This is a genomic window from Citrobacter sp. KTE30 (genome assembly GCF_000398825.1).
Classification (GTDB): domain Bacteria; phylum Pseudomonadota; class Gammaproteobacteria; order Enterobacterales; family Enterobacteriaceae; genus Citrobacter; species Citrobacter freundii.
Genome location: NZ_KB976055.1, coordinates 1,838,977 through 1,954,319, shown reverse-complemented (window position 1 = coordinate 1,954,319; position 115,343 = coordinate 1,838,977). Strand labels below are relative to the sequence as shown.

Annotated in this window: 111 protein-coding genes, 1 other RNA gene and 1 other annotated feature (2 of these 113 only partly in view); of the genes, 55 read left to right on the top strand and 57 right to left on the bottom strand. The window is 51.6% G+C overall.

Annotated features, from left to right (window positions below; all coding sequences use genetic code 11):
- A protein-coding gene (ttrC, locus tag WC1_RS13725) for a tetrathionate reductase subunit TtrC (RefSeq protein WP_016150150.1) crosses the window boundary here: on the top strand, positions 1 to 864 show its 3' portion. Its footprint begins 159 nt before the window's first position; 864 of the gene's 1,023 nt are visible here — the last part of the coding sequence; its start codon lies off the left edge, out of view; its stop codon occupies positions 862 to 864.
- Positions 857 to 3,922, top strand: coding sequence for a tetrathionate reductase subunit TtrA (gene ttrA / locus WC1_RS13730; RefSeq protein ID WP_016150149.1), 3,066 nt, complete (start codon positions 857 to 859; stop codon positions 3,920 to 3,922). Before ttrC ends, ttrA begins: the two co-directional genes overlap by 8 nt.
- An 80-nt stretch (positions 3,923 to 4,002) precedes the next feature.
- On the opposite strand, the gene WC1_RS13735 is transcribed toward ttrA, so the two are convergent.
- Genes WC1_RS13735 through WC1_RS13745 form a run of 3 tightly spaced genes read right to left on the bottom strand, consistent with a single transcriptional unit; the run spans position 4,003 to position 6,520 of the window.
- On the bottom strand, positions 4,003 to 4,815 hold the full coding sequence (locus WC1_RS13735) for a MetQ/NlpA family ABC transporter substrate-binding protein (RefSeq protein ID WP_016150148.1): 813 nt from the start codon (positions 4,813 to 4,815) through the stop codon (positions 4,003 to 4,005).
- A 21-nt stretch (positions 4,816 to 4,836) separates the two neighbouring features.
- Positions 4,837 to 5,505: a methionine ABC transporter permease gene (locus tag WC1_RS13740; RefSeq protein WP_003029361.1), complete on the bottom strand. Its 669-nt coding sequence runs from the start codon at positions 5,503 to 5,505 to the stop codon at positions 4,837 to 4,839.
- Positions 5,498 to 6,520 carry a methionine ABC transporter ATP-binding protein gene (locus WC1_RS13745; RefSeq protein ID WP_016150147.1) on the bottom strand — a complete coding sequence of 341 codons (1,023 nt, stop codon included), beginning with the start codon at positions 6,518 to 6,520 and terminating at the stop codon, positions 5,498 to 5,500. Before WC1_RS13745 ends, WC1_RS13740 begins: the two co-directional genes overlap by 8 nt.
- Positions 6,521 to 7,014: 494 nt before the next feature.
- Between WC1_RS13745 and WC1_RS13750 the strand changes: the two genes are divergently transcribed.
- The 8 genes from WC1_RS13750 (at position 7,015) to lpp (WC1_RS13780) (ending at position 14,004) form a co-directional block, all read left to right on the top strand.
- On the top strand, positions 7,015 to 8,241 hold the full coding sequence (locus tag WC1_RS13750; RefSeq protein ID WP_016150146.1) for a PfkB family carbohydrate kinase: 1,227 nt from the start codon (positions 7,015 to 7,017) through the stop codon (positions 8,239 to 8,241).
- A 12-nt stretch (positions 8,242 to 8,253) separates the two neighbouring features.
- A complete protein-coding gene (locus WC1_RS13755; protein ID WP_003836572.1) occupies positions 8,254 to 8,991 on the top strand; it encodes a glutamine amidotransferase in 738 nt (245 codons plus the stop codon).
- Positions 8,992 to 9,052: 61 nt separating this feature from the next.
- The gene (locus WC1_RS13760; RefSeq protein WP_016150145.1) at positions 9,053 to 9,946 is read left to right on the top strand and encodes a proline iminopeptidase-family hydrolase; all 894 of its coding nucleotides are present in this window, start codon (positions 9,053 to 9,055) and stop codon (positions 9,944 to 9,946) included.
- A 20-nt stretch (positions 9,947 to 9,966) separates the two neighbouring features.
- A complete protein-coding gene (locus WC1_RS13765; RefSeq protein ID WP_016150144.1) occupies positions 9,967 to 11,310 on the top strand; it encodes an APC family permease in 1,344 nt (447 codons plus the stop codon).
- A gap of 212 nt (positions 11,311 to 11,522) precedes the next feature.
- On the top strand, positions 11,523 to 11,717 hold the full coding sequence (locus tag WC1_RS25065; RefSeq protein WP_242637968.1) for a protein YnhH: 195 nt from the start codon (positions 11,523 to 11,525) through the stop codon (positions 11,715 to 11,717).
- A 7-nt stretch (positions 11,718 to 11,724) separates the two neighbouring features.
- On the top strand, positions 11,725 to 13,137 hold the full coding sequence (pykF, locus tag WC1_RS13770; RefSeq protein WP_003029366.1) for a pyruvate kinase PykF: 1,413 nt from the start codon (positions 11,725 to 11,727) through the stop codon (positions 13,135 to 13,137).
- A 309-nt stretch (positions 13,138 to 13,446) separates the two neighbouring features.
- On the top strand, positions 13,447 to 13,683 hold the full coding sequence (lpp, locus tag WC1_RS13775) for a murein lipoprotein Lpp (protein WP_003029373.1): 237 nt from the start codon (positions 13,447 to 13,449) through the stop codon (positions 13,681 to 13,683).
- Positions 13,684 to 13,764: 81 nt separating this feature from the next.
- Positions 13,765 to 14,004, top strand: coding sequence for a murein lipoprotein Lpp (lpp, locus tag WC1_RS13780; RefSeq protein ID WP_016150143.1), 240 nt, complete (start codon positions 13,765 to 13,767; stop codon positions 14,002 to 14,004).
- A 67-nt stretch (positions 14,005 to 14,071) separates the two neighbouring features.
- On the opposite strand, the gene WC1_RS13785 is transcribed toward lpp (WC1_RS13780), so the two are convergent.
- The 8 genes from WC1_RS13785 to WC1_RS13820 form a co-directional block, all read right to left on the bottom strand.
- Positions 14,072 to 15,076 (bottom strand): L,D-transpeptidase LdtE, encoded by a 1,005-nt coding sequence (locus tag WC1_RS13785; RefSeq protein WP_003029376.1) that lies wholly within the window; start codon positions 15,074 to 15,076, stop codon positions 14,072 to 14,074.
- Between the two features lie 123 nt (positions 15,077 to 15,199).
- Positions 15,200 to 15,616, bottom strand: a complete 417-nt coding sequence (sufE, locus tag WC1_RS13790; protein ID WP_003029378.1) for a cysteine desulfuration protein SufE — start codon at positions 15,614 to 15,616, stop codon at positions 15,200 to 15,202.
- Between the two features lie 12 nt (positions 15,617 to 15,628).
- Positions 15,629 to 16,849 carry a cysteine desulfurase SufS gene (sufS, locus tag WC1_RS13795; protein WP_016150142.1) on the bottom strand — a complete coding sequence of 407 codons (1,221 nt, stop codon included), beginning with the start codon at positions 16,847 to 16,849 and terminating at the stop codon, positions 15,629 to 15,631.
- Positions 16,846 to 18,117: a Fe-S cluster assembly protein SufD gene (sufD, locus tag WC1_RS13800; protein WP_003836582.1), complete on the bottom strand. Its 1,272-nt coding sequence runs from the start codon at positions 18,115 to 18,117 to the stop codon at positions 16,846 to 16,848. The genes sufS and sufD overlap by 4 nt, the downstream gene beginning before the upstream one ends.
- Positions 18,092 to 18,838, bottom strand: coding sequence for a Fe-S cluster assembly ATPase SufC (gene sufC, locus WC1_RS13805; protein ID WP_003029383.1), 747 nt, complete (start codon positions 18,836 to 18,838; stop codon positions 18,092 to 18,094). The genes sufD and sufC overlap by 26 nt, the downstream gene beginning before the upstream one ends.
- Before the next feature lie 16 nt (positions 18,839 to 18,854).
- Positions 18,855 to 20,342, bottom strand: coding sequence for a Fe-S cluster assembly protein SufB (sufB, locus tag WC1_RS13810; protein WP_003836585.1), 1,488 nt, complete (start codon positions 20,340 to 20,342; stop codon positions 18,855 to 18,857).
- 8 nt (positions 20,343 to 20,350) lie between these two features.
- Complete coding sequence (gene sufA, locus WC1_RS13815) at positions 20,351 to 20,719, bottom strand: Fe-S cluster assembly scaffold SufA (protein ID WP_016150141.1); 369 nt, start codon at positions 20,717 to 20,719, stop codon at positions 20,351 to 20,353.
- Between the two features lie 490 nt (positions 20,720 to 21,209).
- Positions 21,210 to 22,088, bottom strand: coding sequence for a LysR family transcriptional regulator (locus WC1_RS13820; protein WP_016150140.1), 879 nt, complete (start codon positions 22,086 to 22,088; stop codon positions 21,210 to 21,212).
- 122 nt (positions 22,089 to 22,210) lie between these two features.
- Here WC1_RS13820 and WC1_RS13825 point away from each other — a divergent pair, with 122 nt between their 5' ends.
- On the top strand, positions 22,211 to 23,062 hold the full coding sequence (locus WC1_RS13825; protein ID WP_016150139.1) for a Vmh family MBL fold metallo-hydrolase: 852 nt from the start codon (positions 22,211 to 22,213) through the stop codon (positions 23,060 to 23,062).
- Positions 23,063 to 23,128: 66 nt separating this feature from the next.
- On the opposite strand, the gene WC1_RS0122750 is transcribed toward WC1_RS13825, so the two are convergent.
- The 3 genes from WC1_RS0122750 to WC1_RS13835 all read right to left on the bottom strand — a co-directional run bounded on the left by WC1_RS0122750 (position 23,129) and on the right by WC1_RS13835 (position 26,858).
- Positions 23,129 to 23,317, bottom strand: coding sequence for a YdiH family protein (locus WC1_RS0122750; protein WP_003030540.1), 189 nt, complete (start codon positions 23,315 to 23,317; stop codon positions 23,129 to 23,131).
- 77 nt (positions 23,318 to 23,394) lie between these two features.
- A complete protein-coding gene (menI, locus tag WC1_RS13830; RefSeq protein ID WP_003030541.1) occupies positions 23,395 to 23,805 on the bottom strand; it encodes a 1,4-dihydroxy-2-naphthoyl-CoA hydrolase in 411 nt (136 codons plus the stop codon).
- Positions 23,802 to 26,858: a D-2-hydroxyglutarate dehydrogenase YdiJ gene (locus WC1_RS13835; RefSeq protein ID WP_003836595.1), complete on the bottom strand. Its 3,057-nt coding sequence runs from the start codon at positions 26,856 to 26,858 to the stop codon at positions 23,802 to 23,804. The genes menI and WC1_RS13835 overlap by 4 nt, the downstream gene beginning before the upstream one ends.
- A 213-nt stretch (positions 26,859 to 27,071) precedes the next feature.
- On the opposite strand from WC1_RS13835, the gene ydiK reads away from it, so the two are divergent.
- The 9 genes from ydiK (at position 27,072) to WC1_RS13875 (ending at position 36,332) form a co-directional block, all read left to right on the top strand.
- On the top strand, positions 27,072 to 28,181 hold the full coding sequence (ydiK, locus tag WC1_RS13840; protein WP_003030544.1) for an AI-2E family transporter YdiK: 1,110 nt from the start codon (positions 27,072 to 27,074) through the stop codon (positions 28,179 to 28,181).
- 184 nt (positions 28,182 to 28,365) lie between these two features.
- Positions 28,366 to 28,473, top strand: an RNA gene (rprA, locus tag WC1_RS23600) — antisense sRNA RprA.
- Positions 28,474 to 28,630: 157 nt separating this feature from the next.
- Positions 28,631 to 28,987, top strand: a complete 357-nt coding sequence (locus WC1_RS13845; protein ID WP_016150137.1) for a YdiL family protein — start codon at positions 28,631 to 28,633, stop codon at positions 28,985 to 28,987.
- A 48-nt stretch (positions 28,988 to 29,035) separates the two neighbouring features.
- Complete coding sequence (locus tag WC1_RS13850) at positions 29,036 to 30,256, top strand: MFS transporter (protein WP_016150136.1); 1,221 nt, start codon at positions 29,036 to 29,038, stop codon at positions 30,254 to 30,256.
- Positions 30,257 to 30,497: 241 nt separating this feature from the next.
- Positions 30,498 to 31,733, top strand: a complete 1,236-nt coding sequence (locus tag WC1_RS13855; RefSeq protein WP_003836601.1) for an MFS transporter — start codon at positions 30,498 to 30,500, stop codon at positions 31,731 to 31,733.
- Between the two features lie 21 nt (positions 31,734 to 31,754).
- A complete protein-coding gene (gene ydiB / locus WC1_RS13860; protein ID WP_003836604.1) occupies positions 31,755 to 32,621 on the top strand; it encodes a quinate/shikimate dehydrogenase in 867 nt (288 codons plus the stop codon).
- Between the two features lie 36 nt (positions 32,622 to 32,657).
- Positions 32,658 to 33,416: a type I 3-dehydroquinate dehydratase gene (gene aroD, locus WC1_RS13865; RefSeq protein ID WP_003836605.1), complete on the top strand. Its 759-nt coding sequence runs from the start codon at positions 32,658 to 32,660 to the stop codon at positions 33,414 to 33,416.
- 155 nt (positions 33,417 to 33,571) lie between these two features.
- Positions 33,572 to 35,167 (top strand): acyl CoA:acetate/3-ketoacid CoA transferase, encoded by a 1,596-nt coding sequence (locus WC1_RS13870; RefSeq protein ID WP_003836608.1) that lies wholly within the window; start codon positions 33,572 to 33,574, stop codon positions 35,165 to 35,167.
- A gap of 13 nt (positions 35,168 to 35,180) precedes the next feature.
- Positions 35,181 to 36,332 carry an acyl-CoA dehydrogenase gene (locus tag WC1_RS13875; protein ID WP_003836610.1) on the top strand — a complete coding sequence of 384 codons (1,152 nt, stop codon included), beginning with the start codon at positions 35,181 to 35,183 and terminating at the stop codon, positions 36,330 to 36,332.
- Between the two features lie 54 nt (positions 36,333 to 36,386).
- On the opposite strand, the gene WC1_RS13880 is transcribed toward WC1_RS13875, so the two are convergent.
- Entirely contained in the window at positions 36,387 to 37,277 is an 891-nt protein-coding gene (locus WC1_RS13880) for an AraC family transcriptional regulator (protein WP_003836612.1), read from the bottom strand.
- A gap of 474 nt (positions 37,278 to 37,751) precedes the next feature.
- Between WC1_RS13880 and WC1_RS13885 the strand changes: the two genes are divergently transcribed.
- The 5 genes from WC1_RS13885 (at position 37,752) to fadK (ending at position 42,830) form a co-directional block, all read left to right on the top strand.
- Positions 37,752 to 38,516, top strand: coding sequence for an electron transfer flavoprotein (locus WC1_RS13885; protein ID WP_003843472.1), 765 nt, complete (start codon positions 37,752 to 37,754; stop codon positions 38,514 to 38,516).
- A gap of 21 nt (positions 38,517 to 38,537) precedes the next feature.
- The gene (locus tag WC1_RS13890; protein ID WP_003836617.1) at positions 38,538 to 39,473 is read left to right on the top strand and encodes an electron transfer flavoprotein subunit alpha; all 936 of its coding nucleotides are present in this window, start codon (positions 38,538 to 38,540) and stop codon (positions 39,471 to 39,473) included.
- A 57-nt stretch (positions 39,474 to 39,530) separates the two neighbouring features.
- The gene (locus WC1_RS13895; protein ID WP_016150135.1) at positions 39,531 to 40,820 is read left to right on the top strand and encodes an FAD-dependent oxidoreductase; all 1,290 of its coding nucleotides are present in this window, start codon (positions 39,531 to 39,533) and stop codon (positions 40,818 to 40,820) included.
- Positions 40,817 to 41,110 (top strand): ferredoxin family protein, encoded by a 294-nt coding sequence (locus WC1_RS13900; protein WP_003836621.1) that lies wholly within the window; start codon positions 40,817 to 40,819, stop codon positions 41,108 to 41,110. Before WC1_RS13895 ends, WC1_RS13900 begins: the two co-directional genes overlap by 4 nt.
- Before the next feature lie 82 nt (positions 41,111 to 41,192).
- Positions 41,193 to 42,830: a medium-chain fatty-acid--CoA ligase gene (gene fadK / locus WC1_RS13905; protein WP_016150134.1), complete on the top strand. Its 1,638-nt coding sequence runs from the start codon at positions 41,193 to 41,195 to the stop codon at positions 42,828 to 42,830.
- A gap of 67 nt (positions 42,831 to 42,897) precedes the next feature.
- On the opposite strand, the gene ppsA is transcribed toward fadK, so the two are convergent.
- A complete protein-coding gene (ppsA, locus tag WC1_RS13910; protein WP_003030548.1) occupies positions 42,898 to 45,276 on the bottom strand; it encodes a phosphoenolpyruvate synthase in 2,379 nt (792 codons plus the stop codon).
- Between the two features lie 327 nt (positions 45,277 to 45,603).
- Between ppsA and ppsR the strand changes: the two genes are divergently transcribed.
- The 8 genes from ppsR (at position 45,604) to WC1_RS13950 (ending at position 53,686) form a co-directional block, all read left to right on the top strand.
- Positions 45,604 to 46,437 carry a posphoenolpyruvate synthetase regulatory kinase/phosphorylase PpsR gene (gene ppsR, locus WC1_RS13915; protein WP_003030553.1) on the top strand — a complete coding sequence of 278 codons (834 nt, stop codon included), beginning with the start codon at positions 45,604 to 45,606 and terminating at the stop codon, positions 46,435 to 46,437.
- A gap of 126 nt (positions 46,438 to 46,563) precedes the next feature.
- Positions 46,564 to 47,610, top strand: coding sequence for a 3-deoxy-7-phosphoheptulonate synthase AroH (gene aroH / locus WC1_RS13920; protein WP_003030555.1), 1,047 nt, complete (start codon positions 46,564 to 46,566; stop codon positions 47,608 to 47,610).
- Between the two features lie 169 nt (positions 47,611 to 47,779).
- Positions 47,780 to 47,968 carry a hemin uptake protein HemP gene (gene hemP, locus WC1_RS13925; RefSeq protein WP_003030556.1) on the top strand — a complete coding sequence of 63 codons (189 nt, stop codon included), beginning with the start codon at positions 47,780 to 47,782 and terminating at the stop codon, positions 47,966 to 47,968.
- A gap of 74 nt (positions 47,969 to 48,042) precedes the next feature.
- Positions 48,043 to 50,025 (top strand): TonB-dependent hemoglobin/transferrin/lactoferrin family receptor, encoded by a 1,983-nt coding sequence (locus tag WC1_RS13930; RefSeq protein ID WP_003030557.1) that lies wholly within the window; start codon positions 48,043 to 48,045, stop codon positions 50,023 to 50,025.
- A gap of 47 nt (positions 50,026 to 50,072) precedes the next feature.
- A complete protein-coding gene (gene chuS, locus WC1_RS13935) occupies positions 50,073 to 51,104 on the top strand; it encodes a hematinate-forming heme oxygenase ChuS (protein WP_016150133.1) in 1,032 nt (343 codons plus the stop codon).
- Positions 51,101 to 51,922, top strand: a complete 822-nt coding sequence (locus WC1_RS13940; RefSeq protein ID WP_003843463.1) for a heme/hemin ABC transporter substrate-binding protein — start codon at positions 51,101 to 51,103, stop codon at positions 51,920 to 51,922. The genes chuS and WC1_RS13940 overlap by 4 nt, the downstream gene beginning before the upstream one ends.
- On the top strand, positions 51,922 to 52,914 hold the full coding sequence (locus WC1_RS13945; protein ID WP_003836640.1) for a FecCD family ABC transporter permease: 993 nt from the start codon (positions 51,922 to 51,924) through the stop codon (positions 52,912 to 52,914). The genes WC1_RS13940 and WC1_RS13945 overlap by 1 nt, the downstream gene beginning before the upstream one ends.
- Positions 52,907 to 53,686, top strand: a complete 780-nt coding sequence (locus tag WC1_RS13950; protein ID WP_016150132.1) for a heme ABC transporter ATP-binding protein — start codon at positions 52,907 to 52,909, stop codon at positions 53,684 to 53,686. The genes WC1_RS13945 and WC1_RS13950 overlap by 8 nt, the downstream gene beginning before the upstream one ends.
- Here the strand turns inward: WC1_RS13950 and selO are convergent.
- The 14 genes from selO to thrS form a co-directional block, all read right to left on the bottom strand.
- Positions 53,683 to 55,125, bottom strand: coding sequence for a protein adenylyltransferase SelO (selO, locus tag WC1_RS13955; RefSeq protein ID WP_016150131.1), 1,443 nt, complete (start codon positions 55,123 to 55,125; stop codon positions 53,683 to 53,685). The two genes, WC1_RS13950 and selO, sit on opposite strands and share 4 nt — an antisense overlap.
- Before the next feature lie 61 nt (positions 55,126 to 55,186).
- Entirely contained in the window at positions 55,187 to 55,900 is a 714-nt protein-coding gene (locus WC1_RS13960) for an EAL domain-containing protein (protein WP_003836643.1), read from the bottom strand.
- Between the two features lie 316 nt (positions 55,901 to 56,216).
- Positions 56,217 to 56,681 carry an NlpC/P60 family protein gene (locus WC1_RS13965; protein ID WP_003836644.1) on the bottom strand — a complete coding sequence of 155 codons (465 nt, stop codon included), beginning with the start codon at positions 56,679 to 56,681 and terminating at the stop codon, positions 56,217 to 56,219.
- A 77-nt stretch (positions 56,682 to 56,758) separates the two neighbouring features.
- Entirely contained in the window at positions 56,759 to 57,508 is a 750-nt protein-coding gene (gene btuD / locus WC1_RS13970; RefSeq protein ID WP_003030567.1) for a vitamin B12 ABC transporter ATP-binding protein BtuD, read from the bottom strand.
- A complete protein-coding gene (locus WC1_RS13975; RefSeq protein ID WP_016150130.1) occupies positions 57,508 to 58,059 on the bottom strand; it encodes a glutathione peroxidase in 552 nt (183 codons plus the stop codon). Before WC1_RS13975 ends, btuD begins: the two co-directional genes overlap by 1 nt.
- Before the next feature lie 60 nt (positions 58,060 to 58,119).
- Positions 58,120 to 59,100, bottom strand: coding sequence for a vitamin B12 ABC transporter permease BtuC (gene btuC, locus WC1_RS13980; RefSeq protein ID WP_016150129.1), 981 nt, complete (start codon positions 59,098 to 59,100; stop codon positions 58,120 to 58,122).
- 153 nt (positions 59,101 to 59,253) lie between these two features.
- Positions 59,254 to 59,553 carry an integration host factor subunit alpha gene (ihfA, locus tag WC1_RS13985; RefSeq protein WP_003030571.1) on the bottom strand — a complete coding sequence of 100 codons (300 nt, stop codon included), beginning with the start codon at positions 59,551 to 59,553 and terminating at the stop codon, positions 59,254 to 59,256.
- A gap of 4 nt (positions 59,554 to 59,557) precedes the next feature.
- Positions 59,558 to 61,945 (bottom strand): phenylalanine--tRNA ligase subunit beta, encoded by a 2,388-nt coding sequence (gene pheT / locus WC1_RS13990; RefSeq protein WP_003030574.1) that lies wholly within the window; start codon positions 61,943 to 61,945, stop codon positions 59,558 to 59,560.
- A 15-nt stretch (positions 61,946 to 61,960) separates the two neighbouring features.
- A complete protein-coding gene (gene pheS, locus WC1_RS13995) occupies positions 61,961 to 62,944 on the bottom strand; it encodes a phenylalanine--tRNA ligase subunit alpha (RefSeq protein WP_003832580.1) in 984 nt (327 codons plus the stop codon).
- A 124-nt stretch (positions 62,945 to 63,068) separates the two neighbouring features.
- Positions 63,069 to 63,193: a sequence feature (Phe leader region), on the bottom strand.
- On the bottom strand, positions 63,144 to 63,188 hold the full coding sequence (pheM, locus tag WC1_RS24845; RefSeq protein ID WP_001386830.1) for a pheST operon leader peptide PheM: 45 nt from the start codon (positions 63,186 to 63,188) through the stop codon (positions 63,144 to 63,146). (Overlaps the previous feature by 45 nt.)
- A 120-nt stretch (positions 63,194 to 63,313) precedes the next feature.
- The gene (rplT, locus tag WC1_RS14000; protein WP_003030578.1) at positions 63,314 to 63,670 is read right to left on the bottom strand and encodes a 50S ribosomal protein L20; all 357 of its coding nucleotides are present in this window, start codon (positions 63,668 to 63,670) and stop codon (positions 63,314 to 63,316) included.
- A gap of 55 nt (positions 63,671 to 63,725) precedes the next feature.
- A complete protein-coding gene (gene rpmI, locus WC1_RS14005; RefSeq protein ID WP_003030583.1) occupies positions 63,726 to 63,923 on the bottom strand; it encodes a 50S ribosomal protein L35 in 198 nt (65 codons plus the stop codon).
- A 96-nt stretch (positions 63,924 to 64,019) separates the two neighbouring features.
- Complete coding sequence (gene infC, locus WC1_RS14010; protein WP_048997935.1) at positions 64,020 to 64,562, bottom strand: translation initiation factor IF-3; 543 nt, start codon at positions 64,560 to 64,562, stop codon at positions 64,020 to 64,022.
- 3 nt (positions 64,563 to 64,565) lie between these two features.
- Positions 64,566 to 66,494 (bottom strand): threonine--tRNA ligase, encoded by a 1,929-nt coding sequence (thrS, locus tag WC1_RS14015; protein ID WP_003832572.1) that lies wholly within the window; start codon positions 66,492 to 66,494, stop codon positions 64,566 to 64,568.
- A 304-nt stretch (positions 66,495 to 66,798) separates the two neighbouring features.
- Between thrS and yniD the strand changes: the two genes are divergently transcribed.
- Positions 66,799 to 66,906, top strand: coding sequence for a small membrane protein YniD (yniD, locus tag WC1_RS24665; protein WP_003030590.1), 108 nt, complete (start codon positions 66,799 to 66,801; stop codon positions 66,904 to 66,906).
- A gap of 164 nt (positions 66,907 to 67,070) precedes the next feature.
- Here yniD and WC1_RS14020 read toward each other — a convergent pair whose 3' ends face one another.
- Positions 67,071 to 67,829: a DUF481 domain-containing protein gene (locus tag WC1_RS14020; protein WP_016150128.1), complete on the bottom strand. Its 759-nt coding sequence runs from the start codon at positions 67,827 to 67,829 to the stop codon at positions 67,071 to 67,073.
- A gap of 287 nt (positions 67,830 to 68,116) precedes the next feature.
- Between WC1_RS14020 and pfkB the strand changes: the two genes are divergently transcribed.
- Together pfkB and WC1_RS14030 are read left to right on the top strand one after the other, a co-directional pair.
- Positions 68,117 to 69,046: a 6-phosphofructokinase II gene (gene pfkB, locus WC1_RS14025; protein WP_016150127.1), complete on the top strand. Its 930-nt coding sequence runs from the start codon at positions 68,117 to 68,119 to the stop codon at positions 69,044 to 69,046.
- Between the two features lie 270 nt (positions 69,047 to 69,316).
- Positions 69,317 to 70,177, top strand: coding sequence for a fructosamine kinase family protein (locus WC1_RS14030; RefSeq protein ID WP_003840909.1), 861 nt, complete (start codon positions 69,317 to 69,319; stop codon positions 70,175 to 70,177).
- Positions 70,178 to 70,241: 64 nt separating this feature from the next.
- Here WC1_RS14030 and WC1_RS14035 read toward each other — a convergent pair whose 3' ends face one another.
- Positions 70,242 to 70,778 carry a YniB family protein gene (locus WC1_RS14035; protein ID WP_003030600.1) on the bottom strand — a complete coding sequence of 179 codons (537 nt, stop codon included), beginning with the start codon at positions 70,776 to 70,778 and terminating at the stop codon, positions 70,242 to 70,244.
- A gap of 167 nt (positions 70,779 to 70,945) precedes the next feature.
- On the opposite strand from WC1_RS14035, the gene hxpB reads away from it, so the two are divergent.
- From hxpB to tcyP, 4 genes are all read left to right on the top strand, one after another.
- Positions 70,946 to 71,614: a hexitol phosphatase HxpB gene (hxpB, locus tag WC1_RS14040; RefSeq protein ID WP_016150126.1), complete on the top strand. Its 669-nt coding sequence runs from the start codon at positions 70,946 to 70,948 to the stop codon at positions 71,612 to 71,614.
- A 146-nt stretch (positions 71,615 to 71,760) separates the two neighbouring features.
- Positions 71,761 to 72,522, top strand: coding sequence for a 2-dehydro-3-deoxy-D-gluconate 5-dehydrogenase KduD (gene kduD, locus WC1_RS14045; RefSeq protein WP_003840907.1), 762 nt, complete (start codon positions 71,761 to 71,763; stop codon positions 72,520 to 72,522).
- A gap of 83 nt (positions 72,523 to 72,605) precedes the next feature.
- The gene (locus WC1_RS14050; protein WP_086551139.1) at positions 72,606 to 73,205 is read left to right on the top strand and encodes a metal-dependent hydrolase; all 600 of its coding nucleotides are present in this window, start codon (positions 72,606 to 72,608) and stop codon (positions 73,203 to 73,205) included.
- A 135-nt stretch (positions 73,206 to 73,340) separates the two neighbouring features.
- Positions 73,341 to 74,732 carry a cystine/sulfocysteine:cation symporter gene (tcyP, locus tag WC1_RS14055; protein WP_003840905.1) on the top strand — a complete coding sequence of 464 codons (1,392 nt, stop codon included), beginning with the start codon at positions 73,341 to 73,343 and terminating at the stop codon, positions 74,730 to 74,732.
- Positions 74,733 to 74,795: 63 nt separating this feature from the next.
- On the opposite strand, the gene cedA is transcribed toward tcyP, so the two are convergent.
- Positions 74,796 to 75,059 carry a cell division activator CedA gene (gene cedA / locus WC1_RS14060; protein WP_071599130.1) on the bottom strand — a complete coding sequence of 88 codons (264 nt, stop codon included), beginning with the start codon at positions 75,057 to 75,059 and terminating at the stop codon, positions 74,796 to 74,798.
- Positions 75,060 to 75,251: 192 nt separating this feature from the next.
- Between cedA and katE the strand changes: the two genes are divergently transcribed.
- The gene (katE, locus tag WC1_RS14065) at positions 75,252 to 77,510 is read left to right on the top strand and encodes a catalase HPII (protein ID WP_003840904.1); all 2,259 of its coding nucleotides are present in this window, start codon (positions 75,252 to 75,254) and stop codon (positions 77,508 to 77,510) included.
- Positions 77,511 to 77,546: 36 nt separating this feature from the next.
- On the opposite strand, the gene chbG is transcribed toward katE, so the two are convergent.
- The 7 genes from chbG to osmE all read right to left on the bottom strand — a co-directional run bounded on the left by chbG (position 77,547) and on the right by osmE (position 83,459).
- The gene (chbG, locus tag WC1_RS14070) at positions 77,547 to 78,305 is read right to left on the bottom strand and encodes a chitin disaccharide deacetylase (RefSeq protein ID WP_016150124.1); all 759 of its coding nucleotides are present in this window, start codon (positions 78,303 to 78,305) and stop codon (positions 77,547 to 77,549) included.
- Between the two features lie 12 nt (positions 78,306 to 78,317).
- Entirely contained in the window at positions 78,318 to 79,673 is a 1,356-nt protein-coding gene (locus WC1_RS14075) for a 6-phospho-beta-glucosidase (protein WP_003840902.1), read from the bottom strand.
- A 124-nt stretch (positions 79,674 to 79,797) separates the two neighbouring features.
- A complete protein-coding gene (chbR, locus tag WC1_RS14080) occupies positions 79,798 to 80,640 on the bottom strand; it encodes a transcriptional regulator ChbR (protein ID WP_085951594.1) in 843 nt (280 codons plus the stop codon).
- A 10-nt stretch (positions 80,641 to 80,650) separates the two neighbouring features.
- Positions 80,651 to 80,998 carry a PTS N,N'-diacetylchitobiose transporter subunit IIA gene (gene chbA / locus WC1_RS14085; RefSeq protein WP_003030618.1) on the bottom strand — a complete coding sequence of 116 codons (348 nt, stop codon included), beginning with the start codon at positions 80,996 to 80,998 and terminating at the stop codon, positions 80,651 to 80,653.
- A 54-nt stretch (positions 80,999 to 81,052) separates the two neighbouring features.
- Positions 81,053 to 82,411: a PTS N,N'-diacetylchitobiose transporter subunit IIC gene (gene chbC, locus WC1_RS14090; RefSeq protein ID WP_003030619.1), complete on the bottom strand. Its 1,359-nt coding sequence runs from the start codon at positions 82,409 to 82,411 to the stop codon at positions 81,053 to 81,055.
- A gap of 87 nt (positions 82,412 to 82,498) precedes the next feature.
- A complete protein-coding gene (gene chbB, locus WC1_RS14095; RefSeq protein ID WP_003840900.1) occupies positions 82,499 to 82,819 on the bottom strand; it encodes a PTS N,N'-diacetylchitobiose transporter subunit IIB in 321 nt (106 codons plus the stop codon).
- Positions 82,820 to 83,117: 298 nt separating this feature from the next.
- Positions 83,118 to 83,459: an osmotically-inducible lipoprotein OsmE gene (osmE, locus tag WC1_RS14100; RefSeq protein ID WP_003030621.1), complete on the bottom strand. Its 342-nt coding sequence runs from the start codon at positions 83,457 to 83,459 to the stop codon at positions 83,118 to 83,120.
- A gap of 200 nt (positions 83,460 to 83,659) precedes the next feature.
- On the opposite strand from osmE, the gene nadE reads away from it, so the two are divergent.
- Together nadE and cho are read left to right on the top strand one after the other, a co-directional pair.
- Complete coding sequence (nadE, locus tag WC1_RS14105; protein ID WP_016150123.1) at positions 83,660 to 84,490, top strand: ammonia-dependent NAD(+) synthetase; 831 nt, start codon at positions 83,660 to 83,662, stop codon at positions 84,488 to 84,490.
- A 131-nt stretch (positions 84,491 to 84,621) separates the two neighbouring features.
- Positions 84,622 to 85,509 carry an excinuclease Cho gene (gene cho / locus WC1_RS14110; RefSeq protein WP_016150122.1) on the top strand — a complete coding sequence of 296 codons (888 nt, stop codon included), beginning with the start codon at positions 84,622 to 84,624 and terminating at the stop codon, positions 85,507 to 85,509.
- Here cho and ves read toward each other — a convergent pair.
- From ves to WC1_RS14145, 7 genes are all read right to left on the bottom strand, one after another.
- Complete coding sequence (gene ves / locus WC1_RS14115; RefSeq protein ID WP_003030626.1) at positions 85,469 to 86,044, bottom strand: environmental stress-induced protein Ves; 576 nt, start codon at positions 86,042 to 86,044, stop codon at positions 85,469 to 85,471. The two genes, cho and ves, sit on opposite strands and share 41 nt — an antisense overlap.
- Before the next feature lie 353 nt (positions 86,045 to 86,397).
- Positions 86,398 to 86,883, bottom strand: a complete 486-nt coding sequence (gene spy / locus WC1_RS14120; protein WP_003030629.1) for an ATP-independent periplasmic protein-refolding chaperone Spy — start codon at positions 86,881 to 86,883, stop codon at positions 86,398 to 86,400.
- Positions 86,884 to 87,232: 349 nt separating this feature from the next.
- Positions 87,233 to 88,198: a succinylglutamate desuccinylase gene (gene astE / locus WC1_RS14125; protein ID WP_016150121.1), complete on the bottom strand. Its 966-nt coding sequence runs from the start codon at positions 88,196 to 88,198 to the stop codon at positions 87,233 to 87,235.
- Complete coding sequence (gene astB, locus WC1_RS14130) at positions 88,191 to 89,534, bottom strand: N-succinylarginine dihydrolase (protein WP_003843447.1); 1,344 nt, start codon at positions 89,532 to 89,534, stop codon at positions 88,191 to 88,193. Before astB ends, astE begins: the two co-directional genes overlap by 8 nt.
- Complete coding sequence (gene astD, locus WC1_RS14135; protein WP_016150120.1) at positions 89,531 to 91,009, bottom strand: succinylglutamate-semialdehyde dehydrogenase; 1,479 nt, start codon at positions 91,007 to 91,009, stop codon at positions 89,531 to 89,533. The genes astB and astD overlap by 4 nt, the downstream gene beginning before the upstream one ends.
- Complete coding sequence (astA, locus tag WC1_RS14140; protein ID WP_003030637.1) at positions 91,006 to 92,040, bottom strand: arginine N-succinyltransferase; 1,035 nt, start codon at positions 92,038 to 92,040, stop codon at positions 91,006 to 91,008. Before astA ends, astD begins: the two co-directional genes overlap by 4 nt.
- Complete coding sequence (locus WC1_RS14145) at positions 92,037 to 93,257, bottom strand: succinylornithine/acetylornithine transaminase (protein ID WP_003840894.1); 1,221 nt, start codon at positions 93,255 to 93,257, stop codon at positions 92,037 to 92,039. The genes astA and WC1_RS14145 overlap by 4 nt, the downstream gene beginning before the upstream one ends.
- A gap of 444 nt (positions 93,258 to 93,701) precedes the next feature.
- Between WC1_RS14145 and xthA the strand changes: the two genes are divergently transcribed.
- From xthA to WC1_RS14180, 7 genes are all read left to right on the top strand, one after another.
- Positions 93,702 to 94,508 (top strand): exodeoxyribonuclease III, encoded by an 807-nt coding sequence (xthA, locus tag WC1_RS14150; RefSeq protein WP_016150119.1) that lies wholly within the window; start codon positions 93,702 to 93,704, stop codon positions 94,506 to 94,508.
- Between the two features lie 223 nt (positions 94,509 to 94,731).
- The gene (locus WC1_RS14155) at positions 94,732 to 95,388 is read left to right on the top strand and encodes a TVP38/TMEM64 family protein (protein WP_196809699.1); all 657 of its coding nucleotides are present in this window, start codon (positions 94,732 to 94,734) and stop codon (positions 95,386 to 95,388) included.
- The gene (locus tag WC1_RS14160) at positions 95,385 to 96,083 is read left to right on the top strand and encodes a TVP38/TMEM64 family protein (protein ID WP_016150117.1); all 699 of its coding nucleotides are present in this window, start codon (positions 95,385 to 95,387) and stop codon (positions 96,081 to 96,083) included. The genes WC1_RS14155 and WC1_RS14160 overlap by 4 nt, the downstream gene beginning before the upstream one ends.
- 31 nt (positions 96,084 to 96,114) lie before the next feature.
- On the top strand, positions 96,115 to 97,284 hold the full coding sequence (locus WC1_RS14165; RefSeq protein ID WP_016150116.1) for an ABC transporter substrate-binding protein: 1,170 nt from the start codon (positions 96,115 to 96,117) through the stop codon (positions 97,282 to 97,284).
- A complete protein-coding gene (locus WC1_RS14170) occupies positions 97,257 to 98,792 on the top strand; it encodes an ABC transporter permease family protein (protein WP_016150115.1) in 1,536 nt (511 codons plus the stop codon). Before WC1_RS14165 ends, WC1_RS14170 begins: the two co-directional genes overlap by 28 nt.
- On the top strand, positions 98,792 to 99,424 hold the full coding sequence (locus WC1_RS14175; protein ID WP_016150114.1) for an ATP-binding cassette domain-containing protein: 633 nt from the start codon (positions 98,792 to 98,794) through the stop codon (positions 99,422 to 99,424). Before WC1_RS14170 ends, WC1_RS14175 begins: the two co-directional genes overlap by 1 nt.
- Positions 99,425 to 99,512: 88 nt before the next feature.
- Complete coding sequence (locus WC1_RS14180) at positions 99,513 to 100,820, top strand: sulfurtransferase (protein WP_016150113.1); 1,308 nt, start codon at positions 99,513 to 99,515, stop codon at positions 100,818 to 100,820.
- Between the two features lie 44 nt (positions 100,821 to 100,864).
- Here the strand turns inward: WC1_RS14180 and WC1_RS14185 are convergent, their stop codons facing one another.
- Both WC1_RS14185 and WC1_RS14190 read right to left on the bottom strand, forming a co-directional pair.
- Positions 100,865 to 101,488 (bottom strand): CDP-alcohol phosphatidyltransferase family protein, encoded by a 624-nt coding sequence (locus tag WC1_RS14185; RefSeq protein WP_016150112.1) that lies wholly within the window; start codon positions 101,486 to 101,488, stop codon positions 100,865 to 100,867.
- Positions 101,481 to 102,050, bottom strand: coding sequence for a carboxymuconolactone decarboxylase family protein (locus tag WC1_RS14190; protein WP_016150111.1), 570 nt, complete (start codon positions 102,048 to 102,050; stop codon positions 101,481 to 101,483). The genes WC1_RS14185 and WC1_RS14190 overlap by 8 nt, the downstream gene beginning before the upstream one ends.
- A gap of 79 nt (positions 102,051 to 102,129) precedes the next feature.
- Between WC1_RS14190 and WC1_RS14195 the strand changes: the two genes are divergently transcribed.
- Positions 102,130 to 102,543, top strand: a complete 414-nt coding sequence (locus WC1_RS14195) for a pyrimidine (deoxy)nucleoside triphosphate diphosphatase (RefSeq protein WP_016150110.1) — start codon at positions 102,130 to 102,132, stop codon at positions 102,541 to 102,543.
- Here WC1_RS14195 and WC1_RS14200 read toward each other — a convergent pair.
- Positions 102,503 to 102,778, bottom strand: a complete 276-nt coding sequence (locus WC1_RS14200) for a YnjH family protein (RefSeq protein WP_016150109.1) — start codon at positions 102,776 to 102,778, stop codon at positions 102,503 to 102,505. The genes WC1_RS14195 and WC1_RS14200 overlap by 41 nt on opposite strands.
- A gap of 237 nt (positions 102,779 to 103,015) precedes the next feature.
- Between WC1_RS14200 and gdhA the strand changes: the two genes are divergently transcribed.
- Positions 103,016 to 104,359 carry an NADP-specific glutamate dehydrogenase gene (gdhA, locus tag WC1_RS14205; protein WP_003832501.1) on the top strand — a complete coding sequence of 448 codons (1,344 nt, stop codon included), beginning with the start codon at positions 103,016 to 103,018 and terminating at the stop codon, positions 104,357 to 104,359.
- Between the two features lie 88 nt (positions 104,360 to 104,447).
- On the opposite strand, the gene WC1_RS14210 is transcribed toward gdhA, so the two are convergent.
- The 3 genes from WC1_RS14210 to WC1_RS14220 all read right to left on the bottom strand — a co-directional run bounded on the left by WC1_RS14210 (position 104,448) and on the right by WC1_RS14220 (position 108,110).
- Entirely contained in the window at positions 104,448 to 106,394 is a 1,947-nt protein-coding gene (locus WC1_RS14210) for a DNA topoisomerase III (protein ID WP_003030667.1), read from the bottom strand.
- 4 nt (positions 106,395 to 106,398) lie between these two features.
- The gene (gene selD / locus WC1_RS14215) at positions 106,399 to 107,442 is read right to left on the bottom strand and encodes a selenide, water dikinase SelD (RefSeq protein WP_003840882.1); all 1,044 of its coding nucleotides are present in this window, start codon (positions 107,440 to 107,442) and stop codon (positions 106,399 to 106,401) included.
- 116 nt (positions 107,443 to 107,558) lie between these two features.
- On the bottom strand, positions 107,559 to 108,110 hold the full coding sequence (locus WC1_RS14220; protein WP_003030670.1) for an NAD(P)H nitroreductase: 552 nt from the start codon (positions 108,108 to 108,110) through the stop codon (positions 107,559 to 107,561).
- A 175-nt stretch (positions 108,111 to 108,285) separates the two neighbouring features.
- Here WC1_RS14220 and sppA point away from each other — a divergent pair, with 175 nt between their 5' ends.
- From sppA to pncA, 3 genes are read left to right on the top strand one after another with little or no spacing between them, the layout of a single operon-like run.
- Entirely contained in the window at positions 108,286 to 110,142 is a 1,857-nt protein-coding gene (gene sppA, locus WC1_RS14225; protein WP_016150108.1) for a signal peptide peptidase SppA, read from the top strand.
- 55 nt (positions 110,143 to 110,197) lie between these two features.
- Positions 110,198 to 111,214, top strand: coding sequence for an asparaginase (gene ansA, locus WC1_RS14230; protein ID WP_003030673.1), 1,017 nt, complete (start codon positions 110,198 to 110,200; stop codon positions 111,212 to 111,214).
- Between the two features lie 14 nt (positions 111,215 to 111,228).
- The gene (pncA, locus tag WC1_RS14235) at positions 111,229 to 111,867 is read left to right on the top strand and encodes a bifunctional nicotinamidase/pyrazinamidase (protein WP_003840880.1); all 639 of its coding nucleotides are present in this window, start codon (positions 111,229 to 111,231) and stop codon (positions 111,865 to 111,867) included.
- A 37-nt stretch (positions 111,868 to 111,904) separates the two neighbouring features.
- Here the strand turns inward: pncA and WC1_RS14240 are convergent, their stop codons facing one another.
- The 4 genes from WC1_RS14240 to WC1_RS14255 form a co-directional block, all read right to left on the bottom strand.
- The gene (locus WC1_RS14240; RefSeq protein ID WP_016150107.1) at positions 111,905 to 113,263 is read right to left on the bottom strand and encodes an MFS transporter; all 1,359 of its coding nucleotides are present in this window, start codon (positions 113,261 to 113,263) and stop codon (positions 111,905 to 111,907) included.
- A 140-nt stretch (positions 113,264 to 113,403) separates the two neighbouring features.
- Positions 113,404 to 114,162: a DeoR/GlpR family DNA-binding transcription regulator gene (locus WC1_RS14245; RefSeq protein ID WP_003030679.1), complete on the bottom strand. Its 759-nt coding sequence runs from the start codon at positions 114,160 to 114,162 to the stop codon at positions 113,404 to 113,406.
- A gap of 136 nt (positions 114,163 to 114,298) precedes the next feature.
- The gene (locus WC1_RS14250; RefSeq protein ID WP_003846646.1) at positions 114,299 to 115,282 is read right to left on the bottom strand and encodes an NADH-dependent methylglyoxal reductase; all 984 of its coding nucleotides are present in this window, start codon (positions 115,280 to 115,282) and stop codon (positions 114,299 to 114,301) included.
- Positions 115,283 to 115,291: 9 nt separating this feature from the next.
- Positions 115,292 to 115,343: the final stretch of a carbohydrate kinase family protein gene (locus WC1_RS14255; protein ID WP_003840877.1), read on the bottom strand. The gene runs 896 nt beyond the window's last position; only the last 52 of its 948 coding nucleotides appear in the window; its start codon lies beyond the right edge, outside the window; the stop codon is at positions 115,292 to 115,294.

Below are 115,343 nucleotides of genomic sequence, written 5' to 3'. Positions count from 1 at the left end.
GAGAATCTGACGCTGTTAATCGCCCTGACCTGCGCGATTACCGCACCGCTGGCGCTGACCGCTGATCTACACCAAACCGCCCGCGTCTGGCATTTCTATGCGTATCCGACGCCGTGGTCCTGGATGCCGTGGGGCGCACTGTTCTTACCGCTGTTTACCGGTTTTTTAGGTCTGTGGTTTCTGGCGCAGCACGTTAAACGGCTAACGCTAAAAAGTTACAACGTCACAAAATGGTTAGCACTTGGTAGCGCGCTGTCCGCCATCGGATTGCTGGTTTACACCGGCCGTGAAGTGTCGGTGGTGCAGGCGCGTCCCATCTGGTTCAGTTACGCCTTTCCGGTTGCGATGTTCCTCAGCGCGCTGCAAACGTTTCTTGCCCTGCTTATTGCCACGACAAATAGCAAGGACGTACTGCCGCGTAAGCTAGCGTGGGGGCAAATGGTCACGTTGATCGCACTGGCTATCGTGGTGTTGATCTGGGTGAGCGGTAATACGCTTTCCGGTTCGGCTATCCGCCAATGGCTGGATGTTGCTTCTTCAGCACAACACTACGCTCTCGGTTGGGTGGCGTTATGGCTTGTTTCACTTGTTCTTTGCGGGTTGGTTGTACGTTACCCCTTGTCGCTACCGCTGCGCATATTACTCGCTTTTAGCGCCATGGCGCTGTGCTGGCTAATGCGCTGGACGTTACTCATCCAGGTGCAGACCGTACCGAAATTTAACGCGCAGTTTAATCCCTACACCCTGCCCGGCGGCACCGATGGCTGGCTGGCCATTGTGGGTACTTTCGGCCTGTGGATAGCACTGATTATTATTGTTCGTGAAGCCCTGAACGCGATCGCAAGGAGAATGCAACATGGCTAATTTAACCCGTCGTCAGTGGCTTAAAGTGGGCCTTGCCGTAGGTGGCATGGTGACTTTTGGCCTGAGTTATCGGGATGTGGCAAAGCGCGCGATAGACGGTTTGCTGGACGGAACCTCGGGCAAAATTACCCGTGACCGCATCTTTGCAAACGCGCTCATCCCTGAAGCCAACGCCCGGCCGCACTGGCAGCAAAACCCGCAGCAGGTGATCTCAATGACACAGTGTTTTGGTTGCTGGACGCAGTGTGGCGTGCGGGTTCGCGTTGACACTGAGCAAGGCAAGGTGCTGCGCATTGCGGGCAACCCTTATCATCCGTTGTCGCACGAGCACCATATAGACGCCTCCGTCCCCTTTACCACGGCAATGGAACAGTTGGCCGGGGAGTCAGGTCTTGACGCACGTTCCACCGCCTGCGCCCGTGGTGCAACTTTACTCGAAGGTCTGTACAGCCCGTTACGTATTCTGGAGCCCTTGAAGCGAGTCGGTAAGCGCGGTGAGGGAAAATGGCAGCGCATCAGCTTCGAACAGCTGATCAAAGAGGTGGTGGAAGGCGGAGATCTGTTTGGTGAAGGCCACGTTGATGGTCTGAGAGCCATCCACGATCCCGCTACACCGCTTGATGTGAAACATCCCGGCTTTGGCCCAAAATCCAATCAACTGCTGGTCACTAATACCAGTGATGAAGGACGCGATACCTTTTTACGTCGCTTCGCACTGAACAGTTTCGGCAGTAAAAATTTCGGTGCTCATGGCGCTTACTGCGGTCTGGCCTATCGGGCCGGTTCCGGTGCGTTAATGGGCGATCTGGATAAAAATACCCACGTGAAACCAGACTGGGATAACGTCGAATTCGCGCTGTTTATGGGCACCTCTCCGGCGCAATCCGGCAACCCGTTTAAGCGCCAGGCCCGCCAGTTGGCCAGCGCCCGTTTACGTGACGACTTCCGCTATGTTGTGGTAGCGCCCGCCCTGCCATTAACCACGGTGCTGGCTGACGATCGCGGCCACTGGCAGCCCGTACGACCGGGAAGCGACTCCGCGCTGGCGATGGGGATGATAAGCTGGATTATCGATAAACAACGCTATAACGCTGATTATCTCGCCATTCCCGGCGTGCAGGCCATGCAGCAGGCAGGAGAAAAAAGCTGGACTAACGCCACTCATCTTGTGATTACCGATGAAATTCCAACGCTTGCCGGACAACACCTGACCCTCGCCCATCTGAGCACAAACGCCGTCCAGGAGCCGGTGGTCGTCAACGAGGCCGGTGAGATTGTCGCCGCCAACAGTTGCCCGCGTGCGCAACTGTTTGTTACCCGCGAGGTGACGCTGGCTGACGGGCAGACGGTAACGGTAAAAAGCAGCTTCCAGTGTCTGCGAGAGTCCGCAGAGAAACTGTCGCTAACGCAGTACAGCCAGCAGTGTGGGGTGTCAGAAGCAGACATTGGCGCTCTGGCCGACGCATTCACCCGCCACGGACGTAAAGCGGCAGTAATTACGCACGGCGGAATGATGGCAGGCAATGGATTTTATAACGCCTGGTCGGTAATGATGCTCAATGCGCTGATTGGCAACCTCAGTCTTGAAGGCGGTGTGTTTGTTGGTGGCGGCAAATTCAATGGTGCCACCGACGGTCCGCGCTACAACATGGACAGCTTCGCCGGGAAGGTAAAGCCGAAAGGGTTAAGCATCGCGCGCAGTAAAACCGCTTATGAGTCTTCCGAAGAGTACCGCAATAAGGTAGCTGCCGGACAATCCCCCTTCCCGGCTAAGGCCCCGTGGTATCCGTTTGTCGCAGGTCAGCTTACCGAACTCCTCGTCTCAGCGCTTGAAGGTTACCCTTATCCGCTGAAAGCATGGATCTCAAACATGACCAACCCGTTTTACGGCATTGCGGGATTACGTGGCGTGGCGGAAGAAAAGCTCAAGGATCCTGCTCGCTTGCCGCTGTTTATCGCGATTGACGCCTTTATGAACGAAACCACGGCGCTGGCAGATTACATCGTGCCGGATACCCACAACTTCGAAAGCTGGGGATTTAGCGCTCCGTGGGCAGGCGTGGCCAGCAAAGCCACCACCGCGCGTTGGCCTGTCGTCAGACCTGCGACCAGCCTCACGGCTGACGGTCAACCGGCCTCGATGGAATCTTTCTGTATCGCAGTGGCAAAGCGCATTGGGCTACCCGGATTCGGCGACAATGCGATTACCGATCTGCAAGGTAATCACTATCCGTTGAATCGTGCGGAAGATTACTACCTGCGCCTCGCCGCCAATATTGCGTTTATGGGCAAAGCCCCGGTTGCAGAGGCACAGCCGGAAGACATAGCGCTGACCGGAGTACAGCGGATCATGCCTGTGATGACCCAAACGCTGAAACCCGATGAAATCAGCCGAGTTGCGTTTATCTACTCCCGCGGCGGGCGCTTTGCGCCGGACATCAGCGGGCGAGTTGATAACCGCGTCGGCAATGCCTGGGAAAAACCGCTCCAAATCTGGAATGCGAACGTCGCCGCGCACCGTCATGCAATTACCGGCGAGCGCTACAGCGGCTGCCCGGCCTGGTATCCTTCACGTCTGTCTGATGGACGTGCGGTCGAGGAGTTGTTCCCGGAACAAGAGTGGCCGTTGAAACTAATTTCCTTTAAATCCAATACTATGTCCAGCGCCACGGCGGTTATCCCACGCCTTCATCATCTGAAACCGGTTAATCTGGTGGCGCTCAATCCGCAGGATGGTCAGCGGTATGGTTTAGCACACGGCGATATCGTGCGTATCACCACCCCTGGCGGTCAGGCGCAAGCGCAGATAAGTCTGCTGCATGGCGTCATGCCGGGCGTGATCGCCATTGAACACGGTTACGGGCATAAAGAGATGGGCGCAGCTCAGCATACGCTCGACGGCAAGCCAATGGCATTTGATGCACAGATAAAGTCAGGGATTAATCTCAATGATTTGGGCTTTGCGGATCCTACCCGGCAGGTTGCCAATACCTGGCTTGACTGGGTGTCGGGTGCGTCGGTGCGTCAGGGGTTGCCAGCGAGAATTGAGCGAGTGTAGTTCTGCGTGAACGCGTTTTACCCGGCCTACAAGACGTCGTAGGCCGGATAAGGCACTGCCGCCACTCAGCAAAAAGCGGATCAGTTATTAACCGGGATCACCGCGCCTTTATATTTAGTACGGATCCAGTCCTGGATTTCTTTGGAGTGCAGGACATCGACCAATGCGACGATATCCTTCTTCTTCTCGTCGCCACGATGCACGGTAATGATGTTGGCGTACGGGTTGTTTTCACCGCTTTCAACGGCAATCGGATCTTTCACCGGATCCAGCCCGGCATCGATGGCGTAGTTGGCGTTAATCACCACCGCATCGCCTTCGTCGTTGTTATACATCTGCGGTAACAGCGCGGCTTCCACGTTTGGCAGGAACTTCAGCTTTTTCGGGTTTTCGACGATATCGCTAATGCGCGCGGTTACTTTATCCACGCCCGGCTTCAGCTTAATAACACCCTCTTTTTCGAAAATCGACAGAATACGGCCTTCCTCAGATACCGCATCGCGCATGATGACTTTGCCGCCTTCCGGTAGTTCTTTAAGCGATTTCACTTTTTTCGAATAGATACCAATTGGCTCAATGTGAATTGCTCCGGCGCTGACGAAGTCATACGTTTTATCGCCCGCATGATCTTTAATCACACTGTTCAGGTACGGAATATGCTGGAAGTAGTTAGCGTCAATCTCACGACCAGCCAGCGCGGTGTTCGGCAGAATGTAATCCTGGAACGGTTTAATCTCCAGATCGATCCCCTGTTTCGCCAGAATCGGTTTGGCCTGTTCAAGGATCTCCGCGTGCGGCACGTTAGATGCACCAACGGTCAGAGTGTCTGCCCAGGAGGCAAAGCTCAGAGCGCTTAAGGTTGCTGCGGCGAGTAACGTCAGTGATTTTTTCATGATAATGGTTTCCGTATTTTATTAGCGTTTATCTAACAGAGAGGTGATCACATCGCCGCAAAGCTGGATGATGAAGACAATGAGCAAAATCGTCACCGTCGCCACCAGCGTGACGTCGCTGTGGTTGCGCTGGAATCCTTCCAGATAGGCCAAATTCCCTAAACCACCGGCACCAATTACCCCTGCCATCGCGCTGTAGCTAACCAGCGCAATTAGCGTCACGGTGATCCCGGACACCAGAGCAGGAGAGGATTCCGGCAGTAAAACCCGAAAAATAAGCGTGCTCAGCCGTGCGCCCATCGAACGTGTCGCTTCAATAACGCCTTTATCCACTTCACGCAGAGCGATTTCGACCAGACGTGCATAAAACGGCGCTGCACCGACGATCAGCGCAGGCAACGCGGCATTGGCGCCGAGAATGGTGCCTACCATCGCTTTGGTAAACGGGATCAGCAGCACGATCAAAATGATGAATGGGATTGAACGAAAGATATTCACCACCAGCGAAATAGCGCTATATACCGCTCGGTTGGGGAACAATCCGCCGCGCGCGGTCAGGAACAATGCCAGACCAAGCGCGATGCCCAGAATAAAGGTCGCAGCACCCGAAAGAGCTGTCATATACAGCGTTTCCTGGGTTGCCGCTAACAGTTGCTCCCACTTCAGATGGGGAAACAGTTCTTCAGCCATGTTGAATCACCTCGCCTTCAATGTCGCTCTGGCGCAGGTCGGCCAAAATATTGTTCAATTGTTCCTCAGAGGCCACCACGTGCACCCAAAGTTGACCAAACACACCGTGTGCGGTTTGCGCCATTTTGCCGTGCAAGATGTTGAATGGCAGGCCATAGCGCAGGGTCAACTCGCCAACCACAGGCCGGTGCGTGCGTTGCCCGGTAAACGTAAGCTTGATAACTACGCCGCCAAGCTCACTTGCCAACTGCGGATTAAACTCGTCTTCCTCGGTGTACTGGCTCACCTGACGAACGAACTGTCGGGTGATCGGCTGCTGTGGATGGGTAAAGACGCTGAGTACGTCGCCTTCCTCAACAACTTTGCCATTTTCCATTACCGCCACGCGATCGCAGATTTTGCGTACCACGTGCATTTCATGAGTGATCAGCACAATGGTCAATTTGAAGCGACGATTAATATCGAGGAGTAAATCGAGGATCTGATCGGTAGTTTGCGGATCCAGCGCCGAGGTGGCTTCGTCACACAGCAGGACATCCGGATTGTTCGCCAGCGCGCGGGCAATTCCTACACGCTGTTTTTGCCCGCCGCTGAGCTGTGACGGATACGCATTTTCACGACCGCTCAGCCCAACCAGCGTAATCAGTTCAGCAACCCGCTGTTTGATTGACGCTTTGGACGCTCCAGCGATTTGCATAGAGAAAGCAATATTTTCGCTAACGGTCCGTGACCACAGCAAATTGAAGTGTTGAAACACCATGCTGATTTTCAGTCGTGCCTGGCGTAACGATTCCCCACGGGCGGCAGAGATATCGTGGCCGTTAATCATCACGCTGCCGGAGGTCGGTTTTTCCAGCCCATTGAGCAAACGAATTAAGGTGCTTTTACCTGCCCCGCTGTAACCAATAATGCCGTAAATCTGTCCCTGTTCAACCGTCAGGTTGACGTTATCGACAGCGGTGATGGCAAGCCTTCCTGGCGTAAACACTTTCGAAATATTTTTCAGGACAATCATGTCGTTTGGGTATCCGCTGCTGCTTATTGTTCTTCTGCTATCGCTTTTGGCTGTTTAGCAGTATGGATGTCCAAACGAGTGTAATCAGCGGAATTGTCTTTTAAAATGAATTAAAAAGTATTTGATATAACATTTAGATATATATGTCGCGAACACTGAACAGATATCCGTTCTATCCCAGCCACGATGATGGAAAAACTCCTGACATTTTTGTTCACTGTTTTTTTTATCTCAACCCATCTCAATTTATAACTGAATCGAGCAAGCCAGCATCTTTTAAATGAGACATAGGAAATTGCAAAACTAATACATGACTGTGCTCACAAGATATCTTGCGTTAATTGTAAACATATAAAAATAAAGAACGTGTAATCCACTTTTTATTATTCTCAATAATTTGGTTTTGCTTCCGGTTTACAGCATGATCTGTGATTCATTTCACCACATGGCAACATTACTATAAATACAATTCAGCAAAATACACGGAGGCTTTAATGTTTAAAGAAGAAAGGCGTACATCTATTCTTAACTTACTCATCAAAGATCATAGTGTCAGCGTGAGAAAACTCGCCGTTCTTTTTAATGTTAGCCAGGAGACTATACGTTCAGATCTTTGTTATTTTCAGAAAACAGGAATGCTTTTGCGTTGTTACGGTGGTGGTATTGTTAACCGCCAGGCATTAAGCAAGTTGATAACAGAAAATAAAATTGATATCTCCGGCACAATTTCAACTCCGGCAAACAAAGATTTTCGATTACATAGAGAAGGCACGAAAATGTCGGGAAAAGTTTGTATATTAGGTTCATTTAATATTGATGTATCGGCTACCGTCCCCTGGCTTCCGCAAAGCGGTGAATCAATCCTCGCAAGCCAGTTCGGTTTTTATCCAGGAGGTAAAGGTGCTAATCAGGCATTGGCCGCAAATAATGCTGGCACCGACGTCCACTTTATTTTTAAAGTAGGTAAAGATCAGTTTAGCTCTTTTGCCCTCAATCATATTATCCAATCTGGTATAAATTCATATTGTGCTTATCAGACTGATGATGCCCCCACCGGAAGTGCATTAATTTATGTTTCAGAGCAGGATGGTGATAATATCATTGCTATCTATCCTGGTGCCAATATGATGCTAACCAGGCACGAAATTAATGAACAGCAGGGTCATATATCTGAAGCTAACGTTTTGCTAATGCAGCTGGAGACTAATATCGATGCTATTGAAGAATTTGTTCGCTTGGGTAAATTAGCAAACAAGACAATTATTTTGAATCCGGCACCTTATACCAAAAATGTTAGCCGTTTATTACCTTCAATAGATATTTTAACACCTAACGAAACAGAAGCATCATTTTTATCGGGTATTACAATATTAAATATTGATGATGCTCAAAAAGCAGGGAATATCATTCTTCAATCAGGCGTTGAGAAGGTCATTATCACTCTCGGCGCACAAGGATCATTACTGTGCGAACGCCACCGTACTTTGTTTATCCCAGCCTGGAGTGCCGTCGTCAAAGATGCTGCGGGCGCGGGTGATGCATTTAATGGCGCACTGGCCGCCTCACTTGCCCGTAAATCAGACCTTGTATCAGCCATTCAGTATGCCTCTGCCTTTGCTTCACTGGCAGTTGAACAAGAAGGCGCATCGAGCATGCCGCAGCATGAGCTGGTACTACACCGGATGCGCACTCAATCGCATGATATTATTAATATCAAATAATAGGATCTCAGTATGAAAATTTTATTTATCGGTGAGTCATGGCATATTCATATGATTCATTCTAAGGGATATGACAGCTTCACATCCAGTAAATACGAAGAAGGCGCTGACTATCTCTTATCCTGTCTGCGCCAGCAAAATATCACTATCGACTACATGCCAGCGCATATTGTACAAACCCGCTTCCCGCAGACGGTAGAGGAACTTGATATATACGATGCTATCGTGATTAGCGATATAGGCAGCAATACCTTTTTGTTGCAAAACAAAACTTTTTATCAGATGAATATCATCCCGAATGCGTTAGCGCTGATTAAAGAATATGTCTCAAATGGCGGCGGTCTGTTAATGATTGGCGGATACCTTTCCTTCACCGGCATTGAAGCGAAAGCAAATTATAAAAACACCCTGCTGGCCGAAGTTTTGCCTGTCGAAATGCTGGAGCATGATGATCGCGTTGAAATTCCGGAAGGATGCTGCCCAATCAACACGGAGGAACAGCATGTCATTACGCAGGACCTGACACAGTGGCCCCCCTTGCTCGGTTATAACAAATTGCGTGCCAAGGTAAACAGCATCACGTTGGTCAAAATAAATGACGACCCACTATTAGTTCTCGGTGAGTACAATAAAGGTAAAGTCGGCTGTTTTGCCAGTGATTGCGCACCGCACTGGGGAAGTCCGCAATTTATGCAATGGGAACATTACAAGTCATTCTGGTGTAACGTTCTGCAAGCAATTAAAAAATAAACGCCAATCTGCAGGTGATTATTGAATCACCTGCCCTTTTCCCTCCGTATCGGTTAAAAATATGCAAAGTCACTACAAATATGGTGAAATGTTTTGCGATAGCATATTAACCAGCTATCGTATTTATGGCGACCCGGCATCTCAATTAATGCCATTAATTATCTTACACGGCGGTCCAGCAGGCGGTTTTGATTATCTATTAAATTATCATGAGCTGTCTGATGATGGACGCATGGTGATATTTTACGATCAATATGGTTGTGGTCGTTCGACGCATTTTCCGCTGGCGGATGCCTCATTCTGGACAATAGAACGTTATCTTCAGCAACTTCGCCAATTAATCAGTCATCTGAATATTGGTCAGCGATATTCATTACTCGGACATTCCTGGGGAGGTATGCTGGCAGCAGAGCACGCCTGCACGCAACCGGAAGGGTTGAGTGGTGTGATATATGCCAGCGCTCCCGCCAGCATCCCACTTTGGCAAAGCGAAGTACTGCGATTGTTTAAAGAACTCACGACTGGCGCTGATGCAATGTCAGACGATGCCATTATGCAGGCAAAAATCTATCAGCATCCGCCTGAACAACTTATTGCCTACTACAAAAAACATGTTTATTCCCTGGCGCAAGAACCGCTGCATATTCAGCGTTCTGATGCGCAATTTGCCGCCGATCCCACCGCCTACCATGTGCTATGGGGCGCGAATGAACTTGCGGTGAATGGCTTGCTGGCGCAGTGGGACATCACCCGTTCATTGCACAAGATTCGATGCCCAGGATTAGTCCTTCATGGTGAGTATGATCAGGCGACATCACAGGTCGTTCAACCGCTTATTACCCATATAACCCACTGTCGGGGTGTCACGATTCCTGACAGCAGCCATAACCCACATGAAGAAAATACCGAGCCTTGCCTCACTGCTGTCCGTGAGTTTTTACGAGGCCTTGATTAACACGAATTGAGGTGTTTACTATGAGTAAAATAAAAAAGTTATCTCTCACAGATTTGGTGCTGTACGGGCTGGTATTTATGGTGCCGATCGCGCCGGTTTCTCTCTATGGCGTCGTATATAATTTATCTCATGGCATGGTCGCGCTCGTGTATATTATTGGCGCTATCGCGATGTTTTTTACCGCCCACAGCTATTCAACATTATCAAAGCACATCTCATCCTCCGGGTCGGCTTATACCTATGCAGGCGTGTGCATCAACCCCGCTGTGGGTTTTCTCACCGGATGGATTTTGTTGCTGGATTATCTGTTATTCCCTACGCTGGTTGCCGTCCTGGGCGGTGTTGCTGTTCATGCAATACTTCCGCAAATACCGATTTGGGTATGGCCGTTAATTTATGTGGCTATCGGAACGGGCATAAATTATTTGGGAATACAACAAACGGCTAAATTCGACAAACTGCTGGTCTTTATTCAACTCGGTATTCTGGCCATTTTTGTGGTGCTGATTTTGCGACTGCTGATGCTTGATAGCAGCCACGTGTCATTTTCTTTCAAACCTTTTTTTGATTCTCAGTGGTTTACCCCTGGCTTAATTGCTACCGCGATCTCTGTTGCGGCGCTCAATTTCCTCGGATTTGATGCCATTAGTACCCTAAGTGAAGAAAGCGAAGGCGGCGGGAAAGCAGTCAGTAAGGCAACCCTTCTCGCCCTTATCCTGGCCACCGTGCTGTTTATTATTGTGGTGACCTTTGCCGCATTCGCTACGGGTAAAATCGACAGTTTTGCGGAAGGTACAGAAACTAACGAGGCTTTTTTCACGATTGCAGGCGATGTTGGCGGCATCTGGCTTAAAGTTGCATTTTCTATCATCGTAGCGTTCGTTTGCGCAGTCGGGAATATCATTACGGCGCAAACCGCCGTATCGCGCGTCCTGTTCTCTATGGGGCGAGATAAAATGTTACCCACATTTCTGGCGCATGTGCACAGTAAAAGAAAAACACCTGACTATGCAATTCTGTTCACCGGGGCTGTGACACTATTCCTTAGTTACTTGTTTTCCGGGAAAATTGAATCCATATCCACCCTTGTCAACTTCGGTGCGCTTTTCGCATTCTTTATGGTGAACCTGAGTGTCTTCGTGCTCTACAACGTAAAGATGAAACAGCATCGTCGTTTTGTCCCTCATGTGATTTCTCCTGTGCTGGGGATGGTCGTCATTGGTTATGTCTGTCTGAATATGAACATTCACGCGCTGACGCTCGGGGTTATCTGGTCTGTAATCGGTCTGGCGGTTTTGTGGTATCGGAAAGCGCATAAGCAGGACATCCATATCGATCTTGAGGGGCGAAAGCTGCTCGACTAAGGCTGAATCCTGAGTTTGCAACACGTTATTTTTTTCTTGTTGCGCAACACCGTCTGAAGTTGGGCGGTGTTTTGTTAACCAACCCGAAACAATTTAATGCTGATTCTTTGTAAAACTGCACAGAAGTGTTTTGAAACGCTGTTTCCATTTTCCTTTTTGATAATTTTCAGCGTATAATGCGCGCCAATTGTCTCTTGAATGGTTTCAGCACATTGACCTGTAAAACTCAACGACTACAAAACTCACCATCCCGTTGGGCTGAAACACAAGCACACATTCCTCTGCACGCTCTTTCGATGTCACCTATCCTTAGAGCGAGGCATCACAACTTTCGTAACTCAGGTTTAGCTTCCCGTCCGTGCGCGGCGGGAGCCAGATTTCCATATCCTTCTCAACTTAAAGACTAAGACTGTCATGAAAAAGACGAAAATTGTTTGCACCATCGGTCCGAAAACCGAATCTGAAGAGATGTTAACCAAAATGCTGGACGCGGGCATGAACGTCATGCGTCTGAACTTCTCTCACGGCGACTATGCAGAACACGGTCAGCGCATCAAGAATTTGCGCAACGTCATGAGCAAAACCGGCAAGAAAGCAGCAATCCTGCTCGACACCAAAGGTCCGGAAATCCGTACCATCAAACTGGAAGGCGGTAACGACGTTTCCCTGAAAGCGGGCCAGACCTTCACCTTCACCACCGACAAATCTGTCGTAGGTAACAACGAAATCGTTGCTGTTACTTATGAAGGCTTCACGAAAGATCTGTCCGTCGGCAACACCGTTTTGGTTGACGATGGTCTGATCGGCATGGAAGTTACCGCCATCGAAGGTAACAAAGTTATCTGTAAAGTGCTGAACAACGGCGACCTGGGCGAAAACAAAGGTGTTAACCTGCCGGGCGTTTCCATCGCACTGCCTGCACTGGCTGAAAAAGACAAACAAGACCTTATCTTCGGTTGCGAGCAAGGCGTTGACTTCGTTGCAGCGTCCTTTATCCGTAAACGTTCTGACGTCGTTGAAATCCGTGAGCACCTGAAAGCGCACGGCGGCGAAAACATCCAGATCATCTCCAAAATCGAAAACCAGGAAGGCCTGAACAACTTCGACGAAATCCTCGAAGCGTCTGACGGCATCATGGTTGCGCGTGGCGATATGGGCGTTGAGATCCCGGTTGAAGAAGTTATCTTCGCGCAGAAGATGATCATCGAAAAATGTATCCGTGCACGTAAAGTCGTTATCACTGCGACCCAGATGCTGGACTCCATGATCAAAAACCCGCGTCCGACCCGTGCAGAAGCCGGTGACGTAGCGAACGCCATCCTCGACGGTACCGACGCAGTAATGCTGTCTGGCGAATCAGCAAAAGGTAAATACCCGCTGGAAGCCGTTACCATCATGGCGACCATCTGTGAGCGTACTGACCGTGTGATGACCAGCCGTCTGGACTTCAACAACGACAGCCGCAAACTGCGCATCACCGAAGCCGTTTGCCGTGGCGCGGTTGAAACTGCAGAAAAACTGGATGCTCCGCTGATCGTCGTCGCAACCCAGGGTGGTAAATCTGCTCGCGCAGTACGTAAATACTTCCCGGATGCCACCATTCTGGCGCTGACCACCAACGAAACTACCGCGCGTCAGCTGGTGCTGAGCAAAGGCGTTGTTGCACAGGTGGTTAAAGAAATCAGCTCTACCGATGATTTCTATCGCCTGGGTAAAGAAGTCGCTCTGGAAAGCGGTCTGGCTCAGAAAGGTGACGTTGTGGTTATGGTTTCTGGTGCACTGGTTCCGAGCGGCACCACCAACACTGCATCCGTTCACGTGCTGTAATAATTCCATCGCGAATTAATTTGCTTAAAAAAGCGCCCTGGTGGCGCTTTTTTTATTTAATCGATAGCCACAATTAATAAAAAATCAAATCGGATTTCACTATCTAATCCGTGATTATCTAAGATGAATCCGATGGAAGCTTTCTGTTTTCACTCGGTTTTTTAGCCGTTTTTGCACAATTCGATGCTTCTTTGAGCGAACGATCAAAAATAAGTGCATTCCCATCAAAAAAATATTCTCAACATAAAAAACTTTGTGTAATACTTGTAACGCTACATGGAGATTAACTCAATCTAGAGGGTATTAATAATGAATCGTACTAAACTGGTACTGGGCGCGGTAATCCTGGGTTCTACTCTGCTGGCAGGTTGCTCCAGCAACGCTAAAATCGATCAGCTGTCTTCTGACGTTCAGACTCTGAACGCTAAAGTTGACCAGCTGAGCAACGACGTGAACGCAATGCGTTCCGACGTTCAGGCTGCTAAAGATGACGCAGCTCGCGCTAACCAGCGTCTGGACAACGCAGCTACTAAATACCGCAAGTAATAGTATCTGTGTAATAGAAATGGCACACGTTGTGTGCCATTTTTTTGCATATATACCCACACAAAATATAAGGATATTCTTATGAACCGTATTAACAAACTGGTTTTAGGTGCAGTTATTCTGGGCTCTACTTTGCTGGCAGGCTGTTCCAGCAACGCTAAAATCGATCAGCTGTCTTCTGACGTTCAGACTCTGAACGCTAAAGTTGACCAGCTGAGCAACGACGTGAACGCAATGCGTTCCGACGTTCAGGCTGCTAAAGATGACGCAGCTCGCGCTAACCAGCGTCTGGACAACGCAGCTACTAAATACCGCAAGTAATAGTATCTGTGTAATAAAAATGGCGCACATTGTGCGCCATTTTTTTGCTCTGAATTCCCCTTCCCTGTTATTGCGTAGCGCGCACCTCAGCATCTTCTCCCGGCACACCATTTTGCGCAGACTTCACTTCTGGCCCATTGCTCGCGACCGATGCTTGCCCGGCAGTGACGGTGACCGGATAACCTGCACGACGATACAACGCCCTTTCCACCAGACTGTTATCCACCGCTTTATTGTCTTTAAACTGGGTAAAGCCGGCTGGTAACACATACGGCATGGTCTGGACGTTTTGTTCCTCTTCAGGCGACAGCGGTCGATGCACTTCGACATACCTCATACCGTTCGGCTCTATCGAATATTTTATCGGCTCATTAATTACCCTGACCGGCGTGCCTGTGCGGACCTGAGCAAACAACGCTTTGATATCCGGCGCGTTCATGCGAATACACCCAGAACTCACTCGCAGGCCCACGCTGTCCGGTGCGCTGGTGCCATGGATCAGATATTCACCGTTTCCATGCGCCAGACGCAGTGCAAAGCGTCCTAACGGGTTATTTGGTCCGGCAGGTACAACAGGCGGTAATGTGATGCCACGCTCCAGAGAGCGTTTACGGATGCCTGGTGTAGGGGTCCAGGTTGGATTCGGGATTTTCTGCCCAACCCGGGTTTCCATTACCGGCGTTTCCAGCCCCTGCAAACCGATACCAATCGGGAATACCTGAACAATATTCTCTCCCGGCGGGAAGTAATACAGACGCAGTTCCGCCAGATTCACAATAATGCCTTCGCGTGGTGCATCCGGTAGCAGTAATTGTGAGGGAATAGTGATCAGCGTTCCGGGTTTAGGTACGGGGGCAATAGTATTGTTGGCTTCAAGGATCAGCATTGCAGCGGTATCAAACTTACGGGCTATCGCCTGTAGGTTTTTATCGCCTTCCTGCACGGTGTAGGTTTGGTTTTGCCCAACAAGGCGGCTGTTCGCCTGGGGCAAAGGATAATCGACCGCCCATGCGGCCTGAATAGCGCTGTAGGCGCCGATTAGCATTAACGTAATAACAGACGCGCGTTTCATACTCACTCACCCCCCTGGCGTTCTTGCCGGACGGCGGCGAGCGCCCGATCCGGCCTACGAGTCACTGCGTTGCCTTACACGAACGCTTTCAAGTCGGTCTGAAAGTTGACGTGTTTTATCAGTTTAGCTAAGAGTTGCGGCTTTGGCGCGAATAGCCCGAATCATCGCCTCCAGCCCTTGTGAACGAGACGGTGTGAGATGCTGTGCGAGCGCCATTTTTTCAAACCACGGGCGCACATCAAAATTCACAATATCCTGAGCCGTCATGCGATCATACAAAATGAATACCACGGCAATAAGCCCTTTCACAATTGCCGCATCACTGTCGCCCTGTAATTCAATAATCCCTTCGCCATTCTGACGCATAACAATCCATACCTGGCTTTGGCATCCCTGAATGCTATTTTCCGGGCAGCGTAAGTCATCGTTTAGTTCCGGCAAACGCTGACCCAGTTCAATAATGTACAGGTATTTCTCTTCCCAATTAGCGCAACGCAGAAAATTACGCAACAACTTTTCTTTATCCGGTAGCGCAGCCATAACGCCTCCCTGTTAGCCCAGTAAATGGTGAATACGCTTGAGGCCCGTTACCAGGCGATCCACTTCTTCATGGGTGTTATACATTGCAATCGACGCCCGGCACATCGCGGGAACGTTATAATAGGCCATCAGCGGCATTGCGCAGTGATGCCCCGTCCGCACGGCGATGCCATAGTTATCAAGAAAACTCCCGACGTCATAGGCGTGATGCTTGCCGAGGTTAAACGCAATCACACCCAGACGGTTTTCCGGTCCGTAGATTGTTAAATCTGGCACATCCGCCAGCTGTTCCAACGCATAGCGCATCATGAACTGTTCATATTCGCTGATTTCAGTCAGCCCCAGCGCTGAAACATATTCAATAGCCGCGCCGAGTCCGATAATGCCCCCGGTGTTTGGCGTTCCGGCTTCAAACCGCCAGGGCGCTTTGGCCCACGTCGTTCCCTGACTCAAACTCACCGTCGCAATCATTGAACCACCGCCTTCCCACGGCGGCATCTCCTGCAGCAGCGACTCTCTGGCATACAGAACGCCAATACCGGTTGGACCGTAAAGTTTATGCCCGGAGAAAACATAAAAATCGCAATCCAGCGCCTGCACATCCACCTGATGATGCATCACCGCCTGCGCACCATCTACCAGCACTTTCGCGCCGTATTGATGCGCCAGCGCGATCATCTCACCCAACGGGTTTTCCGTGCCCAGCACGTTAGATACGTGGGTAATCGCCAGCAGCTTCGTGCGATCGTCAAACAGCGTCGGCAGCGTTTCCAGCTGCAACGTACCATCGTCATTGAGCGGGATAACGCGCAGTTCTGCACCTACGCGGGCACACAGCATCTGCCAGGGCACAATATTGGCATGGTGCTCCATTTCGCTGATGATAATGTTATCGCCCGCCCGCACATTGCTGCTGCCCCAGCTGTTCGCCACCAGGTTGATGCCCTCCGTCGTACCGCGAACAAACACCATCTCTTCGGCGGTGCGGGCGTTAATAAATAGCGAAGCGAGCTTGCGCACATTCTCCATTTTTTCCGTAGCCTGAGCGCTCAGCGTATGGATACCGCGGTGGACCGCCGCATAGCCGTGACGGTAGAACTCGGCTTCGGCATCAATCACCTGGTTCGGCTTTTGCGCGCTCGCGGCGCTGTCCAGATACGCCAACGGTAAACCATTCACTTCACGCGTCAGAACCGGAAAATCGGCCCGCACTTTTTCAATGGGAAATGTCATGCTACGCCTCCCGGCAAGCGTTGGGCGATCCGTGCCAGTACCTGTTGTTTCAGCGTTTCCTCGCCCAGGGCTTCCGTTAGCTCAGCGGCAAACGCATAGAGAATCATTTGTTGGGCATCTTGCTGGCCGATCCCGCGCGAACGCAAATAGAACATCTGCTCGTCGTCGATCCGCCCTACCGTCGCCCCGTGACTGCATTTCACGTCGTCGGCATAGATTTCAAGCTGCGGCTTGGTATCCACTTCCGCCAGTTTACCGAGCAGCAAATTATTGTTGGTCATCTGGCCATCAGTTTTAATAGCGTGCTGAGCGACGTTGATCAGGCCATTGAATACCGCCCGCCCCTTATCGCTGACGATCGTTTTATGCAGCTGGCGGCTGTTGCAATATCCTTTGTTATGCTCAAGCCAGGTGCGGGTGTCGCAGACTTCATTTTTCACCGGCATTGCCAGGCTGTTGAGCCGAAGCGTGGTGTTTTCGCCGTTAAGCTGGGTGCTGGTGTTATGACGCAGCACCGCATCACCGAGTAAAAAACTGTGGCTGGCGGCCGTGGCATCCGCCCCCAATTGAATGTCATTGTGCGCGAAATGGTGGCTCTGTGGGTTCTCAAACGCCAGTTTGATGTGGCGCAAGTGCGCATTCGCCGCGACATTCATGGTTAAACGTGCGCCGGTGAAATGGCGAAGCTCGCTGAGGCTGACATAGTGTTCAATAACGGTGGCTTCTGCGCCTTCCGCCAGCTCCAGATGGTGGCGATAGTGCGCCGTGTTCACCTCATCGCCCGCCAGCCCCTGGGTAATGTGCAGCAGCAGCAGCGGTTTCGCTGGGCGCTGGTTACGCTTCACCTGAATGTGAGTGACGCTACGCGACAGGCTTTCGGTCAGGTGCAGAAACACTTCCGGTTGGATAGCCGCTGGCAGCATCTGGCGCGCATCGTCAATGGTAATGTCAAAACCACTACCTTCCGCTCTGTCGCTCAGCGTTGGAGAGAATTGCCCGTCGACAAATACCAGTCGTATGGCATCAATTGCCGGCGCTAACGCTTCACACTGGGCTGACGTTATCTCAGTGACATGACTGACAAACTGGCTATTGGTTAACCCCTCCAGCGGCGTGTATTTCCAGTCCTCATGCTTACGCGTTGGCAGCCCCAGACGCAGCATCTGCTGCAGATGCTGCTGGGCATGTTGCGAGCGCGTCTCACCTTGCGTTTCAAACAGATGGTGCCACTGTTGCAGCACGTTACTGCTGTTCGCTAAGCCAGCCATAACCTTGCTCCTCAAGTTGTTTGACCAGCGTAAAATCACCGGACTTCACTATTCGCCCCTGGTAGAGAACGTGAACATAATCGGGTTTGATATAGTCCAGGATGCGTTGATAATGGGTGACGATAATGAATGAACGTTGCCCGTCGCGTAGTGAGTTCACGCCGTCTGCGACGATTTTCAGCGCATCGATATCCAGCCCGGAGTCCGACTCATCCAGAATGCACAACTGAGGCTCCAGCACCGCCATTTGCAAAATGTCATTACGCTTTTTCTCACCGCCGGAGAAACCAACGTTGACCGAACGCGTGAGCAAATCTTCCGGCATCTTCAGCAACGCAATTTTTTCTTCCATCAGATCCTGGAAGTCAAACCTGTCCAGTGACTCTTCGCCACGGTAGGTGCGTACCGCATTCAGTGCCGTTTGCAGGAAAAACTGATTACTGACGCCGGGGATTTCCACCGGATACTGGAATGCCATGAAGATCCCTTCACCGGCCCGGTCTTCCGGTGACAGTTCCAGTAAATCCTTACCGTTGAATTCTACCGTCCCGCCGGTGACTTCATAGTCATCACGTCCGGCCAGGGTGGCGGAAAGCGTACTTTTCCCGGAACCATTTGGCCCCATAATGGCGTGCACTTCTCCGGGGCGAATTTCAAGACTCAGCCCACGCAGGATCGCCTTATCTTCCACACTGACCTGTAAATCTTTGATGCTTAACATGTGCTTTCCTTAAATTTTAACCGACGCTGTGTTCAAGACTTATGGCGAGAAGTTTTTGCGCTTCCACGGCAAATTCCAGCGGCAGTTCAGAGAACACGTCTTTACAGAAACCATTCACGATCATCGAAATGGCATCCTCTTCGCTGATACCGCGCTGCAGGCAGTAAAACAGCTGATCTTCGCCAATGCGCGACGTCGTGGCTTCGTGCTCGAGCTGGGCGCTGTTGTTACGACACTCCACATATGGGAATGTGTGCGCTCCGCAATCCGCCCCGATCAGCATCGAGTCACATTGGGTATAGTTGCGGGCGTTGGTGGCGGTCGGCATGATTTTCACTAAACCGCGATAGCTGTTCTGGCTGTGTCCGGCGGAGATCCCTTTCGAGATAATGGTCGATTTGGTGTTTTTACCGATGTGGATCATCTTGGTGCCTGTATCGGCCTGCTGATGACCACTTGTCAGGGCCACGGAGTAGAATTCGCCGATAGAGTTGTCGCCACGCAAAATGCAGCTTGGGTATTTCCAGGTAATGGCCGAGCCGGTTTCCGACTGCGTCCACGACATTTTGCTGTTTTCACCTTCGCACAGAGCGCGCTTGGTGACGAAGTTCAAAATGCCGCCGGTGTTACCATCCCCGGGGAACCAGTTTTGCACCGTCGAGTATTTCACTTCGGCATCTTTGTGGATGATGACTTCTACCACCGCGGCATGCAGCTGGTAGCTGTCGCGCACCGGAGCCGAACAGCCTTCGATATAGCTGACGTAGCTGCCCTCATCCGCGACCAGAATAGTGCGTTCAAACTGCCCGGTTTTTTCCGCATTGATACGGAAATAGGTCGACAGTTCCATGGGGCAACGCACGCCTTTCGGTACATAAATAAACGTACCGTCAGATGCCACCGCTGCATTCAGCGCGGCAAAGAAGTTGTCATTACCTGGAACCACGGTGCCCAGATATTGTTTTACCAGCTCAGGATGATCGTGAATCGCCTCACCGAACGAACAGAAAATAATGCCCTGTTCCGCCAGTTTGTCGCGATAGGTGGTCGCCACCGATACCGAGTCAAAAATAGCATCAACCGCCACCTCTTTGCCTTCACGGACCGGTACGCCAAGCTGTTCAAAGGCATCCTCAACCTCTTTGCTTAAAAACGCATTCGCCCCTGTTTGCTGCACGGCTCCCGGCTCAGATGCGCAGGTTTCATCGCAGTTACCGCAGGACGGTGCGGAATAATAGCTGTACTCCTGATAATTCAGCTTGTCGTAGTGCGCTTTTAGCCAGTGCGGCTCTTCCATGGTCAGCCATGCCCGAAAGGCATTCAGGCGGAATTCCAGCATCCAGTCGGGTTCATTACGTTTTGCCGAAATCGCGCGCACGACCTCTTCGTTGATCCCTTTCGCCAACTCATCGGTTTGCAGTTGGGTGAAGAAGCCCTCTTTGTAATTAAGGTGCCCGCCAGCCCAGGTGTTGACATCGTCAGTTGCTTCAGTATTACGAGACATAGTACCGCCTATACCCCAAAACTTTCGCCACAGCCGCATTCGTTCTGGGCTTTCGGGTTATGAAATTTAAATAACTGATTTAATCCTTCGCGAACGAAATCGACTTCTGTGCCGTCGATGAACGGCATCGCCTGTAAAGGCACATACAGTCTGGCGCCATCCGTTTCAAACAGGAGATCGTCTTTTTGGGCCTCGCGCACGGTATCCAGCACGTAGCCAAATCCCGCGCATCCCGTTTGCTTCACGCCCAGGCGTACGCCCAACATGTCGGGTTGCTTTACCACCAGTTCACGGATATGCGCCGCAGCCGCAGGTGTTAACGTCAGTCCACGCCAGGCAAAATCGTCCGGGTTAAATGTTCCTGAATGCAATTCCATAGGGTTACCTCGAGTCACTAGCTTTTAAGCTATAACAACATGTTAGTGATAATGATTATCACTTCAACCCCTCAACAGCAGGGGCATTCGGGTTAACCGCCCTTTTTGACTACTTTTACTAAGCATAGACCCTGCAGCGAGGGTTTACAGGAATGGAATTATTTGTTCAATGCATTGATTAATAATGGATTATAGAAATCTAATCGTTCAGGCAGGTCAAAGATTAAAAGATGTATAGATAATGTCTATTTAAGGGATAGGTAGGGATAAAAACAGGGAAAACAACTATTCAAATAATATGCTAATGACAAAAAACCCTTAAGTCTGCTTGCTGGCAGGCTTAAGGGTTCCGGCCCCATCCGGCGCTTATCTCCGGCACTCACGATGGCTTAGCTCTTGAAGGGGCGATAAGAATAATCTCATACACCGTTAAGTTTTTTTTAACACAACTTGCGGTTTGACTATTTTGTGAGCACGTTTAGCTACCTTTTTAGCATTGCGCCGCCCCACTAAGCGCATCCAGCAGCAAACGTAGCCCCGCAGGCTGATGCTCCCGAGAAAGGTATAAGCCATAAATTGGTAAGCATTTAGGTTGAAGTTCTGGCAGTAATCGAATTAACGCTCCCTGCGCCAGCCCCTCCTGCGCTTCCAGTTCTGGCACCAACGCGATTCCCATTCCTGCCACCGCCGACTCGCAGAGCAGCGAAGAGATCCCTGCACTCAAATTCCCTTTGATTGCAACGGAGACAGACTGCCCCTGGGCATCCAAAAAGTGCCAGGATTGTCCGGCAAAACCGCTGTAGTACAGGCAATTGTGCCGAGTGAGATCGTCGACTGTCTCAGGCGTGCCATGTTGATGCAGATAATCTGCGGACGCGCAAAGTACCGATTTACAGTCGCCCAACCGACGGGCGATGGTTCCTGGCTCGGGATTATCCGTTATGCGGATCGCCACATCGATGCGTTCCCCCACAAGGCTTACCGGTTGATTATTGATCTCCACCTCAATACGTAATTGCGGATATTGCTCCATAAACGCCGGCAGAACCGGAGCAAGAATATGCATGGCGGTAAAATGGGCGCAGGCCACACGTAGCGTGCCTGAGGGAATTTGCGCGCCACTGGCGGCACCAATATCCAGCGAAAGTTGCGCCAGAGAACGCGTTTTCAGTAATGCCTCTTCACCCGCTGGCGTGATCGTTAAGCGACGCGATGAGCGATGAATAAGCCTTGCGCCTGCCCATTTCTCCATCTCGTCGAGGTAACGACTGACCATCGGGCGGGAAAGCCCCAATGCACGTGCAGCGGCGCTCAGACTGCCCAAATCACAGATATGATTAAATACCATTGCCGCCATCACTCTGTCCATTGCATCCCATCCGATCGTTTTATGAAACTCAGCATGTCCTAATGAGGGAATTCTAACAGATACGAATATGCTTAAAATACGGGAACTATCAAAAGTCAATTCCCTGCATAAGGTTACCTGGTATGAAAGTTAAATCTCTGGCCCTGCTGTTACCTCTGTTTGCGTCTTCAGCTTTCGCCGCACCGCTACAGCTGAACGTCTATAATCCGCAGGAGAAGGGTATTTTCCCGGTCTCTTCGACGCTGGTGTCTGGCCCCAAAGAGGCGATTTTGTTTGACGCCCAGTTCAGCACCAAAGATGGCGAACAGCTGGTGCAGATGATTCGCGCCAGCGGTAAAACGCTGAAGGCTATCGTGATCACTTCCGGCGATCCGGATTTCTATTTCGGTCTGCAACCTATCGTCAACGCTTTCCCACAGGTAAAAGTTCTGGCAACACCGCAGGTGGTAGACCATATCCGCGCCACCAAAGAGGCCAAACTGCAATTCTGGGGCCCGCAAATGAAGGACGGCGCGCCAACATCGCTCACCGTTCCGCAGGCGACGACGCAAACGCAGTTCACGGTTGATGGTGAACCGCTGGAACTGCGTCACTCCAACGATTATGCAGCGTATATCTGGATCCCGGCGAATCGGGCCATTATTGGCGGCACAGGCGTGGCTTCAGGTATTCACGTCTGGACGGCGGATACACAATCTGAAGAACAGCGTAGTACATGGCGTAACGTACTGAGCGAAATGCAGAGCTTACAGCCCACTCAAGTGGTCCCGGGTCATTACATTGGCGAACGCCCAACCGGCGATAAAGCTATTCGCTTCACCCAGGACTATTTGCAGTCGTTTGAGCAGGCGTTAGGGGCGAAGAAAGGATCGGATTATGTGATTAAAACCATGACGGCAGCATGGCCAGGTCTGGCAGACGCAAGCTCGCTGGAACTAAGTGCGAAGGTTAACAGTGGTGAGATGAAGTGGTAATGAAGATTTAAGGCCAAAATAACCCCGAACACGTGTCGGGGTTTCGTTACGATAAGCATACCGGAATCAATGAACGCCCATGCGCCAGGCAAAATAGATCTCTTCTTTCAGTTCAGTTGAAGAGAGCGCCAACAGATCTGCAAACTCCAGCTCAAGCTGTTTTAGCCTTTTCAGGTACTGAGCCGGTGAAAGATCGGTTTTATCACGACGTAAAAATTCTATTGCCAGTTGGGCAGGGTCTAATTGGGTAGACATATCATCCTCGCTTGTGTTCAAAACCTGCACAGTATAGCACCATTCCCTGTGCAGATAATGACCAAAAGCAATATGCATCACAAAATTGCGGTCGTCAGACGCGAAGTACAGCACAATCGTCCCTGCTCATCGAAGATCTCTATTTGCCAAACCTGGTGACGAGAGCCGGTATGTAACGCGCGACATACGCCCCTGACGTGCCCTTCCCGCGCAGAACGGATATGGTTGGCGTTGATCTCCAGGCCCACCACTTTCTGCTCACCCTGAGTACACAGGTATCCCGCTACTGAACCAATACTTTCCGCCAGCACCACGGATGCGCCGCCGTGCAGCAACCCAAAGGGTTGTTTGGTGCGATGGTCCACCGGCATTGTAGCTTCCAGCGTATCGTCACCAATGTGCACAAAACGAATATCGAGCAGCCCAACCATATTTCCTTCACCCATGGCATTGAGCGCCTCGAGTGTGACTTCACGTTTCCAGATCATCCTATAATCTCCAGCAGTGCCTGTAATGGGTGGCGAACGCCCGTACCTTCAACGCGTTTAACCTGACTGCGACAGGAGTACCCGGTAGCCAGACAACGGTTACGTGGCAATCGTTGCATTGCCTGGTGCCATGATAACTCATAGATCCCCAATGAGTTTTGGTGATTCTTCACTTCGTGGCCGTAGGTGCCAGCCATACCACAGCATCCCACGCTGACGTTCTCCAGCTTTGCGCCAAAGCGAGCAAAAATAGCCGCCCACTGTGCAGGCGCGCCCGGCAAGGCCGTCACTTCGGTACAGTGACCAAAGAAATACCACGGTTCACCGCCAACAGCGACTGGCTGCTGTGCTTCCACAGCTTTCGATAACCATTCGTTGGCTAGCAACACATGGAAATCCCCCCGTTGTTCACCCAGCACCATCTTGTATTCATCGCGATAACAAAGCACCAGCGCCGGATCAACACCCACCATCGGAATATTCAGCTTCGCTACCCGGTTAAGAAACTCGGATGTCTTTTTCGCCGTTTTGGCAAAACGGTTTAAGAAGCCTTTAATGTGCTGCGCCTTGCCGTTTGGCGAAAACGGCAGCAGTACCGGCTGCATGCCCAGCTTCTCTACCAGACGTATAAAGTCAGCAACCACCTGCGCATCGTAATAGCTGGTGAAAGGGTCCTGCACCACCAGCACCGTACGGGCTTTTTGCTCAAGGCTGAGTAATTCGAGCTGTTCCAACGTCATATTGGCGGAGCGATGCCCCACCAGTTGGCGTTGCAGCGACGGTGCAGACAACAGAGGTAAATCAACCATTCCAATGTGCTTTTTAGCCAGGTTTCGCACCAGCGGCTGGTTGATGAAGAAGTTAAACGTTTTGGGCGCTCGTGCCATTAACGGCGCATAGCTCTCAACGGTCGCCACCATGTGATCGCGCAACGGGCGCAGATAACGCGTGTGGTACAGCTGGAGGAAGCGCGAACGGAACTCCGGTACATCAATTTTAATTGGACACTGGGTGGAACAGGCTTTACACGCCAGGCAACCTGACATCGCCTCTTTTACTTCGTGTGAGAAATCGTATTCACCCTTGCGCGCATGCCAGCTGTTGCGGGTACGGGCAATCAGCGAACGTAAACTGGCGCGTTTTTCCGGTAGCTCTTTTTCCAGCTGTATTGGGTCAATCCCGCGATCCGCTAACAAACGCAGCCATTCACGCACTAACGTGGCTCGCCCTTTTGGCGAATGAATACGGTTGAGGCTGATTTTCATCGACGGACACATAGGGCTTTTCGCATCGAAGTTAAAGCATAACCCGTTGCCGTTACACTCCATTGCCCCGCGCCACTCCTGGCGTACGGCCAGAGGGATCTGACGGTCATACGTTCCGCGTTTCACCGCGTCCACTTTCATCATCGGCGCATCTACGTCTTCCGGTGGACAGATTTTCCCAGGATTCAGCCGGTTTTGCGGATCAAACACCGATTTCACTTTGCGCAGTTCGCGATACAGCTCCTCGCCGAAGAACGCCGGGCTATATTCTGCACGAAAACCTTTCCCATGCTCGCCCCACAGCAAACCGCCATATTTCGCCGTCAGCGCCACAACATCATCAGAAATGCGTTTCATCAGCACTTCCTGCTGCGGGTCACACATATCCAACGCCGGTCTGACATGCAGCACGCCTGCGTCTACGTGACCAAACATGCCGTAACTCAGGGCGTGGCTGTCGAGTAGCGCGCGGAACTCGGCAATATAGTCCGCCAGATGCTCCGGCGGAACGCAGGTATCCTCGGCGAACGGAATTGGCTTCGCGGAACCTTTTGCATTGCCCAGCAGACCGACTGCCTTTTTGCGCATGGCGTAAATTCGTTCGACTCCCGCCAGTTCGGTACACAGCTGCCAGCCAATGACACCCGCTTCCTGACGAGCGATTAAGCCATCCAGACGTTCACACAGTGCGCTGACCTGCGAATTAATCAATACTTCGTCGTCACCGGCAAACTCTACAATGTTCAGACCCAGCATCTCTTTATCAGGTACATCGGTAATCAATTCACTTACCGAGTGCCAGACGATATCTTCCCGCGCCAGATTGAGTACTTTGGAGTCAACAGTTTCTACCGACAATGCGCGTGCTTCCACCATCACCGGCGCATTACGCAACGCCGAGTCGAAAGAGTCGTACTTGACGTTAACCAGTTGTCTGACTTTTGGCAGCGGCGTGATATCCAGACGGGCTTCGGTGATAAACGCCAGCGTACCTTCAGAGCCGGTGAGAATGCGGGTTAAATCAAATTCGGTCATCTCATCGTTAAAGACGTGCCGTAGATCGTACCCGGTCAGGAAGCGATTAAGTTTCGGGAATTTATCCATGATCAGCTGTCGGTTATCACGACAACGTTCATAAACGGTCTTATAGATGCGGCCAATGGTGGTATTGCTTTTCCCCAGCATTTCGGCAAGCTCGATCGGCATTGGCTGAGTATCAAGAATATCGCCGCCCATCAGCACCGCACGGATGCCCAACACATGATCGGAAGTTTTACCGTAAACCAACGATCCTTGCCCGGACGCATCGGTGTTGATCATCCCGCCGAGCGTTGCCCGGTTACTGGTGGATAATTCCGGGGCAAAGAAATAGCCGTAAGGCTTCAGAAACTGGTTGAGCTGATCTTTTATCACCCCGGCTTCTACCCGCACCCAACCTTCTTGCGGGTTGATTTCAATAATGCGGCTCATATAGCGGGACATATCAACAATAATGCCCTGGTTCAGCGCCTGACCGTTGGTCCCGGTGCCGCCGCCGCGCGGGGTAAAAATCAACGACGAGAAAAGCGGTTCTGCCGCCAGACGGGCGATTAGCGCCACATCTGCGGTTGAACGAGGGAAAACGACAGCATCAGGTAGCAGCTGATAAATACTGTTATCCGTCGACATTGTCAGACGATCGGCATAGCTCGTTGCCGTATCGCCCGTAAATCCTTGCTGCTCCAGCGCCTGCAAAAAGTTGAGCACCAGTTGAACGACACCTGGTGCCTGAGAAATTTGTGGAATCATTATAGTGACCCTTTCCTGCGGTCTGTGTTGTGAATTTAATCGTTTGCGTGTTGCTTTGTTTGTTGTATCACATTTTTTTCTAATACGCTCAGCAGATTTACAGGCAGAATCCGCCTGTTCAAAACCGCTGAAATTGCTCATCATTACAGGGTGTGATTTAAGTATTCACGTCGCGTCAACGTTCTGGCGCAAAGACAAAGGTGAAAAGTATTTATGGTAAATTTCCGTCAGCCCAGGGATATTGCACAAGTGCTGCTATCGGTGCTGTTTTTAGCCATCCTGATTGTGGCCTGTCTCTGGATTGTTCAGCCCTTTATCCTCGGTTTTGCCTGGGCAGGCACGATTGTCATTGCAACCTGGCCTATCCTGCTACGCTTACAAAAATTGCTCTGGGGACGCCGTTCACTTGCCGTACTGGTGATGACGCTGTTGCTGGTGCTGTTGTTCATCATCCCCATCGCGCTGCTGGTTAACAGCATCGTCGATGGCAGTGGGCCGCTGATCCATGCCGTAACCGCAGGTGATATGACACTACCGGATCTGGCATGGTTGAACAGCATTCCACTGGTGGGTGCCAAAATGTATGGCGCATGGCACAGCTTACTGGATATGGGCGGTTCGGCGATTATGGCCAAGGTTCGTCCTTATATCGGCACCACCACCACCTGGTTCGTCGGTCAGGCCGCGCATATCGGCCGCTTTATGATGCACTGTGGCCTGATGCTGCTGTTCAGTGCCCTGTTGTACTGGCGCGGTGAACAAGTCGCATTAGGTATTCGTCACTTCGCCTGCCGTCTTGCCTCAAAACGTGGAGATGCTGCCATTCTGCTGGCAGCACAAGCCATTCGCGCCGTCGCATTAGGCGTTGTGGTCACCGCTCTGGTACAGGCAGTGCTCGGGGGTATTGGTCTGGCGGTAACCGGTGTGCCGTATGCCACACTGCTGGCGGTATTGATGATCCTGTCATGTCTGGTGCAACTGGGGCCGCTACCGGTACTGATTCCGGCCATTATCTGGCTATACTGGACGGGGGATTCAACCTGGGGCACCGTGCTGCTGGTGTGGAGCGGCGTGGTCGGAACACTGGATAACGTGATTCGACCGATGCTGATTCGCATGGGTGCCGATTTGCCACTGCTCCTGATTCTCTCCGGAGTCATCGGCGGATTGATTGCCTTCGGCATGATTGGTCTGTTTATCGGTCCAGTAGTACTGGCCGTTTCCTGGCGTCTGTTCTCCGCCTGGGTAAACGAAGCCCCTGCACCAGGTACCAATCCGGATGAAATCCTCGAAGAAATTGCTGAAATCGAACGCAATAAGTAATCCAACATCAGGCGGCAACGCCGCCTGATTGTTTAACAATACTAATCAATCACTCCCTCTTACGGGATTAGAACCAACTTCGTCCCTCTTTCAATACTCATTTGTGTCGCAAATTCTTTACAGTTTTTAAACTATTGAGATGAATCTGATCGACGTAAAAAATCAGTATGCCTACTATTAGCCCATGGCTTTAGATCAACACATTGATTTATAAGCATGGAAATCCCCTGAGTGAAACAACGAATTGCTGTGTGTAGTCTTTGCCCATCTCCCACGATGGGCTTTTTTTTGTCCTTCGCACGCCACTCCACCAACCTTAACGCACCAACACATTATCTTCCCCGTCAAGGACCAAATAATATTGCACAAAATACTGTGACTCTCTTCAAGCCGAAATATCCACAGCAATGTTATTACTATTCCACCGTCTTTTATGAAGCGACCAAATAATGAACGCATTAGAGCTACAGGCGATCCGCCATATTTTTGCTATGACGGTGGAAGAAAGCGCCAGGTATATCGCGCACGATGACAATGTTGTCGCCTGGCAACAATGGGAAAAGGGTGAAAGAGAAATTCCAGACGACATTGTCCGCATTTGTTCAGAAATGAAAGCCAAGAGGAAGTTAAGAATTAATGCAATTATCGACAAAATAAATAACCGCATTGGGAATAACACCATGCGTTTTTTCCCCGATCTGAACGCTTTTCAGGCGGTTTATCACCACGATGGTTTTCTCGACTGGAAAATCTATCAGTCGGCAGCTGTTGAACTCTATGCTCACGATCTCGAGCGTATGTGTTAAGAGATCGCAACGCCATATCTATTTAGCCTCTTCGCTGAGTAACACATTATGAAAAACACCTATTTCTCCACTGCGATAGGGCTGTACCTAAATTACCTGGTGCACGGCATGGGGGTCATTCTGATGAGCCTCAATATGTCTTCACTGGAACAACAGTGGCAAACCAATACCGCGGGCGTCTCGATTGTTATTTCCTCACTCGGTATCGGCCGCTTAAGCGTTTTATTAGTGGCAGGGATGCTTTCCGATCGCTATGGTCGCAGACCATTTATTATCCTTGGTATGACCTGCTACCTGATTTTCTTTATTGGCATCATAAATACTCACAGTATTTTTCTTGCCTATGCTTTTGGTTTTTTAGCGGGAATGGCAAACAGTTTTCTCGATGCCGGAACCTATCCCAGCCTGATGGAGGCATTCCCCCGCTCACCCAGCACGGCCAATATTTTGATAAAAGCCTTCGTCTCCAGCGGTCAGTTCCTGCTGCCAATGATTATCAGTCTGCTGGTATGGGCCGAACTTTGGTTTGGCTGGTCCTTCCTGCTGGCGGCAGCCGTTATGATACTCAACGGTGTGTTTTTATTTCGCTGTCGGTTTCCGCCACATCCCGGGCCTCATACCGTCATCCGGGCTCAACCGGCTGAACGGGAAACCGGACAACCTGAACATCGTTGCTCCCTGCTCGACCTTGCCAGTTACACCCTGTACGGCTACATCGCAATGGCGACATTTTACCTGGTAAGCCAGTGGCTGGCGCAATACGGACAGTTTGTCGCCGGAATGCCCTATACGTTATCTATCAAACTGTTAAGCATTTATACCTGCGGCTCTCTACTGTGCGTGCTGATCACCGCCCCGCTGGCGCGAAAAGCAGAACGCGCGACATCAATGCTGATGCTGTATACGTTTATCTCATTTGCCGCACTGCTGATGGTTTGTCTGCATCCGACACCTATCGTTGTCATTATCTTTGCGTTTGTCATCGGTTTTTCTTCCGCAGGGGGCGTTGTGCAAATCGGTTTAACGCTGATGGCCGCACGCTTTCCGCATGCGAAGGGCAAAGCGACCGGTATTTACTACAGCGCGGGCAGCATTGCGACCTTCACCATTCCATTGATAACAGCAAAACTCTCTGAAACCAGTATTGCTCACATCATGTGGTTTGATACTGGCATAGCCGCTGTTGGATTCCTGTTGGCGTTGTTTATTGGTTATCGCAGCCACATCACGTCAAAACATCAGCTAAAGATGATACAAGCCGTAAAATAAGCGTGGATGCAATATTGTTCCCCTCTTCTGCAAAATAATTGACTTCAGTTTTAAAACATCAGCAAAACACCGGCCGGCAGAGTTCGATTTCACAGTGTGTTATGCAATATACCTGGTAACTTAAACGCCATGCTATGTAGGTTCTGTGGCTGCCGCCCAGTATATTAATTACAAGGTCGCCGCAATTTAAACAATATCGACGAGCACAGAACAATTTTAAAATCCGCAAGGAGTTGTGAAAATGTCTCAAAGCAAGACCTTTAATACGCCATTTCTTTTGGCGATAATCTGTATTTATTTAAGTTATTTCCTACACGGCATTAGCGTCATTACACTGGCGCAAAATATGACCTCTCTTGCAGAAAAATTTTCCACCGACAATGCAGGAATTGCCTATTTGATTTCAGGCATTGGTCTGGGGCGACTGGTGAGTATCTTATTCTTTGGCGTGCTCTCAGATAAATTTGGTCGTCGGGCTATCATTCTGTTAGGCGCTATTCTTTATATACTGTTCTTCTTCGGTATTCCCGCCAGCCCTAATCTGATGATTGCCTTTATTCTGGCCGTTTGCGTTGGCGTGGCAAACTCGGCACTGGATACCGGCGGGTACCCGGCGTTAATGGAATGCTTCCCTAAAGCCTCTGGCTCAGCCGTTATCCTGGTGAAAGCTATGGTCTCGTTTGGGCAGATGATCTACCCCATCGTCGTCAGCACCATGCTGCTCAACCATATCTGGTACGGTTATGCGGTCATTATCCCGGGTGCGTTGTTTGTCGTCATTACCTTGATGCTGCTAAGAAGTCGCTTCCCTGGCCAGATGGTGGATGCTGGCATCGCGAAAGATCTGCCACAGATGAACAGTAAACCGTTGGTCTGGCTGGAAGGTGTGGCATCCGTCATGTTTGGTGTTGCTGCCTTTTCGACTTTTTACGTCATCGTGGTCTGGATGCCAAAATATGCGATGGCCTTTGCCGGCATGGCAGAATCTGACGCACTGAAGACAATCTCTTACTACAGTATGGGATCATTGGTCTGCGTATTTATTTTTGCCGCTCTGTTAAAAAAATGGGTTCGGCCTATTTGGGCAAATGTGTTTAACGCCGGGCTGGCAACCATCACCGCAGCCGTCATCTACTTATATCCCTCTCCGCTGGTGTGTAACGTCGGTTCATTTCTCATTGGATTCTCTGCCGCTGGCGGTATTTTACAGCTCGGTGTCTCGGTGATGTCTGAATTCTTTCCCAAGAGCAAAGCCAAAGTCACCAGTATTTATATGATGATGGGTGGCGTAGCCAACTTTATTATCCCATTAATCACCGGATACCTCTCTAACATTGGTCTGCAGTACATCATTTTGCTGGACTTTGCATTTGCTCTGCTGGCCTTCATCACCGCCATCATCGTCTTTATTCGTTACTACCGCGTATTTGATATCCCCAAAAATGATGTGCGGTTGGGCGAACGTTATTTTCAATAAATTGTTTAGAAGGAGTATCAAATGGACGTAACTGCTAAATATGAACTAATTGGATTGATGGCCTACCCTATCAGACACAGTCTGTCGCCTGAAATGCAAAATAAGGCATTAGAAAAAGCGGGATTGCCATTCACTTATATGGCATTTGAAGTCGATAACTCAACGTTTGCTAATGCAATTGCCGGGCTGAAGGCCTTAAAGATGCGTGGTACAGGGGTCTCAATGCCCAACAAGCAGCTAGCATGTGAATATGTTGATGAATTAACACCTGCCGCCAAACTGGTCGGTGCAATTAATACTATCGTCAATGATGATGGTTACCTGCGTGGTTACAATACCGATGGCACGGGTCATATTCGTGCAATTAAGGAAAGTGGTTTCGATATCAAAGGTAAAACCATGGTACTGTTGGGCGCAGGCGGTGCGTCGACAGCCATTGGTGCACAGGCAGCGATTGAAGGCATCAAAGAAATTAAACTCTTTAACCGCCAGGATGAGTTTTTTGCCAAAGCGCAGGAGTTTGCCAAACGCGTCAATGAAAACACCGACTGCGTGGTCACTGTTATCGATCTCGCCGATCGTCAGGCTTTTGCTGACGCACTTGCCAGCGCGGATATTTTAACCAACGGAACAAAAGTCGGCATGAAGCCGCTGGAAAATGAATCTCTCGTGACCGACGCTTCCCTGCTACGTCCGGAACTGCTGGTAACCGAATGCGTCTACAACCCGCATATGACCAAATTATTGCAGCAGGCACAAAGTGCTGGTTGCAAAACAATTGATGGTTACGGCATGTTGTTATGGCAAGGGGCTGAACAGTTCAAGCTCTGGACCGGGAAAGATTTCCCGCTGGAGTATGTGAAACAGGTTATGGGTTTTGCCGCCTGACGGGCAAGCATTTGTAGAATAGTTAAAGGGTAATCAATGAAAACCGTAACCGTAAGAAATCTCGTTATTGGCGATGGTGCGCCGAAGATCATTGTGTCGCTGATGGGTATAGACATCGCAACGGTAAAAAGCGAAGCGCTGGCCTATCGCGAAGCGGATTTCGACATTCTGGAATGGCGCGTTGACCATTTCGGCGATGTCTCTTCCACAGATGCCGTGCTGGAAGCGGCTCGCGCCATCCGCGATGTGATAGCGGACAAACCGCTACTTTTCACCTTCCGCAGCGCCAAAGAAGGCGGTGAACAGGCACTGTCTGTCGAAAACTATATTGCACTTAACCGCGCGGCGGTAGACAGCGGTCTGGTGGATATGATCGATCTGGAACTGTTTACCGGAGACGAACTGGTCAAAGCGACCGTCGAGCATGCGCACGCGAAAAATGTCTTTGTGATTATGTCCAATCACGATTTTCATAAGACACCAGCTGCAGAAGAGATTGTCCAGCGCCTGCGTAAAATGCAGGAACTAGGCGCAGACATCCCCAAAATTGCCTTGATGCCGCAAAATAAAGCGGATGTTCTGACGCTGCTTAGCGCCACGCTGGAAATGCAAGAACGCTATGCCGATCGCCCGATAATCACCATGTCGATGGCTAAAACAGGGGTGATTTCACGTCTGTCTGGTGAAGTTTTCGGTTCAGCGGCAACCTTTGGGGCAGTAAAAAAAGCCTCCGCCCCAGGACAAATTTCGGTCACCGACCTGCGTACTGTATTGACAATATTGCATCAGGCTTAATTACAGATATATCCATATTAATATCAGTAATGCCCTACCCCAGATATTCGTCTAACCACGGATATCTGGCCGATGATTAAACGTTATTAAATAACTCACAATATTATTGTCGAATATAGCGACAGGTAGTCGCACGCATATAATCTGGAGTTCACATGAAATTTTCAATACCAAATCGTATAGATGGTCGGGTACCCGTATTATCCGCAGCAGATGCAGTTAATTATATTCCTGATGAAGCAACTCTTTGTGTATTAGGTGCAGGTGGCGGTATTCTCGAAGCAACAACATTAATTAACGCGCTGGCTGAAAAATATAAAAACTCTCAGTCACCACGAAATCTAGCGTTGATTAGCCCTACAGGTCTGGGTGACCGTGCCGACCGGGGAATTAGCCCGCTGGCACAGGAAGGCTTAGTCAAATGGGCATTATGCGGACACTGGGGACAATCACCACGAATCTCCGACCTGGCGGAACAAAATAAAATTGCCGCCTATAACTATCCTCAGGGCGTATTAACCCAAACCCTGCGTGCATCGGCAGCCCACCAGCCTGGGATCCTCAGTGATATCGGCATCGGTACATTTGTTGACCCTCGCCAACAGGGCGGTAAGCTGAATGAAGTGACCACCGAAGATCTGATCAAATTGGTGGAAATTGATAACAAAGAGTACCTGTATTACAAAGCCATTGCGCCAAACATCGCCTTTATTCGCGCCACCACCTGTGACAGCGAAGGCTATGCCACCTTTGAAGATGAAGTTATGTATCTTGATGCGCTGGTGATTGCCCAGGCCGTACACAATAACGGCGGCATCGTTATGATGCAGGTGCAAAAAATGGTGAAGAAAGCCACTTTGCATCCGAAGTCGGTACGTATTCCCGGCTATCTGGTCGATATTGTGGTCATCGACCCCGACCAAACGCAACTGTACGGTGGTGCGCCGGTTAACCGCTTTATCTCTGGCGATTTTGTGCTCGATGACAGCCAACAAACTGCCCTGCCGCTCAATCAGCGTAAACTGGTGGCCCGACGCGCCCTGTTTGAAATGCGCAAAGGTGCGGTCGGCAACGTTGGCGTAGGTATTGCCGATGGCATTGGTCTCGTCGCGCGCGAAGAAGGCTGTGCTGACGATTTTATTCTGACAGTCGAAACGGGTCCGATTGGCGGCATCACCTCTCAAGGCATTGCTTTCGGTGCCAACGTCAACACTCGCGCCATTCTGGATATGACGTCCCAGTTTGACTTCTATCACGGTGGCGGGCTGGATGTGTGCTATTTAAGTTTTGCCGAAGTGGATCGCCACGGCAACGTCGGCGTACACAAATTCAATGGCAAAATCATGGGTACCGGCGGTTTTATCGATATTAGCGCCACTTCCAAAAAAATTATTTTCTGCGGCACGTTAACTGCCGGAAGTCTGAAAACGGAAGTTGCGGACGGTAAGTTAAATATCGTGCAGGAAGGTCGGGTGAAAAAATTCGTTAATGAATTACCTGAAGTGACTTTCAGCGGAAAAATTGCCCTCGAACGTGGACTTGATGTGCGTTACATCACTGAACGCGCTGTATTTACGTTAAAAGCAGATGGTCTTCATTTAATCGAAATTGCACCGGGAGTCTCTTTACAGGAAGACATCCTGGACAAAATGGATTTCACACCGATTATTTCCCCAGACCTGAAATTGATGGACGAAAGATTATTTATCGATGCCTCGATGGGCTTTGTATTACCCGACGCAGCCAATTAAAAGGAGTACCCTGATGGACTTTTCATTAACTGAAGAACAAGAACTGTTGCTTGCCAGCATTCGTGAGCTGATTACCAGCAATTTCCCGGAGGAGTATTTCCGTACCTGCGATCAGACGGCGACTTATCCGAAGGAATTTATGCGAGCCCTTGCGGACAACGGCATTTCGATGCTGGGCGTTCCGGAAGAGTTTGGCGGCATACCGGCTGATTACGTCACCCAGATGCTGGCGCTGATGGAAGTGTCAAAATGTGGCGCGCCCGCTTTTTTGATCACTAACGGTCAGTGCATCCACAGCATGCGACGTTTTGGCTCCGCCGAGCAGCTGCGTAAAACAGCAGAAAGCACCATGGAAACGGGCGATCCGGCGTATGCGCTGGCATTAACCGAGCCGGGAGCAGGCTCCGATAATAATAGTGCCACCACCAGCTACACCCGCAAAAATGGCAAGGTGTATCTCAACGGGCAAAAAACGTTTATCACTGGCGCTAAAGAGTATCCATACATGCTGGTACTGGCTCGCGACCCGGAGCCGAAAGATCCGAAGAAAGCCTTTACGTTGTGGTGGGTGGATTCTAAGAAACCGGGCATTAAGGTTAACCCGCTGCATAAAATCGGCTGGCACATGTTAAGCACCTGCGAAGTCTATCTTGATGACGTTGAAGTGGACGAAAGCGATATGGTCGGCGAAGAAGGCATGGGCTTCCTCAACGTAATGTACAACTTCGAAATGGAACGCCTGATCAACGCCGCGCGCAGCACGGGTTTTGCCGAATGCGCCTTCGAAGATGCCGCCCGCTACGCTAACCAGCGCATCGCATTTGGTAAGCCGATCGGTCATAACCAGATGATCCAGGAAAAACTGGCGCTGATGGCAATCAAAATTGAAAACATGCGCAATATGGTGCTGAAGGTCGCCTGGCAGGCCGATCAGGAACAGTCGCTGCGAACCAGTGCGGCACTGGCAAAACTGTATTGTGCACGTACGGCAATGGAAGTGATTGACGACGCAATTCAGATCATGGGCGGACTGGGTTACACCGATGAAGCACGCGTATCCCGATTCTGGCGCGATGTCCGCTGTGAGCGCATTGGCGGTGGTACCGATGAAATCATGATTTACGTCGCCGGTCGCCAAATCCTAAAGGATTATCAGAATAAGTAAGCGGTATAACTGACCGGATAGCGCAGATACGCTATCCGGGACGGTGCGGGAGAATCAAACTTCAGGCATCAAGCATTCCTGCTCAGCAAGGTTATTTTTAAACTGCTTACGATAATCGCTGGGCGTACACCCCACATGCCGCTGAAAAAGTTTGGCAAAATGATCGACGTTTTCATACCCTACCCGCCACGAAATTTCCGCCAACGAGGCCTCCGTATTGGTCAGGGAAAATTTCGCTTCTGTCATTCGCCGTTGAATAACATAATTGATGGGTGATATACGATACTCGCGGGTAAATTCATGGCAGATATAGCTCACGCTGGCGCGGAATTTTTTAGATAACTGTTCGAGAGTAATTTTTTCGCGGAAGTTGTTATTTAAATAGACCAATACATCTTTAATTAAGACATCTTTTTTAATATATCCCTGTTCAGAGCGGTAAGCATTTTTAAAGTTTTCGTAATATAACACGGTTAATGCATACGCGAATGCGTCATAAGCGGAAGACGTCAGGTTGTTCTTGCTCTGCGGGAGCATCACCCCCAGCTCATTAAAAATACTCTTAATAACCTCTTTACCCTGGCTGACGCTAATGACCGGACACGAGTGCATCTGCAATAGCTGATTGTCCTGCCAACTGTTAAACCGGAAACCGTAGAGTGCGCAGGTGTAAGTGGTAGCAGGTGCGCTGCTATCAGATGCAACCGCATGCAATCGCCCTTGCTCAATCACCACAATGTCCCCGGCATGCGCGACATACAGCGAAGAGTCGATGATTAATCTTGCAACCCCCTTTTTAACATAGATAAGCTCCGTTTCATTATCATGAACATGATGTCCGGACTCCCAGTTAGGATCATCGCTAATGACGAATCGGGAAAATCTCGGCGTTTTCCCCTGCTCAAAAAGGGTCTCAATGGCATTATCAAAGCAGCGTTGATACATGACAACCTCCACCTAAAGGCAGTAATTTTGTGAATAATGAATATCGAAAAGTGAAAACGATAATAACGTTATACAACGTTATTCCTTGCTGGCGAAACAAAATTATTTGCGTCGACTGCAAGATGATACCTCCTGCCTCATTGCGTTGTTTTCCACGTTTATTTCCGTTTGATAAAAAACGAAAAGAATAAATGTTATTAATTCAACATTAACAATTTACATATCAGAAACAATTTAAGCGTAAAAACGATAAAAAACATGATGCATTTCGCAATTATCCTTCCCTGGTTTGTTTGCTCTTTTTTCTCTTCAGTACACAAGGCCGAGCTCTCGTTTATAAAACAAGCATTCCCGCAGCACTTTTTTTTGCAAGATTGTTGGGAATGAAAACAGATTGCCCCGTCGAAAACTGTCCCCTCTCTGCCGCAAACTATTTTCAGTTAATTTTCCCTACTGTGGATGACTGGAGATGCCATGAAAATAATAACCTGCTTTAAGTTGGTGCCTGAAGAACAGGACATTGTTGTTACCCCACAGCATTCGCTTAACTTTGACCGGGCCGATGCCAAAATCAGCCAGTTTGATCTGAATGCGATTGAGGCCGCGGCGCAACTGAGTGCGGAGGGTGATGAAATCGTCGCTTTAACCGTGGGCGGATCGCTACTGCAAAATTCCAAAGTGCGTAAAGACGTGCTGTCACGTGGACCGGACAGTTTGTTCATGGTGCAGGATCCGCAATTGGAGCATTCATTGCCCCGCGACACCGCTCAAGCGCTGGCCTGCGCGGCCAAAAATATGAATTTCGACCTGATGCTGTTCGGAGAAGGATCGGGGGATATCTATGCCCAACAGGTTGGCTTACTGGTTGGCGAACTGTTGCAACTCCCGGTGATTAACGCCGTCAGCAACATCCAACGTAACGGCGACCGCATTGTGGTTGAGCGCGTGCTGGAAGACGAGGTTGAAGTGATCGACCTGCCGCTCCCCGCCGTACTCTGCGTAACCTCGGATATCAACACGCCGCGTATTCCCTCAATGAAAGCCATTCTCGGCGCGGGTAAAAAGCCCGTCACACCATGGCAAGCCAGCAATATTGGCTGGACGCCTGCGTCACCGTTAGCGGAACTGGTAAGCCTCACTGTACCGCCACAAACAGAACGTAAGCACATCATTCTGGAAAATGACTCGGCTGAAGCCATTGCCGAACTGGCTGAACACCTTAAAAAAGCCCTGAACTAAGCTCAACGGAGAGAAATTGTCATGAGTAAATTAGCTAACGTATGGGTGTTCAGCGATAACGTAGAACGCTACGCAGAATTAATGACCGGCGCACGTCAGTGGGGTGAGCATGTCCATCTTATTGTACAAGGCAGCGAACAGGCTAATCAGGTTAAACCTCTGGGTGCCGATGAAATAATCGTGCTCGAAGCCCCCTCCGGTTTACAGCGTGTAGAAAATTACGCCGAAACCATCGCGGCGCTGATGCAAGAACACGCCGGAATGCTGTTGATGTCAGCCACAAAGCGCGCGAAATCACTTGGGGCACGGTTAAGCATCCAACTCAATGCCGCGATGGTGAACGACGCAATATCGGTGACTCTTGAGGATGGCACAGTGTTCGCAGAGCACCGAATGTATGGTGGGCTGGCATTCGGCAAAGAAAAAATCAAAAGCGCGCTGGCAATTATCACTCTTGCCCCTGGCCTGCTTGAACCTGTAGCGGAAAACGCCTCGCACAACTGCCCTGTTGTCCCAGCAGCTTACATCGCACCGCTTCATGAAATTATGTGCCAGGAACGTCGCGCTAAATCCGTGAGCAGCGTGGACCTCAGTAAAGCCAAACGTGTGGTTGGCGTGGGTCGCGGCCTGGTTGCGCAACACGATCTGGAGATGGTGCATCAGTTGGCATCGGTACTGGGGGCAGAAGTGGGCTGCTCGCGCCCGATCGCCGAAGGCGAAAACTGGATGGAGCGCGAACGCTACATTGGCGTTTCTGGTGTGTTACTGAAGTCAGACCTTTATCTGACGTTGGGCATTTCAGGACAAATTCAGCATATGGTCGGTGGTAACGGCGCGAAAGTCATTGTTGCTATCAACAAAGACAAGAAAGCCCCTATTTTCAATTATGCCGATTACGGCCTGGTAGGCGACATCTACAAAGTTGTTCCGGCCCTTATCGAACATCTCAGCCGCTAATCCCCCCATTTAACGCACATCTCCCGCTGCCCTTGCAGCGGGAAAGGAGCATAAAGCATGTCAGATGAAAAATTTGATGCCATTGTGGTCGGTGCTGGCGTGGCGGGTACGGTTGCAGGCTACGTTATGGCTCTGTCCGGACTGGACGTGCTGGTCATTGAGCGCGGAAACAGTGCAGGCAGTAAAAATATGACCGGCGGAAGACTCTACGCGCATAGCCTTGAGCGCATCATGCCAGGGTTCGCGCAGGAGGCGCCGCTCGAGCGTAAAGTCACCCGCGAAAAAATCTCCTTTCTGACCGAAGAAAGCGCCGTCACTCTCGATTTCCATCGTGAAAAAGCTGACGCACCAACGCAGGATTCGTATACCGTTTTGCGCAACAGACTCGACCCATGGCTAATGGAAAAAGCGGAACAAGCTGGCGTGCAGTTCATCCCCGGTGTGCGCGTCGATGCTCTGATCCGAGAAGGTAATAAGGTCACCGGAGTCCAGGCCGGTGACGATATCCTGGAAGCCAATATTGTCATCCTGGCCGATGGCGTCAACTCTATGCTGGGGCGGTCCCTGGGGATGGTTCCTCCCTCTTCTGCACATCACTATGCCGTTGGCGTAAAAGAGCTGATCGGCTTACCTCCAGCGGTCATTGCAGATCGCTTCAACCTTTCAGGTAATGAAGGCGCGGCCTGGCTGTTTGCAGGCTCACCGTCTGATGGATTGATGGGAGGAGGTTTTTTGTATACCAACCAGGACTCCATCTCTCTGGGGCTGGTGTGTGGTCTGGGGGATATTGCCCATGCCACAAAAAGTATTCCACAAATGCTGGAAGACTTTAAGCAACATCCAACTATTCGACCATTGATTGCCGGAGGTGAATTACTGGAATATTCCGCGCATATGGTGTCGGAAGGCGGTCTGGCAATGGTTCCAAAGCTGGTCGATGACGGTGTGATGATCGTCGGTGATGCCGCCGGTTTCTGTTTGAACCTGGGTTTCACGGTGCGAGGTATGGATTTGGCCATCGCTTCCGCAGAAGCCGCTGCCCAAACAGCCATTGCAGCAAAAGAACGACAGGATTTCTCTGCCAGCAGCCTGATGGACTACAAACGCGCGCTTGAACAAGGCTGTGTGATGCGTGATTTACAACATTTTCGCAAGATCCCGGCGTTGATGGAAAACCCACGTTTGTTCACCCAGTATCCGCGTATGGTGGCCGACATCATGAGCGATATGTTCACCGTTGACGGACGTCCAAATCAACCGGTTCGCAAGATGATTATGTCCCATGCCAAACAAATCGGACTGATGAACTTACTGAAAGACGGTATCAAGGGGGCAACTGCACTATGAGTCAGGACAATACTGTTAACGTTGACGTCAAACTGGGCGTCAATAAATTCAATGTCGATGAAGGCCACCCGCACATCATCCTGGCCGAACATCCAGACCTTAATGAATTTCGCAAGCTGCTGAAAGCCTGCCCCGCCGGGCTGTATAAGCAGGACGAGAGTGGAAACATTCATTTTGATTCTGCTGGTTGCCTGGAGTGCGGAACGTGTCGAGTACTGTGCGGCGACACGATCCTCGACCAATGGGAATATCCGGTCGGAACATTTGGCATTGATTTTCGCTACGGCTAACGGATTTTGCCTGTAGTACACCGGTTCGGCCACGCCGGCCATCCGGTCAGATGTATGCCGAAATCATCCAGGGAATAACTTCATGAGTATCACACTAACGTTTAACGCCGAACGTCGCGAAGTCTGGCGGCAACAGGGTTTATGGGGAGATGCTTCGCTTGGCGATTACTGGAACCAAACTGCCAGAGCCATGCCAGATAAAATCGCGGTGGTTGATAACCATGGCGCTTCATACACCTATGCTGCACTCGATAGCGCGGCCAGCAGTCTGGCAACCTGGTTTTTAGCCTGCGGTATTCAACCTGGCGATCGCATTGCCTTCCAGCTACCGGGCTGGTGCGAGTTTACGATTATCTACCTGGCCTGCCTCAAAACCGGGGCCGTTTCCGTACCGCTGCTGCCAGCGTGGCGTGAAGCAGAGCTGGTATGGGTGCTGAATAAGTGCAAAGCGAAGATTTTTTTCGCACCGACGCTGTTTAAACAGACCCGACCGGTCGATCTGATCCTGCCCTTACAAAACCAGTTGCCACATCTGCAACAGATCGTTGCCGTGGATAAACTGGCTCCGGCAACGACCTCGCTAGCGCTCAGCCAACTGCTTTTAGCTCCGCCATTAACCCAAACGATTAATGTTCACGCCGATGAACTGGCGGCGGTGTTGTTTACCTCCGGTACCGAGGGAATGCCAAAAGGCGTAATGCTGACCCACAACAACATCCTTGCCAGCGAGCGCGCCTACTGTGCCCGTCTTAATCTCACCTGGCAGGATGTGTTTTTAATGCCAGCACCACTGGGACACGCTACCGGTTTTCTGCATGGCGTTACCGCACCGTTTTTAATCGGCGCACGCAGCGTATTGTTAGATATTTTCACCCCAGCCGCCTGTCTTGAACTGCTGGAACAACAACGCTGTACCTGTGTGCTCGGCGCAACGCCCTTCGTCTACGACATGTTGTGTAGCATGGACAAACGGCCAAGCGATCTCTCATCGCTACGCTTTTTCTTATGTGGGGGCACAACCATTCCACAGAAGATTGCCCGTGACTGCCAGCAGCTCGGCATAAAATTATTAAGCATTTATGGCTCGACAGAGAGTTCCCCGCATGCGCTGGTCAATCTCGATGATTCGCTTTCTCGCATGATGGATACCGACGGATATGCTGCTGCAGGCGTCGAAATTAAAGTCGTCGATGAAGCGCGCAATACGTTGCCTGTGGGTGTAGAAGGCGAAGAAGCCTCACGCGGTCCCAATGTGTTTATGGGCTATCTCGATGAACCCGAACTCACCGCCCGTGCGCTGGATCAAGACGGCTGGTATTACAGCGGCGACTTATGCCGAATGGACGATGCGGGGTACATCAAAATCACCGGACGGAAAAAAGATATCATTGTCCGCGGTGGAGAAAACATCAGCAGCCGCGAAGTTGAGGATATTTTATTGCAGCACCCCCGCATTCACGATGCCTGCGTTGTCGCGATGCCGGACGAACGCTTAGGTGAAAGGTCATGTGCTTATGTGGTGCTAAAACCGCCGCATCATTCGCTGTCACTGGAGTCAGTGGTAGCCTTTTTTAGTCGCAAGCGGGTGGCAAAGTACAAATACCCTGAGCACATTGTGATCGTGGAGAAATTACCACGCACAGCGTCCGGTAAAGTACAAAAATACCAACTGCGTCAGGATATTATTCAGCGTTTGAGCGTGGAGAGTGTTGCAGGATAAAGTGCCGGATGGCGACGCTAGCGTATCTTATCCGGCCTACGTTGAATAGGCCGGATAAGGCATGATGTTACTTGTTCAGTTCAGCCAGACTTAGCCAGGTCTGTACGACAGTGTCCGGGTTCAGCGACAGGCTGTCGATCCCCTCTTCCATCAGCCAGGCCGCAAAGTCTTCATGGTCAGATGGGCCCTGACCGCAAATACCCACGTATTTGCCCTGTTTCTTGGCTGCACGAATCGCCATTGACAGCAGCGCTTTCACCGCGTCGTTACGCTCATCAAACAGTTCAGAAACCACACCAGAGTCACGATCCAGACCCAGCGCCAACTGCGTCATGTCGTTTGAGCCGATGGAGAAGCCGTCGAAGTACTCGAGGAACTGCTCGGCCAGCAAGGCGTTAGACGGGATCTCACACATCATGATGATCTTCAGTCCGTTCTCACCGCGTTTCAGCCCCTGGCGTGCCAGCTCTTCCACCACCGCTTTCGCCTGGGCAACGGTACGTACAAACGGTACCATCACTTCAACGTTAGTCAGGCCCATATCGTTACGGACACGTTTCACTGCGTCACATTCCAACGCGAAACAGTCGCGAAAGCTATCAGCAACGTAACGGCCCGCCCCACGGAAGCCCAGCATCGGGTTCTCTTCATGCGGTTCATAACGCTCACCGCCGACCAGGTTGGCATATTCGTTGGACTTAAAGTCAGACATACGCACGATGACGCGTTTAGGATAAAACGCCGCTCCCAGCGTCGCGATCCCTTCCGTCAGACGACCAACGTAGAATTCACGCGGAGAATCGAAACCTTTCATCATGGCGCGGATTTCATTTTGTAGCTCAGGCGTCTGGTCATCAAACTCCAGCAGTGCACGCGGGTGGACGCCAATCATGCGGTTGATGATAAATTCCAGACGCGCCAGACCAACACCTTCGTTTGGCAGGCAGGCGAAGTCGAAAGCGCGGTCCGGGTTACCGACGTTCATCATCACCTTCAACGGCAGATCCGGCATGGTCTCCACGCTGGAACTCTTCACGCTAAAGTCGAGCATGTCAGCGTAAACATAACCGGTGTCGCCTTCGGCACAAGAGACAGTAACCTTCTCACCATCTTTCATGCGCTCGGTCGCATCGCCACAGCCCACCACGGCTGGGATCCCCAGCTCACGGGCAATGATTGCCGCGTGACAGGTACGACCGCCACGGTTGGTGACAATCGCCGCTGCTTTCTTCATGATCGGTTCCCAGTCCGGGTCGGTCATGTCGGTAACCAGTACGTCGCCTGGTTCGATACGGTTCATTTCGCTGATGTCCTGGATGACTTTGACCGGACCCGCGCCAATGCGGTGACCGATGGCACGACCTTCAGCAATAATTTTACCCTGCGCATGCAGCGTATAACGCTCCATCACCTGGCCACGAGAACGCACGGTTTCCGGGCGCGCCTGAACAATGAACAGCTTACCGGTATGACCGTCTTTCGCCCATTCGATATCCATCGGACGACCGTAGTGCTTCTCGATCTGCACCGCCTGCTTGGCCAGTTCCTGCACTTCTTCGTTAGTCAGGGAGAAAATGTCGCGTTGTTCCTGCGGCACATCTTCGATCGTTACCTGCTTACCGTGTTCCTGAGTCGGCGCGTAGATCATGCGGATTTTTTTCGAACCCATGGTGCGACGAACGATAGCCGGACGGTTAGCCGCCAGCGTCGGTTTATGCACGTAGAATTCATCCGGGTTAACGGCCCCTTGCACGACCATCTCGCCCAGGCCCCATGCAGACGTGATAAACACCACCTGATCGAAACCGGATTCGGTATCGATGGAGAACATGACGCCGGAAGACGCGAGGTCAGAACGCACCATCCGCTGCACACCCGCAGAGAGCGCTACGCCACGATGGTCATAACCCTGGTGGACACGATAAGAGATCGCGCGGTCGTTAAACAGCGAAGCAAATACGTGTTTGATGGCAACCAGCACGGCATCAAATCCCTGGACGTTGAGGAAGGTTTCCTGCTGACCGGCAAATGACGCATCTGGCATATCTTCTGCGGTAGCGGAAGATCGCACAGCAAAAGAGGCATGGGCATCGTCCGCTGACAGCTGCGCGTAGGCATCGCGGACGGCATTTTCCAGCTCCGGCTGGAAAGGAGTGTCGATAATCCACTGGCGGATCTGCGCGCCGGCTTTTGCAAGCTCGGTGACATCGTCAATATCCGTTTTATCCAGCAGCTCATAAATGCGCTGGTTTACACCGCTCTGGTCCAGAAACTGGTTAAACGCGTCGGCGGTCGTTGCAAAACCATTCGGTACGGAAACACCCATACCTGAAAGGTTAGTAATCATTTCACCCAGGGAGGCATTTTTGCCCCCAACTCTGTCTACATCATTCATGCCGAGTTGGTTATACCAAAGCACCAGCGGTGACGAGCCATTGTTGGACATCGAACAATCCTTATATTTGAACGAGGTTAGGAAACTCAATTTTGCGTAATTATCTTTGCATATTTACTCCAGCGAAAAAAACGGTGAATCGTTCAAGCAACTTTATTTTTTATTTTTTCAGATTGTTTCCGCATTTGCGCAAACCCGCGAGCCACAGGGGATCTCCACAAAAACTACCGGTATAAACATTTGTTCCGAAAAATGAAATGCACTTTTCATTAATTATAAAAATACCGTTTCATTTTATAAAAAAGATGCAGCAATATTCGCTTCTGGCGAATTTTAATTTATGCTTTCAGAGAATTATGTCTGCCCAGGATGAGCAAAATGGATAATGCTGTTGATCGTCACGTATTTTATATTTCTGATGGTACGGCCATCACCGCCGAGGTCTTGGGTCACGCGGTGATGTCGCAATTCCCGGTCACGATCAGCAGCATTACGCTGCCGTTTGTGGAAAATGAGAGTCGTGCGCGCGCGGTTAAAGACCAGATTGACGCGATCTACCAACAAACTGGCGTGCGCCCTTTGGTGTTTTACTCCATCGTCCTGCCCGAAATTCGCTCAATCATTCTGCAAAGCGAGGGATTTTGTCAGGATATAGTGCAGGCGCTGGTTGCCCCACTACAACACGAGATGAAGCTCGACCCTACACCTATCGCCCATCGCACGCACGGTCTGAATCCCGGTAACCTCAACAAGTACGACGCGCGCATTGCCGCCATTGACTACACCCTCGCCCACGACGACGGTATTTCGTTGCGCAACCTCGATCAGGCCCAGGTGATCCTGCTCGGCGTTTCTCGTTGCGGCAAAACCCCAACCAGTTTGTATCTGGCCATGCAGTTTGGTATCCGCGCCGCCAACTACCCCTTTATTGCCGATGATATGGATAATTTGGTGCTGCCCGCCTCTCTGAAGCCGTTGCAGCATAAGCTGTTCGGTCTGACTATCGACCCTGAGCGCCTGGCGGCCATCCGCGAAGAGCGCCGTGAGAACAGCCGTTACGCCTCGCTGCGACAGTGCCGAATGGAAGTTGCTGAGGTAGAAGCGCTGTACCGGAAAAACCAGATCCCCTGGCTGAACAGTACCAATTATTCGGTAGAAGAGATTGCTACCAAGATCCTCGATATCATGGGACTGAATCGCCGCATGTACTAGAATGCTAGTGCATTGGTTCGATTTTTTGTTATGATGCTCGCCACCAGGCAGGATGAGTGTGATATTGTGATGTACATCACTTCCCGGTAGTCCTGCCGTTGAAGCAACAAATTTCTGAGACAAATAATGAACAGAACCGATGAACTCCGTACTGCGCGTATTGACAACCTGGTCACTCCAGCAGAGCTTGCGCAACGGCATCCTGTTTCATCCTCCGTCGCCCGTCATGTTACGGACTCCCGACGTCGGATAGAAAAAATTTTAAATGGTGAAGACCCCCGTTTACTGGTGATCGTAGGTCCCTGCTCGATTCACGATCTTGATGCCGCGATGGAATACGCGACACGATTACAGGCGCTGCGCACAAAGCACCAGGCGCGTCTGGAAATCGTGATGCGTACCTATTTTGAAAAGCCACGCACCGTCGTGGGCTGGAAAGGCCTGATTTCCGACCCGGATTTGAACGGCAGTTATCGTGTAAACCACGGTATTGAACTGGCGCGAAAACTGCTGTTGCAGGTCAACGAACTGGGCGTCCCCACGGCGACTGAATTCCTCGACATGGTGACCGGCCAGTTTATTGCCGATTTAATCAGTTGGGGAGCTATTGGCGCGCGCACCACCGAAAGTCAGATCCATCGTGAAATGGCCTCCGCGCTCTCCTGCCCGGTCGGTTTTAAGAACGGAACGGATGGCAACACGCGCATCGCCGTCGATGCGATTCGCGCCTCCCGCGCCAGTCACATGTTCCTCTCGCCGGATAAAACCGGTCAGATGACCATTTATCAGACCAGCGGTAACCCTTACGGGCATATCATCATGCGTGGCGGTAAAAAGCCGAATTATTATGCTGAAGATATTGCCGCCGCCTGCGATACCCTGCACGAATTTTCCCTGCCTGAGCATCTGGTGGTCGATTTTAGCCACGGCAATTGCCAGAAGCAGCATCGTCGTCAGTTGGACGTTTGTGACGACGTGTGCCAGCAAATTCGTAACGGTTCGACGGCAATTGCCGGGATCATGGCGGAGAGTTTCCTGCGTGAAGGTACTCAAAAAATCGTTAGCGGCCAGCCGTTGGTTTACGGTCAGTCTATTACCGACCCGTGCCTGAACTGGGAAGATACTGAACTGTTGGTTGAAAAACTCGCCTCTGCGGTTGATAGCCGTTTTTAATGCTGTTCGCCGGGCAATATCACTTTGCCCGGTGCTAATCCTTTGTTTTTCCCCGATTGTTGTGCAAAAAACGTTCTCGTCACAATTATTTCACAAAAACGCTTGCCGCAAATTTGCAGTTTGATGATAATGATTATCATTGTTACATTGATTGTTATTTTTAAACACTATGTCACGTATGGATAACACAACGGCTACGCCTACAAAAGACACAACACCGCCTTCCGTCGCGCCAAACGAGCGACGAATTGACAGTAAAACCCTGCTGGGTAACGAAGGACGCGTGATCATAGAGCATGATGGTCAGCACTACCTGCTGCGCCAGACGCAAGCCGGAAAACTCATTCTGACTAAATAAACAACACATTTCGCCAGCCACCCAGGTCATACCCAGGCAGCCAGCGCTTTTCGATTTCCTAATGGAGAGTTGCTATGCCTTACCTGCACACCGCTTCCCTGCGCCCATCGCTGTTGGCGCTGGCGATTGTCAGTAACCTGCCCGCCGTAGCCTATGCGGCGGTCGAGGATATGACCGTCACCGCCACCGGCAATGCCCGTAGTGCCTTTGAAGCGCCGATGATGGTCAGCGTGATTGATGCCACCGCCCCGGAAAACCAGACCGCCAGTTCGGCAGCCGATCTGTTGCGGACGGTTCCGGGTCTAACCCTCGATGGAACGGGTCGTACCAACGGCCAGGACGTGAATCTGCGCGGCTACGATCGACGTGGCGTTCTGGTACTGGTTGACGGTGTTCGTCAGGGAACTGACACCGGACACCTGAACAGCACCTTCCTCGACCCGGCGCTTATCAAACGTATCGAAGTCGTGCGTGGCCCTTCCGCACTACTGTACGGTAGCGGCGCGCTGGGCGGCGTGATCGCCTATGACACTGCGGATGCCAAAGATCTGCTGGAAGCCGGACAAAACAGCGGTTACCGCGTGTTCGGTACCGCGGCAACTGGCGATCACAGCCTCGGTATGGGCGCCAGCGCATTTGGGCGCACCGATACGCTGGACGGACTGCTTGCATGGTCGAGTCGCGATCGCGGTGATTTGCGCCAGAGCGACGGTACTACAGCGCCAAACGATGAAGCGATCAACAATATGTTGGCGAAAGGTAGCTGGAAAATTGACAGCGCCCAGACGTTGGCCGGCTCGCTGCGATACTACAACAATGACGCCCGGGAACCTAAAAACCCGCAGACCAGTGCGGCGGATGCCAGCAACCCGATGACCAACCGTTCAACGATCCAGCGTGATGCGCAACTGACCTACTCGCTTGCTCCGGCGGACAATGACTGGCTGAACGCGGATGCCCGTATCTACTGGTCCGAAGCGCGCATTAATGCTCAGAACGCAGATAACACTGGCGAATTTCGCAAGCAAACCACCAAAGGCGGGAAGATCGACAACCGCAGCCGCCTGTTTACCGACTCTTTTGCATCTCACCTGTTGACCTACGGCGGTGAATACTATCGCCAGGAACAACAACCGGGTGGTTCAACCACCGGTTTCCCGGAGGCAAAGATCGATTTCAGCTCCGGTTGGCTACAGGATGAAATCACCCTGCGTGACCTGCCGGTTACGCTGCTGGGCGGTACCCGTTATGACTCTTATCGCGGCAGCAGCGACGGCTATGAAGATGTTGATGCTGACAAATGGTCGTCCCGCGCCGGACTCACCGTTACGCCAGCCGACTGGCTGATGCTGTTCGGTTCATACGCTCAGGCCTTCCGTGCGCCAACCATGGGCGAGATGTATAACGATGCGAAACACTTCTCGATTGGTCGTTTCTACACTAACTACTGGGTGCCAAACCCTAACCTGCGCCCGGAAACTAACGAAACGCAGGAATACGGATTTGGCCTGCGCTTTGACGATCTGCTGATGGCGAGCGATGCGCTCGAATTTAAAGCCAGCTATTTCGATACCAAAGCAAAAGATTACATCTCCACCAGCGTTGACTTTGCCGCTGCGACAACCATGTCCTATAACGTTCCCAATGCCAAAATCTGGGGTTGGGACGTGATGGCGAAATATACCGCCGACCTGTTCAGCCTCGACATGGCCTATAACCGCACACGCGGCAAAGATACTGACACAGGTGAATACATTTCCAGCATTAACCCCGACACCGTCACCAGCAAACTGAATGTGCCGGTTGCGCACAGCGGTTTCTCCGTAGGCTGGATTGGGACATTTGCTGACCGTTCAACGCATATCAGCAGCACCTACGCTAAACAGCCTGGCTATGCGGTAAACGATTTTTACGTGAGCTATCAGGGCCAACAAGCGCTGAAAGGCATGACCACCACGCTGGTACTGGGCAACGCCTTTGACAAAGAGTACTGGTCGCCGCAAGGCATTCCGCAGGATGGTCGTAATGGCAAAATTTTCGTGAGTTATCAGTGGTAATCACTTTTCCCCGGTTCGCCGGGGCCGCAATCTGGAAGGAAGAGACAATGAATCATTACACACGCTGGCTGGAACTGAAGAAAGAAAATCCCGGAAAATACGCACGTGACATTGCAGGATTGATGAATATTAGCGAAGCCGAACTGACCTTTGCGCGCGTCGGCCATGACGCCTGGCGCTTACGTGGCGAAGTCCGCGAAATCCTCGGCGCACTGGAAGCCGTAGGTGAAACCAAATGCATTTGCCGCAACGAATATGCGGTGCATGAACAGGTTGGCGCTTTTACCAATCAGCACCTGAACGGCCATGCCGGGCTAGTTCTTAATCCGCGTGCCCTCGACCTGCGCCTGTTCCTCAATCAGTGGGCAAGCGCTTTTCATATCAGTGAGACTACCGCCCACGGCGAGCGTCAGAGCATTCAATTCTTTGACCATCAGGGAGACGCACTGCTGAAGGTCTATACCACACAAAATACCTTCGTTGAGGAATGGGCGGCGTTGCTGACCCGTTTCATCTTTGCAGAAAACCCGCCGCTGGTGCTGCAACCCGTCAACAATTCTGTGCCTGCCGCCGTCACTGTCGACGCACAGACTGTTGATCAAGAGTGGCGAGCGATGACCGATGTCCATCAGTTCTTCGGTCTGCTTAAACGCCACGATCTCACCCGCCAACAGGCGTTTAATCTGGTTGGCGACGACCTGGCCTGTAAGGTTTCTAATAGTGCACTGGCGCAATTACTCAACACCGCGCGTCAGGATGGCAACGAAATTATGGTTTTTGTGGGTAATCGCGGCTGTGTACAGATATTTACCGGCGTGATTGAAAAACTGGTACCGATGAAAGGCTGGCTGAACATCTTCAACCCAACCTTTACCCTGCATCTACTGGAAGAGAGCGTGGCGGAAACGTGGGTGACGCGTAAACCGACCGCCGATGGTCACGTCACCAGTCTGGAGCTGTTTGCTGCCGACGGCACGCAAATCGCCCAGCTGTATGGTCAACGTACGGAAGGCGAGCCGGAGCAGACACAATGGCGCGCACAGATTGACGCACTGACGCCGAAAGGACTGGCCGCATGAAAAAACTGCTGGCCCTGATCGCGCTGCTGCCCTTCGCGGCGCTGGCTGCGCCCGAGGAACGGGTTGTTGCGCTCGGTGGCGATGTCACCGAGATTGTCTACGCACTGGGAGCACAACCCTCCCTTGTGGCGAGAGACAGCACAAGCCAGTGGCCTGTTGCGGCAACCGCGTTACCTGATGTTGGTTATTTGCGCCAGCTCAACGCCGAAGGGATCCTGGCTACCCGCCCTACGCTGGTCCTTGCCAGCGCGCAGGCACAGCCCTCTTTAGCGCTAAAACAGCTTGAGCAGAGCAACGTCAGGGTTGTCACGATCCCAGCAAGCAACGATCTTAACGCGATTGATGAAAAAGTTCGGGTTATCGCTGAGGCTACTCATCGGGAGGCCGACGGCGAAACGCTGCGCGCAACGTTACGTCAGGAACTGGCGACGCTCCCGTCGTCTGAACTTAATAAACGTGTGCTGTTTATTCTCAATCATGGCGGGATGACCGCAATGGCGGCGGGCCAGCAAACCGGAGCCGATGCGGCGATTCGTGCCGCAGGTCTACGCAACGCCATGCAGGGCGTTAATCGCTATCAGCCGCTGTCACAAGAAGGCGTCATTGCCAGCCAACCCGATCTGGTGGTGATTTCGCAGGACGGCGTTAAGGCGATGGGTGGCGAAGATAACCTGTGGGCGCTACCGGGACTTGCGCAAACACCTGCCGGAAGGAATAAACAGGTATTGCAGGTTGACGATATGGCGCTGTTGGGCTTCAGCGTTCGCACGCCACAGGCTATTTTGCAGCTTCGTGCTAAAGCGGAGCAATTGCCCTGATGTCCCGGCGGATCACCTGTTCGTTGTGGATGTTGGCATTGATGCTGGTTGCAATGACGGTTCTGGCTACCGGTTTTGGCGCGTTGCGCCTGCCGGTAAGTCTGCTCTGGCGTGATGGCGATGAGGCACTGCGTCAAATCTGGATCACGATTCGCCTTCCCCGCGTCCTGCTGGCGCTGGTGATTGGCGCCTCTCTGGCGCTCGCTGGCTGCGTGATGCAGGGACTGTTTCGCAATCCGCTTGCAGACCCTGGATTACTGGGAATAAGCAGCGGCGCCGCCTGCGCTGTGGCCCTGTGGGTGGTGCTGCCTGTCTCTTTGCCCGCGCTGATGATGTTGTATGCTCCAATGCTGGCCGCTTTTTTCGGCGCGCTAGCGGCAACAGTAGTGATTTTTATCCTCAGCCAACAGCGCGACGGTTCGCTCTCCCGCCTGCTGCTGGTCGGCATTGCCATCAACGCGCTCTGCGGGGCGGCGGTTGGCGTACTGTCGTGGGTCAGTAATGATGCGCAACTGCGCCAGCTGTCGCTATGGGGAATGGGAAGTCTGGGGGCCGCACAGTGGTCCACGCTGTTGGCTGTCACTTCACTGACAATCCCGACAGTGCTGATCATCTGGCGACTTGCTCCGGCGCTGAATCTTCTGCAACTGGGTGAGGAAGAGGCGCATTATCTCGGCGTTGATGTACGTACAATCCAGCGTATTTTGCTGCTTTGTAGCGCATTACTGGTTGCCTCAGCCGTGGCGGTAAGCGGGGTGATTGGCTTTATCGGGTTGGTAATCCCACATTTAATACGTATGTGGCTCGGCTCAGACCATCGGGCCGTTATTCCGGGTTCCGTGCTGGCGGGCGCGTTTTTATTGCTGATTGCCGACACCCTGGCCCGTACGGCGGTTGCGCCTGCGGAGATGCCGGTCGGTCTGTTGACCAGTCTTCTCGGCGCACCGTGGTTTTTATGGCTTATTTTTCGTCAGCGAGGAGCGCATGGCTGAACATTTCATCGCTGAAGGGCTTCACTATCACGTAGCTGGCAGAGCGGTGATTGACGACGTATCGCTCGCCCTTACAAAAGGTGAACTGGTTGCGCTCATCGGCCCAAACGGTGCGGGGAAATCCACCCTGCTGCGCCTGCTGACCGGTTTTCTCAAACCAGCAACCGGGCGTTGCGTGCTGGCGGGCAAACCGCTGCATGAATGGTCTACCCAGACCCTGTCGCGGCATCGGGCAGTGATGCGCCAGCAAACACAGTTGGGATTCGACTGGCCGGTAGAGGCCGTCATCGCGATGGGCCGCGCGCCGTGGACCCAACAGCAGGAGCCCCGGCTTATCGCTCAGGTGATGGAAATGACCGGATGCACAACGTTGGCGGGTCGGCAATACGCCGCGCTTTCCGGCGGTGAGCAACAGCGAGTACAGTTGGCCCGTGCGCTGGCACAACTCTGGTGCGACGGTGCGCCTCACGGTTGGTTATTCCTTGATGAACCGACCTCCGCGCTCGATCTTTATCACCAGCAGCATCTGTTGCGCATGCTAAAAACGCTTACCTCTTCGGGAGAGCTACATGTGTGCATTGTGCTTCACGATCTGAACCTCGCCGCACTGTGGGCAGACAGAATAGTGCTGCTGCACAACGGCAGGCTGGTATCGCAGGGAACACCGGAAACTGTGTTACAGGCCGATGATCTGAAGCGCTGGTACGGTGCTCAGGTACATGTTGTCCAGCATCCGGCCAACGCCTCCCCGCAGGTATTTCTGGCCCCTTAGCTTGAACAACTCACTTCCAGCCGTTTTCCCCAGTCAGGTGGACGGCTGACATAGTCATCATCACGATCGGCAAACGGGGTACGCAACGCCTGGTGCAACCGATGCAGCTCGGCGTAATCCCCCTGCTCTGCCTGACTAATCGCCCGTTGCGCCAGCCAGTTACGTAATACCATCGCCGGGTTAGCCGCCTTCATCTGTGTTTGTCTGGCAGCATCGGCAATATTGTCTTGCTGAAGACGCGAGCGATACCGCGTGAACCAGTCGTCAAACGCTGCGCGGTCGATAAACTCATCGCGCAACGGAGATTGCGCACTGTGTTGTTCCGTTTGGCTGAGCATGCGAAACGTTCGCGTATAGTCGCTTCTTTCCCGCGACATCAGACTAAACAGCTCGCTAAGCAGTTCGTTATCGTCTTTCTGCTCGCTAAAGAAGCCGAGCTTTTGCCGCATCCGCTGACCGTAGCGAGTTAACAGCGCCAGCTGGTAACTGTCCAGCGCATCATTGAGCGCCTCGACCGGGATAAACGGCGACAGGGTTTGCGCCAGACGTTGCAGGTTCCACAACGCGGCGGCCGGTTGATTATCGAAACTGTATCGCCCCTGGTTGTCAGAGTGATTGCAGATATAATCGGGCACGTAATCATCAAGAAAACCGAATGGACCGTAATCCATCGTCAGACCCAGAATCGACATGTTGTCCGTATTCATAACACCATGCGCAAACCCTACCGCTTGCCAGTCAGCGATTAACGTCGCAGTACGCGTGACAACATCGTTAAACCACAGCTGATATTTATCGGCGTCTTCCTGCCATTGCGGCCAGTAATGGCGAATCGCAAAGTCAGCCAACTGGCGCACTTTTTCCGGCTCCCGGCGATAGTAAAAATGCTCAAAATGGCCAAACCGCATATGGCTTTGCGCCACGCGGATAAGCATCGCTCCCGCTTCGACCGTTTCGCGATACACCGGCGTGTCGCTGGTGACAATCGACAATGCCCGCGTGGTCGGTATTCCCAGGTAGTGCATCGCTTCGCTAGCAAGGCTTTCGCGAATGGTCGAGCGCAGCACGGCGCGCCCATCCCCCATGCGGGAATACGGTGTGAGTCCGGCGCCTTTCAGGTGCCAGTCAAACGTTGAACCATCCGCGAGCTGTTGTTCGCCCAGCAGGATCCCACGTCCGTCGCCAAGCTGACCTGCCCAGACGCCGAACTGATGCCCACTATAAACCTGGGCTAAAGGCGACATCCCGGGAAGCAGCGATTCGCCTCCCCAAACGCCCGCACCAGTTGAAATATCAAATAGCGCCGCAGGAATAGCTAATTGCTCCGCCAGCGCATCGTTATGCCAGATAAGGCGCGCATTTTTCAAAGGGGTGGGTGAAAGCGCGGTATAAGTTGCTGGTAGTTCATCACGCCAGCGAGTGGTAAAAGACAGGGTCATAGAGCCTCCTGCCTCTAGTGTAGACTGTTAATAGCCTGTTAAACACCAGCAAATAAAAGGGTTATATCTTAGCAAGCGAAATTATCTGCGCAGGAGGCACTGCAGGCCACAATCCTCCCTGCATGGCACTGAATCCCACAGGCAAAACACGCTCCAGCATCTCTTGTGTATCAATTCCGCTAATGATTATTGACTCACAACTGGGAGATAGTTGCGCCAGAATAGCCCGCATAAACGGTTCAAACGAAATATGTGCAATCCTTTGTTGAACAAAGTTTTTATCCAGAACGACGCGTTTGAACAGACCGTCAAAAATTGCCCGGGTTGATATACCGCCAGCACCATAGTTTGTCAGGACTAATGGAAATCGCGCAGCAAGTGCGGCCAATGTTGGATTATCTTTACCTTTGTTTAACTCCGGATAGCTTTCATTAATAGTCAGCTCCAGAAATGAAAATCGTTCAACTTGTGAAGCAAGTTCAGTATCTGATAATAAAGTATTAGCAATTGCTGGCGTTAAATTAATCCAGGCAAATACTTTTCGCTGAATAAAAAAATGTTGGCACGTTTCGATTAATTCTAGTTTTTCTACAAATAAACGACATTGTTCGTCGTCTGACATCCGAGGTAGGACCAGCTCGGTGGGTATACGCACATCCCCATGTGCACTGGCGAAATTGGTGATGATGTCGACGAATTCAAGATCGCCTTTTTCGCTTCTCGCAGGAAGAAAAGAGAACTCAGAATGGTAAAGATTATCCAGTGAAACAATCATCGTGCCAGCCCCGCTGCATGGGTGTTATCCGGCATCCTGTAGCAAAGGATGAAGAAATACGTTACTGCTGATGCAAGTAGAGGCCCTTTCATTTTTCCCTTTTTAGCCGGTAAATCGAATCCTTTTTTTTAGCTTATCCTGATTATAAGCGAATATCCAGCTTTGCACTTTTTAATATCTCGGAATAAATCATATTTTTAGCAAGATACGCTCTTAATGTTCATGGGTATTGTCTAACCAAAAGCAGAAATAAAAGTTAACTTTCAAACGGTGATGTCGAGGCTGCCACTCGATGGCAGCCTCGGAGTTGTGAGGATTAAATACGTCGCGCCTGCCAAAAGTTTTTACGCCAGTAAACGTTATCCAGAGACGAGCGCATCACTCCACGGCTGGTTGAAGCATGAATAAATTGATTATTGGTATCGTAAATACCGACATGCAGACCGCTTTCCCCAGACCCGGTTTTAAAGAAAACCAGATCGCCGGGCAGCAAATCGTCTTTATCAATTTCGGTACCAATCTTTGATTGCGTACGCGTATCGCGTGGGAGTTGCAGATCGAATTTATCGCGCATCGTCATCAAAACAAATCCAGAACAATCCACCCCGCTACGACTCATACCACCATAACGATAGGGTGTGCCATGCCAGGTTTGTAGCTGATCATTAAGACCGGCGATAACGGCGATTGAATCCGACAAGCGGGCATTTGGCGCAGGCGCACGATGGCTGCTGCAGCCCGCCAAAAACAATGCTGTGATTAAAAGGAGCCAAAAGCGCATTCAGTACGAATCCTCTGAATTTTATTTTTATACCAATTTAGCGTGGAAATTATATGATTTTCAAGAACCCATTTAACTTAAGTGGTTGATATGAGCATTCTATGCCCTTCAATATCCAAACGTCGGAAGTTGACACCATAGGCCGCAGACAGATTGGCCGGCGTCAGTACCGCATCTCGAGAACCACTGGCAAGCAGTTTCCCACGTTTGAGTAGCCAGGCTTTATGCGCATGGCGTAAGGTGTGATTAAGGTCGTGACTACTCATCACAATCGCTATGCCCTGCAAACACAGCTGACTCAACAATCGATCCAGTGCGTTTTGTTGCGCGACGTCCAGACTGTTCATCGGCTCATCCAGGAGTAAAAGCTGACCTAATGGATTCGCTTGTGGGCAAATCTGCAGGATAACCGCAGCCAGGCGCACACGCTGCCACTCACCGCCGGATAGTTGGTTCACGCCGCGCCCCAGTTTATCTCCCAGGCCGAGCGCATCGGCGACCTCCTGTAACAGATCGGTACGTGCTTTGTCGGGTTGATGCAGCGTCAGAAAATGCCAGACCGGCATCGCAAACGGCGGATTTTGCTGTTGCGCAAGATAGGCACGATATTGCGCCAGCCTGGCAGCCGGCCATTCCTCCAACGGCATATCACCAAAAGTGATGCTGCCCTCTCCGTTCGTCAGACCCGCCATACGCGCCAACAGCGTACTTTTTCCGGCACCGTTTGGTCCCACTAAATGCAGGATCTCTCCTGCTTTTATCTCACCAGAAAGCGGGCCAAGACGGGTCGATTCCGCGACGTCCTGTAGCTGCATCAATCGAGACATTAGTTTGCCAGCGCCTGCTTGATGGTTTGCAGCAAAATGGGATCCTCAGGCGTCATATCCGGTGAGAATCGTTGCAGCACTTTTCCATCGCGACCCACTAAAAACTTCTCGAAATTCCACAGAATATCGTCCGGGTAGAGCGGCGCACGACCTTTGCTCGCCATTCGCTCATAGAACCCACTATCCGCAGGTGCAACGGCCGTTGGCGCGGCATCAATCAGCTTCTGATACAGCGGATGGCGTCCCTCGCCGTTGACGTCAATTTTGCTGAACATCGGGAAAGTTACGCCCCAGGTGGTACTGCAGTACGTTTTTATTTCCTCTTCGCTGCCCGGCTCCTGGCCCAGAAACTGATTGCAAGGGAAACCAAGAACGCTGAAGCCCTGTTGGTGCCAGGTTTTCTGCAGATTCTCCAGTTGCTCGTACTGCGGCGTCAGTCCACATTTTGAAGCAACGTTGACGATTAACAGCACATTTCCGGAATACGGCTGCAGTGAGGTAACCTCGCCGTCGATGGTCGTCACTTCTGTATCAAGGATAGTGTTTTGCATAGCATCTCCAGAACAACAGGTGGATTTTCAGTTTTTAATCATAGACCGAACCAACGCGTTCTAGCGCGCGGCTTTTAACAATAGCCAGATAAATACCGGTGCGCCCATGGTGGCCGTCACCACGCCGATAGGTAACTCAGCCGAGGCCAGCACCAGACGCGCGACAACATCAGCAAACAGTAATGCGATTGCACCAGCCAACGCACAACCTGGCAATAAAACACGGTGATCGGTGAGGCCGCACAGTCGCAAAATATGCGGTATCACAAGCCCAATAAAACCAATCGCCCCTGCCAGAGCCACGCTCACGCCGACCATCCAGCCCGTGGCGACCACCAGCAGGTTGCGCCAGAACCATAGTGGCAGCCCCAGCTGACGAGCAGACGTCTCTCCTAATGCCAGCATATTCATCGGCTGCGACTGACAGCAGATCCACACCAGTACCGGAATCAACGCCACCATGAGCCAGGCCTGATGCCAGTCTACGCCACCGAAGCCCCCCATCATCCAGTACATCAGCTGTCGTAAGTCAAATGATGTGGAGAAGTAGATGGCCCATGTCATCAGCGCGCTACAGATAATCCCCAGCGCCACCCCTGCCAGCAGCAGACGGCTGGTAGACAAATGACGGCGGGCGAAACGTAGCAGTATGAGCGTGATAATCAGCGCCCCAGCAATGGCGCAAAGGCCCAATGCCCAGCCGGGAAGTTGCCCCTGCCCCAGCAGCACCGCCGCGATAAGCCCGACTCCCGCGCCATTAGACACTCCTAATAATCCCGGCTCGGCGAGCGGATTTTCAAAGAGAGATTGCATCACTGCGCCTGATAAGGCCAACGCAGCGCCTACCAGCAAAACGGCAAGGGTACGGGGAAGTCGGATTTGCCAGACGAACAGATCGCCGCGGGCGCTGAACCAGTCGCCGGGAGCGATCCATTGTTCTCCTGCGCACAAGCTTAGAATCGTTGCCAGTAGCATAAGTACTGACAGTGACAGTATCCAGCGCACATTTCGACGCTGCTGTTGATGGGCGAAAGTCAGCATGTTTTCCATTCTGCTGAAAAGAGATGAAGGTGATTCTACGGTGCTGATTCGGTAGTGAAAAGGAAAAAGGCCGCAGAGCGGCCTTTTTAGTTATATATCATGGTTTGCGCTGCCGCTTTGATGGCAGAGCAAGTGACTTAACGGATCGTTAAATCACTCTTCTTTGGGCGTTGCGTTTTCGACCCGGCTTTTTAACTTCTGTCCGGGTCTGAAGGTCACCACGCGCCGTGCTGTAATGGGAATATCTTCGCCCGTTTTCGGGTTACGGCCCGGACGTTGATTCTTATCACGCAGATCGAAGTTACCAAAACCAGAGAGTTTTACCTGCTCACCATTTTCCAGAGCACGACGGATCTCTTCGAAAAACAGCTCGACCAGTTCTTTGGCATCCCGCTTGCTAAGCCCAAGCTTATCAAACAGATATTCTGACATTTCAGCTTTTGTAAGCGCCATAGGTTCAATCCCTCAATGATGCCTGGAATCGCTCTTTTAATGCCTCTACACATTTGGCGACGGTAGCGGCAATCTCCTCTTCTTCAAGTGTACGGCTGGTATCCTGAAGGATCAGGCTGATAGCGAGGCTCTTATAACCCTCCGCAACACCCTTACCGCGGTACACGTCAAATAAGTTTACGCCAACTACCTGATTTACGCCAACTTTCTTACACTCGGATAAAATATCCGCAGCGGGAACGTTTTCGGCCACAACAACCGCGATGTCGCGACGGTTCGCCGGGAAGCGAGAAACTTCACGCGCCTGAGGCACCACGCGGTCTGCGAGCTTATTCCACTCCAGTTCAAACACCAGAGTGCGACCGTTCAGATCCAGTTTACGTTCCAGTTCAGGATGAACAACCCCAATGAAACCAATACGTTCACCTTTCAGATAAATCGCCGCAGACTGACCCGGATGCAGTGCTGGATTCGCTTCAGCTTTGAACTGAATGTCTGCCAGTTTGCCGGTCAGGTCGAGAACCGCTTCCAGATCGCCTTTCAGATCATAGAAATCAACGGTCTCTTTTGCCAGATTCCAGTGTTCATCATGACGGTTACCGCAGATCACGCCCGCCAGCATCAGATCCTGACGGATCCCGAGATTGGCCTGTGTATCCGGTACGAAACGTAAACCCGTTTCAAAAATACGTACGCGGTTCTGCTGACGGTTCTGGTTATACACTACCGTAGACAGCAAGCCGGTCCACAGGGACAAACGCATAGCCGACATATCAATAGAAATTGGGCTTGGCAGCAGCAGCGCTTCTTCACCCGGGTGCAGCAGCGACTGGACTTTCGGGTCGACGAAGCTGTAGGTAATTACTTCCTGGTAGCCTTTGTCATTCAGCATGGTTTTTACACGTTTCAGCGATAAATCCGCTTCACGATGCGTACCCATGATAAGACCCGCCTGAATCGGCGTGTTCGGGATATTGTCATAACCGTATACGCGGGCGACTTCTTCGACCAGGTCTTCTTCGATTTCCATATCGAAACGCCAGCTCGGCGCGACCGCTTTCCACTCATCCTGCCCTTCCGTCACGTCACAACCCAGACGACGCAGAATGTCGCTCACCTGCTCATCCGCAATATGGTGTCCGATCAGACGATCCAGTTTGCTACGACGAAGCGTAATGGTTGCGCGTTTTGGCAGCGTGTCTTCGTTCGTCACGTCAATGACTGGACCCGCTTCGCCGCCGCAGATATCGATCAGCAGGCGCGTTGCACGTTCCATGGCCTTATGTTGCAGAGCCGGATCAACACCACGCTCATAGCGGTGAGAAGCATCGGTGTGCAGACCGTGACGACGTGCGCGACCGGTAATAGACAGCGGGCTGAAGAATGCACATTCCAGCAGGACGTTTTGCGTTTCATCATTCACGCCGGAATGTTCGCCACCAAAGATGCCGCCCATCGCCAGCGCTTTGTTATGGTCCGCAATCACCAGCGTATCCGCATTCAGCTTCGCTTCGCTGCCATCCAGCAATACCAGGGTCTCACCCTCTTTTGCCATACGGACAACAATTCCGCCTTCAATGCGGTCTTTGTCGAATGCGTGCATCGGCTGGCCCAGTTCGAGCAGCACATAGTTAGTCACGTCAACCACGGCATCGATTGAACGAATACCGCAACGACGCAGTTTTTCTTTCATCCACAGCGGGGTCGGCGCTTTAACATTGATGCCTTTAACCACGCGGCCCAGATAGCGTGGACAGGCTTCCACGGCTTCAACCTGAATCGGCAGGACGTCGCTAATGGTTGCCGCTACAGGCGCGATTTCCGGCTCAACCAGCGGAGCTTTGTTCAGCACAGCAACATCACGTGCGACACCGATAATGCCTAAGCAGTCGGCGCGGTTCGGCGTGACGCTGATTTCGATAGTGTTGTCGTCAAGCTTCAGGTATTCACGGATATCGGTGCCAATTGGCGCATCGGCCGGCAGTTCGATAATCCCGTTATGATCGTCGGAAATACCCAGCTCAGAGAATGAGCACAGCATACCTTCAGACGGCTCACCGCGCAGTTTCGCGGCTTTGATTTTGAAATCGCCCGGCAGAACGGCACCAACGGTTGCCACAGCCACTTTCAACCCCTGACGGCAGTTTGGCGCACCGCAGACGATATCCAGCAGACGGTCACCGCCTACATTCACTTTGGTGACACGCAGTTTGTCAGCGTTCGGGTGCTGGCCACATTCAACCACTTCACCCACCACAACGCCGTTGAACGCACCGGAAACAGGTTCCACACCGTCAACTTCCAGACCCGCCATTGTGATTTGGTTTGACAGAGCATCGCTATCAATCGCCGGGTTTACCCATTCGCGTAACCACAGTTCACTGAATTTCATTGTTTTATCCTGCCTTTATTTAAACTGTTTGAGGAAACGCAGATCGTTTTCGAAGAAAGAACGCAGATCGGTAACACCGTAACGCAGCATGGTCAGACGCTCCATCCCCATACCAAATGCAAAGCCCGAGTAGATTTCCGGATCGATGCCAACATTACGCAGCACGTTCGGGTGAACCATCCCGCAACCCAGTACTTCCAGCCACTTACCGTTTTTGCCCATCACGTCTACTTCCGCAGAAGGTTCAGTGAACGGGAAGTAGGAAGGACGGAAACGAACCTGCAGGTCTTCTTCAAAGAAGTTGCGCAGGAAATCGTGCAGCGTGCCTTTCAGGTTGGTGAAGTTGATGTTGGTATCAACAATCAGCCCTTCCATCTGATGGAACATCGGGGTGTGAGTCTGATCGTAATCGTTACGATATACACGGCCCGGGGCGATAATACGGATCGGCGGCTGTTTTTCCTTCATGGTGCGGATCTGCACGCCGGAAGTCTGCGTACGCAGCAAACGCGTCGCGTCAAACCAGAAAGTGTCGTGGTCAGCGCGCGCCGGATGATGGCCAGGAATGTTCAGCGCATCGAAGTTATGATAGTCATCTTCGATTTCCGGACCAGTCGCCACGGTAAAGCCCAGCTCACCAAAGAAACTTTCAATCCTGTCAATTGTACGCGTTACAGGATGCAGACCGCCGTTTTCGATACGACGCCCTGGCAGGGAGATATCGATAGTTTCTTCTGCCAGACGAGCATTCAGGGCAGCACTTTCTAATTCGGCCTTACGCGCGTTCAGCGCTTGCTGCACCTGCTCTTTGGCTTCGTTTATCACCGCACCTGCTGCCGGGCGCTCTTCTGGCGGCAGTTCGCGCAGGGTTGTCATCTGAAGGGTCAGGTGCCCTTTCTTGCCCAAATATTCGACGCGGACATTGTCTAACGCGGCAACATCTGAAGCCTGGTTAATGGCGGCCGTTGCACTGGCAACCAGCTCTGCGAGATGTGACATGGTTTTCCTCGTTATGTTGCGATATTCACTAGTCGCTCATATATACGCAAAATCATTCAAGTTGTATCAACGCAGCAAAAGAGCGAATGCAGCCAATACAGAGACAACTTGAAGGATGACGCGTATAAAAAAAGCCTCCACCAGGGAGGCTTTTAGGCGCTGTTTTCCGTTTCTTCTTTCACGCGCAAGCCTCCTGATTTCAGGTGCTAAAGTAAAAGAAGAAGCGGAAAATAGCAGCATTCATGCTTGCGTTACCTTGTGTGGTAAAAACCGGACAACCTTTATTGAAAAGGCTTACGGATAAATTGTCAACTAATTGATTGTACTGCAAATAAAAGAGAGGGAGCCAGGCTCCCTCTTTTCACCGGCTTATGCCAGAGCTGCTTTCGCTTTTTCGACCAGAGCGGTGAACGCTACTTTGTCGAATACTGCGATGTCAGCCAGGATCTTACGGTCGATTTCAACAGAGGCTTTTTTCAGGCCGTTGATGAATTTGCTGTAAGAAATACCGTTCTGACGTGCTGCTGCGTTGATACGCGCAATCCACAGTTGACGGAACTGACGCTTTTTCTGACGACGGTCACGATAAGCGTACTGACCAGCTTTGATAACAGCCTGGAAGGCAACGCGGTATACGCGAGAACGCGCACCGTAGTAGCCTTTAGCTTGTTTCAAAATTTTCTTGTGACGTGCACGGGCAACTACACCACGTTTTACGCGAGCCATATGTGCTCTCCTGTATCTATATTCTTAGTAAAAAAATGAATTAAACGTTAACGGCTTATGCGTACGGCAGGCACGCGATAACCAGACCCAGATCGCCTTTAGACACGAGGCCTTTTGGACGCAGGTGACGTTTACGCTTAGTAGATTTTTTGGTCAGAATATGACGCAGGTTTGCGTGCTTACGCTTAAATCCACCACCACCGGTTTTTTTGAAACGCTTAGCAGCACCGCGTACGGTCTTAATTTTTGGCATTTTAATAACTTCCACTTCGCATTGTTAATAAACGAAACGTAGGCGAACAACGGCTGTGGAACCCGTAGGCTCCACAGACATTGCTACTTGAAGGCCTTACTGTTTCTTCTTAGGAGCGAGCACCATGATCATCTGGCGGCCTTCGATCTTCGTAGGGAAGGATTCGACTACTGCCAGTTCACTCAGATCGTCACGGACGCGGTTGAGCACTTCCATACCGATCTGTTGGTGGGCCATCTCACGACCGCGAAAACGCAGCGTGATCTTAGCCTTATCGCCATCTTCCAGAAAGCGTACCAGGCTGCGGAGTTTTACCTGGTAATCGCCATCGTCGGTGCCAGGACGGAATTTAATTTCCTTAACCTGGATAACTTTTTGCTTTTTCTTCTGTTCCTTAGAAGACTTACTCTTTTCATAAAGGAACTTGCCGTAGTCCATAATACGACAAACTGGCGGTTCGGCGTTAGGGCTGATTTCAACTAAATCTACTCCAGCTTCTTCAGCTTTTTCGATCGCTTCTCTCAGACTCACAATACCCAAAGCTTCGCCTTCCAGACCTGTTAAGCGAACTTCCAGGGCGCGAATCTCGCCATTGATACGATTCGGACGTGCCGTTTGAACTCGTTTTCCGCCTTTAATACCTTATTCCTCCAGTTGTTGAAGACTGCGGCTGCGAATCTCTTGTTGCAGCTTCTCAATCACTTCATTTACGTCCAGGCTGCCCAAGTCTTTGCCACGACGGGTGCGCACGGCAACTTTGCCTGCTTCTACCTCTTTGTCGCCACAGACCAACATGTAAGGGACACGACGTAAAGTGTGCTCGCGGATTTTAAAGCCAATCTTCTCATTTCTCAAGTCTGCTTTTACACGAATACCCGCATTTTGTAGTTTCTGCGTTAATTCGTTAACGTATTCAGACTGAGAATCGGTGATGTTCATGACCACAACCTGAACCGGCGCAAGCCAGGTCGGGAAGAAGCCAGCGAACTCTTCGGTCAGGATACCGATGAAACGTTCCATCGACCCAAGAATTGCACGGTGAATCATAACCGGCACCTGACGTTCGTTGTTTTCGCCAACGTAAGAGGCGCTTAAACGGGACGGCAGGGAGAAGTCCAGCTGTACAGTACCGCACTGCCATGCACGATCGAGGCAGTCATACAGGGTAAATTCAATTTTCGGACCGTAGAACGCGCCCTCACCCAGTTGGAACTCAAACGGGATGTTGTTTTCTTCCAGCGCAACGGCCAGGTCAGCTTCAGCACGGTCCCACATTTCATCGCTACCGATACGTTTTTCGGGGCGAGTGGACAGTTTGACGACGATTTTCTCGAAGCCAAAGGTGCTGTACATATCGTAGACCATACGAATGCACGCGTTAACTTCATCACGAATCTGCTCTTCAGTACAGAAGATATGCGCATCATCTTGAGTGAAGCCACGAACACGCATCAGGCCATGCAGCGCACCTGACGGTTCATTACGGTGGCAGCTACCAAACTCAGCCATACGCAGCGGCAGATCGCGATAGGATTTCAGACCCTGATTAAAGATCTGTACGTGACCCGGGCAGTTCATTGGCTTAATGCAGTATTCACGGTTCTCAGAAGAGGTGGTGAACATTGCATCTTTGTAGTTATCCCAGTGACCTGTTTTTTCCCACAGCACGCGGTCCATCATGAACGGACCTTTCACTTCCTGATACTGGTATTCTTTCAGTTTTGAGCGAACAAAGACTTCCAGTTCACGGAAGATAGTCCAGCCATCGTTGTGCCAGAACACCATACCCGGTGCTTCTTCCTGCATATGATACAGGTCAAGCTGCTTGCCGATTTTACGGTGGTCGCGTTTGGCCGCTTCTTCCAGACGTTGCAGATAGGCATTCAGGGCTTTTTTATCTGCCCATGCAGTACCATAAATACGCTGCAGCATCTTGTTATTGCTGTCGCCACGCCAGTATGCCCCAGCGGTCTTCATCAGTTTGAAATGATGGCAGAAACGCATGTTCGGCACGTGCGGGCCACGGCACATATCGACATATTCTTCATGATGGTACAAGCCAGGCTTGTCATCATGGGCGATGTTTTCATCAAGAATAGAGACTTTATAGGTCTCGCCACGCTTCACGAAGGTTTCACGCGCTTCGTACCAGCTGACTTTCTTCTTAATGACATCGTAGTTTTTCTCAGCGAGTTCGTGCATCCGCTTCTCAAGCGCGTCGACGTCTTCCTGGGTTAACGTACGGTCAAGATCGATATCGTAGTAAAAACCGTTATCAACAACCGGTCCGATCGCCATTTTGGTGTGCGGCCAGAGTTGTTTGATCGCGTGCCCTAACAGGTGTGCACAGGAGTGACGAATGATCTCCAGACCTTCTTCATCCTTCGCGGTGATGATGGAGAGCTTCGCATCATGCTCAATCAGATCGGAAGCATCTACCAGCTCACCGTCAACACGGCCAGCAATAGTGGCTTTCGCCAGACCTGGACCGATGTCCAGCGCAACATCCATGGGGCTTACAGCGTGGTCGTAATGGCGTTGGCTGCCATCAGGAAGAGTAATAACAGGCATGTTATATCCTTATTTGCAGTGGTGACCCACACGTAAGATCACATACAAAGATTCAATATTTAAAATTATCAAAAAGGTGTGGGCTGATTCCCGCTTCACTCTGCGAAATATGTCACTGGTCGCCTTAAAGACCACACTGGACCTACACCCGCTTTTTGATAACACCGTTTGACAGTGTACACGGCATTACGGGTCGATCAAAGCAGCAATCAACGCGCGCTCTATGATGTAAATCAATTCACTCACACCCAACCATCTTTGTTACACTTGCACAAAGTCATCTAACCTGAGCAGGAAAAAAACAATGCCCACAAATCGCTTTGCGAAGAAACACTGGAAGATGGTTGTGATTCTGCTCGTTATTTGTGCGGCCATGTTGATGCTGCGCTGGGCTGCGATGATCTGGGGCTAAATGACGCTCACCCGCTGTTCCGATTTCGTTTATTTATCGATTAATCGAATTCGTCTGAAAATAGCGCGTTATGGCCAGGTAGAAAAATAAAACGCAAATTAAATATTAAATAAACTTAACTTTAATTTAGAAAAGCCAGGCCATTTATTTGACCCGGCTTGTCACTACATCCGATAGCCGAGGGAAACTGTCGTGCGGCGATCGGTATGCTCCGGCGCTGTTGCCGGTGGTTCAGAGTTCCAGGTCACGTTGTAAGCCACCTTTAACCCAAAGTGTTCGTTGATAGCAACGTTCAGGGCAGTTTCAGAGTTGAGTGTGGTATCGTCAGCGCCGAATACCGACACACCCTGAGTAAACTTGGTATTGTCCGTCATCTGCCATGCATAGGCCCCGGACGCATAGCCCAGCGGCTGTGTTTCGGTGGTGCCATCCGTGTGCTCGTCATAGCGCACGCCAGGACCGAATTCGAAACGGAAGCTGTGCACAGGCCCGTTGAGGAACTGACGACCATAACCCGCGGTCAGCACATCACGCTCGCGGTAGCCGTTGTAGCGGTCGGTCAACCAGCTTGCCTGTCCAAAGAGATAGTCATAGTCGGTCATGTTGTAACGACTACGGCCACCTACGGCATATTTCTCCGATGAACGCTCATCATTTGAGGAGGTATTACTGGCATTTCCCCACAGAGACCATGCGGTCGCTTGGCCGTACCAGGTCATGGTGGTATCTGCGGTTAAAGAAGAACTTTTTGTGTTGCCTGACTGGGCGAGATATCCCGCGTTCAGGTTACCTTCAAAGGGTTTTTTCGCGCTGGAAGGGTCATCCATGACAGTAAAAACGGAATCATCGGCGGCAGCATGCATTGACGCAAGCAGGCCTCCCGTCAGCAGTAATGCTGCGGGCACTGTCTTCAAAAGCTTCATTTATTAAGAGTCCGTACAACAAAAAAAGAGACCATTACGGTCTCGGAAACTTTCATATGGATCAATGACAAAAGACCCTTGAAAGGTAACAAATTATAAAAAGACTCGAATAACATAGCAATAAATTCTTATTTCATTTTTTGAATAAGAGCGTTCCTAAACCTTTATTTTATTTATATAACTTTATGACGATAATTTTAAATAAAGATATGAAAAATCATGTTGTTAATTACTTCACTTTCGGGAGGTTAAGTGCCAGACTGAGGACAGCCTAACAGGAGGTAAAGATGGTACGTATCTATACGTTAACACTTGCGCCCTCTCTCGATAGCGCAACAATCACTCCGCAAATTTACCCGGAAGGTAAGCTTCGTTGTACCTCGCCAGTTTTTGAACCCGGCGGCGGCGGCATCAACGTTGCTCGCGCAATTGCCCATCTTGGCGGAACCGCAACGGCGATTTTCCCCGCGGGGGGTGCAACCGGAGAGCATCTTGTTGCATTGCTCGCCGACGAAAATGTTCCCGTATCCACCGTCGAAGCCAAAGATTGGACCCGACAAAATCTTCATGTCCACGTTGAGTCCAGCGGCGAACAGTATCGTTTTGTCATGCCTGGCGCTGCGCTGACCGATGACGAGTTCTACCAACTTCAGGATCAGGTGCTGGAAATTGAATCTGGTGCATTGCTGGTCATCAGCGGTAGTTTGCCGCCCGGCGTACAGCTTGAGAAGTTGTCCCGACTGATTACCACCGCACAAAAACAAGGGATCCGCTGTATTGTCGACAGTTCAGGTGAAGCACTGACGGCGGCGTTAGCCATCGGCAATATCGAACTGGTCAAACCTAACCTCAAAGAACTGAGTGCGCTGGTAAATCGAGAACTGACACAGCCCGATGATGTGCGCAAGGCCGCACAGGAAATCGTACATAGTGGAAAAGCGCACCGCGTTGTGGTCTCGCTTGGGCCGCAAGGGGCGCTGGGCGTAGATCGAGATACCTGCGTTCAGGTGGTTCCGCCACCGGTGAAAAGTCAAAGCACCGTAGGCGCGGGCGACAGTATGGTCGGGGCCATGACGCTTAAACTGGCTGAGAATGCACCTTTTGAGGATATTGTCCGTTACGGCGTCGCCGCAGGTAGCGCTGCAACGCTAAATCAGGGTACGCGCCTGTGCTCTTTGGACGACACGCAAAAAATTTATTCGTATCTCACTCAGTAATGACACCGTCCCTCTTTTGAAGAGAAAGGGGGATTCTCGCGTAAAACTGTCAGCATGGGTGTTATGCGACTATGATAAAAAATCACGTTATTACAAAGAAGTGAATCATGTGCAGTCAGACGTCTCCACAACGGTACGGGGTGAAGAAGAGCGACAAACATTAAGTGCCTTTCCAGCGATGACGCGTCCGTGGTGTGCGTCAGTTCGTGTTTTTTAACCGCATTCTTGCGCTAACCTTATGATCTGGCAGACAACATGGGGAGAGACATCATGTGGCAGGCTATCAGTCGTCTTTTAAGCGAGCAATTAGGTGAAGGCGAAATCGAACTGCGTAATGAACTGCCCGGCGGAGAGATTCACGCCGCATGGCATTTACGCTATGCGGGGCGGGATTTTTTCGTCAAATGCGATGAAAGAGAGCTGTTAACCGGCTTTACGGCAGAAGCCGATCAGCTGGAGCTACTTTCCCGCAGTCAAACTGTATCGGTACCGAAAGTCTGGGCAGTAGGCGCAGACAGAGATTACAGCTTTCTGGTGATGGATTTCCTCCCTCCCCGTCCGCTTGATGCGCATAACGCGTTTATCCTCGGTCAACAGCTTGCGCATTTGCACGAATGGAGCGACCAGCCTCAGTTTGGTCTCGACTTCGATAACGCGCTCTCTACCACACCGCAGCCCAATACCTGGCAACGTCGCTGGTCAACCTTTTTCGCCGAGCAGCGTATAGGCTGGCAACTGGAACTCGCCGCTGAAAAAGGCATTGCGTTTGGCAATATTGATGCCATCGTCGAACATGTCCAGCAACGTCTCTCTTCTCATCAGCCGCAGCCGTCTCTCCTGCACGGTGATTTGTGGTCCGGGAACTGCGCCCTCGGTCCTAACGGTCCGTACATCTTTGACCCTGCCTGCTACTGGGGGGACAGAGAGTGCGACCTGGCAATGCTGCCGTTACATATCGATCAGCCGCCGCAAATTTATGACGGTTACCAGTCTGTCTCACCACTACCGCTGGACTTTCTTGACAGGCAGCCAATCTACCAGCTCTATACGCTGCTGAATCGAGCAATTCTGTTCGGAGGACAGCATCTGGTTGTGGCGCAGAAAGCGCTGGATAGATTACTCGCTGCTTAACTACGTACCGCGTTGCTTATCAGGCCTGCCGTTTCGCAACATGGCAGGCCCGATAGAGCGGCACTTACAAAAAGCCCAGCAATGAGAAGAAGAAGTAGCCGATCACGATAACGATCACCGGCAAAATATAAAGCGGGAAAATTTGTAAGAAGATCGTATGGTGCGGTACCACAATTCGCGACTCAAGTTGCTCGCGGGATAATCCTTCACTGCCTTTTGCCTGTTCCAGAATCAGCTGATCCTCAACGCCTTCGCGTAAGAAACGTGCCTGGCGGCTCATTCTGGCGCCTGAATCTTGCAACGCCAGACCGATAAAAATCAGGATGAATATCAGCCAAAAAACGAGATTCAGTCCACTTTGAAAATCGGGCGTTGGCGAGTTATACCAGAATACGTTAAGAAAAGGTGTATTAACCCGCATCATATCGATCATCACGTGAGCAAAATCGAGCATGACCGCGTTAATTCCCTCCTGCTTTTCGCTGTGCGCATACATAAACTTCAGTACAGAAACCAGTGTTGAAATCAGCGCGGGAATGAAAATTACCCATCCCGCCAGCCTTTTCAAGACGGCAATGCGTCCAGCTTGTTGATACGTCATGAGTTCCCCTTGATAAAGACGTGTCATTTTGGCCTAAGTTTACCCGTTGATAACCGTTTTCGCCTGATCTTTAAAGGCGGTATACTGCTGAATTAGCCATAATGAACGCTCAGAGCCTGTTATGACTGGCTCTTAATCCCTTTTATCACCGTAAAGGAGAGGTTGTGATGTCAACCCCGCGTCAAATTCTTGCTGCAATTTTCGATATGGATGGATTACTGGTCGATTCTGAACCGCTTTGGGATCAGGCCGAACTGGATGTGATAGCAAGTTTAGGCGTTGATATCTCCCGCCGCCATGAACTTCCCGACACCCTTGGCTTACGCATCGATATGGTGGTCGATTTGTGGTTTGCGCAGCAACCGTGGAACGGTCCCTCACGTCAGGAGGTCACCGAGCGCATCATCACCCGGGCCATTGCGTTAGTGGAAGAAACAAAACCGCTGCTGCCGGGTGTGCGTGAAGCCGTGGGGTTGTGCAAATCTCAGGGAATCAAAGTAGGACTGGCATCCGCCTCGCCGCTGCATATGCTGGAAAAAGTGCTGACCATGTTTGATCTGCGCAGCAGCTTCGATGCGCTGGCTTCTGCAGAAAAACTGCCTTACAGCAAACCGCACCCGCAGGTTTACCTCGATTGTGCGGCGAAACTGGGCATTGACCCGTTAAACTGCGTTGCGCTGGAAGACTCGGTAAACGGCATGATTGCTTCAAAAGCCGCCCGTATGCGTTCCATCGTGGTACCTGCACATGAAAATCAGGACGATCCCCGCTTCGTTCTTGCCGACGTCAAACTAACCTCGCTCACCGAACTTACTGCCGCTCATCTGCGCGGCTAATCCTGTAACGGGCAATGATCGTATTGCCCGCCCCCTCAGCTTTTTATTTTTAAAACACCGTTTCATTTTTAATTGAATTTCTGTTTAACCTCTCCTATTCTTGCCCTATAGAGCAAGCGTTAATGACATAAATAGTTGAGGTGAGCATGATTCAGGAAGCTTTTCGTCTCGAAGGTAAAGTAGCCATCGTCACTGGATGTGACACCGGCCTTGGGCAGGGTATGGCAGTGGCGCTGGCTGAAGCGGGCTGCGATGTAGTCGGCGTGAATCGTAAAATACCACATGAAACCGCAGAGAAAATTAACGCCCTCGGTCGACGTTTTATGGCTATTCAGGCCGACCTCAGCCAACAAGATGCTCTCACCAGCATCGTGACACAATCGGTGTCGGCGTTTGGCCGGATCGATATTCTGGTCAACAATGCGGGAACCATACGCCGTCAGGATGCGCTGGACTTCAGTGAAAAGGATTGGGATGACGTGATGAATCTGAATCTCAAATCTGTTTTCTTTCTGTCACAGGCCGTGGCGCGCCAGTTTCTGGCTCAGGGCAATGGCGGAAAAATTATTAACATTGCCTCGATGCTCTCTTTTCAGGGCGGAATCCGCGTCCCTTCCTATACAGCATCAAAAAGCGGCGTACTGGGCATCACTCGCCTGCTCGCCAATGAATGGGCGGCCAAAGGAATTAATGTCAATGCTATCGCACCCGGCTATATGGCGACCAATAATACCCAGCAGCTGCGCGCAGACAGCGAGCGCAATCAGGAGATTATCGATCGTATTCCCGCAGGGCGCTGGGGCACGCCAAATGATCTGAAAGGCCCGGTCGTATTCCTCGCAAGTTCCGCCTCTGACTATATTCATGGCTATACGCTAGCCGTGGATGGCGGTTGGCTGGCGCGGTAATGGCGCACTTGTGACAAAGGGTTACAACGTCACCTCTTCCGCCTACTGTATAAAACCCCTATACTGTATGAATCGACAGTTTATTGGGTTTTATCATGACGGCGGAAGGCCACCTTCTTTTTTCTATTGCCTGTGCGGTATTTGCCAAGAATGCCGAGCTAACGCCCGTTCTTGCGCAGGGTGACTGGTGGCATATTGTTCCTTCCGCCATTTTAACGTGCCTGCTGCCGGATATTGATCATCCCAAATCCCTGCTGGGGCAGCGTCTGAAGTGGATATCAAAACCCATTGCCCGGGCATTTGGTCATCGCGGGTTTACGCATAGCCTGCTTGCAGTCTTTGCCCTGCTGACCACGTTTTACCTGAAAGTCCCGGACACCTGGATAATACCGGCTGATGCCTTACAAGGTATGGTTCTCGGTTATCTCAGCCATATTCTGGCCGATATGCTGACCCCGGCGGGCGTTCCCCTGCTTTGGCCCTGCCGCTGGCGTTTTCGTCTGCCCATCCTCGTGCCGCAAAAAGGCAACCAACTGGAGCGGTTTCTATGCATGGCACTGTTCGCATGGGCAATCTGGATGCCGCAGACCGTACAAGAGAACAGCGCTGTACGCTGGTCTTCGCAGATGATTAATACGCTACAAATGCAGTTCAATCGTTTCATAACGCATCAGATTGACTAATAAATCAGCCAAAAAGTCATTTTCGGTATAAACAATTCCATTTGAATATAAGAGGCATGTCACAGTTCTGCTAATCTTGCGCCAACAGAATCACCTTTAAACGGTGATACGCATAATAAGATCAGGAGAACGGGGATGAACTTTCCTTTAATCGCGAACATTATCGTGTTCATAGTGCTGCTGTTCGTGCTGGCGCAAGCCCGGCACAAACAGTGGAGTCTGGCCAAAAAAGTACTGGTCGGTCTGGTCATGGGTGTCGTGTTCGGCCTTGCCCTGCACACCATTTATGGTTCCGACAGCCAGGTTCTTAAAGATTCCGTACAGTGGTTCAACATTGTCGGCAACGGTTATGTCCAGTTGCTGCAGATGATTGTTATGCCGCTGGTATTTGCATCTATTCTCAGCGCCGTTGCGCGTCTGCACAATGCCTCTCAGTTAGGTAAAATCAGCTTCCTGACCATCGGAACGCTACTGTTTACCACGCTGATTGCCGCACTGGTTGGGGTTCTGGTGACCAACCTGTTCGGCCTGACCGCCGAAGGTCTGGTGCAAGGTGGTGCCGAGACGGCCCGTCTGAACGCGATTGAAACCAACTATGTTGGTAAAGTGGCTGACCTCAGCGTTCCGCAACTGGTGCTGTCGTTTATTCCGAAAAACCCGTTTGCCGATCTGACTGGCGCCAACCCGACGTCGATTATCAGCGTAGTTATCTTCGCAGCATTCCTGGGTGTAGCCGCACTGAAACTGCTGAAAGATGATGCACCAAAAGGCGAGCGCGTTCTGGCGGCTATCGATACCCTACAAAGCTGGGTGATGAAGCTGGTTCGTCTGGTGATGCAGTTGACGCCGTACGGTGTTCTGGCGCTGATGACCAAAGTGGTTGCCGGTTCCAACCTTCAGGACATCATTAAGCTGGGTAGCTTCGTCGTGGCCTCTTATCTCGGTCTGGGCATTATGTTCGTGGTTCACGGGATCCTCTTGGGTATTAACGGCGTTAGCCCGCTGAAATACTTCCGTAAGGTGTGGCCGGTGCTGACTTTCGCCTTCACCAGCCGTTCCAGCGCAGCCTCAATTCCGCTGAACGTTGAAGCGCAAACCCGTCGTCTGGGCGTGCCTGAATCCATCGCCTCTTTCGCCGCCTCTTTTGGCGCCACGATTGGCCAGAATGGTTGTGCGGGTCTGTACCCGGCAATGCTGGCAGTAATGGTCGCGCCGACCGTTGGAATCAACCCGCTGGACCCAATGTGGATTGCCACGCTGGTTGGTATCGTGACCGTGAGTTCCGCAGGGGTTGCGGGTGTCGGTGGCGGTGCAACGTTTGCCGCGCTGATCGTTCTGCCTGCTATGGGTCTGCCGGTCACGCTGGTTGCGCTGTTGATCTCCGTTGAACCGCTGATCGATATGGGGCGTACTGCGTTGAACGTAAGCGGTTCCATGACTGCCGGTACACTGACCAGTCAATGGCTGAAGCAGACCGATAAAACAATTCTGGACAGCGACGATAACGCCGAACTGGCGCATCGCTAAGTCTGTCAGCTAAAAAACAAAAAACCGCCGGAGTATCATGATCCGGCGGTTTTTTTATATCCATTAATCGCTCAGTTCATTTTCCTGACGAACCTGATTAGCCCAGCGCTGCGCTGATTCCGGGACCGTAAATGCAGGCGAACGTTGAAACGACTCCCCCATTAAGACAAAAGCGACATATTTTCCGCGCAGTATCCATACGTCACGAAACACATCCATTTTAATCGCATGCTCTGGTGGAGCGGGCTCCACGCGAGGAACATAGCTGATAACCGGACGATTTTGTTGGCGAAGAGGTTTCATAATCAGTTGCTTCACTAAAGACAAATTCTTAAATTCAGAAAACCGCTATCTTAGCCGATTTTGCCTCCTGACGTCCTGCCTTGCGTGCGCTGTTTGCCTGGTTCATCGCGCTTTACGTCATCAACCTGTACCTGCGCCGCTGAATGAGTGGTCTATAGTTAAAGTTTTTGACAGCAACAACGACCCTTTCAGCGATGAAAACAGGAGACGAGTTTAATGTCACAGAACGATAAGCACCCACTCCATCACTCAGCGCCGGTTCATGATGCCAGCGAATCCCAGCCAGGACTTGACTCACTGGCGCCAGCAGACGGTTCACATCAGCCAGCGCCTGAACCCACGCCACCAGGCATGCAACCCACCACATCCGGCAGCTTAAAAGCACCTGACGTCACAAGTGACAAACTCAACGCGCTGGACAGTTTTCGCAAAGGAAGCGAGGATTTTGCCCTGACCACCAATCAGGGCGTGCGCATTGCGGACGATCAAAACTCTCTGCGCGCCGGAAACCGTGGGCCAACTCTGCTGGAAGACTTCATCCTGCGGGAAAAAATCACCCATTTTGATCATGAACGCATCCCGGAGAGGATCGTACATGCCCGAGGTTCTGCCGCTCACGGTTACTTTCAGCCCTATGCCAGTCTCAGCGCGACGACGAAAGCGGACTTTCTGAGTGATGAAAATAAAATCACCCCGGTTTTTGTCCGATTCTCTACGGTTCAGGGCGGCGCAGGCTCTGCGGATACGGTCAGAGATATACGGGGATTTGCGACCAAGTTTTACACTGAAGAGGGCATTTTCGACCTGGTGGGAAACAATACTCCCATCTTCTTTATTCAGGATGCCCATAAATTCCCAGATTTCGTCCATGCGGTTAAACCGGAGCCGCATTGGGCCATCCCGCAGGGCCAAAGCGCCCATGACACCTTCTGGGATTATGTCTCATTACAGCCTGAAACGTTGCACAACGTCATATGGGCAATGTCCGATCGGGGTATTCCGCGCAGCTATCGCACGATGGAAGGCTTTGGTATTCACACATTTCGGTTGATTAATGCGCAAGGGAAAGCCACCTTTGTCCGTTTCCACTGGAAACCGCTGGCAGGCAAAGCTTCGCTGGTATGGGATGAAGCGCAAAAACTTACCGGTCGGGATCCCGACTTTCATCGCCGCGATCTGTGGGAGGCGATTGAAGCGGGCGATTATCCGGAATATGAACTGGGGCTACAGCTCATTCCTGAAGAGGACGAATTCAAGTTCGATTTTGACCTGCTCGATCCAACGAAATTGATACCTGAAGAACTGGTTCCGGTACAACTCGTCGGTAAAATGGTGCTAAACCGCAATCCGGACAATTTTTTCGCCGAAAATGAGCAAGTAGCTTTTCATCCCGGACACATCGTCCCGGGCATCGATTTTACTAACGATCCCTTGTTGCAGGGCCGCTTGTTCTCCTATACCGATACCCAGATCAGTCGTCTGGGCGGGCCCAACTTCCATGAAATCCCAATTAATCGCCCAACCTGTCCGTATCATAATTTCCAGCGTGACGGCATGCATCGCATGGACATCGATACTAACCCGGCCAACTATGAACCGAATTCCATCAATGATAACTGGCCGCGTGAAACACCTCCGGGGCCAAAACGCGGTGGATTTGAGTCGTATCAGGAACGGATTGAAGGAAACAAAATCCGCGAACGCAGCCCCTCTTTCGGCGAATACTATGCGCAGCCTCGTCTGTTCTGGCTAAGTCAGACGCCAATTGAACAGCAGCATATTATCGGCGGATTCAGTTTCGAACTTAGCAAAGTTACGCGCCCCTATATCAGAGAAAGAGTGGTCGAACAGTTAGCTCATATTGATACTGCCCTCGCCACGGCGGTTGCCAGGAATCTGGGTTTTGAACTCACTGAGGAACAAACCAAAATTATACCGCCGGCCAATGTCAACGGTTTGAAAAATGCGCCGTCACTCAGTTTATATGCAGGTGCGCAAGGTGAGATTAAGGGCCGTGTGGTCGCCATTTTACTTAATGACCAGGTGAAATCGGCCGATCTGCTCGCCATCATGCAAGCCCTACAGGCCGAAGGTGTTCATGCAAAACTGCTCTATTCCCGAATGGGGAATGTGGTTGCCGACGATGGCTCCGTTCTGACAATCGCCGGTACCTTTGCGGGTTCGCCATCCCTGACGGTCGATGCAGTCATTGTTCCATGTGGGAATATTGCGGATATCGCAATGAACGGAGATGCCCGATATTACTTACTCGAAGCGTATAAACACTTAAAACCTATCGCCCTGGCTGGCGATGCTCGTCGGTTTAAAGCAACGTTGAATATCAAAAAGGAAGGAGAAGAAGGCGTGGTGGAAGCGGACAGTGCAGACACACAGTTCATGGATACCCTGCTGACGCTGATGACCGCGCACCGCGTCTGGTCACGCGCCGGAAAAATAGACACGATTCCGGCCTAAAAAAATGCGGCGCATTAAGCGCCGCAAACTCAGGAATTACACGTTCAGAAAACTGCCAAGACGATAACCGCGCTCCGCAATAGCATATTTCAGTGACGAAGACGTCAGCACGTCGAGCTCAGTTAAGCGGGGGTAACAGTAGGCACTTTGACGAATGATGTCATCGATAAAAGCCGGATGACACATCACTTCCAGCGAGGATTCTCCGCGATCGGCTGACGCATCAAGCGTCTGCAAAAACAGAGCTTCAGAAATCGCCTCACCGTAAAACTCGCTGCTGAATCCCTGGGAAGTCCGTAAGGTTTCCGGTAAGTCAGACGCCTGGAATACCGCCTGACGATCGATACGCAACGCAATCCCCTTCTGGGCAGCAAACCTTGCTACGATAGGGAAAATTTGCGGGAACATATGCACATGGTGATGGCTATCCAGATGCGTCGGCTCCCGCCCGAACAGGTCAATAAAACGCTGATACTGTGCGGCCAGTTCCTGAGAAATTTCATCCAGCGGCAGAGTGTCTTCCTCAGCCATCTGCCAGATCCATTTCCCCAGTACCCCGTCACGAGTAAGGCCCGGCATTGCCGTCAACGGCCTGCCCAGCGTCAGAACAAAGTGCATTCCGACGGCAAGTTCAGGTATGTCGCGACTCAGCTGTACCGCATGGTCAATTGCCGCACCGTTAATCAGCGCCGTTGTCGAGGTGACAACACCATTGCGACAAGCTTCAACAATGCCGTAGTTTTGTCCTTTACTCAGGCCAAAATCATCCGCATTTACAATCAGTACGCGTTCCATAGCCGACCTCAGTTAGTGTTGTTCGCTTTTGAGTTTCTCAATGCACCCGGCGAAGTTTGGCAGCCATTTTTCATGCGCCAGAATCAGTTCACGCGCCAGAATTTCGGCATCGCTGTCAGAATGCACCAGCGGGCTCAGGTTCAGCGCCAGCAGCACATCATTCAGCTCACCGCTCAACGCTGCGTTGCTCGCCGCCACTTCAAAACCTTTAATGGTATAGATAAGGCCGAGCACTTTCTCATCAAAATGGGTAATTCGCGGATGCGGCGTAGCACCGTTGCGCCCCAGCGTACAGGTCATCTCAACCGCCCAGTCGGCAGGAATATTATCAACATGCCCATGGTGAGGAACGTTGACATAGTGCTCGGTCTGTTTGTCATTGTAGATGGCATTGATCACTTCACAGGCCGCATCGGAGTAATAGGCCCCGCCGCGCTGCTCCAGCTCTTTCGGTTTAACGTTTAGCTCAGGATTTTTGTAGAGCTCAAACAGTTGTTTTTCAACTTTTTGTACTACCTGAGCACGTGCGCCACCCTTATAGTACTCGCCCATTTCGATCGCCAGCATCTCTTTTGGCTTGAAGTAGTACAGCAGATACGAGCACGGCAGCAGCTTCAGCGAACGAATCAATCCTTCGCTGAACGGCAGGTCGAAGATGTTCTTCACGCCAGAGGCTTTCAACTGACCCGAAGCAACGCCGTCAAGCAGTTCATCAAAGCGTGACACACCGTTGACCAGAACATCCTTAATGAAGACCATATGGTTCAGACCAAACAGGTCGATAGATAAGTCATCGCTCTCTTTCAGCGCCAGCACGTCGCTGATGAACATTTTCATGCCGATCGGAATATTACATACGCCGATGAATTTCTTGAAATTCGTATGGCGATAAACCGCCTCAGTCACCATCCCGGCTGGGTTAGTGAAGTTGATCACCCACGCATTCGGGCACAGTTCTTCCACATCTTTAACAATATCAAAGATAACCGGAATGGTACGCAGGCCTTTGAACAACCCGCCAGCGCCGTTGGTTTCCTGCCCCAGATACCCGTGGCTCAGCGGAATGCGTTCATCCTTTTCACGGGCTTGCAGCTGCCCTACACGCAGCTGGGTGGTAACGAAATCAGCATCTTTCAGTGCTTCACGGCGATCCAGCGTTTTAAACAACTTCATCGGCACGCCGGCTTTATCGATCATGCGCTGGCATAGGTCAAAAATAATGTCCAGTTTCTCTTTTCCACCGTCGACATCAACCAGCCACAACTCAGAAACCGGTAATTCATGATAGCGCTTAATAAAGCCTTCAAGTAATTCAGGGGTGTAGCTGCTCCCGCCACCGATAGTGACGACTTTTAATTTCTGGCTCATACTTTCTCCCTTCAGTGTCAAAACACTGACGTGTATTATGCTCAACCCGTATGTCAGGTATAGCGTGGCTGTCCCGACGCTATTTTGGGCAAGCTATAAAAAATGGGTTATTGGCAAATAATATCTACTGATTAAATTCAGTTAATTTCTTACGGTAGCTATTCGGTGTAAACGACGTCAGCTTTTTAAACGTTTTAATAAACAAGCTTGGACTACTGTAGCCAGACTCGTAAGCAATATCCGTTACAGAATAGTTCGTCATTTCCAGCTGTTTTTTAGCAAAGTTAATGCGGATTTCATTAATAATCTGCATCGGCGTTTTGCTGTAATAACGCTGGGTTGCGCGGGTCAGGTACTCCTGGGATTTCGCGGACAGTTGTACCATATTTTCCAGCGCATTCTCGCTAAACTGCCGTTTGTCATGCATGGTCTCAACGGTGGTTTTAAGCCACTGCGGAATATCATCCAACACCTGCTCTTCGCGGTGATGACGTAACCGATTAATAATATAGAAGGTGACCACTTCTACAAATTCATCCAGTCCGCTCTCGCGAAAGTTAAGTGATGCAATAACCGTTTCAATATAGGTAAGAAACGAGTTATTCGCCCGATAGACCTGCGATGCAACGAAACAAAATGGCAGTAGCGGGTGATAGTGCTGTTCAAAAAAACGTTTACTGATGCCGACGTTAAGGATCCTTGTCGCACCAAAATCATAAAAACTTTGGTGGTGCGATCCCAACGGGATAAAGACAAAGTCTCCACGTTCGAGTAGTACGCGTTTGCCGTTGATTTCCTGATAATAGCGCCCGGTTAAAACCAGGGTAAATTCATAGTAGTCATGCTGATGCAGCCCGCTGATACTCTCAGTTTTGTTATAGATGAACACATGGAAATTTTTGCCATTAAACAGTTGCTGTTCATAAACAGTTTTGATTTCCGGTGCGTTAATCTGTAGCTGCATTATGCACTCCTCGCTATTTCAGCTTTTCGTGAAGTTCAATCAGTTCAGTCACCAGCTCACGCGCCAGCATTGATGTCATCAGGTGGTCCTGCGCGTGGACCAGCACCAGGCTAACTTTCATTTTACCTTCACCCTGATCGCCTTCAATCAGTTTCGTTTGCACGAGGTGCGCTTCGTTCAGAGCCAGACGAGACTGGTCCATCATCGCCTTGGCCGACTCGAAATCGCCTTGCTTGGCCATTTTAAGTGCGCCGTACGCCAGGCTACGCGCCTGACCGGAGTTGATGATGAGGCCCATCACCACTTCTTCAAGTTCTTCTGCTTCGGACTGCGTGTCGACGATATTCTCGATATCCAACATACTTTTTTCCTCTGGTTCAGTCCGGCATGACCGTGAAGCCATGCCGGATTAAATTTAGAATTTCAATGCGTTAGCGATATCTTCTTCGCTTTCTTCTTGGTCAATAACGTTCTGCGCTTTGTTGGCTACCACCACGAACGGCAGGTAAACCAGCGTTGCGATACCGAGGTTGAACAGCGCGACCAGCAGAGCAGCGACACTACCGTTGGTGTTAAAGAACGCGCCCAAACCGGTTGGCATGGTCCACGGTGCAATGTTGGTAATCGGTGGAATAATGCCTGAGTAATAAGCTGCCAGCGTAATCGCCGCCAGTATCGGTTGCACCAGGATGAACGGGATAAACATCACCGGGTTCATGATGATCGGCAGACCGAACAGGATAGGTTCGTTAATCTGGAACAGACCTGATGGCAGTGCCAGTTTAGCAACCTGACGATAGTCAGGACGACGCGATGCCAGGAAGATAGCGATAATCAGACCCAGCGTTGCCCCGCTACCCCCAAGGAAAATATAGGAGTCGAGCATCGGTTTCGCCCAGACGTGGAACGTCTTACCGGCTTCCAGCGCGGCATCTACGGAACCAAACTGTTGGTAGATAGAGATGTTTTCCAGCGCCCATGGCGTCATGATACCGCTGTCCAGCGCAGTCAGCGCCAGTGAACCGTGAATACCAAAGAACCACAGCAGCGGAACAAAAATCACGTAGGCCCAGCCCACCACGCTGCCCAACGACGCCAGCGGAGTTGAAATGGAATCCATAATGATCTGGTGGAAGTTCGTACCCCAGGTGTTCAATGCCCAGGCGATGATCCCCATAATGGAGAGGATAAGGAAGCCAGGAATCAGCGCAGAGAAAGAGCGCGATACAGATGTCGGTACGCTATCAGGTAATTTAATGACCCAATTGCGACGAACCACAAAGGTGAACATTTCCGCGACCGCGAGGCCGATAATGATACCGGAAATAATATTGGCACCGCCGAGCCAGTTCGCACCAACGGCATAGGCTTCACCCACGCTATAAGGCGTTACGGTCATAAACGCGGCGACAGATAACAGCCCGGCAGCCAGTGAGTCGACTTTACGTTCTTCTGCCAGCGCCATGCCGATAAAGAACGGTGCCATCAATGACATGATACCCAGCGTACCGTTATAGACGTTTCCACCAATGCCTTTCAAGCTATTCAGCGTTTCAATAGTTGAAGCATCAAGTCGAATGCCCATTGAATAAAAAAACGACCCCTCCCCAAAGCTCAGGAAAACGTTATTGATTAATACAAACATGGCCCCTGCGAGGGTTAACGGCATTAAACGAATAAAACCGTTCTTGATTGCATTAACGTGTGGCTGCTTTCCAATTTTTACAGCAAAAGGAAGGAGTACCTTTTCAAGTGAAGCAATAGCGTTACTCATAGAAAAATACCCTTAAATACCGCAATTAAAAATTGCGGTGAATGTTAATGAAATAACTCTTTGACGGGAAAAATTAAAATAAAATAATTAATTTGCTGCGGCTTTTTTAATTGCTGCAACAGCAGCCTTAAGCACGCCTAAACCATCGACTTTGCCATACAGCAGCGAGTCAATCACTTCCACAGGCTTGTTGGGTAACAAACGCTGAATTTCGGGCAACATATAAGCAATTTGTGGACCTAATAACACGACATCGGCCGTTGGACCTTTTTCTCCGGCCAGCGTTTCAGGAAACGCTTCAATAATAACCGGCACTTCGTATTTTTCGGCCTGAGCACGCATCTTCGAAACCAACAATGAAGTCGACATGCCCGCAGAACAAAACAGATAAATGTGTTTCTTTTCCATTAAAACGATCCTCATATGCGATTATCTGTCAACCAGACACTCCGCAAGCCATAACCTGCATCCATGCTCTGGGTAACTTGCGTCAGCTAAATTACTTTTTTAGGTGGCTGAAATGAGTATACGGGATTGCACCAGTGGATGGTATTTCCTTGACCAACTAAATTGTCTCTCCTTGACCTGTCGTTATGACCCCCCTCACATTTCGGGCAAATAATTCGCGGCAATAAATAAGATCGTTCGGCACAAAAAAACCGGCACGATGGCCGGTTCGTCTGAATGCTCAGGCAATAAGCAGTTGTTACTTCTTCGCCGCCTGCGGGTCGGTGTCGTACTCTGCGCAGGTCTGGTAACCGGAGTTAATCACATGTCCGGTGTCATCTAAAGCAACAAAATAGGTTTCAGCTTTACCATCTCGTTGACCCAGGATGTAGGTCTGGCATGTCCCTCGCGCATGAATCATGCTGACTTCAGAAGAAGGTTTACCGGCAATCTGCGCCACCTGCGCCCGGCTCATCCCTTTCTTCACATCTTTCACCACGGGCTGAACAAATTGGTCTTTGGTACGATCGTAAGCCGTACACCCTGCCAGCATAGTCAAAACAGCCGCTGCACTCAGAATTCCTGTTAGGTTCTTGTTCATATTCCGTCCTCTTGTATTTCAGCGTGTTATATAAGCCTGGAGCACAACAACGCATTTTTCAAGCAATCAGATGATACTTAGGCAGTTTCGGAAAATTCTATTAAAACAAAATGATGCTCGCATCCCTTGTCGTTTGGGCCTCAACGCGATAATTTTAACACATCATTTTTTTGATCATTTTATTTTCCATAGGGGGTTAAATGACTCTGCAGCAAGAGATAATCCAGGCGCTTGGCGCAAAACCGCACATCAATGCAGAAGAAGAAATTCGCCGCAGCGTGGATTTCCTTAAATCTTATCTGCAGACCTACCCCTTTCTGAAATCACTGGTATTAGGGATTAGCGGCGGGCAGGACTCAACGCTCGTGGGAAAACTATGCCAGATGGCTATTTCCGAGCTTCGCGAAGAAACGGGGAATGACGCGCTGCAGTTTATTGCCGTACGTCTGCCATATGGCGTTCAGGCTGATGAACAGGACTGTCAGGATGCCATCGCCTTTATCCAACCGGACCGCGTACTCACCGTCAATATTAAGGGTGCGGTACTGGCCAGTGAACAGGCCCTGCGTGAAGCGGGTATTGAACTGAGCGATTTTGTCCGTGGCAATGAAAAAGCCCGTGAACGTATGAAGGCTCAGTACAGTATCGCCGGCATGACCAGCGGCGTTGTCGTGGGAACCGATCATGCAGCAGAAGCCATCACCGGATTTTTCACCAAATACGGCGATGGCGGTACTGACATTAACCCTATTTTCCGTTTGAACAAGCGTCAGGGTAAGCAACTGCTTGCCGCGCTGGGTTGCCCGGAACATTTATATAAGAAAGCACCAACCGCCGATCTCGAAGACGATCGTCCTTCTCTGCCGGATGAAGCCGCATTAGGCGTCACCTATGACAACATCGACGATTATCTGGAAGGAAAAACGCTGGCTGCCGACGTCGTGAAAAAAATTGAAGGCTGGTATCTGAAGACCGAGCACAAACGTCGCACACCGATTACGGTGTTTGATGACTTCTGGAAAAAAGCGTAATTCTTTTAGTCACATATTGCCGGATAGCACTGAGATCACCGCTGTCCGGTCCCTTTTCCTGATCTGATGCCGCTTTTTTAATCGGTTCCAAACTGCTACACTGGATGAATAACCAGCATCCGGAGTGAGAAGTGGTACGGCGTCAATCAGCCCCGCGCCTGACATTTGAGGCAGCGGCAATCTATGAATATCCTGAGCACCTGCGTCCATTTTTGAGTGAGCTTCCCGCTGTACCAGGCGTCTATCTGTTTCACAGTGAAAGCGACACTATGCCGCTCTATATTGGTAAAAGCGTCAATATTCGCAGCCGCGTGATGGCACACCTGCGTACCGCAAACGAAGCAGCAATGCTGCGTCAGGCCAAACGCATTAGCTGGATTTGTACCGCGGGAGAAATTGGTGCCCTGCTGCTGGAAGCGCGATTGATCAAAGAACAGCAGCCGTTGTTTAATAAACGACTGCGGCGCAATCGTCAGCTTTGCGCCTTGCAGCTTACCGACCGAACTGTTCAGGTTGTCTACGCACGAGATATTGATTTCTCCCATGCCCCCAATCTGTTTGGCCTGTTTGCCAATCGTCGCGCAGCGCTACAAGCGTTGCAAAGCCTCGCGGATGAACAGCAGCTGTGCTACGGCCTGTTGGGGCTGGAACCCCTGAGTCGCGGGCGCGCCTGTTTTCGCTCCGCGCTTAAGCGATGCGCCGGAGCGTGCTGCGGGAAAGAGAGTCATGAAGCCCATCATTTGCGTCTGTTAGAGGCGCTGGAAAGAGTGAGAGTGATTTGCTGGCCATGGAGCAATGCCATTGCGCTGCAGGAAACCCGCGCTGAAATGACACAGTACCATATCATCAACAACTGGCTGTGGCTGGGAGCCGTTTCAACGCTGGATGAAGCGGCTACCCTGGCGCGTATGCCGGCCGGCTTTGACCATGATGGCTACAAAATTCTCTGCCGGCCTGTTCTGTCTGGTCAATATGACATTATTGAACTGCGTCCGGAGAATGGCCCGGCATCCAGTTAATCTCGCTGAACAGCAGTTTTCCCTCGCGCTCCAGCAGTCGTAAGGTGTGTTTACCGTCGTGCCAGCTTGCACCCTGATCGGCGGTCAGTAGCTTATCGCCCAGTTGCCAGGCACCGCTGATAACAAATACCACGCCGCCGCGCGAACCAAAAGTCGTAAACGTGCGGTCGGCAACTCTGACTTTCGCCTGGCAGACATCCCGTCGGGTCATGATATTGAAATCCATCGACATCTGCCCTTCTGTCAGCTTCGCTTTTACCACCTTGTCACCGGCAAAGGTAAAAGGCTGATGCTGTTTCAGAGTATGTGTGAAGGTGTTTGACTCTTCCAGGGTCACTTCTCCACCTTCCAGCAGGGTAATCACGCGTTCTACGCCGGGAAAGAGAGAAAACTCTCCGTTGGCTGCAATGGAGGCGATACTCGCCCGCCAGTGAAAATCTCGTGTTGCTGGCGGAAAACAGCAAATCTCACGGGTTTCTCCCGCACCATTTCGCCACAGATTGACCGGCATTTTGCGGATATCAAAGTATTCCATCATCCCTCCAGAAAGACGCAGCACGGCAACCCGCCGTAAACAGGCAGCCATAAATCATCATTGGTATGTTCACCCTGCAGATTATTGTTATCGGCAGCAGAGTTGATTTGCCTTAGCGATGAACCCGGTGTTTTGCAAAAAAGAATAACGCGCTGATCCAGGTAGAATTTTCACGGGCTTCAGGAGAATAGCGTGTCGTGTGTCCGGTGCAATAGGCAGGAAAGAAAAAACCGCCGATCCTGCCCACATCGTTAAACGTGTTGTGGACAAGAGCGGCGGTCTTGAGTTTGGTTTCACGCTGTGCGGCAATCAGTGCAACACAGCATGAATGATTTAGTGTAGACGCTGATCGATTACTCGGCAGCTTGTGGCATTTTACCTTTCTGCGCTGCACGTTCTGTCAGACGCTTCTCAAAATTGGCATTAAACTGCTTTTTCTGTTCCGGGGTCAGAATGTTGTAAATCTTGTTCTGAGTTTCCATATGCGCCAGCATGTTGGCTTTGCGCTGTTCTTCCATCTTCGCAATCTGCGCTTCGGCTTTCGCTTTATCGAAACTATCGCTGGCAATAATGTCGTGCATCGCGCGACGCTCTTCCAGCGGCGGACGTTTCATCTGGTCGCGTTGACCTTTCATGATCTCGCGAATCTGCTGTTTCTGAGCATCGGTCAGGTTCAGGTCTTTGAACATCATGTCGTGATGCGGAGCGAATTTACCGTTGTGGTGCATCATCGGTTTGGCATCAGCTGGCGCAGCTGTTGTGGTGTCAGCGGCGTGAGCCAGGTTGGCAGCACCCAGGGCCAGAGTAGAGGCAACAAACAGAGCAGTCAGTTTACGCATAATTTCTATCCTTTCTTTCAGTTATTTTTACGACACTCATGCGACTCTTATGCAATGTGATGTCGTGTTGACGAGATTAACTTTACCGGCTTAAGCGTCAATTAATCAGAGCAACGGTAAAACAGTGAAAGTATAAAAAACAAATTTTCATCAATTATGAAGAAAAAAAGAATAAATTGCGCAGAGTTGCAATAAAAAATTACAACAGGATGATTTTGAAAGGATTATGAAGAACTATACCTGAAACCTGATTATTAAGAAAGCAATTCACCAGGAATAATCCGTAATAAATAAAAACAGCACGCAAAAATAAGCCCTGAAGGATAAACCTGCAAGGCATATATATTTATCACATTTTTTGGAGCATCAGCCCGGCACGTAAACCACAGGCCACGTTGGGATTCGGAAAGAGAACGTATTCAACATCATGGGTGACAATAAAACGTTCATCACCGTCCTGCGCCAGCAAGGTTCCCTCTTTAAAAGGGGTAAAGTTGAGCGTCTGGTTATCCATATGAAGAATGAAATCGTCGCTACGTCGCGTGATTTGCGACACTACGCGGTAGCGCAGCGGAGATGTTTCTCCCGTCGATACTCGCTCGCCTCGCAGCAACTGCGCCAGTGCGTCTGCCGTTTGCGCAAACTGGGACAGATCGTTTTGTCCAAACGGTAGCGCTTTACCGAGTTCCAGCGTACAGGCCAGTGCGCCAAAATGTTCCCCGCTAAAATGGGTGAAGGTACCGCCAGGCGTCTGATGAAAGACCAGCGCCTCCAGTCCCGCATCTCCCAGCCATTCAAGAAAACCCTCATCCCAGGCAACGTTGCGTTGTGGCAACACGCCAAAGCGCAGATGCTGTGAACCGCGAATCGCGGTGTGTAGATCCAGATGCCAGCGTGCTGGCTCTTTCGCCCGCGAATAAAAATCCTCCAGACACAGCTCAAGCTCATGGGCTCGGCGCGTTTCTTCACTCGCGGTAAAAATCTGCCACCGGCCGCCAAACATACGATTCAGGTCGCTATGACAATACCGTTTTCCCGCAGCAAGCGCCTGCGGGTTTCCCAGAATCACCAGTAGCCGCCATGTTAGTGCCAGCTCGCCGCTAAATAACCTGGACAACAATGAGTCGAGTATCTCTACCGGCGCGGTTTCATTGCCATGGATCCCCGCAGACAGCACCAGAGAATGTTCAACGGGTGCAAGCGGCGTCAGTTCCAGAATTCCGTGACCGATCCACTGCCAGTCAAAACCATGAATGGTTCCTTGCGTTTTCTCTGGAGTGGCGCCTGCGAGCGTGATAGCCAGAAAGTTATCCATGGCGCATCCCCTCCAACTGGAAAGGATACACAGAGCCGAGGTTAAGCAATTGCGTCAGCGTATCCAGCGCTTCACGCCCCTCGCGCAACAGCTGTGGGTCGGCAAGGTCGGCAGCGGTAAGACGATCGCGATAGTAACGGTCAACCCAGTTATTCAACGTGTTAAACAGCATATCGTTCATGATAACCGCCGGATTCACCGCCTGCTGTTCCTGCAAGGTGAGCACCACTCTCAGGCGCAAGCATGCCGGACCGCCGCCGTTGGACATACTTTCACGCAGATCGAATACCCGCAGGTCATCGATCGGATTGTCTTCCTCGAGAAGACGGTTCAGATAGCGCCACACGCCAGTATGCTCCCGGCACTCCTGCGGCAGGACCAGCATCATCGAACCGTCGTCACGACTCAGCAACTGACTGTTAAACAGATAGGTAGTCACCGCATCCTGCACCGAAACCTCCGCAGTCGGGACTTCCAGCGGGGTAAAACCTGCCACCTGACTACGCAACTGCTCTAATAACGCCTGCTGTCTGACAAACGCCTGCTGATGACAAAACAACACCTGGCGATTCGACACCGCAATCACATCGTTATGAAACACACCAAGATCGATGACATCCGGATTTTGCTGAGCAAAAATACACTGATGCGGGTTAACCTGATTCAGTCGTGCGACCGCCTCACTGGCCTCACGGGATTGCCTTGCCGGATAGCGCTTCGGCTGGGATGCATTGCCTTCTTCACGACCGTAAACAAATAGCTGTACACCGGGATCGCCGTAATCTCCACCGAGGCGGTTATGGTTTGCCGCCCCTTCATCACCGAAAAGCGCAACCTGGGGTAACGCACCGTGGACAGCAAAACTATTCTCATCACGGAAAATCGCCCGTAGCAACGCTTCGGTAGTAGGAGCTTCCAGCGAACGGTGGAACTTATTATTCAGATTCGCCACCGTCAGATGCACTTTCCCGTCCAGCGAATCTGCTGAAGGGCAAACCGTTGCCGCATTCGCTACCCACATAGGCGATGCGGAGCTGGCACTGGAGAGCCAGTGAGGTGCCTGACGCGCCACTTTCTCCAGCACCTGTTCATCACTGCCGCTAAAACCCAACTGACGCAGAACCGGAATAAAAGGCCGCTCGTGGGGGGGGATCACCGCCTGAGGAAAACCCGCATCCGCCAACGCTTTCATCTTTAGCAGACCTTGCTTCGCCGCCAGACGCGGGTTCGACACCTGAAATCGATGTTTGGTTGAGGCCTCATTACCAAATGACAATCCAGCATAGTGGTGAGTCAGTCCCACCAGGCCATCAAAATTTACCTCACGGGCTTTCATAGATTATCCTCGCGAGAAAAATCCAGCCCGGGGCTAAGCGCCGTTGGCAGCGTTAAGACCGGTGATTCCAGACTTGCCATCGGCCAGGCGCAATAATCTGCGGCATACCACGCGCTGGCGCGATGGTTCCCGGAAGCGCCAACGCCGCCAAACGGTGCGGTACTCGCAGCGCCGGTTAACGGCTTATTCCAGTTGACGATCCCTGCTCGTGCCTCCAGCAGTAGCTGTTCAAACTGGCCGCGATCGGGCGAAACTAACCCACACGACAGTCCAAAGCGGGTGTTGTTCGCCACACGAATCGCCTCATCAAAACTGTCATAACGCCATACGCCAAGCAGCGGCCCAAAAACCTCTTCATCAGGTACGTTCGCCGCCCCGGTCAGTTCAATGATTCCAGGGGTCAGCAGTGACGTTCCGGCTTTCACCAGACGTGGCGCCAACAGCGTACGTCCCCCCAACGACGCCAGACGCTGCCAGGCATCATAGACATGCTGCGCGGCCTGTTCGGAAATCAGTCCGCCCATAAACGGCTGCGGTTCCGCATCCCAGTTACCGGGCATTAAACGCTGACTAACCTCTACCAGACGCGTCAGGAACGCATCACCCTGCGCGCCTTTTTTAACTAACAGGCGGCGGGCACAGGTACAGCGCTGTCCGGCGGTGACAAATGCGGACTGAATGGTCAGATGTACCGCGGCATCAATATCCTCCGGATTCTCAATAATCAGCGGATTATTACCCCCCATCTCGAGGGCGAGGATTTTTTCCGGTTGACCGGATAACTGCCGATGCAACTGATAACCGGTATTGGCACTGCCGGTAAACAGCAGACCATCGAGGTCTTCCAGCGCACTCAGCGCCTGCCCTGTTTCACGTCCGCCCTGCACCAGGTTCAGCACGCCCGGCGGCAATCCCGCCTGTTCCCACAGCTTTGTTACTGTTTCACCGGTCCACGGCGTCAACTCGCTGGGTTTGAAAATCAACGTATTGCCTGCCAGCAATGCCGGAACAATATGGCCATTGGGTAAATGACCTGGGAAGTTATACGGACCAAAAACCGCCAGCACGCCGTGTGGGCGATGGCGCAACGTTGCCGCGCCATCCGGTAGTTCGCTGTGCTGCTCTCCGGTACGGGCATGGTAAGCTTTGACGGAGATGGCGATTTTATTGATCATCGCCGTCAGTTCAGTCGCGGCTTCCCAGCGTGGTTTGCCGGTTTCCCTGGCGATAATCTGGGTTAGCTCGGACTTATTGCTTTCCAACAATGAAGCAAACTTTTCAACAATCGCCTGGCGTTCACTGAAGGGCTGTTTAGCCCAACCGGCAAAAGCTGCACGCGCAGCCTGGCACGCTTGCGTCACCTGCGTGGCATCGGCATCATTGCCGTGCCACAGCACATCACCACCTACTGGGTTGGTTTTCACCCGGCGCTCGCCCAGTCCCGTCACCCAGTCACCGTTTATCCATAGTGTCATGCTGTTTTCTCCTCTGCACAAAGACGCACAAAACGTACATGGTCGCCCGCGTGGCATTTCAGGGCATCCAGTTGTGCCGCCGTCAGTACCAGACGTTGGGTATCCGGGTCTGCGCGAACCAGCATGACGCGGAAGTTTTGATAGTTTTCATTGGCAACCAGACAGGCCGGATAATCGCCGGTTGCTGGCTGACCTTCCGCCACTTCCACCAGCCTGCTTTTACGAATCGCCCGCACCCGGTCAATATCGCATTCCAGCGTCGGTCCGCCGTCGAAAATATCGACATAGTTGCGATAGCGAAAGCCCTCTTTCTCCAGCACCGCCCGCGCGGGCGCCGTTTGCGGATGAACCTGACCAATCACGCTTTGTGCTTCATCAGACAGGAAATCGGTGTAAATAGGATGCTTGGGCATTAATTCAGCAATAAACGCTTTTTGCCCTGTTCCGCAGAGAAAATCCGCCCGGCTGAATTCCATTGAAAAAAAGCGTTTGCCGAGGCTTTGCCAAAACGGCGAGTAACCGTGTTCATCAATCACGCCGCGCATCTCAGCCACGACCTTCTCATTAAACTTGTCACGAAACGCGGCCATAAACATAAAGCGTGATTTTGACAACAAATAGCCGTTGCCTTCTTTTCGCCAGTCCGGATCGAGAAACAGCGTACAAAGCTCGCTGCTACCCGTGTGATCGTTACTCAGAAACAACGTCGGCAGCGCGTTATACACATTCAGCTCTTTCGAGGCGTGGACCAGTGTGCCGACCCGATAGTTGTACCAGGGATCGTTAAGTCCTACCGCCACCTCAATGGCGCAAATCCCGGCCACAGTTCCGCTGGCGCTGTCTTCCAGCACAAACACATATCCCTGCTCACTTTTGGGCAACTCACCGCGCCAGGTTTGTAGCGAACGTTCGATACGCGCCATTAGCGTCGCTTCATTCGCCGGTAGCGAGGTCAATCCGCCGCCGGTCTTACCGGCAAGCTGCATCAACGCGGTGATATCAGCACGTTCAATGGGACGAATCACCATCATGATGAACCTCCTGCTTTAATGCGTTCGCAGGCCAGCGCAAAGCGATCCAGTCCGGTGGCAACTTCTTCTTCGCTGACATTGAGCGCTGGCGCAAAACGCACCACGTTAGCGCCAGCAATCAGTACCATCACCCCGGCAACAGCCGCTTCTTGCGAGATGAGTTTCGCTTTCCCGGCAAATTCCGCGTTCAGCACGCAGCCGATCAGCAGCCCGAGTCCTCGAATTTCACTAAACAGTCCAAAACGTTCGTTAATGGCGTTAATACGCTCCACAAACCAGTCGTGGCGCTGTTTTACTCCGTTGAGCACTTCCGGCGTGTTAACAATTTCCAGCAGTTTACCCGCCACCGCCGTCGCCAGCGGGTTGCCGCCGTACGTTGTACCGTGCGTACCCACCGTCATCACACTGGCGCAATGCTCTGTCGCCAGCAGTGCGCCGATGGGGAAACCACCGCCCAGCGCTTTAGCTGTCGTCAGCAGGTCCGGCGTAACGCCGTAATGCATATAGGCATACAGCTCGCCAGTACGGCCAACCCCGGTCTGAACCTCATCAAAAATCAGCAGCGCATTATGGCGATCGCATAATTCACGCAACCCCTGCAAAAACGCGTTTGTTGCCGGCACCACGCCGCCTTCGCCCTGGACAGGCTCGACGATGACCGCACAGGTCGTGTCATCAATCAGTTGGCTGGCAGAATCGAGATCGTTATACACGGCATGGCGGATATCCGGCGGCAGCGGCGCGAAATCCTGTGAATAGGCGGGCTGACCGCCGGCGCTGACGGTAAACAGCGTGCGGCCATGGAAGGCATTTTTAAACGCCACAATCCCGCTCTTCTGGCTGCCAAAACGATCGTGGGCATATTTACGCGCCAGTTTTAGTGCCGCTTCGTTGGCTTCTGCGCCGGAGTTACAGAAGAAAATGCGCTCGGCGAAGGTGGCGTCAATCAGCTTTTTCGCCAGACGCAATACCGGCTCGTTGGTGTAGCCATTTCCGGTATGCCAGAATTTGCTCGCCTGGTCGTTTAATGCCTCGCGCAATGCCGGATGGGCGTGACCCAGCGCGTTAACCGCAATGCCTCCCGCGAAATCGATATACTCTTTACCCTGCTGATCCCACAGACGTGAACCTTCACCCCGCACCGGAATAAAAGGGGCCGGAGCGTATACAGGCATCATCCATTCATCAAAATTTTCACGCGTAATTGACAGAGACATAGCGACCTCAACGGTAAATAAAAGGTTATTTATATGTTAATAAATATAGTGTTTGCGGTGTAAATGTAGATTGCAGGGTTCGTGCCAGCCAGCGAAAAAAGTGCATAAACGGAGGTCGAGGACGGAATATCAACAGGTTACAACGTGACGATATTCACTATACGTGCATATAAAGTGAATATGTTTGCGCATCAGGTGACTAAACAGAGGAAAAAACGCAGTTTTATTCAGTCGCCAAATATAATTCTGGAATTGTGATCGTATACGAAATTTTTCGGAAATTATTGCTCCATTCCGGCGCGCTTCGCGCCAAAACGGTGCAGTTTTTGCTCCATCGTTAACACCATTAGCAATCATTGTTGGAATCAGGTGACAAGAAGCAGTCAGTCTGCAGAAATTCTGCTACCATCCTTGCACTATTCATCTTGCAAAGTGGCAGTGACTATGAAATTTGTCTCTTTTAATATCAACGGCCTGCGTGCCCGTCCCCATCAACTGGCAGCCATTGTCGAAAAACATCAACCGGATGTTATTGGCTTACAGGAGACAAAAGTCCACGACGATATGTTCCCTCTCGAAGAGGTAGCAAAGCTCGGTTACAACGTCTTTTATCACGGCCAGAAAGGCCATTACGGCGTCGCGTTGTTAACGAAAGAAACGCCAATTGCGGTACGTCGTGGCTTCCCGGGCGATGACGAAGAAGCGCAGCGTCGTATTATCATGGCAGAAATTCCGTCCCCTCTGGGCAACATCACTGTGATCAACGGCTATTTCCCGCAGGGCGAAAGCCGCGACCATGAAACTAAATTCCCGGCCAAAGCCGCGTTTTACCAGAACCTGCAAAACTATCTTGAGACAGAGTTGAAGCGCAACAATCCTGTATTGATCATGGGCGATATGAATATTAGCCCAACCGATCTCGATATCGGCATTGGCGAAGAGAACCGTAAACGCTGGCTGCGTACCGGAAAATGTTCCTTCCTGCCGGAGGAGCGTGAGTGGATGGAACGCCTGCTGGGCTGGGGTCTGGTGGATACCTACCGTCACGCAAATCCTGAAAAGAATGACCAGTTCTCGTGGTTTGATTACCGCTCAAAAGGCTTTGACGATAACCGTGGCCTGCGTATCGATCTGCTGCTGGCGAGCAACCCATTGGCGGAACGCTGCGAAGAAACCGGCATCGACTATGAAATTCGCAGTATGGAAAAACCGTCCGACCATGCGCCGGTATGGGCTAAATTCCGCGTCTGACCTTCTATGTTTTGTTACTCTCCGGGCCCGGCCTGGAGAGTCTGTTTATTCTGTGCAAAATCAATAAAGCGACGGTAATACATTGTTGCGGCCGGGAATTTATTATATCTTCGCGCGCACTTTTCGCTGACGAAAATGCTCCATTGCACTCGGTTTTACAGGAGAACCCCCATGAAAAAGAAGTTCGCATAAAGCAGAATACCGGCTGCTGATTGTCGCGGTCCTGTTCTGCGTTCTGGCGGGAGTTTTCCATCATTATGGTCTGACCGACCTGATAACCAATTTCCATCATTTGCAAGACGTCATCCGCCAAAGCGGTATGTTCGGCTATACGCTTTATATCCTGCTGTTTATTGTTGCTGCGCTGTGTCTGATCCCCGGCAGCATCCTGGTGATCGTCGGCGGTGTGCTGTTTGGCCCCGTGGCGGGGACGCTTATCTCGTTAGTGGCAGCAACCGTGGCCTCGGCGCTGTCGTTTTTGCTGGCTCGCTGGCTTGGACGGGATCTGCTCCTGAAATACGTTGGGCATACGACAATGTTTCAGGCTATCGAAAAAGGTATTGCCCATAGCGGAGTTGACTTTCTGATCCTCACCCGGCTCGTGCCGCTGTTCCCTTACAACATTCAAAATTACGCCTATGGGCTGACGGCTATTCCGTTCTGGTCATTTACCGTGATATCTGCGGCAACCACTTTACCAGGCATTTTTATTTATACGCTGATGTCGTACGAACTGGCCAGCGAAGGAATTAGTTGGGCATTTATCGGTAAGCTCAGCGTGGCGGGGCTGGCGTTATTCGCCCTCGTACAGGCAACCAAAGCCTGGGCCCGTTATAAGCATGTCGATCCATCAGCTCCTCACGAGTGCGCAGATAAATGATAAAACGACGCATCCATTACTACCGCGCAGGAGTGATAATCCTTCTGCTGCTCGCGCTGATAGCGTGGGCGTGGATACCTGGCGTGAGCGATTTTCTCCACAGCAGCCTGGCGGCATTTGCCACGCTCGATCAGCATGCAATTGAGAATTTTATTCGTTCTTACGGAACTCAGGCGGCGGTCGTTTCATTCTTCCTGATGATCTTGCAGGCCATCGTCGCCCCGCTTCCCGCTTTTGTGATCACCTTTGCCAACGCCTCGCTGTTTGGTGCATTTTGGGGCGGCATATTGTCCTGGTGCAGCGCAATGGCAGGCGCGGCGCTGTGCTTTTTTATTGCCCGCGTTTTAGGCCGTGGCGCGGTGGAGAAACTGACCGGAAAAACGGTGTTGAACAACATGGACGCTTTTTTCGAGCGCTATGGCAAGCACACCATTCTGGTCTGTCGCCTGTTACCTTTTGTACCGTTCGATCCGGTAAGCTACGCAGCAGGCCTGACCGCGATTCGGTTTCGCCATTTTTTCATCGCCACCGGCATCGGTCAGTTACCCGCCACTATCGTCTATTCATGGGCGGGTAGCTTGTTAACCGGCGGTACATTTTGGTTTGTAACCGGCCTGTTCATCCTGTTCGCTCTGAGCGTAATAATTTCAGTGGCGAGAAGCATTTATCTTGAACGTCAGCGAAATAAAACCTGAGACTTCCCCCATTTTTAGCCATGGAGATACTATGCGTTACTGCTTATTGTGCCTGAGTTTAATGCTCTATCCGCTGGCGACGTTTGCCCAGGACGACGGCTGGCAACAAATCAAAAATGATGCCCGCGGTCAGACGGTGTGGTTCAACGCCTGGGGTGGCGACAATGCAGTTAACCAGTATCTCGATTGGGTTAGCGGCGAGATGAAAACGCACTATGCAATTAACCTGAAAATCGTACGTCTCGCAGATGCCGCCGACGCGGTAAAACGTATCCAGACAGAAGCAGCATCCGGGCGAAAAACCGGGGGTTCTGTCGATTTATTGTGGGTTAACGGCGAAAACTTCCGCACCCTGAAAGAAGCCGGGCTTCTGCAAACTCAGTGGGCGCAAACGCTGCCTAACTGGCGCTATGTTGATACCCAGAAACCGGTGACCGAAGATTTCTCCGTTCCAACGGAGGGGGCTGAATCACCGTGGGGCGGTGCCCAACTCACCTTTATTGCCCGGCGCGATCTCACCGCACAGCCGCCGCAATCTCCGCAGGCACTGCTTGAATTTGCGCAGGCGCACCCTGGCACGGTGACCTATCCGCGCCCGCCAGACTTTACCGGCACGGCGTTTCTGGAGCAGTTGTTAATTTCGCTCACCACCAAACCACAAGCATTGAAAGTTGCGCCAGATGCAGCGACATTCGCCGACGTTACCGCGCCATTGTGGCATTATCTTGATACCTTGCACCCTGTACTTTGGCGTGAAGGCAAAGATTTTCCGCCCACGCCAGCACGAATGGATGTACTGCTCAATAGCGGCACCCTGCGTTTGTCATTGACCTTTAACCCAGCCCACGCGCAGCAAAAAGTAGCCAGCGGCGAATTGCCTAAAAGCAGCTACAGTTTTGGTTTCTCACAGGGCATGCTCGGCAACGTGCACTTTGTTGCCATTCCGGCGAATGCCCGCGCCAGTGCCGCAGCAAAAGTCGTGGCAAACTTCCTGCTCTCGCCCGAAGCACAACTGCGTAAAGCCGACTCAACTGTCTGGGGAGATCCTTCGGTGCTTGATCCACAAAAATTACCTGTCGAACAGCGTGATGCGCTGCTGGCACGGATCCCACAAGGACTCCCTGCCGTTCTGCCGGAACCGCATGCTGCCTGGGTAAACGCTCTGGAACAAGAATGGCTACGCCGCTACGGTACGCATTAATTTTGCTACTCTGGGCCATCATGGCGGCAGTTTATCTGCCGTTGGTGCCAGCGGCTTTCTCTCTGATAGCGCCAGCCCTTAGCCTAACCCATTGGCTGGCTCTCTTTGCCGACCCTCAACTTCCGCAGGCGTTACTGGCGACGCTTGTTTCCACAGGACTGGCTGCCGGCGGCGCACTAATCATCGCGCTGCTGGCGATCCTCGCTTTATGGCCCGGTGCAGGCTGGGCGCGACTAAGCACCCGTCTTCCGTGGCTGCTGGCGATCCCGCATGTTGCCTTCGCCACCAGCGTGCTGTTGGTTTTTGCCGAAGGCGGTAAAATCTGGCAATGGCTTCCGTTCCTCAGCCCACAGCCAGACCGTTACGGCATTGGGCTTGGCGTGACGCTGGCGGTGAAAGAGAGCGCTTTTTTGTTATGGATCCTCTCGGCTCTACTGAGTGAAAAACAACTTTCGCAGCAGGTTATCGTGCTGGATTCGCTGGGTTACAGCCGACTGCAATGCCTGAACTGGCTGGTACTGCCCGCTATCGGCCCGGCATTAGGCAAAGCTATGCTGGCGATTGTTGCCTGGTCACTCTCCGTTGTGGATGTGGCAATCGTCCTCGGCCCCGGAAATCCGCCAACACTGGCCGTATTGAGCTGGCAATGGCTCAGTCAGGGCGATGTCGAACAGCAGGCGAAAGGCGCACTCGCCAGCCTGTTGCTGGTGCTGTTACTCCTCATTATCGCGCTGGTGAGTTATCTGTTGTGGCGCGCCTGGCGACGTACTATCCCGGCAGTAAATGGTGAACGCCTGCATTTTTCACCTATAACAATCGCACGCCCGCTGGTACAGATCTTGCCCGTCAGCGGTGTGGTATGCGCGCTTGTACTGGCGCTTATCGCCAGCTATTCCTCACTAAACCACGAGGCGCTCAGCAATAGCCTGCAGCTAGGGCTCCTTTCCAGCGTGTTAGCGCTACTGATACTTTTTGTCTGGCTGGAATGGGGTCCACAAACCGGGCACCGCTGGGTCTGGCTACCGCTCATTTTGCCTGCGCTACCACTGGTAACCGGACAATATCTGCTGGCGTTATATGCCGAACAGGATGGACTGATGACAACCATTATCTGGGGCCACCTGCTGTGGGTGATGCCCTGGATGCTATTTGTGCTTAAACCGGCCTGGCAGCGCATTGACCCGCGATTAATTTTGATTGCACAAACGCTGGGCTGGTCGCAGGGGCGGATATTCTGGCTGGTGAAATGCCCGCAGCTGGTGCGTCCGGCATTGATTGCCTTCGCGGTTGGCTTCTCGGTCAGTATCGCCCAGTATATGCCGACGCTGTGGCTAGGTGCCGGACGCTATTCCACGCTGACCACCGAAGCGGTGGCATTAAGCAGCGGCGGTAGCAGCGAGATTCTGGCAACACAAGCGTTGTGGCAGCTTCTTCTACCACTGCTCGTTTTCGCGCTCGCAGCCTTTCTCGCCGCGTGGATTGGCCGCTTTCGACAAGGACTCCGCTAATGCTCATTGTGCAAAACGTTTCGTTGTACCAGGGTGCGACTGCGCTGCTGAAGAACGTTACCTTTCAGGTTGATAAAAGTGACATTGTCACGATTATGGGTTCTTCCGGCAGCGGAAAGTCCTCGTTGTTTTCGTGGATGGTCGGGGCGTTGTCGCCTCAGTTACAGGCATCAGGCGAGCTGTGGCTCAACGAACGACGCGTTGACGCGCTGCCTACGGCGCAGCGCCAGATTGGCATTCTGTTCCAGGATGCGTTGTTGTTTGACCATTTCAGCGTTGGGCAGAATTTACTGCTGGCCCTACCTGCCAGCCTGCAGGGTTCCGCCAGACGACATGCGGTGGAAAGTGCTCTCGCGCGCGCTGACCTGGCCGGTTTTTATTCGCGCGATCCGGCGTCGCTCTCCGGCGGACAACGCTCGCGTGTCGCCCTGCTCCGCGCGCTACTGGCTCAGCCCCAGGCACTGTTACTTGATGAACCCTTTAGTCGGCTGGATGCGTCGCTACGCGACACCTTTCGCCAATGGGTCTTCACCGAGGTGCGTAAGTTGGGGATCCCGGTGGTACAGGTGACCCATGACGCGCAGGACGTTCCGCCAGCAGGCCGCGTACTTCAGATGGAAAACTGGGCGTGAATGTGGCGATATGCTGCGTTAACGCAAGGTTTTTACTTAACCGGCGGCACAGAATGTCGTCCTCTTTTTTTCAACGTCGGGCTATTCGATGAAACGTGTTTCTCAAATGACCGCGCTGGCACTGGCTTTAGGGCTCGCTTGCGCTTCTTCCTGGGCAGCTGAAACAGCACAGACGCTCACCCTCGACCAGTTACAGCAAAAGCAAGGCGCGGCGATCGATACCCGTCAGAGCGCTTTTTACAACGGCTGGCCGCAGTCGCTTAATGGTCCTTCAGGACACGAACCTTCCGCACTGAACCTGTCTGCCGCCTGGCTCGACAAGATGAATGATGAACAACTCAGCGCCTGGGTTCAGTCACATCAGTTGAAAACTGATGTGCCAGTAGCGCTGTATGGTAGCGATAACGACATACAGGCTGTCAAAGCCCGCCTGCAAAAAGTTGGCTTTAACCATATCTCCACCCTCAGCGATGCGCTTACGGACCCAGCCCGCCTGCAACGTCTGCCGCACTTCGAACAGCTGGTGTACCCGCAGTGGCTGCACGACCTGCAGCAGGGTAAAAACGTAACCGCTAAACCGGCGGGTGACTGGAAAGTGATTGAGGCCGCCTGGGGCGCGCCGAAGTTGTATCTGCTCAGCCACATCCCTGGTGCGGGCTACATTGATACCAACGAAGTTGAAAGCGAACCGCTGTGGAATAAAGTTTCCGACGCGCAGCTCAAAGCGATGCTGGCGAAACACGGTATCCGCCACGACACCACGGTGATTTTATACGGTCGCGATGTCTATGCCGCCGCTCGCGTGGCGCAAATTATGCTTTACGCAGGCGTGAAAGATGTTCGTCTTCTCGACGGCGGTTGGCAAACCTGGTCCGACTCAGGTTTACCGGTCGAACGCGGCACTCCGCCAACGGTGAAACCAGAACCTGATTTCGGCGTGAAAATCCCTGCCCAGCCGCAGTTGATGCTCGATATGGAACAGGCTCGCGGTCTGCTGCATCGCCAGGATGCGTCTTTGGTGAGCATTCGTTCATGGCCAGAATTTGTCGGTACCACCAGTGGCTATAGCTACATTAAGCCAAAAGGTGAGATTGCAGGTGCACGTTGGGGCCACGCTGGCAGCGACTCCACGCATATGGAAGATTTTCATAACCCGGATGGCACCATGCGCAGCGCGGATGACATCGCCGCCATGTGGAAGCAATGGAATATCCTGCCGAATCAACAGGTCTCTTTCTATTGCGGTACCGGCTGGCGCGCTTCAGAAACGTTTATGTATGCCCGCGCGATGGGCTGGAAAAACGTCTCCGTCTACGACGGCGGCTGGTATGAGTGGAGCAGCAATCCAAAAAATCCGGTTGCCAGCGGTGAACGGGGCCCGGACGCCAGTAAGTAAGATTGTCATTATTGCCGGATAAGCATATCCGGCAACGCAATACGCTACGCCTGACGCTGGACCGCTTTCAGTGTCAGGTATCCGCTCCAGATCCGGGTAAATGTCGTCATCCAGCACAGCGCGCCAAAGACCCACGCCATCACGGCAAAATATTCCGGGAACAGACAACCCAACACAAATAGCAAAATCGTCTCAGTACCTTCGGTCAGTCCCCCCAGATAATAAAACGATTTATGCGCGTAGCCCGGGTTATCAATTTGATGTTTCGCCGCCAGCGCGGCAAAGGCCAGAAAGCTGCTGCCGGTTCCCATAAAGGCGAACAGCAGCCAGCCGCCAGCCAGCGAGTTAGCCGCCGGATCGGCGAGCATAAAACCGAATGGCACTAAGGCGTAAAACAGAAAATCGAGCGAGATATCAAGAAATCCGCCTGCGTCGGTTAGCCCTCTGCGCCGCGCCAGAGCCCCATCCAGCCCATCAAAAAGCCGATTGAGCACAATGGCCGCCAGCGCTGCCAGATACCAGCCTAACGCCAGAAATGGCAAGGCCAACACGCCAATGGCAAAACCGACCAGCGTAAGCCCATCCGGGGTAATCGCCGGTTTATCAATAATGCTTACGCAGCGATGCAAAAGCGGTTTTAATCGCGGATGAATATGACGATCAAGCATGCGGGCGTCCTTTAAAGCTGTCGCACAGCCCCTGGGAAGGAATATCGAGAGCAGCATTAAAACGCGCCGAGAGATTTTGAAACGCAATCAGCGCGGTCATTTCCGTAATGGCATCATCGCTAAAATGCTGCTTCATCTGCGCTTTCAGCGCATCGTCAACCTGTGGAGGCGTTGCGGTCACCGCATCGGCATAGGCCAGAGCTACTCGCTCTTCTGCGCTAAATAGCGCCGATTCTTGCCAGTTGGCAACCTGTAAGACTTTATCCAGAGCGCCACAGCGTTCAGCCAGCCGTAAACTGTTGGCATCAACGCAGAAAACGCAGTGGCACACCTGAGAAACGCGGGTCATCAACAGCGCGCGCATCACCGGCGTTAAGCGCGCCTTTTTACGCTCCAGAAACCCGACAAACAGCGCCACCAGCCAGAACAGAAACGGCATCCGCCCCCACCAGCGCGTGGGATGCAGCACATCGCCATAATGTTTTTTCTGCGTAGCAACGAGCGGTTTTAGACTGGAAGGGATACGCGTTAACGGCTTTACCCACGACTGAGGTTCGTTCAACGGTGGCTCCTGAATACTTTAGATAAAACAAAGATAACGATAGTATGTCATTTTCTGCTGTTAGATCTTGATGAATATAATGAAAACCCTTGATGTGGTCGCCGCTATCATTGAACGTGATGGCAAAATTTTACTGGCTCAGCGTCCGCTACAGGCGGATCAGTCAGGCATGTGGGAGTTTGCCGGCGGTAAGGTTGAACCGGGCGAAAGTCAACCCGAGGCGCTGTTCCGTGAACTGCGTGAAGAGTTGGGCATTGAAGCAGTCGTGGGGCGCTACATTGCCAGTCATCAGCGCGAGGTTTCGGGCAGACTGATCCACTTACATGCCTGGCATGTACCGTCATATCAGGGGGAACTGAAGGCGTATGAACATCAGGATATCGTCTGGTGTTCACCCGAAGAGGCGCTGCGTTATCCGCTGGCGCCTGCCGATATCCCACTACTGGAAGCGTTTATTCTTTTACGCGACGCCAGACCAGCGGATTTGTGCTGATCGTTTTCTCATCGCGTTGGCACTGAAGCAAGACGCCGTCAGCTTTAATCACTGCCCCTTCTGAATAGTTTTGATCCTGATAAATACAGCACTGGCTACAGGGCTGCGCCCGCTGACCGCTGGAACTGAACACTTCCGGCGGTACGTTAACCTGCACATCCGGGCGATAAGGCTGATTTGCCAGCGTCGCGCCGGACACCAGGGCCAACACGCCTGCCACGATTAAACGGCGCATATTCTTTCCTTTTTAACTGACAATTATGCTCAGTATAACGGTATAAATCGGCAGAAACTTTAGCCTCTTCGATCATCGTTTTTGGTTATGACCCACGACGCAATATTAATTTACTTAGCGGGGTTAATTTTTTCTTGCGTCGCGTCACAGTGCTGATGGTATAGTCAAAAACTGCACAACACTTAACACAAAAATCAAAAATATAACCATATCAATACATAAGAGGTTCTTATATCTATGGATCAGACATGTTCTCTGGAGTCATTCCTTAACCATGTGCAAAAGCGCGACCCGAATCAAACCGAGTTCGCGCAAGCCGTTCGTGAGGTAATGACCACGCTGTGGCCTTTCCTTGAGCAAAACCCGCGTTATCGCCAGATGTCATTGCTGGAACGTCTGGTTGAACCGGAGCGCGTGATCCAGTTCCGCGTAGTATGGCTGGACGATCGCAATCAGGTGCAGGTCAACCGCGCATGGCGCGTGCAGTTTAGCTCTGCCATTGGCCCATACAAAGGCGGTATGCGTTTCCACCCTTCCGTGAACCTGTCGATCCTGAAATTCCTTGGCTTCGAACAGACGTTTAAAAATGCCCTCACCACCCTGCCAATGGGCGGGGGTAAAGGCGGGAGCGATTTCGATCCGAAAGGGAAAAGCGAAGGCGAAATTATGCGTTTCTGCCAGGCGCTGATGACCGAACTGTTCCGCCATTTAGGTCCCGATACCGACGTTCCGGCGGGCGATATCGGTGTGGGTGGCCGTGAAGTCGGCTTTATGGCCGGGATGATGAAAAAACTCTCCAACAACAGCGCCTGCGTCTTTACCGGTAAAGGTCTCTCTTTCGGCGGCAGTCTGATCCGCCCGGAAGCCACCGGCTACGGTCTGGTGTATTTCACCGAAGCGATGCTCAAACGCCATGGTCTGGGCTTTGAAGGCATGCGCGTAGCGGTTTCTGGCTCCGGTAACGTGGCGCAATTCGCCATTGAGAAAGCCATGGAGTTTGGCGCGCGGGTGGTTACCGCCTCCGATTCCAGCGGTACCGTAGTCGACGAAAGCGGATTTACCAAAGAAAAACTGGCGCGCCTGTGCGCAATCAAAGACAGCCGCGACGGTCGTGTAGCAGATTACGCCCGTGAATTTGGCCTGACCTATCTGGAAGGCAAACAGCCGTGGTCGGTTCCGGTCGATATCGCCCTGCCGTGTGCCACGCAGAATGAGCTGGATGTCGATGCAGCACGCGTATTGATCGCCAACGGCGTGAAAGCTGTCGCCGAAGGGGCAAACATGCCGACCACTATCGAGGCCACCGATCTGTTCCTCGAGGCAGGTGTACTGTTCGCACCGGGTAAAGCCGCTAACGCCGGTGGTGTAGCGACATCCGGTCTGGAAATGGCGCAAAACGCCGCTCGTCTGGGCTGGAAAGCGGAGAAAGTGGATGCGCGCCTGCACCACATCATGCTGGATATTCACCATGCCTGCGTTGAATACGGCGGCGAAAGCAAGCAGACCAACTACGTACGTGGCGCCAACATCGCAGGCTTCGTAAAGGTTGCCGACGCGATGTTGGGTCAGGGTGTGATTTAATATTGTCTCTGCAGGCCCGTAGGCCGGATAAGGCACGGGTGCCGTATCCGGCTAAGCCTGATGCGCTATGCTTATCAGGCCTACAAACTTACAGACCCGCCTCTTCAGATGGCGGGCTTTTTTTCGCCGGACGTTTACGCGGCGCACTCTTTTTCTTATCGCCACCACTGCCGCCAGGTGCAGCAATTCCACGAAAGCGTCGTACCGGTGTGCTGCGCGCCTGATCGATAAGCTGATACAGCGTCCCCACCAGCGGCTGCATGAAATCCTGATAGCGACATTGCTTTTCGCTGATTTGGGTCAGTATAGATTCCCAGTGCGCGGTCATGTCCGGGCGCGTCGCCATTTCTGGCAACGAGTGGAACAGCGCTTTTCCTGCGTCGGTCGAATGAATATACCGCCCTTTTTTCACCAGGAACCCGCGCTTAAACAGCAGTTCGATAATACCGGCGCGCGTCGCTTCCGTACCTAAACCATCCGTTGCGCGCAGGATCTTTTTCAGATCTTTATCCTGCACGAATCGCGCAATCCCGGTCATCGCTGACAGCAGCGTGGCATCGGTAAAGTGACGTGGTGGTTGAGTCTGACGTTCAACCACTTCACCTTTTTCGCACAGCAGTTCGTCATCTTTTGCCACCACCGGCAGCGGCGTCCCGTCATTATCTTCGTCGCGCTCTTTATTGCCAAGCAGCGTGCGCCATCCGGCTTCCGCCAGAAAACGCGCTTTAGCGACAAACTTGCCTTTGGCAATATCCAGCTCAATAACGCACTTCCTGAATACCGCATCTGCGCAAAATTGCATCAGATACTGACGGGCAATCAGGTTGTAAATTTTCGCTTCGTTGTCATTCAGATTGATGGACGAACTGCGCGCGGTAGGAATGATGGCGTGGTGCGCATCCACTTTTTTGTCGTCCCAACAGCGATTTCGCGTATCGGGATTGACCGCCGGTTGCGGGAGCAGATCCGGTGCATGGACGCTAATCGCGTTCAGTACCGCATGACGTCCGGCAAAGTGCTCTTCCGGCAGATAACGGCTATCCGAACGCGGATAGGTAATCAACTTATGGGTTTCATACAACTTCTGGCAGATATCCAGAACGTTTTGCGCACTTAAACCGAAGCGCTTCGCCGCTTCAATCTGCAACGCCGACAGCGAGAACGGTAACGGCGCGGATTCTGATTCCCGTTTATCGTTATAGCTGGTGACTATCGCCGGTTGACCGTTAATTCGGTTCACCACGTGTTCAGCCAGCGTGCGATTCAGCAAGCGTCCTTCTTCATCCTGATACGGCTCACACGCTTCACTCGGCTGCCAGATAGCGGTAAACCGCTCATCGGCGGGCGTTACGATATGCGCTTTCACTTCAAAGAAGTCTTTGGCGACGAAGTTCTCAATCTCTTCATCACGACGCACAACCAGCCCGAGCACCGGCGTTTGTACGCGCCCGACCGAAAGTACGCCCTGATAGCCCGCGTTACGTCCGAGAATGGTGTAAGCGCGCGTCATATTGATACCGTACAACCAGTCCGCACGCGCTCGCGCCAGTGCCGACACGCACAGCGGAATAAACTCACTGTTGGCGCGCAGCCGCTCAATAGCCCGCTCAACGGCCTGCGGGTTGAGGTCGTTAATCAGGCAACGCTGCACCTTCTGGCGCTTTTCAGGCGCCAGTTGCAGGTAATCCAGCACTTCATCCACCAGCAACTGCCCTTCACGATCGGGGTCACCGGCGTGAATAACTTCGCTGGCCTCATGCAAAAAGCGCTTAATGACGTTGAGCTGTTTGGTCACCGAGGGGCGCGGTTGCAGTTGCCACTTTTCCGGGACAATCGGCAGATCGACCAGACTCCAGCGAGCATAACGACTGTCGTAGGCATCCGGCTGCGCCTGTTCAAGCAGGTGACCAATACACCAGGTCACCACTTGTCCATTTCCGCATTCGATAAAACCATCGCCTTTGCGATGCGGCTTTGGCAGCACATCGGCGATAGCACGCGCCAGACTTGGTTTTTCGGCAATAAACAACCGCATCGAGTTAACGAATCTCAACCATGGCGCGACCGCCACGAGCTTCCACTAACTCACCAATGGCGGTGAGATCGATACCGAACTGCGCCGCTGCCGCTTTCACTTCGGCTTCAGCTTCCGGCGTTACCGCCAGCAGTAGGCCACCGGAAGTTTGCGGATCGCACAACAGATCGCGTACCGATTGCGGCATTTCACCCATCAGGTGTCCGTAGCTGGCAAAGTTACGTTGGGTACCGCCGGGTACCGCCCCCTGCGCGATGTATTCTTCAACGCCAGGCAGCTTAGGAATATCCTGGTAGATAATTTGCGCCTGAACGCCTGCGCCCTGACACATTTCACTCAGATGCCCCAGCAGACCAAAACCGGTAACGTCGGTCATGGCTTTCACGCCGTCGATATCGGCGAATGCCGCACCGGCAATGTTCATCCGACACATCACTTCTGTCGCCAGTCCTTTGTGTTCTTCCTTCAGTAGTGATTTTTTCTCTGCTGTCGTCAGAACGCCAATCCCCAGAGGCTTGGTCAGGAATAACTTACACCCTGCCTCTGCGGTGCTGTTTTTCTTCACGCGTTCGGTCGGCACAACGCCAGTTACCGCAAGGCCAAAGATAGGCTCTGGGGCATCGATAGAGTGGCCGCCCGCCAGCGCAATACCCGCCTGACGGCAGGCAAAACGTCCGCCTTCGGTGACTTCGCGGGCGATTTCCGGCGCCAGCTTATCCAGCGGCCAGCCCAGAATAGCAATTGCCATAATCGGTTTGCCGCCCATGGCGAAAATATCGCTGATGGCGTTAGTGGCGGCGATGCGGCCAAAATCAAACGGATTATCGACAATCGGCATAAAGAAATCGGTGGTGCTGATAACGCTGGTGCCGTTTCCCAAATCGTATACGGCCGCGTCGTCGCGAGTTTCATTACCCACCAGTAAGTTCGGATCAACAAACTTCGCCTGCTCGCTGTGCAGGATGGTTTCCAGCACTTTTGGGGAAATTTTACAACCGCAACCGGCTCCGTGGCTGTATTGCGTTAAACGAATAGCTTGCTCGCTCATGGACATCTCCTGTCATTGCAATCCGGATATGGTAGCGCTCATTCCATGATGTGGTAAGAGTGACTGTCTGAATTCGAGTGTCTTTGCTCAGAATCCAGACAGTTTTGCCGTTGATATCAGAAATAACGGACGAATGCGCTCGGATCGGCAAGGTTGATCGTCGTGGATGCTTTTAGCTGCGGTGTACCCAGATAGAGGAAACCGACGATTTTATCTTGCGGGCGACAGTCGAATGCTTCACGAACGACCGCACTTTCGGTTAATGCACCACTGCGCCAGATACCGCCAAAGCCCTGGGCAATTGCGGCCATCTGCATAGCCATCACCGCACAACCGGCAGACATCTCTTGTTCCCACAGAGGAACCTTGTCGTTTTCTTCACATTTCGCCACCACGGTAATAATCAGCGGCGCGCGAAACGGTGCGTTGCGCGCTTTTTCCTGAGCTTTCTCATCGCTACCTGCGGCAATCGCGCCTTTCTCAAGTACGGTGCTAAAGCGTTCACGCCCTTCACCCTCAATGACATAGAATTGCCACGGTTGCAGCGTTTTGTGGTCCGGTGCGCGCATTCCCGCCCGCAGAATGTTTTGCAGTTGCTCTCCAGCCGGGGCCGGCTCGACAAGACGAGAAGCGCTACGACGGGTGATAAGTAATTCGAGTGCATCCATTTGCTTAACTCCAACAATGAGATTTGTTCACAAAATTAACACGTGAGCGGATTTTGTTACAGCACAGGCGGTGATTCCTGCTGACAAGTGCCTGTCTGGTCATTACGATAGCCTCATCTTATCGCCTTTCTCCGGGATTTCGGGATGGCGTGTTGTTAATCGGTAGGGAGAATACATGCGAACCCTGTGGCGATTTATTGCCGGATTTTTTAAATGGACATGGCGATTACTTAATTTCGTCCGTGAATTTGTGCTTAACCTGTTCTTCATCTTCTTGGTGCTGGTGGGCGTGGGTATCTGGATGCAGGTCAGCAGCAGCAATACCAGTGAACACGCTGAGCGAGGCGCACTGCTGCTGGATATCTCGGGGGTGATTGTCGATAAGCCGTCGAGCACCAGTCGCTTAAGCGTTATTGGTCGTCAGCTGTTTGGTGCCAGTTCCGATCGCCTGCAGGAAAACTCCCTGTTCGATATCGTGAATACTATTCGCCAGGCAAAAGATGATCGCAACATCACCGGCATTGTGATGGATCTGAAAAATTTTGCCGGGGCCGACCAGCCTTCCATGCAGTATATCGGTAAAGCGCTGCGGGAATTCCGCGACAGCGGCAAACCGGTCTTTGCCGTAGGCGATAACTTCAGCCAGGGGCAGTACTACCTCGCCAGTTTCGCCAATAAAATTTATCTTTCTCCACAGGGTTCCATTGATCTGCACGGCTTTGCCACCAACGGTTTGTACTACAAGTCCCTGCTCGACAAGCTGAAAGTTTCCACACACGTGTTCCGTGTCGGAACTTATAAGTCTGCCGTAGAACCGTTTATCCGTGATGATATGTCTCCTGCCGCGCGTGAAGCTGACAGCCGCTGGATCGGCGAGCTGTGGCAGAACTATCTCGACACGGTTGCTGCCAATCGCCAGATCCCTGCTCAGCAGGTGTTCCCTGGCGCACAGGCCATGCTGGACGGTTTGACAAAAGTCGATGGTGATACCGCGAAATATGCGCTCGACAACAAACTGGTGGATGCACTGGCCTCCAGCGCTGAAGTCGAAAAAATGCTGACCAAACAGTTTGGCTGGAGCAAAGCGGATAAAAATTATCGCGCTGTCAGCTATTACGATTACTCACTGAAAACGCCAGCGGATACTGGAGACAGCATTGGCGTTATCTTCGCCAATGGCGCGATTATGGACGGTGAAGAAACCCCTGGGAATGTGGGCGGTGACACGACTGCCGCGCAGATCCGCGAAGCCCGTCTTGATCCGAAAGTGAAAGCAATTGTTCTGCGCGTGAACAGCCCTGGCGGCAGCGTCAGTGCCTCCGAAGTCATTCGTGCTGAGCTGGCTGCGGCAAAAACGGCGGGTAAACCGGTTGTGGTCTCCATGGGCGGCATGGCGGCATCCGGTGGGTACTGGATCTCCACCCCAGCAAGCTACATTGTGGCGAACCCCAGCACGCTGACCGGTTCAATCGGCATCTTTGGCGTGATCAACACCGTGGAAAACAGTCTGGATTCCATTGGCGTACACACCGACGGCGTGGCGACATCCCCACTGGCGGATATCTCCATCACCAAAGCGTTACCACCAGAAGTGCAGCAAATGATGCAACTTAGCATCGAGAACGGCTATAAGCGCTTTATCACGCTGGTCGCAGATGCGCGTAAAACAACACCTGAGCAGATTGACAAAATCGCGCAGGGCCACGTCTGGACCGGACAGGATGCAAAAGCCAACGGTCTGGTAGACAGTCTGGGTGATTTTGATGACGCCGTGGCGAAAGCGGCTGAGCTTGGCAAACTGAAACAGTGGCACATTGAGTATTATCAGGACGAACCAACATTCGTTGATATGGTGATGGACAGCATGTCAGGCTCCGTTCGTGCCATGCTGCCTGACGCCATTCAGGCTATGCTCCCGCCTCCGCTGGCCTCTGCGGCCAGTGCAGTAAAAGCCGAAAGCGATAAGCTGGCCGCATTCAACGATCCGCAAAACCGCTATGCGTTTTGCCTGACCTGCGCCAACGTTCGCTAACTATTGACCCCTCTTCGGGATGAAGAGGGGTTTTCTTTGAGACAGAAGAAAAGTCATGCAGAAAAAATCAATTTACGTTGCCTATACCGGCGGTACCATTGGTATGCAGCGCTCAGAACAGGGTTATATTCCCGTTTCCGGTCATCTGCAGCGCCAGCTGGCATTGATGCCTGAATTCCACCGTCCGGAGATGCCAGACTTCACCATCCACGAATACGCCCCGCTGATGGATTCCTCCGATATGACGCCGGAAGACTGGCAGCATATTGCGGAAGACATTAAAGCGCACTACGACGATTACGATGGTTTTGTCATTCTGCACGGCACTGACACCATGGCGTTTACGGCTTCGGCGCTCTCTTTTATGCTGGAGAATCTGGGCAAGCCGGTCATTGTGACAGGGTCACAAATCCCATTAGCAGAACTACGTTCTGACGGACAAATCAATTTGCTGAATGCGTTGTACGTTGCAGCAAATTACCCGATCAATGAAGTTACCCTGTTTTTCAACAATCGATTGTTTCGCGGCAACCGGACCACTAAAGCGCATGCTGATGGTTTTGACGCGTTTGCCTCACCCAACCTTGCACCACTGCTGGAAGCCGGGATCCACATTCGTCGGCTGGGAACTCCGCCCGCACCTCACGGTACAGGTGAGTTGATTGTGCATCCTATCACTCCGCAACCGATTGGCGTGGTCACCATTTATCCTGGGATCTCCGCTGATGTAGTACGCAACTTCCTGCGCCAACCTGTAAAAGCATTAATTTTGCGCTCCTACGGCGTGGGGAATGCGCCGCAGAATAAAGAGTTCCTGAAAGAACTTGAAGATGCGAGTTCGCGTGGCATTGTGGTGGTGAACCTTACGCAGTGTATGTCCGGCAAGGTGAACATGGGGGGCTACGCGACAGGCAATGCGCTAGCGCATGCTGGCGTGATTGGCGGCGCGGATATGACCGTCGAAGCCACACTCACCAAACTGCACTATTTGCTGAGTCAGGGACTGGATACGCAGACGATCCGTGAAGCGATGACGCAAAATCTGCGTGGTGAGCTCACGCCTGACGATTAAAGGAGTCTATGCCCATGGCCCGAGCCTTACTGTTGGTCGATTTACAAAATGACTTTTGTGCCGGTGGTGCCCTCGCGGTCCCACAAGGTGACAGCACAATCGATATTGCCAACCGTCTGATTGACTGGTGTGCCTTACGCGGCGACATGGTCGTTGCCAGTCTGGACTGGCACCCGGCTAATCACGGCAGTTTTGCCAGCCAGCATCAGGTCGAGCCCTACAGCCAGGGACAACTCGATGGACTGGCGCAGACATTCTGGCCCGATCATTGCGTACAAAACAGCGCAGGTGCAGCCCTGCATCCGCTGCTGAACCAGCGTGCGATAACTCAAACGTTCACTAAAGGTGAGAACCCGCTGGTCGACAGCTATAGTGCGTTTTTTGATAACGGTCGTCGTCAGGCTACCGCGCTGAATGCATGGCTACTCGAACGCCGCATTGCCGAGCTCATCATCATGGGTCTGGCAACCGACTATTGCGTTAAATTCACCGTACTGGATGCGCTCGATCTTGGCTACACCGTCAGCGTTATTACCGACGGCTGCCGTGGGGTTAATATTCAACCCCAGGACAGTGCAAACGCCTTTATAGAAATGGCGGCGGCGGGTGCAACGCTGTATACGTTGGACGACTGGCTGGAAACCCAACCGTAAGCGATGCCGACAGGGTCACTCCTGTCGGCGCGTTATCTCAGGCCAGCGCTGAAATCTCTTCCAGCGATACTTTGCGTGTTTCGATGCCAAAACAAAAAAGAATCAGCGCGCATAGAACCAACATTACTCCTAACACGATAAAGACCGTAACGGAGCCATAGCGGGTCAACAAAATAGCGACGCCATAGGGCGTAAACACAGCGACAATCCTTCCCACCGCATTAACAAAACCTGATCCTCTCAATCTTAGGTGCGTGGGCCATAGTTCTGGGACATAAACTGCAGAGGCAAAGCAGACATACATATACAGAAAAAAAATCATCACCAGCCCGTAGCTCAGAATGGCCCACTCTTCAGTTTGAAGTGAATAGAAATACCCGAGCAATGCGATAATAATCAACAAGAATGAGCCAAACAATCGCCGTGGAAAGCGATCGATAATTAACGCGGCAATAAATATCCCAACTGGCGCGCCAATCATAATTATCGCAGTCATAAATATGGATTTCGTTACATCGATTCCCGAATTAACAAATATAGTCGGGATCCATACCGTAATGGTGTAGAGCGAAATATTCATTGCGATAAGCACCGTGATCGCCACCAGTGTACAGCGCAACATTGGCCCCTTAAACAATAGCCAAAATGAACCACTTGCCGTGCTTAAATCCGCCGACGGGCATTCGTTCCGGCAGGATGGTAAAGTGATGTTTTTTTCTAGCTCAATTTGCGATTCAACCTGCATAAGATGTTTTTCAGCTTCGCTTCTCTTCCCTTTACCAGCCAGCCAACGTGGGGATTCAATATAGTATTTTCCTGACAGATACCAGGCCAACAGCATTGCCATGCCACCGAGCAGAAACATCACCCGCCAGCTTAAAAGTGCAATGATCACGACGCCAATTGCCGCAGATAGCATTGGTGCCCAGTTGCCGACAAATGACAGACGGGCAGACCATTTCCCACGTACCGCGGGTGGAATGAATTCTATAAATGAGGCATAGCCCACCATAATTAGCGCCCCCATTCCAATCCCCATCAGACAGCGGAAGAAGATAAGCCAGTACATGTTGGGCACAAACGTTGCAGCGCAGGCTGAGGCCCCGACGATTAACAAATTGATACGGAACGCTTTGCGTCGACCGAGATAATCACCAATAAAGCCGCCGGCTAGTGAACCGATAAAGTAGCCGAACATCAGCGCTGAGGTAAATGCGGCATTTAGATAATTGTTTGACCAGCCAGTGTTGACTAATTTTGCTAATACCACATTCCCGGAATAGCTGAGAAAACCGGTTATTAACAAACTAAAACTAATAATGCCGAAAATACGAAAATGAAATCGAGATAAAGGTAAGCGATCTAATCTTGCGCCGATAGGGTCACATTGTTCCATCTGGATGCCTCAAATTCAGCTAAATAGAAAGTATGGCGATCGCGGCAGAAGCAATTTTGCCGCGCCATCCATCATCATTAGATTCTTATGGCATTTCCCAGGTGCAAACTAAAATAATATCGACACAACCCTCGCTATAGTTAATAAACGAGTTGAATATTATTCTCTTTGCAAAATGCAATCCACTCTGCACCCGGTGCCTTATTGGTTATTAGGTAATTAATATGGCTAAAGTCCACTAGCTGAACGAAAGCTTTACGATCAAACTTTGAGTGATCAACTAACAAGGCCACCTCAGTCGCCTGGCGGATCATGGTTTTTTTGATTTCCGCTTCCGCTTCATTAGAATCAAGCGCCCCACTCTGCATATCCAAACCTTTGCAGCTCATCACCATGATATCAACATGATAGCGGCTGATAATCTCCTTGGTGATTCTTCCCTGCAGCGACAGCGTATTCTTATTCAGCTCACCGCCAGTAGAGACCACGTTAATTTCTGACTGCGCCAGCTCATGAAATGCTTCAGCCGAATTGGTAAGCAACGTCAGATCGTTTCTTTCCTTCAACAGCTTTAATAATTCCATCGCGGTACTGCTGGAGTCGGCAGCCATTGTGGTCTTATTTTTAATAAACGGTAATGCATTACGTGCAATGATCTGCTTTTCTTCGAAGAAAGATTTTGCACGCTTATAAAAATGAATATTGTCGGACAACGCGGTGGTATTGAGCACTGCACCGCCATATGTTCGGGTCAAAAAACCTTCATCTTCCAGTTTTTCAAGATCGCGGCGAATCGTTTCCTCAGTCACCTGAAAGATTGAACTTAAATTAGATACCACCACTTTCTTATCGTTAGCCACCATTTGCTTAATGGCCTGAATCCTGTCTTTTGCCGCCACGATGATACCTCTGTTTCCTGCAAAGTAATAATAAGACCCTAGTATCTCACAGGCTATATTTATTTTCAAAAGAACATGTCTGAATCACAGATTTTAATACTCTTTTACACAGAAACAGAGGTCAATCCTATCTGAATTAATTTATATCCAACGCTTCCGCCATTCGCCTCATCAATAATGAATCATCATCTGTCAGGGGAATGGTTAACGCCTCGACATTCTCGCGAACCTGTTCAGGTGCGGTTGCGCCACTCAGTAAGGTGATCAAATCGCTTTGCTTTAAAATCCACGCCAGAGCTAGTGCGGGAATTGTGCAGCGGTATTTTTCACAAAGCGGCTGCCACTGCCCAAGCATATCAATCACCCGCAACATATTTTCCCGCTGAAACCAGACCTTGTTAGCCCGCGCGCCGCCAGGAACATAATCTCGGGCGATAGTACCGGTCAACAACCCCTGCTCAAGCGGTGAATAGACCTGCACGATGATGCCATTCTGCTGACATAGCGGCAGCAGTTCAGCTTCCAGCGCCCGGTCAAGAATGCTGTACTTGGCCTGGATAATATCCAGCTCACCGTGTTTGAGATACTCCCTGATATGCCCGGCATTGACGTTCGCCGCACCAATCGAACGGATTTTCCCCTCTTTTTTCAGTGCGTTCAGCGTGTCTACGGTTTCCGCAATCGGCGTAAAACAGGGTTCGACCGACTGCCAGTGGGTCATATAGATATCAATACTGTCGATACCCAATCTTTGCAGGCTGGCATCAACCTCTTCGCGAATAGACTCAGGCGTGAGGTTTTTATACAGCTGGCGATCGCCCACTTTGTTAAACAGGCTGCCTGTTCGCTCCCAGACGATGCCGCATTTGGTTTCAACCACTACCTCGCTGCGCGGCAGCTTTTTCAGCGCCTGACCGACAATCACTTCACTGTTGCCAAAGTTGTAGCCTGGCGCGGTATCAATCAGATTGATACCGCAGCGATGCGCCTCAACAATGGTATCGATACAAATCTGCAGATCGAGATCGCCATTCCATGCCGGACCACCGCCAATAGCCCATGTGCCTAATCCCATGCGGGAAAGCGTAATATCCGTACTTCCTAAAGGAATCATTTTCATCTGCCGCTATTACCCTTCGTATTCGTCAAGAAGTTGTTCAACCAGCTTTCTGTTCTTCACA

Coding starts and splice junctions, on each gene's coding strand:
- fadK (WP_016150134.1), top strand. CDS start 41,193: ATGAGTATCACACTAACGTTTAACGCCGAACGTCGCGAAGTCTGGCGG.
- WC1_RS13965 (WP_003836644.1), bottom strand. CDS start 56,681: ATGCGCTTTTGGCTCCTTTTAATCACAGCATTGTTTTTGGCGGGCTGC.
- WC1_RS13820 (WP_016150140.1), bottom strand. CDS start 22,088: ATGGACAGAGTGATGGCGGCAATGGTATTTAATCATATCTGTGATTTG.
- WC1_RS14185 (WP_016150112.1), bottom strand. CDS start 101,488: ATGCTTGATCGTCATATTCATCCGCGATTAAAACCGCTTTTGCATCGC.
- ihfA (WP_003030571.1), bottom strand. CDS start 59,553: ATGGCGCTTACAAAAGCTGAAATGTCAGAATATCTGTTTGATAAGCTT.
- WC1_RS13975 (WP_016150130.1), bottom strand. CDS start 58,059: ATGCAAAACACTATCCTTGATACAGAAGTGACGACCATCGACGGCGAG.
- pfkB (WP_016150127.1), top strand. CDS start 68,117: ATGGTACGTATCTATACGTTAACACTTGCGCCCTCTCTCGATAGCGCA.
- WC1_RS13950 (WP_016150132.1), top strand. CDS start 52,907: ATGGCTGAACATTTCATCGCTGAAGGGCTTCACTATCACGTAGCTGGC.
- WC1_RS13855 (WP_003836601.1), top strand. CDS start 30,498: ATGTCTCAAAGCAAGACCTTTAATACGCCATTTCTTTTGGCGATAATC.
- ydiB (WP_003836604.1), top strand. CDS start 31,755: ATGGACGTAACTGCTAAATATGAACTAATTGGATTGATGGCCTACCCT.
- WC1_RS13940 (WP_003843463.1), top strand. CDS start 51,101: ATGAAAAAACTGCTGGCCCTGATCGCGCTGCTGCCCTTCGCGGCGCTG.
- WC1_RS14160 (WP_016150117.1), top strand. CDS start 95,385: ATGATAAAACGACGCATCCATTACTACCGCGCAGGAGTGATAATCCTT.
- WC1_RS14020 (WP_016150128.1), bottom strand. CDS start 67,829: ATGAAGCTTTTGAAGACAGTGCCCGCAGCATTACTGCTGACGGGAGGC.
- pykF (WP_003029366.1), top strand. CDS start 11,725: ATGAAAAAGACGAAAATTGTTTGCACCATCGGTCCGAAAACCGAATCT.
- WC1_RS13735 (WP_016150148.1), bottom strand. CDS start 4,815: ATGAAAAAATCACTGACGTTACTCGCCGCAGCAACCTTAAGCGCTCTG.
- menI (WP_003030541.1), bottom strand. CDS start 23,805: ATGATCTGGAAACGTGAAGTCACACTCGAGGCGCTCAATGCCATGGGT.
- WC1_RS13880 (WP_003836612.1), bottom strand. CDS start 37,277: ATGTATCAACGCTGCTTTGATAATGCCATTGAGACCCTTTTTGAGCAG.
- ves (WP_003030626.1), bottom strand. CDS start 86,044: ATGGAATACTTTGATATCCGCAAAATGCCGGTCAATCTGTGGCGAAAT.
- tcyP (WP_003840905.1), top strand. CDS start 73,341: ATGAACTTTCCTTTAATCGCGAACATTATCGTGTTCATAGTGCTGCTG.
- WC1_RS13930 (WP_003030557.1), top strand. CDS start 48,043: ATGCCTTACCTGCACACCGCTTCCCTGCGCCCATCGCTGTTGGCGCTG.
- sufC (WP_003029383.1), bottom strand. CDS start 18,838: ATGTTAAGCATCAAAGATTTACAGGTCAGTGTGGAAGATAAGGCGATC.
- aroD (WP_003836605.1), top strand. CDS start 32,658: ATGAAAACCGTAACCGTAAGAAATCTCGTTATTGGCGATGGTGCGCCG.
- chbB (WP_003840900.1), bottom strand. CDS start 82,819: ATGGAAAAGAAACACATTTATCTGTTTTGTTCTGCGGGCATGTCGACT.
- WC1_RS13825 (WP_016150139.1), top strand. CDS start 22,211: ATGAAAGTTAAATCTCTGGCCCTGCTGTTACCTCTGTTTGCGTCTTCA.
- chbC (WP_003030619.1), bottom strand. CDS start 82,411: ATGAGTAACGCTATTGCTTCACTTGAAAAGGTACTCCTTCCTTTTGCT.
- WC1_RS13760 (WP_016150145.1), top strand. CDS start 9,053: ATGCAAAGTCACTACAAATATGGTGAAATGTTTTGCGATAGCATATTA.
- WC1_RS14170 (WP_016150115.1), top strand. CDS start 97,257: ATGGCTACGCCGCTACGGTACGCATTAATTTTGCTACTCTGGGCCATC.
- chbA (WP_003030618.1), bottom strand. CDS start 80,998: ATGTTGGATATCGAGAATATCGTCGACACGCAGTCCGAAGCAGAAGAA.
- hxpB (WP_016150126.1), top strand. CDS start 70,946: ATGTCAACCCCGCGTCAAATTCTTGCTGCAATTTTCGATATGGATGGA.
- WC1_RS14030 (WP_003840909.1), top strand. CDS start 69,317: ATGTGGCAGGCTATCAGTCGTCTTTTAAGCGAGCAATTAGGTGAAGGC.
- sufS (WP_016150142.1), bottom strand. CDS start 16,849: ATGACATTTCCCATTGAAAAAGTGCGGGCCGATTTTCCGGTTCTGACG.
- astA (WP_003030637.1), bottom strand. CDS start 92,040: ATGATGGTGATTCGTCCCATTGAACGTGCTGATATCACCGCGTTGATG.
- spy (WP_003030629.1), bottom strand. CDS start 86,883: ATGCGTAAACTGACTGCTCTGTTTGTTGCCTCTACTCTGGCCCTGGGT.
- xthA (WP_016150119.1), top strand. CDS start 93,702: ATGAAATTTGTCTCTTTTAATATCAACGGCCTGCGTGCCCGTCCCCAT.
- astB (WP_003843447.1), bottom strand. CDS start 89,534: ATGAAAGCCCGTGAGGTAAATTTTGATGGCCTGGTGGGACTGACTCAC.
- rpmI (WP_003030583.1), bottom strand. CDS start 63,923: ATGCCAAAAATTAAGACCGTACGCGGTGCTGCTAAGCGTTTCAAAAAA.
- rplT (WP_003030578.1), bottom strand. CDS start 63,670: ATGGCTCGCGTAAAACGTGGTGTAGTTGCCCGTGCACGTCACAAGAAA.
- WC1_RS14075 (WP_003840902.1), bottom strand. CDS start 79,673: ATGAGCCAGAAATTAAAAGTCGTCACTATCGGTGGCGGGAGCAGCTAC.
- selO (WP_016150131.1), bottom strand. CDS start 55,125: ATGACCCTGTCTTTTACCACTCGCTGGCGTGATGAACTACCAGCAACT.
- WC1_RS14035 (WP_003030600.1), bottom strand. CDS start 70,778: ATGACGTATCAACAAGCTGGACGCATTGCCGTCTTGAAAAGGCTGGCG.
- btuD (WP_003030567.1), bottom strand. CDS start 57,508: ATGTCTCGATTGATGCAGCTACAGGACGTCGCGGAATCGACCCGTCTT.
- WC1_RS13870 (WP_003836608.1), top strand. CDS start 33,572: ATGAAATTTTCAATACCAAATCGTATAGATGGTCGGGTACCCGTATTA.
- WC1_RS14195 (WP_016150110.1), top strand. CDS start 102,130: ATGAAAACCCTTGATGTGGTCGCCGCTATCATTGAACGTGATGGCAAA.
- sppA (WP_016150108.1), top strand. CDS start 108,286: ATGCGAACCCTGTGGCGATTTATTGCCGGATTTTTTAAATGGACATGG.
- kduD (WP_003840907.1), top strand. CDS start 71,761: ATGATTCAGGAAGCTTTTCGTCTCGAAGGTAAAGTAGCCATCGTCACT.
- chbG (WP_016150124.1), bottom strand. CDS start 78,305: ATGGAACGCGTACTGATTGTAAATGCGGATGATTTTGGCCTGAGTAAA.
- WC1_RS14220 (WP_003030670.1), bottom strand. CDS start 108,110: ATGGATGCACTCGAATTACTTATCACCCGTCGTAGCGCTTCTCGTCTT.
- WC1_RS13900 (WP_003836621.1), top strand. CDS start 40,817: ATGAGTCAGGACAATACTGTTAACGTTGACGTCAAACTGGGCGTCAAT.
- selD (WP_003840882.1), bottom strand. CDS start 107,442: ATGAGCGAGCAAGCTATTCGTTTAACGCAATACAGCCACGGAGCCGGT.
- WC1_RS13740 (WP_003029361.1), bottom strand. CDS start 5,505: ATGGCTGAAGAACTGTTTCCCCATCTGAAGTGGGAGCAACTGTTAGCG.
- ansA (WP_003030673.1), top strand. CDS start 110,198: ATGCAGAAAAAATCAATTTACGTTGCCTATACCGGCGGTACCATTGGT.
- WC1_RS14180 (WP_016150113.1), top strand. CDS start 99,513: ATGAAACGTGTTTCTCAAATGACCGCGCTGGCACTGGCTTTAGGGCTC.
- btuC (WP_016150129.1), bottom strand. CDS start 59,100: ATGCTGACTTTCGCCCATCAACAGCAGCGTCGAAATGTGCGCTGGATA.
- ppsA (WP_003030548.1), bottom strand. CDS start 45,276: ATGTCCAACAATGGCTCGTCACCGCTGGTGCTTTGGTATAACCAACTC.
- sufA (WP_016150141.1), bottom strand. CDS start 20,719: ATGGAATTGCATTCAGGAACATTTAACCCGGACGATTTTGCCTGGCGT.
- WC1_RS14165 (WP_016150116.1), top strand. CDS start 96,115: ATGCGTTACTGCTTATTGTGCCTGAGTTTAATGCTCTATCCGCTGGCG.
- ttrA (WP_016150149.1), top strand. CDS start 857: ATGGCTAATTTAACCCGTCGTCAGTGGCTTAAAGTGGGCCTTGCCGTA.
- nadE (WP_016150123.1), top strand. CDS start 83,660: ATGACTCTGCAGCAAGAGATAATCCAGGCGCTTGGCGCAAAACCGCAC.
- yniD (WP_003030590.1), top strand. CDS start 66,799: ATGCCCACAAATCGCTTTGCGAAGAAACACTGGAAGATGGTTGTGATT.
- WC1_RS14200 (WP_016150109.1), bottom strand. CDS start 102,778: ATGCGCCGTTTAATCGTGGCAGGCGTGTTGGCCCTGGTGTCCGGCGCG.
- WC1_RS13895 (WP_016150135.1), top strand. CDS start 39,531: ATGTCAGATGAAAAATTTGATGCCATTGTGGTCGGTGCTGGCGTGGCG.
- katE (WP_003840904.1), top strand. CDS start 75,252: ATGTCACAGAACGATAAGCACCCACTCCATCACTCAGCGCCGGTTCAT.
- WC1_RS13875 (WP_003836610.1), top strand. CDS start 35,181: ATGGACTTTTCATTAACTGAAGAACAAGAACTGTTGCTTGCCAGCATT.
- sufE (WP_003029378.1), bottom strand. CDS start 15,616: ATGGCTGCGCTACCGGATAAAGAAAAGTTGTTGCGTAATTTTCTGCGT.
- WC1_RS13765 (WP_016150144.1), top strand. CDS start 9,967: ATGAGTAAAATAAAAAAGTTATCTCTCACAGATTTGGTGCTGTACGGG.
- WC1_RS13785 (WP_003029376.1), bottom strand. CDS start 15,076: ATGAAACGCGCGTCTGTTATTACGTTAATGCTAATCGGCGCCTACAGC.
- hemP (WP_003030556.1), top strand. CDS start 47,780: ATGTCACGTATGGATAACACAACGGCTACGCCTACAAAAGACACAACA.
- WC1_RS13750 (WP_016150146.1), top strand. CDS start 7,015: ATGTTTAAAGAAGAAAGGCGTACATCTATTCTTAACTTACTCATCAAA.
- pheS (WP_003832580.1), bottom strand. CDS start 62,944: ATGTCACATCTCGCAGAGCTGGTTGCCAGTGCAACGGCCGCCATTAAC.
- WC1_RS13845 (WP_016150137.1), top strand. CDS start 28,631: ATGAACGCATTAGAGCTACAGGCGATCCGCCATATTTTTGCTATGACG.
- thrS (WP_003832572.1), bottom strand. CDS start 66,494: ATGCCTGTTATTACTCTTCCTGATGGCAGCCAACGCCATTACGACCAC.
- WC1_RS14240 (WP_016150107.1), bottom strand. CDS start 113,263: ATGGAACAATGTGACCCTATCGGCGCAAGATTAGATCGCTTACCTTTA.
- sufB (WP_003836585.1), bottom strand. CDS start 20,342: ATGTCTCGTAATACTGAAGCAACTGACGATGTCAACACCTGGGCTGGC.
- WC1_RS13885 (WP_003843472.1), top strand. CDS start 37,752: ATGAAAATAATAACCTGCTTTAAGTTGGTGCCTGAAGAACAGGACATT.
- ppsR (WP_003030553.1), top strand. CDS start 45,604: ATGGATAATGCTGTTGATCGTCACGTATTTTATATTTCTGATGGTACG.
- WC1_RS13835 (WP_003836595.1), bottom strand. CDS start 26,858: ATGATTCCACAAATTTCTCAGGCACCAGGTGTCGTTCAACTGGTGCTC.
- pncA (WP_003840880.1), top strand. CDS start 111,229: ATGGCCCGAGCCTTACTGTTGGTCGATTTACAAAATGACTTTTGTGCC.
- WC1_RS14210 (WP_003030667.1), bottom strand. CDS start 106,394: ATGCGGTTGTTTATTGCCGAAAAACCAAGTCTGGCGCGTGCTATCGCC.
- WC1_RS14175 (WP_016150114.1), top strand. CDS start 98,792: ATGCTCATTGTGCAAAACGTTTCGTTGTACCAGGGTGCGACTGCGCTG.
- aroH (WP_003030555.1), top strand. CDS start 46,564: ATGAACAGAACCGATGAACTCCGTACTGCGCGTATTGACAACCTGGTC.
- WC1_RS13755 (WP_003836572.1), top strand. CDS start 8,254: ATGAAAATTTTATTTATCGGTGAGTCATGGCATATTCATATGATTCAT.
- lpp (WP_016150143.1), top strand. CDS start 13,765: ATGAACCGTATTAACAAACTGGTTTTAGGTGCAGTTATTCTGGGCTCT.
- pheT (WP_003030574.1), bottom strand. CDS start 61,945: ATGAAATTCAGTGAACTGTGGTTACGCGAATGGGTAAACCCGGCGATT.
- WC1_RS13890 (WP_003836617.1), top strand. CDS start 38,538: ATGAGTAAATTAGCTAACGTATGGGTGTTCAGCGATAACGTAGAACGC.
- WC1_RS13945 (WP_003836640.1), top strand. CDS start 51,922: ATGTCCCGGCGGATCACCTGTTCGTTGTGGATGTTGGCATTGATGCTG.
- WC1_RS13960 (WP_003836643.1), bottom strand. CDS start 55,900: ATGATTGTTTCACTGGATAATCTTTACCATTCTGAGTTCTCTTTTCTT.
- sufD (WP_003836582.1), bottom strand. CDS start 18,117: ATGGCTGGCTTAGCGAACAGCAGTAACGTGCTGCAACAGTGGCACCAT.
- astD (WP_016150120.1), bottom strand. CDS start 91,009: ATGACACTATGGATAAACGGTGACTGGGTGACGGGACTGGGCGAGCGC.
- WC1_RS14145 (WP_003840894.1), bottom strand. CDS start 93,257: ATGTCTCTGTCAATTACGCGTGAAAATTTTGATGAATGGATGATGCCT.
- ydiK (WP_003030544.1), top strand. CDS start 27,072: ATGGTAAATTTCCGTCAGCCCAGGGATATTGCACAAGTGCTGCTATCG.
- gdhA (WP_003832501.1), top strand. CDS start 103,016: ATGGATCAGACATGTTCTCTGGAGTCATTCCTTAACCATGTGCAAAAG.
- WC1_RS13850 (WP_016150136.1), top strand. CDS start 29,036: ATGAAAAACACCTATTTCTCCACTGCGATAGGGCTGTACCTAAATTAC.
- WC1_RS13745 (WP_016150147.1), bottom strand. CDS start 6,520: ATGATTGTCCTGAAAAATATTTCGAAAGTGTTTACGCCAGGAAGGCTT.
- astE (WP_016150121.1), bottom strand. CDS start 88,198: ATGGATAACTTTCTGGCTATCACGCTCGCAGGCGCCACTCCAGAGAAA.
- osmE (WP_003030621.1), bottom strand. CDS start 83,459: ATGAACAAGAACCTAACAGGAATTCTGAGTGCAGCGGCTGTTTTGACT.
- WC1_RS14250 (WP_003846646.1), bottom strand. CDS start 115,282: ATGAAAATGATTCCTTTAGGAAGTACGGATATTACGCTTTCCCGCATG.
- lpp (WP_003029373.1), top strand. CDS start 13,447: ATGAATCGTACTAAACTGGTACTGGGCGCGGTAATCCTGGGTTCTACT.
- chuS (WP_016150133.1), top strand. CDS start 50,073: ATGAATCATTACACACGCTGGCTGGAACTGAAGAAAGAAAATCCCGGA.
- WC1_RS0122750 (WP_003030540.1), bottom strand. CDS start 23,317: ATGTCTACCCAATTAGACCCTGCCCAACTGGCAATAGAATTTTTACGT.